112 protein-coding genes and 3 pseudogenes (1 of these 115 only partly in view) are annotated in these 114669 nt (G+C 56.2%); 45 read left to right on the top strand and 70 right to left on the bottom strand.

The window, feature by feature from the left end; genetic code table 11:
- A protein-coding gene (locus tag CU103_RS16370; RefSeq protein ID WP_106665255.1) for a DMT family transporter crosses the window boundary here: on the bottom strand, positions 1–166 show its start. It extends 761 nt beyond the left edge of the window; 166 of the gene's 927 nt are visible here — the first part of the coding sequence; it begins with the start codon at positions 164–166; the stop codon falls past the left edge of the window.
- Between the two features lie 182 nt (positions 167–348).
- Between CU103_RS16370 and CU103_RS16365 the strand changes: the two genes are divergently transcribed.
- Both CU103_RS16365 and parE read left to right on the top strand, forming a co-directional pair.
- Positions 349–729 carry a helix-turn-helix domain-containing protein gene (locus tag CU103_RS16365; protein ID WP_106665107.1) on the top strand — a complete coding sequence of 127 codons (381 nt, stop codon included), beginning with the start codon at positions 349–351 and terminating at the stop codon, positions 727–729.
- A gap of 130 nt (positions 730–859) precedes the next feature.
- Positions 860–2956 carry a DNA topoisomerase IV subunit B gene (gene parE, locus CU103_RS16360; protein ID WP_106665106.1) on the top strand — a complete coding sequence of 699 codons (2097 nt, stop codon included), beginning with the start codon at positions 860–862 and terminating at the stop codon, positions 2954–2956.
- Positions 2957–3010: 54 nt separating this feature from the next.
- Here the strand turns inward: parE and lpdA are convergent, their stop codons facing one another.
- From lpdA to CU103_RS16335, 5 genes are all read right to left on the bottom strand, one after another.
- Positions 3011–4408 carry a dihydrolipoyl dehydrogenase gene (gene lpdA / locus CU103_RS16355; RefSeq protein ID WP_106665105.1) on the bottom strand — a complete coding sequence of 466 codons (1398 nt, stop codon included), beginning with the start codon at positions 4406–4408 and terminating at the stop codon, positions 3011–3013.
- A gap of 4 nt (positions 4409–4412) precedes the next feature.
- A complete protein-coding gene (locus CU103_RS16350; RefSeq protein WP_106665104.1) occupies positions 4413–5711 on the bottom strand; it encodes a dihydrolipoamide acetyltransferase family protein in 1299 nt (432 codons plus the stop codon).
- On the bottom strand, positions 5712–6725 hold the full coding sequence (locus CU103_RS16345) for an alpha-ketoacid dehydrogenase subunit beta (RefSeq protein WP_106665103.1): 1014 nt from the start codon (positions 6723–6725) through the stop codon (positions 5712–5714).
- A gap of 4 nt (positions 6726–6729) precedes the next feature.
- Positions 6730–7980, bottom strand: coding sequence for a 3-methyl-2-oxobutanoate dehydrogenase (2-methylpropanoyl-transferring) subunit alpha (locus CU103_RS16340; RefSeq protein WP_106665254.1), 1251 nt, complete (start codon positions 7978–7980; stop codon positions 6730–6732).
- Positions 7981–8270: 290 nt separating this feature from the next.
- On the bottom strand, positions 8271–9413 hold the full coding sequence (locus CU103_RS16335; RefSeq protein ID WP_106665102.1) for a DUF2336 domain-containing protein: 1143 nt from the start codon (positions 9411–9413) through the stop codon (positions 8271–8273).
- Between the two features lie 167 nt (positions 9414–9580).
- Here CU103_RS16335 and CU103_RS16330 point away from each other — a divergent pair, with 167 nt between their 5' ends.
- Together CU103_RS16330 and CU103_RS16325 are read left to right on the top strand one after the other, a co-directional pair.
- Positions 9581–10036, top strand: coding sequence for a MaoC family dehydratase (locus CU103_RS16330; RefSeq protein ID WP_106665101.1), 456 nt, complete (start codon positions 9581–9583; stop codon positions 10034–10036).
- A complete protein-coding gene (locus CU103_RS16325; RefSeq protein ID WP_106665100.1) occupies positions 10036–10908 on the top strand; it encodes an HpcH/HpaI aldolase/citrate lyase family protein in 873 nt (290 codons plus the stop codon). Before CU103_RS16330 ends, CU103_RS16325 begins: the two co-directional genes overlap by 1 nt.
- Here the strand turns inward: CU103_RS16325 and CU103_RS16320 are convergent.
- On the bottom strand, positions 10897–11511 hold the full coding sequence (locus CU103_RS16320; protein ID WP_106665099.1) for a flavin reductase family protein: 615 nt from the start codon (positions 11509–11511) through the stop codon (positions 10897–10899). The two genes, CU103_RS16325 and CU103_RS16320, sit on opposite strands and share 12 nt — an antisense overlap.
- Position 11512: 1 nt before the next feature.
- Positions 11513–12106: a nitroreductase family protein gene (locus tag CU103_RS16315; RefSeq protein ID WP_106665098.1), complete on the bottom strand. Its 594-nt coding sequence runs from the start codon at positions 12104–12106 to the stop codon at positions 11513–11515.
- 122 nt (positions 12107–12228) lie between these two features.
- Between CU103_RS16315 and CU103_RS16310 the strand changes: the two genes are divergently transcribed.
- Complete coding sequence (locus tag CU103_RS16310) at positions 12229–13269, top strand: hypothetical protein (RefSeq protein ID WP_410010316.1); 1041 nt, start codon at positions 12229–12231, stop codon at positions 13267–13269.
- A 99-nt stretch (positions 13270–13368) separates the two neighbouring features.
- Here CU103_RS16310 and CU103_RS16305 read toward each other — a convergent pair whose 3' ends face one another.
- The 4 genes from CU103_RS16305 to CU103_RS16290 form a co-directional block, all read right to left on the bottom strand.
- Complete coding sequence (locus tag CU103_RS16305; RefSeq protein ID WP_106665252.1) at positions 13369–14187, bottom strand: lysophospholipid acyltransferase family protein; 819 nt, start codon at positions 14185–14187, stop codon at positions 13369–13371.
- A 93-nt stretch (positions 14188–14280) separates the two neighbouring features.
- Positions 14281–16269 carry a threonine--tRNA ligase gene (gene thrS / locus CU103_RS16300; RefSeq protein WP_106665097.1) on the bottom strand — a complete coding sequence of 663 codons (1989 nt, stop codon included), beginning with the start codon at positions 16267–16269 and terminating at the stop codon, positions 14281–14283.
- A gap of 261 nt (positions 16270–16530) precedes the next feature.
- The gene (gene yidD, locus CU103_RS16295) at positions 16531–16896 is read right to left on the bottom strand and encodes a membrane protein insertion efficiency factor YidD (protein ID WP_106665096.1); all 366 of its coding nucleotides are present in this window, start codon (positions 16894–16896) and stop codon (positions 16531–16533) included.
- 7 nt (positions 16897–16903) lie between these two features.
- Positions 16904–17350: an iron-sulfur cluster assembly scaffold protein gene (locus CU103_RS16290; RefSeq protein WP_106665095.1), complete on the bottom strand. Its 447-nt coding sequence runs from the start codon at positions 17348–17350 to the stop codon at positions 16904–16906.
- Between the two features lie 272 nt (positions 17351–17622).
- On the opposite strand from CU103_RS16290, the gene folE reads away from it, so the two are divergent.
- The 3 genes from folE to CU103_RS16275 all read left to right on the top strand — a co-directional run bounded on the left by folE (position 17623) and on the right by CU103_RS16275 (position 19830).
- Positions 17623–18249, top strand: a complete 627-nt coding sequence (folE, locus tag CU103_RS16285) for a GTP cyclohydrolase I FolE (protein ID WP_106665094.1) — start codon at positions 17623–17625, stop codon at positions 18247–18249.
- 18 nt (positions 18250–18267) lie between these two features.
- The gene (hisI, locus tag CU103_RS16280; protein WP_106665093.1) at positions 18268–18693 is read left to right on the top strand and encodes a phosphoribosyl-AMP cyclohydrolase; all 426 of its coding nucleotides are present in this window, start codon (positions 18268–18270) and stop codon (positions 18691–18693) included.
- A gap of 168 nt (positions 18694–18861) precedes the next feature.
- Positions 18862–19830 carry a patatin family protein gene (locus CU103_RS16275; RefSeq protein ID WP_106665092.1) on the top strand — a complete coding sequence of 323 codons (969 nt, stop codon included), beginning with the start codon at positions 18862–18864 and terminating at the stop codon, positions 19828–19830.
- A 9-nt stretch (positions 19831–19839) separates the two neighbouring features.
- Here CU103_RS16275 and CU103_RS16270 read toward each other — a convergent pair whose 3' ends face one another.
- Both CU103_RS16270 and CU103_RS16265 read right to left on the bottom strand, forming a co-directional pair.
- Positions 19840–20271, bottom strand: coding sequence for a CBS domain-containing protein (locus tag CU103_RS16270; RefSeq protein ID WP_106665091.1), 432 nt, complete (start codon positions 20269–20271; stop codon positions 19840–19842).
- Between the two features lie 111 nt (positions 20272–20382).
- Positions 20383–21117: a rhomboid family intramembrane serine protease gene (locus CU103_RS16265; protein ID WP_106665090.1), complete on the bottom strand. Its 735-nt coding sequence runs from the start codon at positions 21115–21117 to the stop codon at positions 20383–20385.
- A gap of 308 nt (positions 21118–21425) precedes the next feature.
- Between CU103_RS16265 and CU103_RS16260 the strand changes: the two genes are divergently transcribed.
- The 3 genes from CU103_RS16260 (at position 21426) to CU103_RS16250 (ending at position 23857) form a co-directional block, all read left to right on the top strand.
- Positions 21426–22073: a PAS domain-containing protein gene (locus CU103_RS16260; protein ID WP_106665089.1), complete on the top strand. Its 648-nt coding sequence runs from the start codon at positions 21426–21428 to the stop codon at positions 22071–22073.
- A 100-nt stretch (positions 22074–22173) separates the two neighbouring features.
- Positions 22174–22782, top strand: coding sequence for a PilZ domain-containing protein (locus CU103_RS16255; protein ID WP_106665088.1), 609 nt, complete (start codon positions 22174–22176; stop codon positions 22780–22782).
- 466 nt (positions 22783–23248) lie between these two features.
- Positions 23249–23857: a transglutaminase-like cysteine peptidase gene (locus CU103_RS16250; protein ID WP_106665087.1), complete on the top strand. Its 609-nt coding sequence runs from the start codon at positions 23249–23251 to the stop codon at positions 23855–23857.
- Between the two features lie 54 nt (positions 23858–23911).
- On the opposite strand, the gene CU103_RS16245 is transcribed toward CU103_RS16250, so the two are convergent.
- Positions 23912–24439: a gamma carbonic anhydrase family protein gene (locus CU103_RS16245; protein WP_106665086.1), complete on the bottom strand. Its 528-nt coding sequence runs from the start codon at positions 24437–24439 to the stop codon at positions 23912–23914.
- 150 nt (positions 24440–24589) lie between these two features.
- Between CU103_RS16245 and CU103_RS16240 the strand changes: the two genes are divergently transcribed.
- Entirely contained in the window at positions 24590–25315 is a 726-nt protein-coding gene (locus tag CU103_RS16240) for a hypothetical protein (RefSeq protein WP_106665085.1), read from the top strand.
- Positions 25316–25345: 30 nt separating this feature from the next.
- On the opposite strand, the gene CU103_RS16235 is transcribed toward CU103_RS16240, so the two are convergent.
- The 5 genes from CU103_RS16235 to CU103_RS16215 form a co-directional block, all read right to left on the bottom strand.
- The gene (locus CU103_RS16235; RefSeq protein WP_099999261.1) at positions 25346–25552 is read right to left on the bottom strand and encodes a DUF3126 family protein; all 207 of its coding nucleotides are present in this window, start codon (positions 25550–25552) and stop codon (positions 25346–25348) included.
- A gap of 102 nt (positions 25553–25654) precedes the next feature.
- The gene (gene cysE, locus CU103_RS16230) at positions 25655–26479 is read right to left on the bottom strand and encodes a serine O-acetyltransferase (protein ID WP_106665084.1); all 825 of its coding nucleotides are present in this window, start codon (positions 26477–26479) and stop codon (positions 25655–25657) included.
- Positions 26480–26726: 247 nt separating this feature from the next.
- On the bottom strand, positions 26727–27482 hold the full coding sequence (locus tag CU103_RS16225) for an alpha/beta fold hydrolase (RefSeq protein WP_106665083.1): 756 nt from the start codon (positions 27480–27482) through the stop codon (positions 26727–26729).
- 12 nt (positions 27483–27494) lie between these two features.
- On the bottom strand, positions 27495–27980 hold the full coding sequence (locus tag CU103_RS16220; protein WP_106665082.1) for a DUF192 domain-containing protein: 486 nt from the start codon (positions 27978–27980) through the stop codon (positions 27495–27497).
- Between the two features lie 8 nt (positions 27981–27988).
- Positions 27989–28570 carry a cold-shock protein gene (locus tag CU103_RS16215; protein WP_106665081.1) on the bottom strand — a complete coding sequence of 194 codons (582 nt, stop codon included), beginning with the start codon at positions 28568–28570 and terminating at the stop codon, positions 27989–27991.
- 268 nt (positions 28571–28838) lie between these two features.
- Here CU103_RS16215 and CU103_RS16210 point away from each other — a divergent pair, with 268 nt between their 5' ends.
- Positions 28839–29279: a VOC family protein gene (locus CU103_RS16210; protein ID WP_106665080.1), complete on the top strand. Its 441-nt coding sequence runs from the start codon at positions 28839–28841 to the stop codon at positions 29277–29279.
- 4 nt (positions 29280–29283) lie between these two features.
- Here the strand turns inward: CU103_RS16210 and CU103_RS32065 are convergent.
- A pseudogene (locus CU103_RS32065) lies at positions 29284–29561 on the bottom strand (M48 family metalloprotease); the annotation flags it as partial.
- Positions 29562–29645: 84 nt separating this feature from the next.
- Here CU103_RS32065 and CU103_RS16200 point away from each other — a divergent pair.
- Positions 29646–31178: an acyl-CoA carboxylase subunit beta gene (locus CU103_RS16200; protein WP_106665079.1), complete on the top strand. Its 1533-nt coding sequence runs from the start codon at positions 29646–29648 to the stop codon at positions 31176–31178.
- A 35-nt stretch (positions 31179–31213) separates the two neighbouring features.
- Here the strand turns inward: CU103_RS16200 and CU103_RS32505 are convergent, their stop codons facing one another.
- Entirely contained in the window at positions 31214–31348 is a 135-nt protein-coding gene (locus tag CU103_RS32505; protein ID WP_280954602.1) for a hypothetical protein, read from the bottom strand.
- 367 nt (positions 31349–31715) lie between these two features.
- Between CU103_RS32505 and CU103_RS16190 the strand changes: the two genes are divergently transcribed.
- The gene (locus CU103_RS16190; protein ID WP_106665077.1) at positions 31716–32135 is read left to right on the top strand and encodes a DUF2267 domain-containing protein; all 420 of its coding nucleotides are present in this window, start codon (positions 31716–31718) and stop codon (positions 32133–32135) included.
- A gap of 18 nt (positions 32136–32153) precedes the next feature.
- On the opposite strand, the gene CU103_RS16185 is transcribed toward CU103_RS16190, so the two are convergent.
- The 10 genes from CU103_RS16185 to CU103_RS16140 form a co-directional block, all read right to left on the bottom strand.
- Complete coding sequence (locus tag CU103_RS16185) at positions 32154–32333, bottom strand: flagellar FlbD family protein (RefSeq protein ID WP_106665076.1); 180 nt, start codon at positions 32331–32333, stop codon at positions 32154–32156.
- A 75-nt stretch (positions 32334–32408) separates the two neighbouring features.
- The gene (locus tag CU103_RS16180; RefSeq protein WP_106665251.1) at positions 32409–32774 is read right to left on the bottom strand and encodes a GFA family protein; all 366 of its coding nucleotides are present in this window, start codon (positions 32772–32774) and stop codon (positions 32409–32411) included.
- 85 nt (positions 32775–32859) lie between these two features.
- Positions 32860–34038 carry a BaiN/RdsA family NAD(P)/FAD-dependent oxidoreductase gene (locus tag CU103_RS16175; RefSeq protein WP_106665250.1) on the bottom strand — a complete coding sequence of 393 codons (1179 nt, stop codon included), beginning with the start codon at positions 34036–34038 and terminating at the stop codon, positions 32860–32862.
- Positions 34038–34832: a YdcF family protein gene (locus CU103_RS16170; RefSeq protein WP_106665075.1), complete on the bottom strand. Its 795-nt coding sequence runs from the start codon at positions 34830–34832 to the stop codon at positions 34038–34040. The genes CU103_RS16175 and CU103_RS16170 overlap by 1 nt, the downstream gene beginning before the upstream one ends.
- Positions 34833–34834: 2 nt before the next feature.
- Positions 34835–35314 carry a GNAT family N-acetyltransferase gene (locus CU103_RS16165; protein ID WP_106665074.1) on the bottom strand — a complete coding sequence of 160 codons (480 nt, stop codon included), beginning with the start codon at positions 35312–35314 and terminating at the stop codon, positions 34835–34837.
- Entirely contained in the window at positions 35305–36786 is a 1482-nt protein-coding gene (gene gatA / locus CU103_RS16160) for an Asp-tRNA(Asn)/Glu-tRNA(Gln) amidotransferase subunit GatA (RefSeq protein ID WP_106665073.1), read from the bottom strand. Before gatA ends, CU103_RS16165 begins: the two co-directional genes overlap by 10 nt.
- Positions 36787–36798: 12 nt before the next feature.
- Positions 36799–37281 carry a GNAT family N-acetyltransferase gene (locus tag CU103_RS16155; RefSeq protein WP_106665072.1) on the bottom strand — a complete coding sequence of 161 codons (483 nt, stop codon included), beginning with the start codon at positions 37279–37281 and terminating at the stop codon, positions 36799–36801.
- Positions 37282–37289: 8 nt separating this feature from the next.
- Entirely contained in the window at positions 37290–37577 is a 288-nt protein-coding gene (gatC, locus tag CU103_RS16150; RefSeq protein ID WP_106665071.1) for an Asp-tRNA(Asn)/Glu-tRNA(Gln) amidotransferase subunit GatC, read from the bottom strand.
- 120 nt (positions 37578–37697) lie between these two features.
- The gene (locus tag CU103_RS16145) at positions 37698–39308 is read right to left on the bottom strand and encodes a hypothetical protein (RefSeq protein ID WP_146147809.1); all 1611 of its coding nucleotides are present in this window, start codon (positions 39306–39308) and stop codon (positions 37698–37700) included.
- A gap of 57 nt (positions 39309–39365) precedes the next feature.
- Positions 39366–40070, bottom strand: a complete 705-nt coding sequence (locus CU103_RS16140) for a metal-dependent hydrolase (RefSeq protein WP_106665069.1) — start codon at positions 40068–40070, stop codon at positions 39366–39368.
- A gap of 104 nt (positions 40071–40174) precedes the next feature.
- Between CU103_RS16140 and ruvX the strand changes: the two genes are divergently transcribed.
- Positions 40175–40690, top strand: a complete 516-nt coding sequence (gene ruvX / locus CU103_RS16135) for a Holliday junction resolvase RuvX (protein ID WP_210203774.1) — start codon at positions 40175–40177, stop codon at positions 40688–40690.
- Here ruvX and CU103_RS16130 read toward each other — a convergent pair.
- Together CU103_RS16130 and CU103_RS16125 are read right to left on the bottom strand one after the other, a co-directional pair.
- A complete protein-coding gene (locus tag CU103_RS16130) occupies positions 40654–40977 on the bottom strand; it encodes a DUF6105 family protein (RefSeq protein WP_106665068.1) in 324 nt (107 codons plus the stop codon). The two genes, ruvX and CU103_RS16130, sit on opposite strands and share 37 nt — an antisense overlap.
- 291 nt (positions 40978–41268) lie before the next feature.
- On the bottom strand, positions 41269–42900 hold the full coding sequence (locus CU103_RS16125) for an acyl-CoA dehydrogenase family protein (RefSeq protein ID WP_162707094.1): 1632 nt from the start codon (positions 42898–42900) through the stop codon (positions 41269–41271).
- Positions 42901–43190: 290 nt separating this feature from the next.
- Here CU103_RS16125 and CU103_RS16120 point away from each other — a divergent pair, with 290 nt between their 5' ends.
- The 7 genes from CU103_RS16120 to dprA all read left to right on the top strand — a co-directional run bounded on the left by CU103_RS16120 (position 43191) and on the right by dprA (position 49865).
- On the top strand, positions 43191–44138 hold the full coding sequence (locus tag CU103_RS16120; protein ID WP_106665066.1) for an ABC transporter substrate-binding protein: 948 nt from the start codon (positions 43191–43193) through the stop codon (positions 44136–44138).
- A 62-nt stretch (positions 44139–44200) separates the two neighbouring features.
- Positions 44201–44977: an ABC transporter permease gene (locus tag CU103_RS16115; RefSeq protein ID WP_106665065.1), complete on the top strand. Its 777-nt coding sequence runs from the start codon at positions 44201–44203 to the stop codon at positions 44975–44977.
- Positions 44974–45759: an ABC transporter ATP-binding protein gene (locus tag CU103_RS16110; protein ID WP_106665064.1), complete on the top strand. Its 786-nt coding sequence runs from the start codon at positions 44974–44976 to the stop codon at positions 45757–45759. Before CU103_RS16115 ends, CU103_RS16110 begins: the two co-directional genes overlap by 4 nt.
- A 95-nt stretch (positions 45760–45854) precedes the next feature.
- Entirely contained in the window at positions 45855–46820 is a 966-nt protein-coding gene (locus CU103_RS16105) for an aspartate carbamoyltransferase catalytic subunit (RefSeq protein WP_106665063.1), read from the top strand.
- Positions 46817–48103: a dihydroorotase gene (locus CU103_RS16100; protein ID WP_106665062.1), complete on the top strand. Its 1287-nt coding sequence runs from the start codon at positions 46817–46819 to the stop codon at positions 48101–48103. The genes CU103_RS16105 and CU103_RS16100 overlap by 4 nt, the downstream gene beginning before the upstream one ends.
- Before the next feature lie 20 nt (positions 48104–48123).
- Complete coding sequence (gene plsY / locus CU103_RS16095; RefSeq protein ID WP_106665061.1) at positions 48124–48738, top strand: glycerol-3-phosphate 1-O-acyltransferase PlsY; 615 nt, start codon at positions 48124–48126, stop codon at positions 48736–48738.
- The gene (gene dprA, locus CU103_RS16090; RefSeq protein ID WP_106665060.1) at positions 48735–49865 is read left to right on the top strand and encodes a DNA-processing protein DprA; all 1131 of its coding nucleotides are present in this window, start codon (positions 48735–48737) and stop codon (positions 49863–49865) included. The genes plsY and dprA overlap by 4 nt, the downstream gene beginning before the upstream one ends.
- On the opposite strand, the gene CU103_RS16085 is transcribed toward dprA, so the two are convergent.
- Positions 49833–50033, bottom strand: coding sequence for a hypothetical protein (locus CU103_RS16085; protein ID WP_106665059.1), 201 nt, complete (start codon positions 50031–50033; stop codon positions 49833–49835). The two genes, dprA and CU103_RS16085, sit on opposite strands and share 33 nt — an antisense overlap.
- A 326-nt stretch (positions 50034–50359) precedes the next feature.
- Here CU103_RS16085 and topA point away from each other — a divergent pair, with 326 nt between their 5' ends.
- The 6 genes from topA (at position 50360) to rpmG (ending at position 58623) form a co-directional block, all read left to right on the top strand.
- The gene (gene topA, locus CU103_RS16075; RefSeq protein WP_106665057.1) at positions 50360–52963 is read left to right on the top strand and encodes a type I DNA topoisomerase; all 2604 of its coding nucleotides are present in this window, start codon (positions 50360–50362) and stop codon (positions 52961–52963) included.
- Positions 52964–53058: 95 nt separating this feature from the next.
- Positions 53059–55308 carry a ribonuclease R gene (rnr, locus tag CU103_RS16070; RefSeq protein ID WP_106665248.1) on the top strand — a complete coding sequence of 750 codons (2250 nt, stop codon included), beginning with the start codon at positions 53059–53061 and terminating at the stop codon, positions 55306–55308.
- On the top strand, positions 55278–55736 hold the full coding sequence (locus CU103_RS16065; protein ID WP_410010381.1) for a DUF983 domain-containing protein: 459 nt from the start codon (positions 55278–55280) through the stop codon (positions 55734–55736). Before rnr ends, CU103_RS16065 begins: the two co-directional genes overlap by 31 nt.
- Before the next feature lie 4 nt (positions 55737–55740).
- Positions 55741–56484, top strand: coding sequence for an NUDIX hydrolase (locus CU103_RS16060; protein WP_106665055.1), 744 nt, complete (start codon positions 55741–55743; stop codon positions 56482–56484).
- A 3-nt stretch (positions 56485–56487) separates the two neighbouring features.
- A complete protein-coding gene (locus tag CU103_RS16055) occupies positions 56488–57663 on the top strand; it encodes an MFS transporter (protein ID WP_106665054.1) in 1176 nt (391 codons plus the stop codon).
- Between the two features lie 792 nt (positions 57664–58455).
- On the top strand, positions 58456–58623 hold the full coding sequence (rpmG, locus tag CU103_RS16045) for a 50S ribosomal protein L33 (RefSeq protein WP_008122896.1): 168 nt from the start codon (positions 58456–58458) through the stop codon (positions 58621–58623).
- A 69-nt stretch (positions 58624–58692) separates the two neighbouring features.
- Here rpmG and CU103_RS16040 read toward each other — a convergent pair whose 3' ends face one another.
- A complete protein-coding gene (locus CU103_RS16040; RefSeq protein WP_106665052.1) occupies positions 58693–60072 on the bottom strand; it encodes a PleD family two-component system response regulator in 1380 nt (459 codons plus the stop codon).
- Between the two features lie 24 nt (positions 60073–60096).
- The gene (locus CU103_RS16035) at positions 60097–60468 is read right to left on the bottom strand and encodes a response regulator (protein WP_008122893.1); all 372 of its coding nucleotides are present in this window, start codon (positions 60466–60468) and stop codon (positions 60097–60099) included.
- Positions 60469–60778: 310 nt separating this feature from the next.
- Between CU103_RS16035 and CU103_RS16030 the strand changes: the two genes are divergently transcribed.
- Positions 60779–61066, top strand: a complete 288-nt coding sequence (locus CU103_RS16030) for a DUF3572 domain-containing protein (RefSeq protein ID WP_106665247.1) — start codon at positions 60779–60781, stop codon at positions 61064–61066.
- Positions 61067–61149: 83 nt separating this feature from the next.
- Positions 61150–62481: a DNA polymerase IV gene (locus tag CU103_RS16025; protein WP_106665051.1), complete on the top strand. Its 1332-nt coding sequence runs from the start codon at positions 61150–61152 to the stop codon at positions 62479–62481.
- A gap of 105 nt (positions 62482–62586) precedes the next feature.
- On the opposite strand, the gene dnaE is transcribed toward CU103_RS16025, so the two are convergent.
- From dnaE to proS, 4 genes are all read right to left on the bottom strand, one after another.
- A complete protein-coding gene (gene dnaE / locus CU103_RS16020) occupies positions 62587–66060 on the bottom strand; it encodes a DNA polymerase III subunit alpha (protein WP_106665246.1) in 3474 nt (1157 codons plus the stop codon).
- Positions 66061–66478: 418 nt separating this feature from the next.
- On the bottom strand, positions 66479–67162 hold the full coding sequence (locus tag CU103_RS16015) for an ABC transporter ATP-binding protein (RefSeq protein ID WP_106665050.1): 684 nt from the start codon (positions 67160–67162) through the stop codon (positions 66479–66481).
- 1 nt (position 67163) lies between these two features.
- Positions 67164–68450 carry a lipoprotein-releasing ABC transporter permease subunit gene (locus CU103_RS16010; RefSeq protein WP_106665049.1) on the bottom strand — a complete coding sequence of 429 codons (1287 nt, stop codon included), beginning with the start codon at positions 68448–68450 and terminating at the stop codon, positions 67164–67166.
- Complete coding sequence (gene proS / locus CU103_RS16005; RefSeq protein WP_106665048.1) at positions 68447–69775, bottom strand: proline--tRNA ligase; 1329 nt, start codon at positions 69773–69775, stop codon at positions 68447–68449. The genes CU103_RS16010 and proS overlap by 4 nt, the downstream gene beginning before the upstream one ends.
- On the opposite strand from proS, the gene CU103_RS16000 reads away from it, so the two are divergent.
- Positions 69775–70053, top strand: coding sequence for a hypothetical protein (locus CU103_RS16000; protein ID WP_106665047.1), 279 nt, complete (start codon positions 69775–69777; stop codon positions 70051–70053). The genes proS and CU103_RS16000 overlap by 1 nt on opposite strands.
- Positions 70054–70503: 450 nt before the next feature.
- Here CU103_RS16000 and CU103_RS15995 read toward each other — a convergent pair whose 3' ends face one another.
- The 21 genes from CU103_RS15995 to CU103_RS15895 all read right to left on the bottom strand — a co-directional run bounded on the left by CU103_RS15995 (position 70504) and on the right by CU103_RS15895 (position 91537).
- Entirely contained in the window at positions 70504–70773 is a 270-nt protein-coding gene (locus CU103_RS15995; RefSeq protein WP_106665046.1) for a DUF1467 family protein, read from the bottom strand.
- The gene (mce, locus tag CU103_RS15990; protein WP_106665045.1) at positions 70774–71178 is read right to left on the bottom strand and encodes a methylmalonyl-CoA epimerase; all 405 of its coding nucleotides are present in this window, start codon (positions 71176–71178) and stop codon (positions 70774–70776) included.
- 8 nt (positions 71179–71186) lie between these two features.
- A complete protein-coding gene (locus tag CU103_RS15985; protein ID WP_106665044.1) occupies positions 71187–72860 on the bottom strand; it encodes a ribonuclease J in 1674 nt (557 codons plus the stop codon).
- A 21-nt stretch (positions 72861–72881) separates the two neighbouring features.
- Positions 72882–73721 (bottom strand): biotin--[acetyl-CoA-carboxylase] ligase, encoded by an 840-nt coding sequence (locus tag CU103_RS15980; protein WP_106665043.1) that lies wholly within the window; start codon positions 73719–73721, stop codon positions 72882–72884.
- 18 nt (positions 73722–73739) lie between these two features.
- Positions 73740–75164 (bottom strand): NADH-quinone oxidoreductase subunit NuoN, encoded by a 1425-nt coding sequence (gene nuoN, locus CU103_RS15975; protein ID WP_106665042.1) that lies wholly within the window; start codon positions 75162–75164, stop codon positions 73740–73742.
- 20 nt (positions 75165–75184) lie between these two features.
- Positions 75185–76690, bottom strand: a complete 1506-nt coding sequence (locus tag CU103_RS15970) for an NADH-quinone oxidoreductase subunit M (protein WP_106665041.1) — start codon at positions 76688–76690, stop codon at positions 75185–75187.
- Positions 76690–78681, bottom strand: coding sequence for an NADH-quinone oxidoreductase subunit L (gene nuoL, locus CU103_RS15965; protein ID WP_162707099.1), 1992 nt, complete (start codon positions 78679–78681; stop codon positions 76690–76692). Before nuoL ends, CU103_RS15970 begins: the two co-directional genes overlap by 1 nt.
- Positions 78682–78688: 7 nt before the next feature.
- Positions 78689–78997 (bottom strand): NADH-quinone oxidoreductase subunit NuoK, encoded by a 309-nt coding sequence (gene nuoK / locus CU103_RS15960; RefSeq protein ID WP_099999304.1) that lies wholly within the window; start codon positions 78995–78997, stop codon positions 78689–78691.
- Positions 78997–79629 carry an NADH-quinone oxidoreductase subunit J gene (locus CU103_RS15955; RefSeq protein WP_106665040.1) on the bottom strand — a complete coding sequence of 211 codons (633 nt, stop codon included), beginning with the start codon at positions 79627–79629 and terminating at the stop codon, positions 78997–78999. The genes nuoK and CU103_RS15955 overlap by 1 nt, the downstream gene beginning before the upstream one ends.
- A 142-nt stretch (positions 79630–79771) precedes the next feature.
- Positions 79772–80263, bottom strand: coding sequence for an NADH-quinone oxidoreductase subunit NuoI (gene nuoI, locus CU103_RS15950; protein ID WP_106665039.1), 492 nt, complete (start codon positions 80261–80263; stop codon positions 79772–79774).
- Positions 80264–80274: 11 nt separating this feature from the next.
- The gene (gene nuoH, locus CU103_RS15945; protein ID WP_106665038.1) at positions 80275–81321 is read right to left on the bottom strand and encodes an NADH-quinone oxidoreductase subunit NuoH; all 1047 of its coding nucleotides are present in this window, start codon (positions 81319–81321) and stop codon (positions 80275–80277) included.
- A 17-nt stretch (positions 81322–81338) separates the two neighbouring features.
- Positions 81339–83420 carry an NADH-quinone oxidoreductase subunit NuoG gene (nuoG, locus tag CU103_RS15940; protein ID WP_106665244.1) on the bottom strand — a complete coding sequence of 694 codons (2082 nt, stop codon included), beginning with the start codon at positions 83418–83420 and terminating at the stop codon, positions 81339–81341.
- 107 nt (positions 83421–83527) lie between these two features.
- Positions 83528–84115, bottom strand: a complete 588-nt coding sequence (locus CU103_RS15935; protein ID WP_106665037.1) for a helix-hairpin-helix domain-containing protein — start codon at positions 84113–84115, stop codon at positions 83528–83530.
- A gap of 12 nt (positions 84116–84127) precedes the next feature.
- Entirely contained in the window at positions 84128–85429 is a 1302-nt protein-coding gene (gene nuoF / locus CU103_RS15930) for an NADH-quinone oxidoreductase subunit NuoF (RefSeq protein WP_106665036.1), read from the bottom strand.
- Between the two features lie 67 nt (positions 85430–85496).
- Positions 85497–86678: an NADH-quinone oxidoreductase subunit E gene (locus CU103_RS15925; protein WP_106665035.1), complete on the bottom strand. Its 1182-nt coding sequence runs from the start codon at positions 86676–86678 to the stop codon at positions 85497–85499.
- Entirely contained in the window at positions 86678–87868 is a 1191-nt protein-coding gene (locus CU103_RS15920; RefSeq protein ID WP_106665034.1) for an NADH-quinone oxidoreductase subunit D, read from the bottom strand. The genes CU103_RS15925 and CU103_RS15920 overlap by 1 nt, the downstream gene beginning before the upstream one ends.
- 42 nt (positions 87869–87910) lie before the next feature.
- Positions 87911–88519, bottom strand: coding sequence for an NADH-quinone oxidoreductase subunit C (locus tag CU103_RS15915; RefSeq protein WP_106665033.1), 609 nt, complete (start codon positions 88517–88519; stop codon positions 87911–87913).
- 10 nt (positions 88520–88529) lie between these two features.
- Positions 88530–89111 (bottom strand): NuoB/complex I 20 kDa subunit family protein, encoded by a 582-nt coding sequence (locus CU103_RS15910; protein WP_106665032.1) that lies wholly within the window; start codon positions 89109–89111, stop codon positions 88530–88532.
- Positions 89102–89467 (bottom strand): NADH-quinone oxidoreductase subunit A, encoded by a 366-nt coding sequence (locus CU103_RS15905; protein ID WP_106665031.1) that lies wholly within the window; start codon positions 89465–89467, stop codon positions 89102–89104. The genes CU103_RS15910 and CU103_RS15905 overlap by 10 nt, the downstream gene beginning before the upstream one ends.
- Before the next feature lie 527 nt (positions 89468–89994).
- A complete protein-coding gene (locus tag CU103_RS15900; protein WP_106665030.1) occupies positions 89995–90402 on the bottom strand; it encodes an ACT domain-containing protein in 408 nt (135 codons plus the stop codon).
- 145 nt (positions 90403–90547) lie between these two features.
- The gene (locus CU103_RS15895; protein ID WP_106665029.1) at positions 90548–91537 is read right to left on the bottom strand and encodes a substrate-binding domain-containing protein; all 990 of its coding nucleotides are present in this window, start codon (positions 91535–91537) and stop codon (positions 90548–90550) included.
- Between the two features lie 163 nt (positions 91538–91700).
- Here CU103_RS15895 and CU103_RS31440 point away from each other — a divergent pair, with 163 nt between their 5' ends.
- The 5 genes from CU103_RS31440 (at position 91701) to CU103_RS15870 (ending at position 98692) form a co-directional block, all read left to right on the top strand.
- Positions 91701–91841, top strand: a complete 141-nt coding sequence (locus tag CU103_RS31440; protein ID WP_170117045.1) for a hypothetical protein — start codon at positions 91701–91703, stop codon at positions 91839–91841.
- A 215-nt stretch (positions 91842–92056) separates the two neighbouring features.
- Entirely contained in the window at positions 92057–92800 is a 744-nt protein-coding gene (locus tag CU103_RS15890) for an ATP-binding cassette domain-containing protein (protein ID WP_106665028.1), read from the top strand.
- 42 nt (positions 92801–92842) lie between these two features.
- Positions 92843–93841 (top strand): ABC transporter permease, encoded by a 999-nt coding sequence (locus tag CU103_RS15885; RefSeq protein ID WP_106665027.1) that lies wholly within the window; start codon positions 92843–92845, stop codon positions 93839–93841.
- Between the two features lie 76 nt (positions 93842–93917).
- Complete coding sequence (locus CU103_RS15880) at positions 93918–94814, top strand: NAD-dependent epimerase/dehydratase family protein (protein WP_106665026.1); 897 nt, start codon at positions 93918–93920, stop codon at positions 94812–94814.
- A gap of 1607 nt (positions 94815–96421) precedes the next feature.
- Positions 96422–98692, top strand: coding sequence for an NADP-dependent malic enzyme (locus tag CU103_RS15870; RefSeq protein WP_170117044.1), 2271 nt, complete (start codon positions 96422–96424; stop codon positions 98690–98692).
- A gap of 154 nt (positions 98693–98846) precedes the next feature.
- Here CU103_RS15870 and CU103_RS15865 read toward each other — a convergent pair whose 3' ends face one another.
- A complete protein-coding gene (locus CU103_RS15865; protein WP_106665023.1) occupies positions 98847–100013 on the bottom strand; it encodes a diphosphate--fructose-6-phosphate 1-phosphotransferase in 1167 nt (388 codons plus the stop codon).
- 308 nt (positions 100014–100321) lie between these two features.
- On the opposite strand from CU103_RS15865, the gene CU103_RS15860 reads away from it, so the two are divergent.
- Together CU103_RS15860 and CU103_RS15855 are read left to right on the top strand one after the other, a co-directional pair.
- Positions 100322–101731 (top strand): DUF1254 domain-containing protein, encoded by a 1410-nt coding sequence (locus CU103_RS15860; RefSeq protein WP_106665022.1) that lies wholly within the window; start codon positions 100322–100324, stop codon positions 101729–101731.
- Positions 101732–101970: 239 nt separating this feature from the next.
- A complete protein-coding gene (locus CU103_RS15855) occupies positions 101971–104040 on the top strand; it encodes an ATP-dependent helicase (protein WP_106665021.1) in 2070 nt (689 codons plus the stop codon).
- Between the two features lie 103 nt (positions 104041–104143).
- Here CU103_RS15855 and CU103_RS15850 read toward each other — a convergent pair whose 3' ends face one another.
- Positions 104144–104479: a DUF427 domain-containing protein gene (locus tag CU103_RS15850; protein ID WP_106665243.1), complete on the bottom strand. Its 336-nt coding sequence runs from the start codon at positions 104477–104479 to the stop codon at positions 104144–104146.
- A 740-nt stretch (positions 104480–105219) separates the two neighbouring features.
- Here CU103_RS15850 and CU103_RS15845 point away from each other — a divergent pair.
- The 3 genes from CU103_RS15845 (at position 105220) to CU103_RS32790 (ending at position 107051) form a co-directional block, all read left to right on the top strand.
- The gene (locus tag CU103_RS15845) at positions 105220–106287 is read left to right on the top strand and encodes an NAD-dependent epimerase/dehydratase family protein (protein WP_106665020.1); all 1068 of its coding nucleotides are present in this window, start codon (positions 105220–105222) and stop codon (positions 106285–106287) included.
- Positions 106288–106367: 80 nt separating this feature from the next.
- Positions 106368–106673, top strand: coding sequence for a hypothetical protein (locus tag CU103_RS15840; protein WP_106665019.1), 306 nt, complete (start codon positions 106368–106370; stop codon positions 106671–106673).
- A gap of 192 nt (positions 106674–106865) precedes the next feature.
- The gene (locus tag CU103_RS32790) at positions 106866–107051 is read left to right on the top strand and encodes a DUF3606 domain-containing protein (protein ID WP_106665018.1); all 186 of its coding nucleotides are present in this window, start codon (positions 106866–106868) and stop codon (positions 107049–107051) included.
- A gap of 128 nt (positions 107052–107179) precedes the next feature.
- Here the strand turns inward: CU103_RS32790 and CU103_RS15830 are convergent, their stop codons facing one another.
- On the bottom strand, positions 107180–107680 hold the full coding sequence (locus CU103_RS15830; RefSeq protein WP_106665017.1) for an ion channel: 501 nt from the start codon (positions 107678–107680) through the stop codon (positions 107180–107182).
- Positions 107681–107736: 56 nt separating this feature from the next.
- The gene (locus tag CU103_RS15825) at positions 107737–108447 is read right to left on the bottom strand and encodes an LssY C-terminal domain-containing protein (RefSeq protein WP_106665016.1); all 711 of its coding nucleotides are present in this window, start codon (positions 108445–108447) and stop codon (positions 107737–107739) included.
- A gap of 325 nt (positions 108448–108772) precedes the next feature.
- Here CU103_RS15825 and CU103_RS15820 point away from each other — a divergent pair, with 325 nt between their 5' ends.
- Positions 108773–109246, top strand: coding sequence for a DUF992 domain-containing protein (locus tag CU103_RS15820; RefSeq protein ID WP_106665015.1), 474 nt, complete (start codon positions 108773–108775; stop codon positions 109244–109246).
- Between the two features lie 278 nt (positions 109247–109524).
- Entirely contained in the window at positions 109525–110295 is a 771-nt protein-coding gene (gene xth / locus CU103_RS15815) for an exodeoxyribonuclease III (RefSeq protein WP_106665014.1), read from the top strand.
- A 130-nt stretch (positions 110296–110425) separates the two neighbouring features.
- On the opposite strand, the pseudogene CU103_RS32785 reads toward xth, so the two are convergent.
- Positions 110426–110515, bottom strand: a pseudogene (locus CU103_RS32785) (hypothetical protein); the annotation flags it as partial.
- A 156-nt stretch (positions 110516–110671) separates the two neighbouring features.
- On the bottom strand, positions 110672–112405 hold the full coding sequence (locus tag CU103_RS15810) for an arylsulfatase (protein WP_106665013.1): 1734 nt from the start codon (positions 112403–112405) through the stop codon (positions 110672–110674).
- 511 nt (positions 112406–112916) lie between these two features.
- Here CU103_RS15810 and CU103_RS15805 point away from each other — a divergent pair.
- Complete coding sequence (locus CU103_RS15805) at positions 112917–113168, top strand: hypothetical protein (protein WP_106665012.1); 252 nt, start codon at positions 112917–112919, stop codon at positions 113166–113168.
- Positions 113169–113526: 358 nt separating this feature from the next.
- Here CU103_RS15805 and CU103_RS15800 read toward each other — a convergent pair whose 3' ends face one another.
- Both CU103_RS15800 and CU103_RS32630 read right to left on the bottom strand, forming a co-directional pair.
- Positions 113527–113994: a DUF411 domain-containing protein gene (locus CU103_RS15800; protein ID WP_106665011.1), complete on the bottom strand. Its 468-nt coding sequence runs from the start codon at positions 113992–113994 to the stop codon at positions 113527–113529.
- Positions 113995–114572: 578 nt separating this feature from the next.
- Positions 114573–114669, bottom strand: a pseudogene (locus CU103_RS32630) (IS3 family transposase); the annotation flags it as partial.

The following is a 114669-nucleotide window of genomic DNA, read 5'->3' as shown; positions in this document are numbered from 1 at the left end:
GCGTCAGGATCGTCTGAACTACAAAGCGGGAAAGCGTTACGGTGGCTGGCGGCAGGGTATCCACGGTCGAGAGCCATTTGGCGATGGCATCCATCATCGGCAGAAAGAACATGGCAACGGCCATCGTTGAAACGCCCCTCAACTGTTGTGAGGTTGTGTTTTCCATGGCGATGACCTTTCTGGACGTACCGGCTGGCAGGACTTGCTGGCATATCGGCTCTGTCGAAAAATGCAATCTCGACGCACGCGCAAAAGCACGGCCCCAACGAGCAAATTTGACTTTTGGGCCCATGAATGGTGCAAAGGGTTTGTAAAAATCCCCAAAATAGGAAGAAATTGGAGAATAGAATGGCCTTTCACGCCAATATCATGACCGAAACCCCTGACCTGGATACGCTGGGCGGGCGGCTGTCGCGCGCTCGCGATGCCAAATCGATGAGTGTCAGCGAGGTTGCCGGGCGGATAGGCGTCAAGCCGCAGACCATCGCCGCATGGGAGTCGGATCGATCCGAGCCACGCGCCAACAGGCTGGTCATGCTTGCCGGATTTCTCGGCGTTACCCCAACATGGCTCATGCACGGCATCGGACAGTCTCCTGTTGAGAGTGTAACCCGCGACGATGCGTCCATCCTGACGGTGGAGCTCCAGGTCCTCAAGAGCGATCATGAGCGTCTTGGTCAGAGGATCGAGCAATTGGAAAACGTTGTCGCCAGCTTGAAGGCCGCTTGAAACGTGGGGATTCATCGCATAGTTCTGTGGTGAATCCCGGAACATATCGCGAACTCCCATCGCGTTTCCCAATGAAGCATGCAAAGATCGGGAGTGATTCGAATCTTGATAATATTGGCCGAACAAGACCATGGATGATAATAACGACCTTTTTTCGAGGATAGTGCAAACTGCCCGCGAACGGCAGGCAGCAGTCGGCCAGACGCGGCCGGATCCCGCCGCCGCGCCGGTAGCACCCGTGAGGACCGTTCCCGCATCTGCAGCAAAGACTCCGCCCCGCCCAACACCCGAAAGCGGCGGCAGCTACAGTGCGGCTGATATTGAGGTTCTGGAGGGCCTGGAGCCAGTCCGCCGTCGTCCGGGCATGTATATCGGCGGTACGGATGAGCGGGCAATGCACCATCTGTTTGCCGAAGTCATTGACAATTCCATGGACGAGGCCGTCGCAGGCCATGCCAATTTCATCGACATCGATCTCGATGAAAACGGCTATCTGTCGGTAACCGACAACGGCCGCGGAATGCCGGTCGATGCCCACCCCAAATTCAAGGACAAATCGGCGCTCGAAGTCATCATGACCATCCTGCATGCTGGCGGCAAGTTCGACTCAAAAGTCTATGAAACCTCCGGCGGTCTGCACGGCGTGGGTGTTTCGGTGGTCAATGCGCTGTCCGATCATTGCGAGGTTGAGGTCGCCCGTAACCGCAAACTGTATCGCCAGCGTTTTTCGCGCGGCAAGGCACTTGGACCCATTGAAGAGATCGGCGAAGTCCAAAACCGCCGCGGCACGCGTGTGACATTCCACCCCGACGCCGAGATTTTTGGACAGGGCGCAAAATTTGATCCAGCCCGCCTCTACAAGATGGCGCGATCGAAGGCCTATCTTTTCGGCGGTGTCGAAATTCGCTGGAATTGCGCGCCGTCATTGCTCGATCCGAAGGACCCCACGCCCGATAAAGCGGTATTTCATTTCCCCGGCGGCCTGAAAGATTATCTGGCTGCGTCATTGGGCAAGGAATTTCAGGTCACACGCGAAATGTTCGCCGGCAAGACCGACAAATCCGGTGGCCACGGCGCACTGGAATGGGCGGTCGCCTGGCATGGTGGTGACGGCTTCGTCAATTCCTACTGCAACACGATCCCGACCGGCGAGGGCGGCACCCACGAAGCGGGCCTGCGCATCGCCCTCACCCGTGGTCTCAAGGCCTATGCTGACCTCACCGGCAACAAACGCGCCTCGATCATCACCACCGATGACGTGATGATCTCGTCTGCGGCCATGCTTTCCGTTTTCATTCGCGAGCCGGAATTTGTCGGCCAGACCAAGGACAAGCTCGCAACCGTCGAAGCGCAGCGGATTGTCGAGAATGCCATTCGCGACCCGTTCGACCATTGGCTTGCTGCCTCGCCACAGGAAGCATCGAAGCTGCTCGACTGGGTGGTGGATCGCGCCGAAGAACGCGTCAAACGCCGCCAGGAAAAAGAGGTCAACCGCAAATCCGCGGTGAAGAAGCTACGCTTGCCTGGCAAGCTGGCCGATTGCAGCCAGACCGGCGCTCTGGGTGCTGAACTGTTCATCGTCGAAGGCGACAGCGCTGGCGGCTCGGCCAAGCAGGCGCGCGACCGCGCCACACAGGCTGTTCTACCCTTGCGCGGAAAGATCTTGAACGTCGTCAGTGCGGGCCGCGAGAAGATGACGGCGAACCAGCAGATTGGCGATCTTATCCTGGCGCTCGGCTGCGGCACCCGATCCAAATATCGCGATGAGGACCTGCGTTATGACCGCGTCATCATCATGACCGATGCGGATGTCGACGGCGCACATATTGCGTCGCTGCTTATCACGTTCTTCTATCAGGAAATGCCTGAGCTCATTCGCAATGGCCATCTGTTCCTCGGCGTGCCGCCTCTTTATCGCCTCGCACAAGGCGGCAAGGTCGCCTATGCCCGAGATGACGCTCACAAGGACGAGCTTCTCAAGACGATGTTCACCGGCAAAGGCAAGATCGAAATCGGCCGATTCAAGGGTCTCGGCGAAATGCGCGCCGACCAGCTCAAGGAAACGACGATGGATCGCAAGAAGCGGACCTTGCTGCGCGTCCAAATCGACGAGGAATGGGCCAACGAGACCAAGCTTGCTGTCGATGATCTGATGGGTACCCGGCCGGACGCCCGCTTCCGGTTTATCCAGGATCGCGCTGCATTCGTCGAAGAGCTGGATATTTAGTCCAGCTTTGCGCAGGCCCGGACGTCAGCCAGACCAAAAGCCAACGACAGCGACCTAGATATGCAGCGCATGTCCCAACGCCTTGAGCGAAGCCTCATGGAAGCCTTCGCTCTGCGTTGGGTGGGCGTGGATCGTTCCGGCAATATCTTCGAGCCGTGCGCCCATTTCCAACGCTAGCGCGAAAGAGGCCGAGAGCTCGGACACGCCCTGCCCGACCGCCTGGATGCCAAGGATGAGATGATTGCGGGCTGCGGCAACGACCCGCACGAACCCTTCCTCGCCTTCCTGTGTCATGGCGCGGCCATTGGCGGCAAATGGGAAGAGCCCAATCTTGACTTCGTGGCCCGCCTCCTTCGCCTCGTCGGGAGAAAGGCCAACGGAGACGATCTCCGGGTCAGTGAAACATACCGCGGCGATTGCGCGTTTGTCCCAGCTGCGGTTTTCGCCGGCGATGATTTCCGCCACCATCTCGCCCTGCGCCATGGCGCGGTGCGCGAGCATGGGTTCGCCCGTCACATCGCCGATCGCATAGACGCCGCGCATTGAGGTGCGGCACTTGTCATCGATGCGCACAAAGCGGCCATCCATGTCGATGTCGATTTCCTCAAGTCCCCAGCCGGTGGTAACAGGCTTGCGACCCACGGTGACCAGAACCTTGTCGGCAGCAATCTTGTCAGCCTTGCCATCCGCCGTCTCGATCAGCAATGCGTCGCCCTTGGCGCTCATTCCCTTGGCTTTCACGCCGGTCAGCACCATCACGCCAAGCTCTGAAAGATGTCGCGAGACAGGCCGCGTCAGTTCCGCATCGTACTGTGGCAGGATCTTCGGCAGTGCCTCGACGACCGTGACCTTCGAGCCAAGCTTGGCATATGCGGTGCCGAGTTCGAGACCGATATAACCTCCGCCGACAACGACCAGCTTTTCGGGAACCTGCTGCAACGCCAGCGCTTCCGAAGAAGAAATGACATTGCCGCCAAATGGCAGCGAGGGGATTTCGACTGGGGCGGAACCTGTAGCGATCACCACGTTCTCGGCGCGGATGATCTGCTGGCCGGTCAGGGTTTCCACCTCGACCGTCTTGCCATCGCGGAATTTCGCCTTGCCGGTGACGATCTTGACGTTGGCTTTCTTCAAAAGCCCGGCAACGCCATTGTTGAGGCGGCTGACGATCCCGTCTTTCCAGGCGATGGTTTTGGTGAAGTCGATGGAGTGGTCGCCAACCGAAATGCCAAGCGGCGTCTGCTTTGCGGCGAAATGCGCAACTTTAGCGAATTCATCGGCCGCGTGGATCAACGCCTTCGAGGGTATGCAGCCGACCAAGAGGCATGTGCCACCGACCTTGGCGGCTTCGACGATGACTGTGTCGACATTCAGTTGTCCGGCGCGAATGGCGCAGACATAGCCACCGGGACCCGCACCGATGACCAGCAATTTACAAGAGATATCCTTCATGGGTTCAGCCCTCCACGAAAATCAATGCTGGTGTTTCGAGCAGTGTTTTGATGCGCTGGATGAACACGGCCGCATCCCAGCCGTCGATAACCCGGTGATCGAAGCTCGACGACAGGTTCATCATCTTGCGCGGGATGAAGTTCGTCCCATCCCAGACCGGTCTAACACTGATCTTGTTGACGCCGATGATCGCCACTTCCGGATAATTGATGACGGGGGTCGTCACTACGCCGCCCATGCTGCCAAGCGACGTGATGGTGATCGTTGAGCCGCTAAGCTGTTCGCGGGTGGCGGAGCCGGTCTTCGCTGCATCGGCCAAAAGGTTGACCTCGGCGGCACAATCCCAAAGCGTACGCGCCTCGGCGTGCTTGACGACAGGGACCACGAGCCCGTTCGGCGTCTGCGCCGCGATGCCAATGTGCACGCCACCGTGCTGATGGATGATGTTCGCCTCATCGTCGTAAAGCGCGTTGAGCTGCGGCTGGTCGGCAATCGCCTTCACCATGGCCCGCATGAGGAACGGCAGGATGGTCAGTTTCGGCTGATCGGCACGCTTCTTGGAGTTGAGCATCGCGCGCAACTCTTCCAGTGAAGTAACATCGATCTCCTCAACATAGGTGATGTGCGGAATGTGCGATTTGGCAATCGCCATTTTTTCCGCAATCTTACGGCGCAGTCCGACGACCTTGATCTCCTTGATGGAACTGTCCGGTGCGAGGGCTGCAATACCCGGCTTCTGCGATCCGCGCGCGAAGAAGGCTTCGAGGTCTTCATGCGTAATCCGCCCGGCCGGCCCGGTGCCGCTGACCTGACGAAGATCGACACCGGCTTCGCGAGCCCGCAGGCGAACGGCTGGGGACGCCAGAGGCTTCTCACCCTCGCCGCGCGGCGCACTGCCGCTAAGGACACGCGGTGCAACCAATGGCGTTTCCGTCTCCGTGACGGGTTTGGATTTTGCCTTTTCTGGCTGCGGTTTTGGCGCTTCGGCTCTTTTTACCGCAGGTTCGGGCGCTTCCGCCTTCACCGGTTTGGCTGGCTCGGGTTCGGCGGCGTGTCCTTCGCCCTCGATCTTCAGGCGGACGAGCGGCGATCCGATAGCGAGCACCTGCCCGATCTCACCGCCAAGCCAGATGATTTCGCCGTCGACCGGCGACGGAATCTCGACCGTTGCCTTGTCGGTCATGACCGCGGCAAGGACCGTGTCCTCCCGTACCAGATCACCGATTTTGACATTCCACTCGACAAGTTCGGCTTCCGCAACGCCTTCACCGACATCCGGCAATTTTATGACATATTCGCCCATCTATCCCTCCAGCGTTTCGACAAGCGCGCGTCCGACCCGCGTCGGTCCAGGGAAATAATCCCACTCCTGCGCATGCGGATATGGCGTATCCCAACCGGTCACTCGGGCTACGGGTGCTTCCAGCTTGTAGAAGCAATGCTCTTGAACCAGTGCGGCCAGTTCGGCACCGAAGCCGGAGGTCAAGGTTGCTTCATGCACGATGACGCAGCGTCCGGTCTTCGAGACGGATTCGACGATTGTTTCAAGATCGAGCGGCAGCAGCGTACGCAGATCGATGATTTCCGCATCGATGCCGTGTTCCTCGGCGGCGGCCTCAGCCACATAAACCATGGTACCATAGGCCAAAATGGTCAGCTGCGAACCTTCGCGGCGTTTAATTGCCTTGCCGAGCGGCACGGTATAGTGGCCGTCGGGCACATCGCCGAGATCGTGCTTCGACCAGGGCGTAACTGGCCGCTCATGATGACCATCGAACGGACCATTGTAGAGACGTTTGGGTTCAAGAAAGATCACGGGATCCGGGTCTTCGATCGCCGCGATCAGCAGACCTTTCGCATCGTGCGGGTTGGAGGGCACGACGACCTTCAAACCAGAAACGTGGGTGAACAGTGCTTCTGGGCTCTGACTGTGGGTCTGTCCGCCGAAAATGCCGCCGCCCGCCGGCATGCGCACGACGATCGGGCAGGTAAAACCACCATTGGAGCGATAGCGCAGCCGCGCGGCTTCCGAGACGATCTGGTCGTAGGCCGGGTAGACATAATCGGCGAACTGGATTTCGATGCAGGGCTTCAGGCCGTAGGCTGCCATGCCGATTGCTGCGCCGACAATACCCGCTTCACTGATTGGCGCATCGAAACAGCGCGTCTTGCCATATTTCGCCTGCAGCCCCTGCGTGCAGCGGAAGACGCCGCCAAAAAAGCCCACATCCTCACCGAACACGACGACATTGTCGTCGCGCTCCATCATGATATCCATCGCGTCGCGGATGGCTTCGATCATCGTTTTGCGAGCCATTGGATTATACTCCTGCCTGCTGGCGCTGGCGGCGCAGATGCGGCGGCATTTCCTCGTACACTCCCTCGAACATATCCCGGGCCGAAGGCTTGCCGCCGGCATGCAGCGTGCCGAAGCTTTCGGCCTCTTTCTGCGCGGCAATAACCGTGTCGAGAATTTCGGCTTCCGTCTGCTTGTGACGCTCGTCTGACCAAACCCCGCGGCCGATCAGATGGTTCTTCAGCCGCACGATCGGATCGCCAAGCGGCCAGGCATCGGACTCGGTCTTCGGCCGATAGGCGGAAGGATCGTCAGATGTGGAATGTGCGCCCACCCGATAGGTGACATATTCGATCAAAGTCGGGCCGAGGTTGCGCCGCGCCCGCTCTATGGCCCATTTTGCGACGGCAAAGACAGCGAGATAATCATTGCCGTCAACACGCAGCGCCGGAATACCAAAGCCAAGACCGCGTGCGGCAAACGTGCCGGAACCGCCCCGTGCGATACCTTGGAACGTTGAAATTGCCCACTGATTGTTGACGATGTTGAGTACGACTGGCGCCTTGTACGTCGAGGCGAAGACCAGTGATGCGTGGAAATCGGATTCGGCGGTGGAGCCGTCACCGATCCATCCAGCGGCGATCTTGGAATCGTTCTTGATGGCGGAGGCCATGGCCCAGCCGACAGCCTGAATATACTGCGTGGCAAGATTGCCGGAGATCGAGAAGAAACCGTGTTCCTTCGACGAATACATGATCGGCAGCTGGCGGCCCTTGAGCGGATCGCGCTCGTTGGAATAGATCTGGCACATCATTTCGACCATCGGATAATCGCCCGCAATTAGCAGGCCCGCCTGACGATAGGTCGGAAAATTCATGTCGCCGGGCGCAAGCGCCTTGCGAAAAGCGCAGCTGACCGCCTCCTCGCCGAGGTGCTGCATGTAAAAGGAGGTCTTGCCCTGCCTCTGGGCAATCTGCATGCGCGCGTCGAAGGTGCGCAGCGTCATCATATGGCGCAAACCTTCAATCAACTGATCATGAGTCAATAATCCGGCCCAAGGCCCGACCGCTTCGCCATCGCGGCTTAGTACTCGAATGATCGAAAATGCGAGATCGCGGATCTCCTCGGGATTGGTGTCGACGTCGGGACGCCGGACAGATCCAGCCTCGGGAATATTTACATTGGAAAAATCTGGCTCACCGCCATGCCGCACCGCAGGTTCCGGAACATGCAGACTAAGCGGACCAAATTTACCAAGGGGACCATCATCAGACATGTTTTCGACCTCCCAACCATACATATCGTTTCGGTATTTTAGCATGAAACTATTAGGTCAGTAATACTGTCTTATTTTCTGAAGTGTTTGCTTCCTTTTGACAATTCTGTGAGATAGTTCGTCTAACACATTGATATCAATAGTATTTCAGCCTCGCAATTGGATAATTGAACGTACTTGCGCGATCAAAAAAGCAATATTGCATCATTTCGAACCGGCGCGCTGATTTATTCGATCAACCGCACGACCCAATTTGTAATCAAAAATCAGGTGGGACAGCGCTCTGGCCCTCAAGCGGCGACAATTGCCAGAGCATGCTCGCGTGCATTTTCCCGAATCGCATCGAGATAGAGTCGCTTGAGCAAAGAGAGCAGATCGTCGTTCGCCGCGAGGGGAACACCACTGCGATCCATTGGTGCGACATGTTCGATCATCATGCGCACGACTTCCTGGGATCCTATCATCCGCTTGCCTTTGGCAATGCTGCGCCAGGCCTGGAGCGCCACCACCAAGGCCTGATGCGTACCGTCGGGAAGGCCCGCAGCGCGGAACAATGCGTCAAGCGCTGCAGCGCGGCCATCGACGAGCAAGTTACGAACGCGCACGAGATCATATCCAGAGAGCGCTACCAGAATGGCACCGAAGAAATCAATCTTTCCCGACGCGACGATGCGGATTACGAAGGCAGTCGTAAGGTCGCCCCGTAGCTGCAAGTGCTCGATGAGAATGGGATATTCCTCTGCCGGCGTTGCCGTTACGAGGCTGATGGATGCCTTGAGGCAGGCTTCCTGCGTCACGCGTTTTGCCCTTCTCTCACCCATCAGAACCATGACCATATCCATCTGGCACAAGGCTTCCGCGATGCGGATCGCCAGAGAGTGGCGGCAATCAGCAGGCAGACGTCCATCTTCGACGAGAAGAGAGCGTATCTCAGCCACATGACCAAGGCGCTCGATCAATCGGCGGAAGCTAATATCGGCAATCTGTGCCTGGGTGTTGCGCAAGAGTTCCAAAACCGCAATGGTCTCGCCAATTTCGATAATTGCGGCGCTGACAGCGAACGACACTTTCGGTCTGGCGGCAATAACGCTTTGCGCCTCACCACTTCCGCCAGCGACACAATCCACCAGATCCGCATCGCTGAGGAGCATGGATCGTCCAAGCATATAAGTGGCGATCTCGATCTGGTCATGCGCCAGGCTGGTAACGATATGGGCTGGCGCGTGGGCGCTGTTCGAAAAAGCTTCGGCAAGCGCCAGACGGACCTTTGGCGAAGGGTCGTCGAGAAGAAGTGTCAAGACAGCTTCAGTGGAACAACGCTCATCGAAGTCGAGATCGGACTGCAGATAGATATGGGCCAAAGCCGCCGCCGCATGGCACCGCTGTGCCACCGAAGCATTATCGATCATTTTCAGATAGTGCTGAACCGACATTACTCTTTCGCCCCCAAGTCTGTGCTTGTTTTCGACAGTAGGACAAAAAGGTTTACGATCGGTTCACCATATCGGTTAACCATGTTCGGGTGAAACCCTTCCCTTGTTGCGATCCGGACGAAGCCGCCTTAGTCTGCCGCCAAAGCAGTGAGGAGACGCGAGACATCATGGCCGGGCTATATCTGGAAGACTTTGAAATCGGGCATGTATTTCAGCACACGCTCCGCAAGACGGTCACTGAAAGCGACAATATGCTGTTTTCGGTCATGACGTTGAATTCGCAACCGCTGCACATCGATTTCGAGTTCGCCGGAAAGACCGAATGGGGTAAACCACTCGTCAATTCCCTGTTCACACTTGGCTTGATGATTGGTATTTCCGTCAACGATACAACAATTGGCACAACGATTGCCAACCTTGGCATGACGGATGTTACGTTCCCCGCCCCTTTGTTTCATGGCGATACCGTGCGCGTGGAAACCCACGTGATCTCGGCGAGGCGATCGAAATCGAAGCCCGATCGCGGCATCGTCGAGTTTGAGCACCGGGCCTTCAATCAATTCGGCGTGCTCGTCGCCAAATGCACACGGCAGGCCATGATGAAGTCGAAGAGTGCTGCCTGATGCGCTCGCTTCTGTTCATTCCGGGCGATTCGGAGAAGAAACTGGAGAAAGGCCTGACCAGCGGAGCCGATGTATTGCTGATCGATCTTGAGGACTCTGTCAGTGCGGAACGCAAGGAAACAGCCCGAAAGATCGCCGCAAACTTTTTGACGGCCAATCATGAGCGCCCTTCGCCTCGCCTGTTCGTCCGTATCAACGATCTGGCCAGTGGGCTGGCGGATGACGATCTCACAGCGGTGATGCCGGCTCTGCCCCACGGCATTCTCTTGCCGAAGTCCAACAGCGGCAAGGACGTAACGCGTCTCGCGGCAAAGCTCAACGTTCACGAGGCACGAGCAGGCGTTGCTGAAGGTGCAACGCAGATCATCGCCATCATCACCGAAACGGCAATCGGAACGCTTTCAGCGTCGAGCTATCCCGATGCCTCGACACGCCTGATCGGCCTCAGCTGGGGCGCTGAAGACCTGTCCGCCGTGATTGGAGCGCGCGCGGCCCGCGACGAGGCAGGCAGGTACACCGATGTGTTCCGGCTTGCTCGAGCGGTGACAATACTTGGTGCATCGGCGGCGGAGGTCGCAGCGATCGATACGGTCTATATCAACTACCGCGATGACGAGGGTCTGGCGCGTGAATGCGCAGATGCCGAGCGCGACGGATTTACCGGCAAGCTTGCGATTCATCCGGCGCAGGTACCAATCATCAATCAGGCATTCACGCCGTCACCCGAAGCCGTCGATCACGCCAGAAAGATTGTCGCGGCCTTTACGGCGGAGCCGTCAGCAGGGGTCATCGGTATCGATGGCCAGATGTTCGACCGCCCGCATCTGCGCCGGGCTGAACGGCTCATCGCTCGTGCCGGATCAGCTTCCTGATTCATCCCATCTTGGCCGGAACATCTGAAATGTCTCGGATACCGTAGCAAAATCCATATAGCCGAGACGCGACACCGGCTGTGCCTTTGTGATGTCAACGAGGCCATTGGTGAGGATTGCCTCATCGATGTGAACTCCGACTACCTCGCCAATGACCATAAAGGCGCTGACCGGGTTGCCGTGTCGGTCCTTCGGGTTTTGGACATCCGTCAGTATGCATTCGAGCGTAGCATAAGCTTCAGCAACGCGCGGTGCGCCGATCAGGGAACAATCCGTCGGCGTCAATCCTGAGTATTCGAATTCACTGACGCCGCGTGGAGCATTTACCGACGTCGCATTCATGGACACGGCGAGGTTTGCACTCACCAGATTCGCGGCGAACTCGCCTGTCTCCTCGATGAAGGCAACGCTGTCCTTATAACCTTCCGAGGAGAACATCAGCAGACAAGGCTTGGTGCTGATCATGTTGAAGAAGGAGTAAGGTGCGAGATTCACCTTGCCCTCTTTCGATCTGCTGGAAATCCAACCGATGGGACGCGGCGAGACGATTGCCTTCAACGGATCGTGCGGCAAGCCGTGACCATCTTCATATCTGTAGAACATTTCAGTCTTCCCAGGGCCCGGAATATTCGGAAAGAATATCCTTGATCTCCGGACGCGGCCGTTCCGGCACTTTTTGCGGACACGTGCCGATGTGAACAAACCCCGCAACTCGCTCGCGCGGCGCCAATCCGAGCAGCGCACGCCCCTTTTCATCGGAGGAATACCAGTTGCTTATCCAGTTCGTGGCGTAGCCAAGGGCATTCGCCGCGAGGCATAGTTTCATGGCCGCAGCCCCGGACGACAAAAACTGTTCCCACTCAGGAATGTGATGTTCGACCGGCGCAAATATCACGCCGATGACCAGTGGCGCACGGGCAAAGCGCTTCAATTCCTGCTCGCGGCGCTGGTCGGTCAGCGGACCTTCCCGCTCCTCGGCGAGGTCTGCGAGATATTTCCCAACCTGTTCCTGTGCCTCTCCCCGGTAGATGATGAAGCGCCAGGGCGTCAGACGGCCGTGGTCGGGTACACGTGAGGCGATGCGAACCATGGTTTCGATTTCACCGTCAGATGGGGCAGGAAGCCCAATGGCTGAGATCGGCGTCGAGCTGCGCGTTGACAAGAATTCAATGACGGAGGGGGAAACAGATGTATCCATGGAATAATGCAGTGGTCCTGTTAGCGATGCGCGGACAATGTGGTGGTTTCGTCGGCCAAGTAAAGATATGCGCTTAAAGAAAAAGCCTTGAAATTGCCACCGGCTTCGGATCAAACCGTCTCATGGGTGTAATCCAGAGTTTTTCAATGGGCGGCAAGCGCCGTAAGCGAGAGCGGCTGCGCGCTGCGATGGCGTTTGCAGGTCTGCTCGCCACGATATCTGGCGCGTGGGGGCAAGCGCTGGCCCCGGACTTGCCTCAGGCGCCGGCCGTCGAACTGCCCAGTATCCCCAATCTCAAAGAATACGCCAACCCCAAGGCGCCTGCAAACAACCCGCTTGCCAACGAACCGGAACTGGTGCTGTCTGCCAAACTCTCGGAGGAAGCTGACCCTATTGGGCGGGGCCTTGTCTGGCGGGTGTTCTCCCCGGAACCCGGTGACGATGGTAAGCTCGCATTGTTGGCTACCTCCAAGGGGGGCACGACATCGTTCAATCTCGCGCCAGGCAGTTATCTCGTGCATGTGGCTTTCGGACGTGCAGGCGCGACCAAGCGCATTACGATGACGCGCTCCAAGCGCACCGAGACGATGATCCTCGATGCTGGCGGCGTTAAACTCAACGCTGTTCTTTCGGGTGGCGGGCGCATTCCTCCGGATCAACTTAGATTCTCGATTTATGAAGATCACGAGGACTCGAACGGCGAACGTGCCCTGATTATTCCGGATGTGAAGCCAGACAGCGTTGTACGCCTCAACGCCGGCACCTATCAGATCGTATCCAACTACGGCACGGCGAATGCCGTTATCCGCGCAGATATCCGGGTTGAGGCCGGCAAGATAACCGAAGCCAATGTGGAGCACCGGGCAGCACAGCTAACCTTGAAGCTTGTGCGTGAGGCGGGTGGCGAAGCTTTGGCTGATACGGCCTGGTCGGTATTGACCACATCAGGCGATATTGTGCGTGAAAGCGTTGGTGCTTTCGCATCCATCGTCTTGGCGGAAGGTGAATATGTGATTATCGCCAAGAACAAGGACCGCATCTATCAACGCGATTTCAAGGTCGTTGCCGGCCGAAATCAGGACGTCGAAGTTTTGGCGAAGGATGGTGCAAGCACTGCTGCGGTCGCGGATCAGCCGGCCGGTGGTGAAGAGCCGCTCGACTAAAGCATTTCCAGGAAAAGTGTGAAGCGATTTTCCGTCCGGAAATGCATAGAGACAAAGATATAGAGCACTTTTGCGACTTTTTAAGCGGAAGCGCCGTGGCTAGTTTGTCTGGGGCTCGAGCGAGAAGACAGCGTCGTAAAGAAATTCGAGCAGGCGCTTGCGGTCCGCTAGTGGCTCCAGCTCATCCCAGCCAATGACCCGACCAATACGAACGTCGATTGTCTTGCCTGACAACCGGCGAAATTCACGGATCAGCAGTGAAATACGCAGCGTTATCGATATTTTACTGGCGAGGTGGAAGAATCGGCCGTTCTGACCGCCGAAGTAGACCGGTATGACCGAGGCCTTGGCCTGCCGCACCAGTTTTGCCGGAAAGATTTTCCACGGCAGATCCTCGGCGCGGCCAAAGACCTTGGGCGCCGTGGCAACACCGCCAGCCGGAAATACCACGATCGTCACACCTTCCCTCAGCAGACGCACCGCCTCATGGCGGGTCGCCATATTCATCGCCAGCGCTTCTTTCGTCTCGTCGAAACAGACAGGAAGGGCGTAAGGGCGTATCTCCGGCACTTTCAAAAGGTCGTTGTTGATGAGAACGCGGAACGGCCGGCGGAGCTGTTCAGCCAATGCCAGCGCTGCGATGCCGTCGCCGATGCCGAAGGGGTGGTTTGCGATGATGACCAAAGGCGTATCGGGCAGCTCGCGCGGGGGCCATTGATCGGCGATGTCGAGACGAACGTTGACCAAATCCATCATGCGGCAAAATACATCGATGCCAGCAGGGACAATGTCGCTCCGCCAGGTGTTGTAGAGTCCGGCATAATAATTGCGGCCGGACAGACCCTCGATAGTCCGGATGAGCCACTGGGTCAGGCGTGTTTGCGTGTCGTTGGCATAGGAAAGCTCTGGAAACTGCACGTCAGACCCCGGTGAAAAATAAAGCAGCTCGAATCTTGTTACATCCACATGACAGCGTGATGACGACACCACGCTGTCATGTTGTGATTTGGGCTACTCCGCTGCGGGGCGCAGCAGATCCGGCGGCGTTGCTTCCTCCGCGAGCTGGCGGATCGCCTCATCCAGGCTCAGTGACGTCTGGTTCTGCGAACCAAGCCGGCGCATATTGACCGAACGTTCCTCGGCTTCGCGCATACCGCAGACGAGAATGACCGGGACCTTCTGCAACGAATGCTCACGCACCTTGTAGTTGATCTTCTCGTTGCGGAAGTCGGTGATTACCTGAAGACCAGCGGCTTTCAATTCCTTGGCCACCTGCTTGCCATACTCATCGGCTTCGGAGGTGATCGTGGCGACGACCACCTGCACCGGCGCGAACCACAGCGGCATATGCCCGGCGTAGTTCTCGATCAGAATGCCGAGGAAGCGTTCCATCGAGCCGCAGATGGCACGATGGATCATTACCGGCTGCTTCTTCTCCGACGTTGAGTCGATATAGAAGGCCCCAAACCGTTCTGGCAGATTGAAGTCGACCTGCGTCGTGCCGCATTGCCAGTCCCGGCCGATGGCATCGCGCAACACATATTCGAATTTGGGACCGTAGAAGGCACCCTCGCCCGGATTGATTGCCGTCTTGATTGTGCCGCCAGACTGCTCCTCGATGGTCTTGAGCACCTTGCTCATGACCTCTTCGGCCCGGTCCCACAACTCGTCCGAGCCGACGCGTTTGTCGGGACGCGTTGACAGCTTGACCGTGATGCCCTGGAAACCGAAGTCGGCATAGGTCGTAAGGATAAGATCATTGATGCGCAGGCATTCCGCCTCCATCTGCTCATCCGTGCAGAAAATATGCGCGTCATCCTGTGTGAAGCCGCGCACGCGCATCAGGCCATGAAGTGCGCCAGACGGCTCGTATCGATGAACATTGCCGAATTCCGCAAGTTTTACAGGCAGATCGCGATATGACTTCAAACCATGCTTGAAGATTTGCACGTGACCCGGACAGTTCATCGGCTTTAGCGCGAAAACGCGCTCGTCGTCGGTCTCGTCGCCGGCGACCGTAACCTTGAACATATTGTCCCGGTACCAGCCCCAGTGACCCGACGTCTCCCACAGCGACTTGTCGAGCACCTGCGGCGCGTTGACTTCGCTGTAACCGTGGCTGTCCAGCCGCCGCCGCATATAGCTGACGAGGCTCTGGAACATCCGCCATCCCTTCGGATGCCAGAAAACAACGCCCGGCCCCTCTTCCTGGAAATGAAACAGATCCATTTCCCGGCCGAGACGACGGTGGTCACGCTTTTCCGCCTCCTCCAGCATGTGCAGGTAGGATTGCAGGTCGGCATCATTGGTGAATGCCGTGCCGTAGATGCGGCTCAGCATCGGATTGTTGCTGTCACCGCGCCAATAGGCCCCGGCGACCTTCATCAACTTGAAGGAGTTGCCGATCTGGCCCGTGGAAGCCATATGCGGGCCGCGGCACAGATCGTACCAATCGCCCTGGGCGTAAATCTTGAGATCCTGGCTATCGGGAATCGCATCGACGAGTTCAACCTTATAGGTTTCGCCCTTCTCGGCAAAAATTTTACGTGCCTTCTCGCGTGACCAGATTTCCTTGGTGAAAGGTTTGTTGCGGGCAATGATTTCCCGCATTTTCTTCTCAATCACTGGCAGATCATCGGGCGTAAATGGCTCGTTCTTGGCGAAATCGTAATAAAAACCATTCTCGATCACCGGACCGATCGTAACCTGCGTTCCGGGAAACAATTCCTGTACCGCCTCGGCAAGAACGTGTGCGCAATCGTGCCGGATCAATTCCAGCGCACGAGGATCTTCACGGGTCAGGATCTCGATCGTACCTGGATGCTGCAACGGGTCGGACAAATCACGCACGACACCATCGACCGCATAGGCGACGGCCTTCTTGGCAAGTGATTTGGAAATGGATTCGGCAAGTTCCGCACCTGTCATGGCAGCGTCGTATTCGCGCTTCGAGCCATCGGGAAATTGCATGGATACAGTCTTTGCAACTGTCTCTGACATCTATTTGCTCCTATCCAGTCCCGCCAACGATTGCGGGTGGTATTTAACGACCGGAAACCGCTCCGGCGGACGGACTTCTAAATGCTGTTTTGCCTGGCGTAAAGGCCTTGCGGGCAAAAGCGGGGTCCGTACGTTGCACATGCCGCCTTTGCGTGCTCGCACTGGTCCCGCCGTTGGAGTTGCCGGGCCGCGCCCACGTCGAACAGCTCCGGAGCAGTTATGACGGACAGCACGAGCGAAAAGTAAGGGGCTATCTCAAGTTCAGTTCGCGGGATTGTGAAGCCGCCAATAGCGCCAGGGCATATACCAAACCAGCCGGTCATCAAGCACCGTGGGCACGGGATCGAGCCCACGTGTTCCCCCGGGGCCGCAGCGGACGAAACGAAACAAGCCCATCCAGCCACCGGTCCACAATCCATAGCGGGCAATGGACTCGTAGGCATATTCCGAGCATGTCGGCAGGTGGCGGCAGGAATTGCCGACAAATCCGGACAGCGTCAATTGATAGAACCTCACCAGGCCGGTCCCCAGAATACGACCGGGCGTCTTCCGCCATGGACCCCGCCAGTTGCGTGAATACTTCCGGGAATTCTTCGGCAAATGATCTTGTGCCGGCTGATCACACATGATGATTTCAAGCCGCTGCTTCAGCGGTCTTCTTCTCGATCTGGTTCAGGCAGTCAACCACGGCATCAAAAGTCAGCATGGTGGAGTTATGGCGTGCCCTGTAGTCACGCACTGGTTCAAGAAATTTGAGATCTTCGAAGCGGCCATCCGGCGGCGCGCCATTCTCTTTCAGCATCCTGAACATCGTTTCACGCACGTTCCGCAGCTCCTGCGCCGTGGCGCCGATCACATGCCGCGCCATGATCGAGGACGAAGCTTGCCCGAGTGCACAGGCTTTGACATCATGGGCGAAGTCAGACACCACACCGTCCCGCATCTTGAGGTCAACGGTTACTGTCGAGCCGCACAGTTTGGAATGGGCCGTTGCCGTGGCATCCGGATCTTGCAGACGGCCAAGCCGCTCGATATTCCCGGCGAATTCCAGAATACGCGCATTGTAGACGTCGTTGATCATGACAGATGTCCGTTGTTCGACACAGTGTTCATCGCAAACGCGTCATTGTGCATCGCTTTGACCCTATGAATCCCGAATTCAATCTCTATATAGTATGGGAGTGACCAAGCATAAAGTCGCATGGAACTAAATTATGCGATGCGTTAATGTGCTGGTCAGGCGTGGACGAGTAACCCACGTCAGCATCAATACACCGTCCGTCCTTAGGGAACGACTATCGTGTATTGCCGTTTAACTCGTCGCTCCTTTGAGGGCGGCTACGGGAGATCGCGATGGATGCGGTAATAAAGAACTTGCAGTCAGCGGCTGTTAAGCAGAACAACACTCGGCGCCCAACTCAGGAAGAAGCAGAAGCAGCGGTACGCACGCTGCTGCTCTGGGCTGGCGACAATCCGGACCGCGAGGGCCTCCTTGACACGCCGGAACGCGTGGCGAAAGCCTACAAGGAACTGTTCTCCGGATATACGCAGGAGCCGGCCGATGTCCTTGGCCGGACGTTCGAGGAAATCGCCGGATATGAGGATATTGTCCTCATCCAGGATATTCCGTTCTTCTCGCATTGTGAGCACCATATGGTGCCGATCATCGGCAAGGCACACGTTGCCTACCTGCCGGATGGCGAGAAGGTTGTCGGCCTGTCGAAAATTGCACGCGTCGTTGATATCTACGCGCACCGCCTGCAAACACAAGAGGCCATGACAGCACAGATCGCCAATGCCATCCAGGATTCGTTGCAGCCGCGCGGTGTGGCCGTCATGATCGAGGCGGAGCATATGTGCATGTCCATGCGCGGTATCCGCAAATCCGGTTCGACGACCACGACGACGACCTTTACCGGCGCGTACAAGACGGATGTCAACGAACAGGTACGGTTCATGACGCTCGTCAAGGGCCGATAAACTCCAGAATTGGCATTGATGAGCTCCTTTTCCGATTCGCTTAGCAAGCACGAAAATGAAGAAGGCGCGGTGTTTGCACCGCGCTTTGATGCGTCCGGTCTGATCACGGCGATCGTCACCGATTCAGGCGACGGCCACCTGCTCATGGTGGCACATATGAATGCGGAAGCATTGCGCCTGACACTCGAAACCGGGATTGCGCATTACTGGTCACGTTCGCGCCAATCACTCTGGAAAAAAGGCGAAACATCCGGGAATTTGCAGACGGTGGTCGAAATGCGTACCGACTGCGATCAGGATGCGTTGTGGCTCAAGGTCACTGTCGCCGGCGGCGGCCCAACCTGTCACACAGGACGGCGATCGTGCTTTTATCGTCAAGTCATCACGACGAATGGAACATCATCATTGGTAGTGCCGTTAGAGACAAAGGTGAGTCCTTCCTAGCCATAAGGCCGATATGGTCAAGAATGCCTCGCTGCCTCGCTACCGCCATTATCGCCCCTTGTAATCCTATTTCCTTGGTTGGCTAAGTGGTCACAATTACGCAATATTCATCCTTTGGATACCAATGCAGAGGGATAATGAACCAGTACGATTTCAGGAGTATGTGCCATGCTCGAATGGGCATCGCGCCGGTTGCGCGCGGCTGAACCGATCGGGATCAGTGATAATACGGACGTCCCGGTGATCACCGCGGAAAAGCCTCGCGACAGCAAGACACCTATCGCCTTGGCGCTTGGCGGCGGCGCAGCCCGCGGATGGGCTCACATCGGCGTTCTGCGAGCCCTCGATGAAGCCGGTATCGAAATTTCCATGATCGCCGGAACGTCAATCGGCGCCCTCGTCGGCGGCTGTTACCTCGGCGGGAAACTGGATCAGCTTGAGGAATTCGCACGGAGCCTGACCAAACGCGGCATTTTCAGCCTGCTCGACCTGCGATTTGGTGGCAACGGCCTTTTTGGTGGCATGAAGCTCGACCGGCGGTTGCGCGAACACCTGGAAGAGCTCTCCATTGAGACTTTGGCCAAACCATTCATTGCTGTGTGTACCGAGATCAATACGGGTCATGAAATCTGGTTGATGCGCGGTAGTCTGATCACCGCGATGCGGGCTTCCTATGCCCTGCCCGGTGTTTTCGAGCCGGTCGAATGCAATGGCAGGACCTTGGTCGACGGCGCTTTGGTCAACCCGGTTCCGGTTTCGGTGTGCCGCTCCTACGAGCAGCCTCTGGTTGTCGCGGTCAATCTGCACTACGATCAATTCGGCCGCGCCGCAGTCATCAAACATGCTGCTGAACCTCCCCATGCGCCAACAGGCGACGGCGAAATGGCACGCGCGAAGCCGCCATACTCCAAGCGTCTGGGCATTACCGGTGTCATGATGGAATCGTTCAACATCATCCAGGACCGGATTTCGCGCGCGCGCATGGCTGGCGACCCGCCGGATATTGCACTCTTGCCAAAGATTGGCCACGTGGGGCTTGCCGAGTTTCACCGCGCCGATGAGGCGATCAAACTCGGCTACGAAGAGACCATGGCGCGCCTGGGCGAACTCGAGCGCATGCAAAAACTGGTATTCTAGACAACCGGCTCAGGCGGTTGCGATATAGGTGCGAATTTCCTCCGACTCGCGCTCTACTTCTTCAATCCGCAGTTTGACGACGTCGCCGATAGACACGATGCCATGCAGACGCCCGTCCTTTTCGACCGGCAGGTGGCGGAACCGGCCACGGGTCATTGTTTCCATGACCTGGTTGATCGTATGTTTTTCGTTACAAACGCTTACCTTGATGGTCATTGTTTCCGAAATCGGCTTCCACAAAGCTTCGGCGCCATCGGTCGCCAGGACCCTGACAACGTCCCGCTCGGACAATATGCCTTTGATGGCTCTGGATTCGTCGCAAACGACGATCGCGCCGATCTTATGCTTGGCCAGCATGACTATCGCATCACTCAGGGTCGTATCGGGTGTCGTGCTGAACACGTCGTAGCCCTTGCGTTCCAGTATCAATTTGACTGTCATGTACATCCTCCTTGCACAACCGCCTAATGACCTTCGAAAATCCCCTAAAAATACATCCGATGATCTAGTTCATGGTGCGCGTATGTTGCGCTTATTGCAACCGCTTTGCAATTATACCAACAGTTCAGGATCTATTCGAGTACCGTCGCGCCGGTCGAACAGGGAAATGCCGAAAAAGCCGACAAAAAATCCGCCAATATGGGCTTCCCACGCGATTGTCGCCGAGCTGTCGACACCTACAGACAGGAGCCCGGTGACAATGTTCGTGACAAACCACACCCCTAGAAAAACCAGGACAGTACGCATCCGCAACGCCACTCCAACGGGCAGGATTTCGCCGACGAATGCCGCAGAATTGCGGAGCGGCGAGCGGCGGAAGCCGAAGCGGGCAGCAGCACCCATCATGCCGGAAACTGCGCCGGATGCGCCAACCAGCGGCGCCAAACTGTCTGGATAAACCGCAAAATGCGTCATTACCGCCGCGATTGACGTCACAATCCAGAACAGGGTCATACGGAGCGGACCAATCCGTGCCGCCAGCGGCGAGCCGAACGCTGCAAGCCAAATCATGTTGAGCGCGAGATGAGCGATGCTGCCGTGCATCAGCGAATAGGTGACCGTCGTCAGCAAGGCCGCCGGCGAGTAAAACCCGCCATATTGCGAGAACCGGGCGGGAATGAAGGCGAAGTTCCAGAGGAAACTGCCGCTCTGCTGCTCGCTGAGGATGTAGCTCTCCAGAACGAAGACAACACCGCATATGGACATGATAGCGAGTATGACGCCCGGAATGTTGAAGATCGGCTCGCGGCCGGATGAATTGTTCTGGACGTCCGCTCGGTCGCTCATTCGCCTTGTCGTAACCTCACCGTTTCTGATGGCGGAACGCTAGCCGGTTCAAAGGGCTCCGCCAAGGTGTGAACGGCATTCAAAACGAAAGAAGGCCGCTCAGGGATCCGGGCGGCCTCAAATTCAGGGACTTCGATCATGCAATCTCAATGCAATCCTTGTCTCACAACGCAGGCGTCAGCTCAATCGAAACCACTTGTTAACCTTAATCGGGCGCGGCAGTGGACCCCGCCGGATGATTTGTGGTGTCGGCGTTTCGTCAGTGCCACTGTCCGCATGGCTTAAGAATCGTTGGCGTCCGGAAGCAGATGAATCCTATACAGCACGATGGAACTGGCGGCATCTTCGCTTATTGGGACAGGCTGCGGGGGACGCGTGCTGCGCCGGAACGCATGGAAATCGCACCCGCTGCCATCGGTTCACGCCTCGCCGATACCTTCATCCTGCAGGCAACCGGAACCAGTGAACCGCAATTTCGCCTTGCTGGCACTCGTCTGTGCTCGATCCATGGCAAGGAACTGAAAGGCCAGCACTTTACATCGCTGTGGCAAACGAAGGACCGGAGCAATATCTCCCGCCTGGTCAAAAACTGCATGGTGAGCAAAACGGTCATTCGACTCACTTGCGAAGGCAAAAGCACGCGCGGGCGCAAGGCTTTGTTTGAATTGATTCTTCTGCCCCTCGCGAATGAAGCCAATGAACTGCATCTGATGGGGATGATCGCCACTCTTGGCAGACCGTTCTGGCTGGAGTCAGATGCGATCGTCGAAAACCGCATCCAATCCCTGTCCTTCATCAATCCGCACAATCCCTCGCGCGCCGCGCTTGGCGAGCCAGCACCAGCATATGACGCATCGCACGGCAGCGATGACGTGGCCCCACCCTCCGCCCGGAGGATCATCAGCCGCAAGGTCCGGCATCTGCGCGTGCTCGATGGCGGTAAAATTTCAGATTAGGTTAGCAATTTATGATCGACTGCAGGTTGCCGTTACCTTGGCATTAAGACTTGTGACCTAGTCTGGCCATATCCGTCGATTCCCCATCTGGACAGCTTCCATGCAAATACACCGTGACGTTTCGAGCCCGAACCCTGCCGCCACGGGCAAGTACTACAGCGTGAAAGTGCAGCTCTATGGCCGCTTCATGCTGGAGGATCGGACTGAGCACGTCTGCCAGATCGAAGAAATGTCGCCAGGTGATGTTGTCATCACTTCAGAGGTAATGGCAAATAATGGCGAGCGGGTCATCGCCTATATCGATCACATCGGCAGAGTCGAAGGCACAGTGGAGCGTCCCGTAAGGGGCGGATTCCTCCTGTCGTTGGTTGCTTCGGACCGCAAGAAGAACAAGATTGCGGCGCAGCTAACCTGGCTCGCCAACAAGCATGAGCTGGACATGCCGGAAGACCGGCGCCACCAGCGTATTGCGCCTCGCAATCCGATCACCAGTCTGTCGATGGCCGACGGGCGCCTCTATCCCTGCCGGATCATCGATCTGTCGATTTCGGGCGCCGCCATTGAGATCCGCATGCGCCCTGCCCTGAACAGTCAGGTTGTTCTCGGTTCCATGCGCGGGCGGGTCGTCCGGCATTTCGAGGAAGGGATCGCAATCGAATTTGCGACGGTGCAAAGTCGCGAAGCGATCGACATCGCGTTCGAGCACTAACCGGTTTACCCAACCACGGAAGTCGGCGATGACAGCCGGCCATTCCCCTGCCAACCCGGCTCTGAGCGAGGCGATCGTCACCGCGACGGATGGTTTCGCGCGACAAGTTTAGCCCTGTTGCAGCAGTCTTGGTGTTGTTTTCGACCGTTTCCACGCAGCTGTTTCATATCTCGGCATTTTTTTGACCCCGATGCCCATCAGATCTCGACGCGATAGCCGCAATGTTGCGGCAGGCTTTAAGGCATCATAAATCACATAATATTGCGGGAAACGAATGGTTAATTTTGTTATTCTTCAATAACATCGACAATAACTTCATTTAAATAAAATAGTAATTGTTATTAATACATAGTTATATTCTAATTAGTTTATTTTTTGCTACTGATTTGATTCATATTTACTCATCGGGATTTCCGCTCGATCAAACTATCTCTGTCATTGTCGCCTCAACCGGGGAGACGACGGGATGATAAAAAAGACAATACTGCTTGGGGCAGCGCTATTTTTCATGTGCATGACGGCACAGGCAGACCCTAGCGCGTCGAGCGCGACGTTCATGAAGACAGGCGGACGGACCTCGCAGCCGATCGGACATTACGAATTTTGCCAGGCTCACAAGAGCGAATGCAGTATAAAGACCGGCGAAGGCAAACCAGTTGCATTGACGCCAAGGGTCTGGAGCCTGCTGGTTCAGATCAACAGCGGTATCAACAGAGACATTCAGCCTGCAACCGATTTGGATATCTGGGGCAAGGCAGAAGTCTGGTCGTACCCCACGACGGTTGGGGATTGCGAGGACTACGTCCTGCTCAAGCGGAGAATGCTCAATGAAAGCGGAATTCCGCTCAATGACCTGCTGATCACTGTTGTCCGGCAGATGAATGGTGAAGGACATGCGGTCCTCACCGTCCGCACGGATCGCGGTGATTATGTGCTCGACAATCTGGAGCCGCTGATCAAACCCTGGAATGAAACAAACTACGATTACCTCAAGCGCCAGGCGATGAACAATACGGGTGCATGGGTATCGATCAACGATGACCGTCAGGTTCTGGTTGGCAGTATCGCGCAGTAGGCGCCATCAGGCGGAACACGCAAGAACCCGCCGAATACGGCCGGTTCTTGTGTTTCACTCGATCTCCAGACCGCGCATGAATCGCTTGCCGTTTTCCACATAATGCTTGGCGGACAGCCGTAGTTGTTCGATAGCGGCGTCATCCAATGTCCGTATGATCCTGGCAGGTGAGCCGACGATCAGTGAATTGTCGGGAAACTCCTTGCGCTCAGGCACCAGCGCGCCCGCACCCACAAGCGAATTTTTGCCGATCCTCGCGCCGTTAAGCACAATGGCTCCCATGCCGATAAGAGAGTTGTCACCAACGGTGCAGCCATGGAGAATGGCCCGGTGGCCGATGGTACAGCCTTCGCCAATATCGAGCGGATAGCCTATATCCGTGTGCATGACTGTGTGTTCCTGCACGTTGGTGTTACGGCCAACGCGCACCAATTCGTTGTCCCCGCGCAGGACTGCGCCGAACCAGATACCCGCATTCACCCCAAGGAAAACTTTGCCGATCAAAGTCGCATCCGGAGCAATCCAGTTCGACTCCCGGTGCTCAAACTGCGGCGCGTGTCCATCGAGCATAAATATTGGCATTGCGTCTCCCCAGATTCTGATCTGACAACCTTAGCGAACTGCCGGGTGGTTGGCGAGATCGGTCAATCGACGATCTCTTCAGTTTCCATTAACCATAAATCAGCACTCTCCGCGTTAGATCGAATCCTCATCAGGCGTCCCGGAATGGTCATGCAGTCTTCGACACAAACGATAGAGCCGATTACCGGCAGCTTGACCTTACAGCGCGGGCTCTATTGCGTCGCGGCGCTTGCACTCGTTTCGCTGCTGCTCGCTATCACCGGGCGTTTTCTCGGCCATACCATCTCGCTCGGCGGGCACACGGAGGAGAAATCACTCCAGGAGATCGTGATCGGCAACAGCGTGCTGGAACTGCCGGCCAATATGATACGCTTTGGCAAACAGCGGCGAAACGGCGTTGCGCAGCGCGTGGATATCTATTTGCACTGGCCGGACATGGAGGGTTATCAGCCGGAGTTCATACAGGATTTCAATGGTTCAGGGTCGGAAAAACGATTGCTGTTTGCCACCTTTGAACCACGGGCGATTTCCAGGGATATGTCCGGCCGCTATGGAGCGATTTACAGCGCTTTGACCGCCGGGCCTGGGGTCAAGGGCCCGTCGGGCCTAAGCGTTCAAACGTTCCAACCCGAAAGCGGATTTATCAACGAAGAGCTCATCGTCTCTCCCGAAACCGCGGGAAACGGAGCATTCGTCGCGCGCTGCCTCGATGCGAAGACATCAAAGGACAATTTCGCTTCATGCCAGCGGGATATTTTTGTCGGTGAGGATCTTCAGCTAACCTATCGTTTTCCAAGGGAAATGCTCAAGGATTGGCAGCAGATCGAAGAGCAAATGCGGTCATTTGCCAAAACCCATATCAAGGGGTTGAAGTGACGCGGAGGCGTCACTTCATGCGACCAGCAATCAGAGATCCATCTCGAGGATGGCCATTGAGAAGTTGTAGGAGAGCTCTCCTTCGTCCTCGTCCTTGTAGATCAGACCAAGGAATTCATCGCCGAGATAAAGCTCGGCCGAATCGTCCTTGCGAGGACGGGCCTTCACAGTGAGTTCCGTGTTTCTGAATGTGCGCTTGAAGTAGCTATCGAGTTTTTTCAGTTCTTCGGGTTTCACTTAAAGTCTCCTGTCAATGCATTCAGCAGGCTTTTGGCATGTGAGAGTCCGCCCTGTAAAGGGCAGACTGCAATTGTGTACCTGCGTGGAGACTTCGCAGTCTTAGTCGAAGTTGGTGACGAGCTGGTCCATGGCACGGGAAGGCTCGGCGCAACCGGCTTCGCCGACGACCCGGGCTGGAACGCCCGCGACCGTGATATTATGTGGAACCGGCTTAAGCACAACCGACCCCGCAGCAACCTTCGAGCAATGGCCAATTTCAATGTTGCCAAGAATTTTGGCACCGGCACCGATCAGCACGCCGTGCCGGATCTTCGGATGGCGATCGCCGGATTCCTTGCCGGTGCCGCCAAGGGTGACGCCCTGCAGGATCGACACATTGTCTTCGATGACGGCAGTCATGCCGACCACAATGCCGGTAGCGTGGTCAAAGAACACACCCTGGCCCATTGGCACTTGCGGATGAATGTCGGTCTGGAAGACCGAGGACGAGCGGCTCTGCAGGTAGAGAGCAAAATCTCTCCGGCCCTCGCTCCATAGCCAATGGGCAAGGCGATGGGTCTGGATTGCCTGGAAGCCCTTGAAATAAAGGATCGGCTCTATGAACCGGGTACAGGCCGGGTCCCGGTCATAAACAGCCTGGATATCGACACGCAAAATCTGCGACCAGGCCGGGTTTGCTTCCAGCATCGCCGTAAAGGTCTGCCGCAGCAGCTCCGATTCCATGTCAGGGTGATCGAGGCGCTGGGAAATGCGGTGGATGACAGCTTCCTCTAGCGACTGATGGTTGAGGATCGTCGAGTAAAGGAACGTCGCCAGGAGCGGTTCGTTGCGAATAGTCTCTTCGGCTTCCGAGCGGATGGAAAGCCAGATTGGATCCATCTGCTTGACCATTCCGGTCATCTTTATCGGATTGCTAGCGGACATTTCCTACTCCAGGCGTTTGGCCAAAATTTACGTGCTCTGCATCTTAACATACGGCAAAAATGATTTCTTGACACTCCAATTTCCAGAGGCCCCGGCCAAGAAATTTTGATGCAACATTCGATTTGCCTGATTGTCATGGTCGCATTGCTGTGCCGCCATACCTCATGCTGTACCATCCTGCAAGAAACGAACAGGCGGTTAATCATGTTCCATCGCAAGTGTCAGATCGCGATTGGCGGTTATTTGCTCACAGCGGATGGCGCCTGAGGAAATCCAGAACAGCGTGTTTGAAGACCTTGTCGCCAACGGCGAGCATGTGGTCACGGTTGGGGATGTCGATTGCTTCGCCATGCGGCATCAAGCCCGCAAGCCGATGGGGATCTCCGCCGATGTCGTCCTTCGTCCCCACCGCCACCAGCGCCGGCTGGACTATGCGCGCCATATTTGCCGCGCTGATCTCTTCCTTTGACGTGATCACACAAGCGGCCAGCGCAACCTTGTCGCTCTTGGTCTTGTCGGCAAACATGCGGAACATCTTGCCGCGCGGGTGGCTTATCGCGTCCGGATCATCCGCCATGAGCGCTTCGGCAATGGGCGACCAGTCGCCGGCTCCTTCAACCATGCCGATGCCGAGGCCACCGAAAACCAGGTCGTGAACACGGTCGGGATGTTGCAGCGCCAGGAATGCACTAATGCGGGCGCCCATGGAATAGCCCATGACATGGGCGGTCCGGATGCCAAGGTGGTCGAGCAGAGCAGCGGCATCACCCGCCATCAGGGTCGGGGTGTAGACCGACTTGTCGTGCGGCTTGTCCGATTGACCATGACCGCGATTGTCGATCGCAATGGTCCGGTACCCGGCCGCAGTCAGCGTCGGTATCCAGCCGGGCTGCACCCAATTGTAGAATGCCGATGAGGCAAAGCCATGGATGAGCAGGATGGGTTCACCCTCGCCTTCATCCAGATAAGCGAGTTTCAGTCCGTCATTATCGAAGAATTGCATGGTTAGGGTCCGTCAGTGACCAATCGCTTCAATAGCGGGATGCCGCACCTTGTCACCGATTGTCAAGCCGAGGCGCCGCGCCGTGCCCGCCTTTACCTCGACAACGAACCGGACGGGTTCACCTGAAGAGATGACGTCACGGGAAAATGGCACCGCATTTTCGCGGATGGCGGAAATTCGGCCATTGTCATCCAGAAACAACATATCGAGTGCGGAGGGTGTGTTCTCCATCCACATCGTAACCGGACGGGTCGCATCGAAAACGAATAGCATGGCGCTATTGTCCTTCAGATCGGTGCGAAACATGAGGCCGCGCTCGCGTTCCTCGTTGGTCTCGGCAATCTCCACGCGAAAAGGCACATCGCCTTTGGCGGTGTTGACGGTCAACGGCGCGGCATCAATGGGAAGGTGCATTGGCGCCTGATCGAGCGCCAGCGCCGGAACAGCAGCGATTAGAATAATTGCAAGACCGGCCAGAAATGACGTCAGGCGGCGCATCGAAAGTATCAGTGGGACGACGGCAGCTGCGTGCCGATATCGGGATGAATTTCGGAGGCCATCAGACCTTTTTCACCGTGACCGAAACGGATCAGCACGACCTGCCCCGGCCGCAATTCCGTCAGTCCAAAATGGCGAAGCGTCTCCATATGGATAAAGATATCCTCTGTCCCCTCACCGCGCGTCAGGAAGCCGAAGCCTTTGGTGCGGTTGAACCACTTGACGAGGACCCGTTCAAGCCCGCTCGATGGCGTAACCGTGACGTGCGTCCGCACGGGCGGCATTTCCGTCGGATGGACCGCCGTGGAGTTGTCCATGGACTTGACATGGAAACATTGCATGCCGCGCTCGCCCTGCTTCACTTCGCAGATTACCCGCGCGCCTTCGAGTGCGGTCTGAAAGCCGTCGCGCCGCAAGCATGTAACATGGAGTAGGATATCAGGAAGATCAGTATTGTCGGGAATGATGAAGCCATAACCCTTGGCCACATCGAACCATTTGATCGCCCCGGAGACCTCGATGAGGTCCAGTCCGTCGCTCAAACTTTCGTCATCGGGGGAATGCTGGGCTGATACTGGTCTGTCTGACATGAAGCGAGCCCCTCCTCTCCTGCAAGAAACACTGATTCTCTTGCCGAAGAATAACACCTGACCAAGGCCATAGAGCAAGTATCATCTGGTAGTTTTGTTGAAAACTACACGTAAAACTGGTGTTTATCCGCAACGGCGTTTGCTGGCTTAAACCACAAGTTTGTGAAGCTAAATATTAAGTGCTACGAAATGCGGGGCGGTTCGTAACCCATCGACAGGGTCCAATGCCACCCCTCTCAATCCCGTGAAAAGAAACCAAGGGCAAAAGATGCGCTATCTTCACACAATGGTCCGTATCCGCGACATCGATGAATCGCTGGATTTCTATTGCAACAAGTTCGGTCTGGAAGAAGTCCGCCGCACGGAAAACGAAAAAGGCCGGTTCACACTCATCTTCCTCGCAGCCTCGGAAGACAAGGGCCGATCGGCCGCAGAACGGGCTCCGGAGCTTGAATTGACCTATAATTGGGACCCGGAGGAATATACCGGCGGGCGCAATTTTGGTCACCTCGCTTATGTCGTCGACAACATCTACGCGACCTGCCAGAAGCTGCAGGATAAGGGCGTTGTGATCAACCGCCCGCCCCGCGACGGCAACATGGCCTTCGTCCGCTCACCCGACGGCATTTCGATCGAGATTCTGCAGAAGGGATCGCCGCTGCCGCCGCAGGAGCCATGGCTCTCGATGCCGAATACCGGCGTCTGGTAAAAGTTCAGTTCGCTGACTGCAACTCCTGCGCGTACTCGTGCACCGCTTTGCGGCGCTCGGGTGTGCCAGGATGCGTAGCGAGCCTCCTGGGCTCGTGAGTAAGAAAGGGCCAACAACCCGCCGCCCTGCACGAGGATATCCTCCATGCCCTTGCCGATGTCGCCGCCAATCAGCATGATCAGGCCGCAGCACCGACCGAGCGATAAAAAACTGCCTGAGACTATGCTCCAGTTCAACATGGCCAATCTCATGCGCCAGTACCCCAAGCAGCAACTCTGTATCGATACGCGTTCTTGATGGTGGATAAAGCTGCTTCCAAGCGCTTCCCTCTCCTGATATCAGAAATGACAAAATGAGGAGGATGCCATGAAGGATGTGCTCATCGAGCTTGAACGCCGCAGAACCATTGCCCGCGAAGGCGGCGGCAAGGTGCGGATCGAAGCGCAGCACAAGCGCGGCAAGCTGACGGCGCGCGAACGTATCGACATCTTTCTCGACGAGGGTTCATTCGAGGAATTCGACACGTTCGTTGAACACCGCTCGACCGATTTCGGCATGGAAGAGACGAAATTTGCCGGTGACGGCGTTGTGACCGGCTGGGGCACGATCAACGGCCGCACGGTCTTCGTCTTCGCCAAGGATTTTACGGTTTTCGGTGGATCGCTGTCTGAAGCCCATGCGGAAAAGGTGCAGAAGATTCAGGATATGGCGCTGCGCAACCGTGCACCCGTCGTCGGCCTCTACGATGCAGGCGGCGCCCGCATTCAGGAAGGGGTTGCCGCGCTTGGCGGTTATGCCGAGATCTTCCAGCGCAATGTCCTGGCTTCCGGCGTTATTCCGCAGATCTCGGTGATCATGGGCCCCTGTGCCGGGGGTGACGTCTATTCCCCCGCGATGACCGATTTCATCTTCATGGTCCGTGATACGTCCTACATGTTCGTCACAGGCCCGGACGTGGTCAAAACCGTAACCAATGAAACGGTGACTGCCGAGCAGCTGGGCGGCGCCTCGATCCATACTACCAGGTCATCGATTGCGGACGGCGCCTATGACAATGATGTCGCCGCACTCTTGCAGATGCGCCGCCTGATCGATTTCCTGCCCGCATCCAATACTGCCGGCATCCCTGAAATCGAATGCTATCAGTCGACAGACGAGCTCGATTATTCGCTTGACCGTCTGGTGCCTGACAACGCCAACAAGCCCTATGACATCAAGGAACTGATCAGAAAGACCGTCGACGAAGGCGATTTCTTCGAAATTCAGGAGAGTTTCGCCAAAAATATCGTCGTGGGCTTCGGGCGCGTCGAAGGCCGGACCGTTGGGATCGTTGGTAATCAACCCATGGTGCTTGCAGGTGTTCTCGATAGTGATGCCTCACGCAAGGCGGCGCGGTTTGTCCGATTCTGCGATTGTTTCAATATACCTATCGTCACCTTTGTCGATGTGCCAGGGTTCCTTCCCGGCACCGCGCAAGAATATGGCGGGCTGATCAAGCACGGTGCCAAGCTGCTCTTCGCGTATGCGGAGGCAACCGTACCGAAGATCACCGTAATTACCCGCAAAGCCTATGGCGGCGCCTATGACGTGATGGCATCAAAACATCTGCGCGGCGACCTCAATTACGCCTGGCCTTCGGCACAGATCGCGGTGATGGGTGCCAAAGGCGCGGTCGAAATCATCTATCGCAAGGATATAGGCGACGCGGAGAAGATTGCGGAATACACCAGGCGCTATGAGGATCGTTTCCTGTCGCCGTTTGTCGCCGCTGAGCGCGGTTACGTCGACGAGGTCATAATGCCCCACTCAACGCGCAAACGGGTCTCGAGAGCCCTGCGCATGTTGCGCAATAAGGATCTCGAAAACCCGTGGAAGAAACACGACAATATACCGCTCTAGAAGAGCAACTCGATTGAAAAGAAGAACTGATTGGTTCAGCGGCGGAAGCTAAATCCGCCATTGGAATCCCGCAAAATCTGGGAAATCGTGCGCTTGTCGCACGGCTCGGTCAGTTTTGCCGCTCCCTTGATAAGAGCTGCCTTTGCCTTGGCCACTTGTGCGATTTTCAATACATTTGTTTCATTTGATGACGATGTATCTTTATTTATTGTTATCATTCTTTGATACCTCCACTCTAAACCACTCTTCAGAAGAGTAATCCTTGACCTGCATACGTTTATATTCCGTGTGCACTGCACTCTTGTATGAAAACTAAACCGATTTAACAAATCACTATTTGTATCGAATTTTGTCCCATATTTGAATAAAACCAATGAATTGCGAATAGGTTCCTTACCAATGAATAATAATGGCTATTCGGTTCCGAAAATCGCCTCGATGCGTAATAATCTTGCTTCAACACAGTAAAAATCCGCACAAAAATTCGGCGGGTCCAACCTATGTTCAGGATATTTCCTGGATTTGAGGAGGAGAGCGATGACGCAACCATTCGAAATCGTGCATGCTTCAAAACAATTTCAGGAATGGCTGATGGCGCTCAAGGCACGAGCCATGCTCGAAACGCACAATCAAAGCTATGCTTATATGCGCGGCGTCCTGCATGGATTACGACAATATATGGAGACCGAGCAGGTTCTTGCGTTTGCCGACGCGCTGCCGCCATTGCCACGAGGATTGTTCATTGAAGGTTGGCGGCCGGACACTGCACAATCGCTCGCGTCCGAACAGGCGCTGGCGGATGAAGTCTATCGAAGCTTAACGGCACATCACAATCCGCCAAAGAGAATCGTACGTGATGTGCTTGTGGTGCTTGCCGAGAAACTGGATACCCACCGCGCGAAGGCCATCTACGCGCAATTGCCAAAAGTATTGCAGCCACTTTGGCCTCAGCGATGAAAGACGGGCTGCGCCTTGCTAGCTCGTTGTGATTCCCACTTTTCTCTGGATCTCCTCGTGGGTTTCCTTGACGAAAAAAGTGAGACCGGCAGTTGTCGTCACAATATGCGTGCCAGTGCCATAAGGGTTGAATGAGACAACGTGACTGAAATTGAGAGTGATGTGATCGCCATTCACATCGGTCAGCTTGATCCACATTGGCTCTACCTCCCTGTTTGACTCCGAATGTCAGGGAAGCAGGATTCTCTCAATCAAGCAATCACTTGCCGGCCGTTACCAGAGATTCCTTCCGTCGATGGTCTCGACGGGCACCGACGCAATACCGAAATCGTCGAACAGCCGCACATTGACGCTGATGCGCGGATTGTCGAAATCCGGCTTGTAGTCGGTCCAGGTCGGAACCTCGGAAAACGTACCGCAGCCACAGACATTGCAGTGGTGATGTTTGTTCATGCCATTGCGCGAGTAGATGGCATCAGCTTCTGGCGTAACCGCCAGGTTCACCTGAGCAGGCGTATAATATGCCCACAACGCGCCACGCTTGGTGCAAAACGTGCATGTGCAGACAGTTACGCTCGCAGGCGCTTCGCTCACTTCAAACTTGATCGCCCCGCAATGGCAGCTCGCCAGAATTGTCATTGTTTCCTCCCTGTAAGCTTTGGCGGGATGATTCATACATGACATCTCCTGACAAAAACGGTCAGGAGCATTTCATCCCAGGGCCTCAAACTGCCTGACCGGCCACCCAGCCGGACGACCACGCCCATTGGAAATTATAGCCGCCAAGCCAACCGGTTACGTCGACGACTTCACCTATAAAATACAACCCCTTCACGGATTTGGCTTCCATGGTTTTTTGATTGAGACCGTCCGTATCGACACCGCCAAGCGTGACCTCGGCCGTTCGGTAGCCTTCGCTTCCAGCAGGCTTCACCTGCCAATCGTTGACGGCTTTTTCCACGGCATGCAGCTGTTTGTCCGAAAGGTCCGCCAGATGCCCTTCGATCCTGCTGCTTTCGGCAATCAATTGCGCTAGCCGTTTCGGCAGCAGTTCGCCGAGCGCCGTTTGCAATGCCTGCCTCCCGTTGCGGGTTCGCGCTGCGCGCAGGGCATCGAATACCTTTACGCCAGGAAGCATAGCGACTGAGATCGTATCACCCTCTCGCCAAAAGGATGAAATCTGCAGGATCGATGGTCCGCTGAGACCGCGATGGGTAAACAGCATGGCCTCCATAAACTTCGTCTTTCCGTGGCTGACCACCGCATCGACCGAGATGCCGGACAGCGGCTTCAGCGGAGCGAGCGTATTGTCGTCAAAGGTCAGCGGGACCAGCGCGGGCCGTGTCTCGGTGAGCTTGAGCCCGAATTGCCGGGCAATATCGTAGCCAAAGCCAGTCGCACCCATTTTCGGGATTGATTTCCCGCCGCATGCAACCACCAGAGAAGCGCATCTTACGTGCTCACCGGCCAAATCGACCACGTACCCCTCGGCCGACCTCTCGATCGCGTCCGCGGTCGTGCGCAGGCGCAGTTCCACCCCGGCCCGGTTCATTTCCGTGACGAGCAGGTCGATAATCTGTTTCGCCGATCCATCGCAGAAAAGCTGGCCGAGTGTCTTTTCATGCCACGCGATACCGTAGCGATCGACAAGGCCTATAAAATCGCGCTGGGTGTAACGGCGCAGTGCCGAAATGCAGAAATGCGGATTACTGCTGATATAGTTTTGCGGTGCCGCGTTGAGATTGGTGAAATTGCAGCGCCCGCCGCCGGATATGCGGATCTTCTCGCCTGGGGCGGCTGCATGATCAACGATGATGACCGACCGTCCACGTTTTCCGGCTTCAATTGCGCACATCATGCCTGCCGCGCCGGCGCCAATAATAAGAACGTCCACCTGTCTGATCATGGCGATGGCAACAGCTGATCGATGCGACCAGTCATCCAGTAAACAAACAGGCCCATCCACTCCCGAAGCGCCATTGACGTGTTTTGCAGGGAATCCTGCGGATTGTCCTGTGCGATGCCAATCGTTTCCCTGCCCGATGTGCGGTAATCCGACGGCCACGGCACGACATCAAAACCAGCTTTGCGGAAGAGGCCAACGGAGCGTGGCATATGAAAGGCCGAGGTGACAAGCAGCCAGGTCTCGCCCGGCTTGGCATTGACGATCTCCTTCGTGAAAACCGCATTTTCATAGGTGTTACGCGACTGGCTTTCGAGGATGAGCCGCTCGGGGCCGATACCAAGACGGGTCAACAATTTCGGTGCCGTTGTGCCATCTGCCTCACCCTCAAGGATTATCGTCCCGGCTCCACCAGTAACCACGACCTTCGCTTCCGGATGACGTGCTCCGAGAATTGCTGCCTCGACAAAACGGTCTCCGCTGGAATTCAGCTCGTAACCTCCGCGCACGAGATTGATTCCGGCCTCGAAGCCGCCGCCCAGAACGACGATCCCGTCGACCCTCTCCGGCAAAGAAGCCGGGCGCTGAAAGCGATCCTCGAGCGGGTGCATGAGGATAGCGCCCAGCGATGTCCACGCGCCGAGACCAAGGATGAGGAAGGCGCAGGCCGCCGTGAGCATTGCCGTGCGACGCCAGGCAAAGATTAGCGCGATAAATGTCAGCCCCATCAACAGGATCGAAAAATTAAGCGGCTGGGCAAAAAACCAGAAGATTTTCGAAAGATAGAAGAACATGTTCAGCCGAGCTCCGCCAGCATCTTCACCTTGTCGATTTCACGCTCCAGGCTTGTCGACCACTCGGGTCCCTGCTCGACGATTCTGAAACCCTCGCGCTCATAGAGCCGTATGGCGCCAACATTGCGGGCGTGGGTACTGATGCGGGCATGGGTATAGCCGGCTTCCGCTACAGCCAGCTTCAAAGCGCGCAGCAGTGACGTGCCTATGCCCTGCCCCTGCACGGCGGGCTCTACCCACAGATCGGAGATGTAGTCATTATCTTCATCCCTCGCGCCCCAGCCGACAATGGCTTCTTCAATCTCGGCCACCTGCACGTCGGCGAAGAAAGCTTGGGCAAATGTGAGGAATGCCTTCTCCACATGCGCGCGCATGCCCGGCAATTCCGGCTCGAACGAAAAGATGTTGGACGCCCATGCACGAGAGCCGACCGCAGCGATAGCTGCAATGTCGGCTGCTCTTGCGCGCCTGATTACCACCATTTCGGCGCGTTGAACTTGCCTGCGGCCTGTTCGATCACATAGGCGGTCTGGAACAGCGTTTCTTCGTCGAAGGGCCGGCCGATGAGCTGCAGCCCCAGCGGCAGCCCTCGCGCATCGAGGCCTGCCGGAACAGCTATGCCCGGCAGCCCGGCCATGTTCACGGTTACGGTGAATATGTCGTTCAGATACATTTTCACTGGATCCGCGGCCATATCCTGATCCGCAACACCAAATGCCGCGGAAGGCGTGGCTGGCGTCAGGATTGCGTCGACGCCCGCATTGAAGACGTCTTCGAAATCCTTCTTGATCAGCGTGCGTACTTTCTGCGCCTGAAGGTAGTACGCGTCATAGTAACCGGCGGACAGAACATAGGTGCCGATCATGATGCGGCGCTTGACCTCATCGCCAAATCCTGTGGCGCGGGTCTTCTCGTACATGTCGACGATGTCCCTGCCTGGAACACGCAAGCCATAGCGAACGCCATCATAGCGGGCGAGGTTGGATGAGGCTTCCGCCGGAGCGACAATGTAATAGGCCGGCAGTGCGTATTTCGTGTGCGGCAGCGAGATATCGACGATCGAGGCCCCGGCGTCCTTTAGCCAGGCAATGCCCTGCTGCCACAGTTTTTCGATGTCTTCCGGCATGCCCTCGACACGGTATTCCTTCGGAATGCCAATCTTGAGACCGGCGAGCGGCTTGCCGATCGCGGCCTCGTAGTCGGGAACAGCGATATCCACCGACGTCGTATCTTTCGCATCGACCGATGCCATCGATTTCAGCAGGATCGCCGCATCGCGCACGTCGCGGGCGATCGGTCCGGCCTGATCCAGCGAGGATGCGAAGGCAACGATGCCCCAGCGCGAACAGCGGCCATAGGTCGGCTTGATGCCGACCGTGCCGGTGAAGGCCGCAGGCTGGCGGATCGAACCGCCGGTATCGGTTGCAGTCGCGCCGGCACAAAGCCGTGCGGCGACGGCAGCAGCCGAGCCGCCGGACGAGCCGCCGGGCACCAGATCGGTGTTGGAGCCCTTGGCGCGCCAGGGGTTTTTCACCGGGCCGTAGTAGGAGCTTTCATTGGATGAGCCCATGGCGAACTCGTCCATGTTGAGCTTGCCGAGCATGACAGCGCCATCCGCCCACAAATTTGCGGTGACGGTGGATTCATAATGCGGTTTGAAACCATCGAGGATGTGAGAGCACGCCTGGGTATGGACACCTTCTGTACCGAACAGGTCCTTGATGCCAAGGGGAATGCCTTCCAGGGCGCCGGCATTACTGGAGGCAAGACGTGCATCGGAGGCTTTCGCCATCTGTAGCGCCTTGTCAGGCGTGGTCACCACATAGGCGTTGAGTGCCTCGTTTGCGTTCTCGATCGCCTGGATATAGGCGCCGGTCAGCTCGGTAGCGGTGATCGCCTTCGCTTTCAGCTGGTCGCGCGCCTCGGCAATGGTGAGAGCGGTCAGATCGGTCATATCAAGTCCTGTTTATTGGGCTGGCGCGAGGGCAAGCCGCTTTTCGTAAAATGCACTGTGTTCGGAATCCGGATAGTCGAGGAGCACGCCGCAGCGAGTAAAGCCGGAACGCTCATAAAGGCGATACGCATCCGCGAAACCCGGCCCAGTGCCGGTCTCGAGTACAAGGCGCGTGACGCCCTTATCTTTCGCAAGGCTGGTAATCGCGTCGAGCAAGGCAGAGCCTACACGCTGGCCGCGTACCGTGGGGCGGGTAAACATGCGCTTGACTTCGCCGACCCCATCGCCGTGCTCCTTGAGAGCCCCGCAGCCGACAGCATGTCCGTCTTCATCGCGCGCCACGAAAACCGTGGTGTCGTCACCTGCCATCTGTTCAACAGTCATCTTGAACTGAAACTCGATGGGAGAAAGCGGCAGGAGATGGTCGTTCAGATCGTCGACCAATGCGCGCACATCATCCTGAAGCGGCGTTTCAACGGCAACCGAAATAGCCATCGCTGCGCCTACTCCACGACTTTCGGGACCACGAAGAAATTCTCCTCGTGGATTGGAGCATTGGCAACGATATCGGCCGCCTTGCTGCCGTCATTGACCACATCCTCGCGCTTCTTCATCGCCATGGGCGTAACCGAGGTCATCGGTTCGACACCCTCGACATTCACCTCGTTCAGCTGTTCGACGAAGCCAAGAATGGCATTCAACTGGCTTGTCATGCGTGTCGCATCGTCTTCGCTTACAGCGATACGGGCAAGATGCGCTACACGCTTGACGGTAGAAATATCGACAGACATACGGATTCCTGAAATTCAAGTTTTGATCAAAGAGCTATAGTGTCCGTTGCAGCCAAGCGCAACGGACAAGACGGGTATGTTGAGCAAACATGGTTGGAAGCGTGTTTGAACGAGCCTTCCTTACTGTGGTGCAGGCGGCGTCACCACAATGCCATCGTCCATGCCTTCGTCGTCCTCCCCGTCATCCAGCGGCGCTCCGCCATCCAGCGTCTCATCGTTGCCGGGTTCGACAACCGGATCGGGTCCCTTGACCGGATTGCCGTTGATATTCACCGAGCCATCGGCCTTCTGGTCGACAATCCACTGGATATGGCCGTTCGGCAGTTGCGTACCGAAATCCTTGGCGAGCTTGATGAAGACAATATAGTTCTTGATTTCCGGTTCCTGCTCGGAAGCCTTTGTCAGACGGTCGAGAGCGGCATCGAAACCCGTCATTTCCCATGTGGTGCGGCTTTCCGGCTTCATTGCCGTGAATGACACTTCACCCTCGACAGTCAGTTCCGCATCCGCCGTCCTGATCAGGCTCTTGTCGATAACCACCTTTGGCGGGTTCATCATGAATGCGGCAGCAGTGCTTGCTTCGAACTCTTCGGAGAAGGCTTTGTCCCGGTTCAGGTCCATGTCAGCGATCGCCGCCCTGGTCACCGTATCGAGATCGATCCCCGTGGTGCCGAGTGCCAGTTCCACGTCCGTCGGCAGGAATTGCACGCTCCATTCCGGTATTGGCAGAGACGGATATTTCAAGCCGTTGGTGCGCAACGCATAATGGTATTCGCCGCTCGTGCTGATGCCGTCGAATTTCAGTTCCTGCGAAATGCTTTTTGCAGCGAAAAGTCCAAGCGGCGTTTCAACATCCAGATCGGCAAACCGATAGGCGCCGGAAAGCTTGTCCCAAAGCGGCAGCGCCGCGAGAAGCTTGGACTTCAGCTCGGCCTGCTCCGAATCCTTCAGCGACTTTTGGTCTGAGTGAGCAATGAAGAAAGCCCATAGGTCGAGGAGTTGAAGGTTGCGGAACCCCTTGCCTTCAGCATAGACTCCGAGTTCGCCGCCCCGAACGACCACCTTCAGCGGATCGGCTGGAGCAGCTGGTACCGTAGCAATGCCACCGTCTGTCGCCGCGTCATCGGCCGGTGGAGGCGTCTTGATGATCATCGTTTCCCGAAAATCGGACGCGGATTGAACATTGCTGAAATCAACGCCACCCGCTGCCGCCGACGCAATCATTTCGCCTTTGGCTGAATTCGCACTTGCTTCCATATCCTGTGTCGGACTGGTCGACTTCATCTTGAATGAGCCGTAGGAGAACGACGCATTGGAGAATGCGCCAATCTTCGGGTCGAATATTCCGTTCATGCTGGCATTGTCGACCGACCATTGAACAGATTCAGGTCCATTCGGCGTCGTCATTTCAACCGAGCCGGAAGGCATGATCGTGGATGCAACGTTCCACGTTCCGTCAACGAGCGGTTTGGTCAGCAGGCTGTATTCGCCGAAATCACCCTTGAAGTATTCCTGTTTAGGCAGCGATTCGAGCAGCTTTCCCGAGCTGAATGTGACGCGATAGCCATCTCCTTCCGGACGGACATCGATGATCTTCTTTTCGATAGCCGTCTTACCGACGTATTTTGACAGCGTTTCCGCGAGCTCTTTCGCACCCTTTGTGTCAATCGTTTGTGCCAAGGCAGGTGTCGTCGCGGCCATCGCGCAGGAAATCAGAAGCAGTCTACGCACATCGCTCTCCAGGATATCTATGTTTTTCTTAAGCAAAGCTGCTTTAGCAAGCCTGCATCAAACCGTAAAACCCTCATTTGTCCTGGCGACAATAACTTCACTCGCGCCGTCTTCCATCGCGGCGATAAACTTGTCTGCTGTTTGATCGATGATCGGGAATGAGCCGTAATGGCAGGGAATGGCCTTCGCAAATTTGAAATAACGGCGCGCAGCAAGAGCTGCGACGGCGCCGCCCATCGTAAAGCGGTCACCGATCGGCACGATACCGATTTCCGGCTGGTGCAGCTCGTTGATTAGTGCCATGTCCGAGAATATGTCCGTATCGCCCATGTGATAGAGTGTCGGTTCATCGTCGAAGTGAAGCACAACGCCATTGGCGCTGCCCAATGAATGCGAAACGCCATCCTCGGTCATGAATGCGGACGAATGCAGCGCGTTGACATAGGTTACAGTGAAACCATCATAAGAAACCGTCCCACCGGTGTTGGTGGGATCGACGCGGGCAACGCCGCGGTTCGCGAGCCAGGTCACCAAGTCCGCATTGCCTGTAACCAGCGCACCGGTATCCTTGGAGAGCTCAACTGTATCGCCGACATGATCGCCATGGCCGTGAGTCAAGACAATGTGGCTCACGCCCTTTGCTGCTTCCTTGAAGTCCACGCCTTTTGCGCCCGGATTTCCTTTGAGAAAGGGGTCGATCAGGATCGTGCTTTTCGCTGTTTCGATCCGGAAGGCCGAATGGCCGAGCCATGTGATTTTCATGTCCTTATCCCTTCAATAACAAGTGAATGCTCGCCACAGGCGTTTAGAGCGGCTATGTGACAGATGTTGTGGATTAAAGCGATCTATCAACCGGCATTTCAAGTATGGAAAACATCAAATTGACGGTACTGACGATTGAACAGTTGGAAGATCATGTGGCGGAGGGCAAGACCGTGGCCGGTCTCGACCTCGGCACGAAAACGATCGGTATCGCCATTTCCGATCGCGGATTTTCCTTCGCGAATCCGCGTCCGGTATTGAAACGCCGGAAATTCACCCATGACGCGCAGGATTTGTTGAAAGCATTGAATGCCGAGAATGTTGGTGCCATCGTCATCGGATTGCCGGTGAACATGGATGGCAGCGAGGGGCCGCGTGTTCAGGCAACCCGCGCATTCGTCCGAAACATGGAAAAGCTCACCGATCTGCCGTTCGTCTATTGGGATGAACGCCTGTCAACCGTTGCAGCGGAACGGGTTCTGATCGGCATGGATGTATCGAGGCAAAAACGTGCCGAGCGCATCGATTCAGCGGCGGCCGCCTTCATTCTGCAAGGCGCGTTGGACCGCCTGCAAAGCCTGCGTCAGGAAACGGATACTGACGGCAGTTCCTTTCCATAAGCAACTCGGGCCGCCCGCCACGCCCTAACCCAGGCAAGAATTTTCTTCCGGCGGCGGAAAGCGATCAGCGACAAGACCAAGCCAGTATCGAAGATGCATGCCCGTGCAACCAATGGTGGAATACTCTCCGGCGCGATGCCCAGCGCATTGCCGTAAATCCTGAAAACCAGGTCATGCATGTCGCGGCTGAAAAAATACATGCCCATGCTCAGGTCGTAATAGGAGAGAAAATACCATCCCCACAAGAAGCCCAGCGGTCCCGCCCAGAAAATCAGGAAGCTGCGCATTCAGTTTCTCCTCGCTTGGAATGGCCTAATCATTTTTTCTTAACCCTGCGTTTTTGCAGTGCATTTTCGTGTTGTAGTGATATCGTTTAAGAAATTCACCGCAACGTAAACCGTTTGTTAAGGTTAATTTACGAAAATTTAATTCAAATTGAAGGTATTAGCGAGCCCCCATTCCGGCTGCTTGTGCATTTTTTTGCTGTGTCATCGGGATTTTTTGACAAGACGACGCAATGCACGCGGTGCGTGCACTGCGTGGAAGGTCAAATGGACTGCCCTGGAGGAGGCGTCAGCTCAGTTAGCTGGCGGATATAACGAGTTGACGATATTTTTGGCATTGTGGCGCGCATCAAGCATGCCGTAAGTCGTGCGCCACTGACCTCCGAGTCGCGTCTCAATGAAGGCGTCGGCGATATCTTCGGACTGGAGGTGCCGCAATTCAGCCCCGGCCGCTGCCAGTGCCAGCTGCTCGGTCAAGATTCGCGCCGCGCCCTCATCGTTTTCCGCAACGCGCATGGCGGCACGCAAGACTTCGACGGTACCCTGCCCGCCGCGTCCCAATTGGGCCCCGATCCAGTTCAAAACGTCATCAAACAACTGCGGGCCACGCTTCAGCACACGCAGCACATCGAGCGCCATGACATTGCCCGAACCTTCCCAAATCGCGTTGACCGGCGCTTCACGATAGAACCGGGCCAGATTGCCTTCTTCAATGTAACCGTTGCCGCCGAGGCACTCCATGGCTTCATAAAGCATTGCAGGCGCAATCTTTGCCACCCAATATTTGACGACAGGTGTCATGACGCGCGCGAAAGCCGCTTCACCGCGATCCTTCGCGGCATTGTCGAAAGCGCGTGCAAGACGAAGCGCCAGTGCGGTGGCTCCGGCCACGTCCAGAGACATGTCGGCCAGAACCCGCAACATCAGCGGCTTGTCAATCAACGGGCTCTCGAAAGCAATGCGATGGCGCGCATGATGTACCGCTTCGGCGAGGCCCGCCCGCATCAAGCCTGATGAAGCAATCGCGCAGTCGAGGCGGGTCAGGGTCACCATGTCGATGATCGTCTTGACCCCATCGCCCGGATTGCCGACCATTTGACCGAGCGCATTGTCGAACTCGACTTCCGAAGAAGCATTCGAACGATTACCGAGCTTGTCTTTCAGGCGCTGGAAGCGGAAACCATTCGACGAGCCGTCGGGAAGAATGCGTGGCACGAGAAAACACGACAATCCTTCCCGCGCCTGCGCCAGGACGAGAAAAGCATCGGACATCGGCGCGGACATGAACCATTTGTGGCCGGTGATCCGGTAAAAGCCACTTCCGGCGGGTTCAGCTCGTGTCGTATTCGTATGAACATCGGTGCCACCCTGCTTCTCGGTCATTCCCATGCCGAGGGTCAGGCCAGTCTTCTTCGCCGGTGATCTGTTACTGGAATCATATTTGCGCGGCAGGATCAGCGGCGACCACTCGCGGTAAAGATTAGGCGCCGCCATAAGAGCCGCCAGCGACGCGCTCGTCATGGTCAGCGGACAAAGATGCCCGCATTCCAGCTGGGCTGCCAGATAGAACCGTGCGGCACGGGATTGATGGCGCAATCCGGCCTCCGGTTTGCCATCCTCCCAGATAGAGGAATGGAGTCCCTGCCCGACCGAGCGGCGCATCAGCGCGTGGTAGGCCGGATGATAGTCGACGACGTCGATTCGGCGGCCCTGACGGTCATGGGTGCGAAGTTTCGGCGTTTCCGTATTTGCCAGCCTCGCGAGATCCTGCGCGTCGCCGGAAAGAACGAAGCGCCCGCTCTGCTCCAGTTCGGTACGTATACCCTGCGGAAACCGCTTGGTGATCTGCATCAACAGCGGATCACCCAGATAGGCATTGAGGCCGATCATCGGGGGCGTCTGGTTGAGAACGTCATGGGTTTTCAAGAAACTGTCCTGATTCAAATTTTTAAGTCTGCACAATGCCGCCGATCACGGAGCCTGAACAGCATAGTGACCGTGAGTCGCGTTATTTATGGGATGAAGGTTCTGACAAGCCGTTAACTGGTCCCACATGGCATGCTTTCTAACGCAACCGGTTGACCGATGCAAAATGTCTCAGGTTGCAATTTACACCTCGATTATGTCTAGACAAAAGAAAAACCGCCAGCCTATCATGCTCATATATTCATCCATTGTCGTCCTGCCAAAAAAATGAACAAAGGGGTTCTCCAAACATGAAAATCAAATGGTATCTCGGCGCGGCACTTGCCGCAGTCATGGCTTCCGTTTCGCCGTCCTCAGCAGACACCGCCGTGTCGATCGGCCTTTCCGGCTGGACTGGCTTTGGGCCGCTGACACTGGCTAAGCAGGCCGATATTTTCAAGAAGAACGGTCTTGATGTCACTTTGACCAAGATTCCGCAGGCCAGCCGCCATCTGGCGCTGGCATCGGGCGACGTGCAGTGCGCGGCGACAACCGTCGAGACGTGGATCGCCTGGAATGCGAATGGCGTCGGGACCAAGCAGATTTTCCAGATGGACAAATCCTACGGTGCCGATGGCATGGTTGTGCGCAGTGATGTCACCAAGATTGCCGATCTCAAGGGCAAATCAGTCGCCGCTTCGGCGCCGGGTACGTCGCCCTATTTCGTTCTGGCATGGATGCTCAAAAAGAACGGGCTGACATTGAAGGACGTCAAGGTCGTCAATCTGGAACCGGGGCCGGCGGCCCAGGCTTTCGTAGCCGGACAGAACGACGCGGCGATGACGTATGAGCCTTATCTTTCAACAGTGCGTGCTGCGCCGGACAAGGGCAAGATCATCGCCACGACACTCGATTATCCGGTGGTGATGGATACGTTCGGCTGCACCAACGCGTTCCTTGAAAAGAATCCCGAGGCCGCGAAAGCACTCGCCAAGAGTTATTTCGAATCGCTCGAAATGATCGCCGCCGACAAGGAGAAGGCTTATGAGATCATGGGGGCCGATGTGAAACAATCCGCCAAGACGTTCGGTGAGTCGGCGCAGTATCTGCGCTGGCAGGATAAAGCCGCCAACCAGGTCTTCTTCGACAAGGAATTCATGGAGTTCTCCGGGGAAGCTGCTGATCTGCTTCTGGAAATCGGCATCATCAAGAAGAAGCCTGATCTAGCGGCAATCGTCGATACCAGCTTCATAAAGTAATTTCTTTTGGGAGAACGCATCCTCTTCTTGCGTTCTCCCTTGTCAATTGTATCGGGAAATTCATGTTTCACCCTCTCCAGCCCATTGGGGCTCAGGCACGAATCCTGCTCGGTATCGTGTTTTTCATCGCCTTCATTGGCGCATGGTCGCTTGCGACCTTTGGCGGCTTCGTCTCAAGCACATTCCTCGCCGATCCCCTGACGATGGTGCGCGACGGCTGGTTCCTGCTCTCGGAACAGAACTTTCTCTACGACATCGGCATGACGATCTGGCGCGTCGTCGGCGGTTTTGTCATTGCAGCGATCATCGCCGTTCCACTCGGCATCGCCATGGGCGCCTACAAACCTGTCGAGGCACTGCTTGAACCTTTCGTGTCCTTTGCGCGCTATCTGCCGGCCTCGGCCTTCATTCCCCTGCTTATTCTCTGGGCAGGCATTGGCGAAATGCAGAAACTGCTCGTGATTTTCATCGGCGCCGTGTTCCAGATCGTCCTCATGGTGGCGGTTGCCGTTGCCAATACACGGCGCGATCTTGTCGAAGCGGCCTATACGCTTGGCGCCAATGATCGCGGCATCATCAAGCGCGTGCTCATACCGGCCAATGCGCCTGACGTTGCGGAAACGCTGCGCCTCGTGCTCGGCTGGGCCTGGACCTACGTGATCGTCGCGGAAATGATCGGAGCCTCCTCCGGTATCGGCTATATGATCATCAACAGTCAGGCGCTGCTGGCAACCGGCCAGATCATCTTCGGCATTATCGTCATCGGCGTCATCGGATTGATTTCGGACTTCCTGTTCAAATCGGTCAATCGCTGGCTTTTCGCCTGGAGACTGGCATGAGTACACTTGTCATCAAGGGCGTCAGCCGCATTTTCCCGGGGGTGCACGGCGGACAGCCCACGCAGGCGCTACAGCCCACCGATCTCACGGTTCCGCACAATGATTTTGTCTCGATCCTCGGTCCGTCGGGCTGCGGAAAATCCACGCTTCTTCGCATCGTCGCCGGCCTCGACCGGCCGACAAGCGGTTCCGTCACCCTGGATGGCCAGGAGGTCAAAGGCCCCGGTGCGGATCGCGGCGTCGTCTTCCAGTCCTATACGCTGTTTCCGTGGCTGACCATCGAGCAGAATATCGGCTTCGGACTGCGGGAGCGCGGTGTCGCCGAAAAGGAAAAACGTGAAATCGTTGCCTCCTATATCGACAAGGTCGGCCTCAGGGGCTTCGAGAACCATTGGCCGAAACAGCTTTCTGGCGGAATGCAGCAGCGCACGGCCATTGCCCGGGCTCTCGCGAACAATCCAAAGATCCTGCTGCTGGATGAACCGTTCGGAGCGCTTGACAACCAGACGCGCGGCCTGATGCAGGAGCTTCTGCTTGGTATCTGGGAGCATGAACAGAAAACGGTTATTTTCGTCACGCACGACATCGAAGAAGCAATCTTCATGGCGTCGCGTGTTGTCACGATGTCCGCCCGCCCCGGCCGGATCAAATCGATCATGCCGGTACCGCTCGCGCATCCACGGCATTATACGGTGAAGGCCAGTCCGGAGTTCACGCAGATGCGGTTGAAACTGACCGAAGAAATCCGCAGCGAAGCCATTCTTGCGGCCGGTGTGCATTAGAAGCGGTTTCAGCCATCTTTTCTTGGGAAACTTGTAGCGATATGGTGCCCGGCGCTTGCGAGGCGGCGGGTTGAAGCCTATAGGGGGGACTTGATATGACATCAGAAACATCCCCCCTTCTGTTTCCCCACCGCCACTTGCTTGGCATCAAGGGCCTTTCTCCTCAAGACATTGTTCAACTGCTTGACCTCGCCGAAAGCGAGATTGCGGTTTCGCGCCAGTCCGAGAAGAAAAAAGCCACCTTGCGCGGCCGCACCCAGATCAATCTGTTCTTCGAAGCCTCGACCCGAACGCAATCATCCTTCGAGCTTGCCGGCAAACGCCTTGGCGCCGACGTAATGAACATGTCGGTGGGCAATTCTTCGGTCAAGAAGGGCGAAACGCTGATCGACACGGCCATGACGCTCAACGCCATGCGGCCGGACATTTTGATCATCCGGCATGGTTCGGCGGGTGCCGCGGCTCTGCTGGCACAAAAGGTCGGCTGCTCCGTGGTCAATGCCGGCGACGGTGCGCATGAACACCCCACACAGGCGCTGCTCGATGCACTGACGATCCGCAGGGCCAAAGGCAAGGTCGAGCGGCTGACAGTTGCTATCTGCGGCGACGTTTTGCACTCCCGGGTCGCGCGGTCGAATATCATCTTGCTCAATGCGCTCGGCGCGCGCGTGCGGGTGGTTGCCCCCTCCACGCTGCTCCCGGCCGGCATTTCACATATGGGTGCCGAAGTCTTCCACAAGATGGAGGACGGGCTGAAAGACGCCGATGTGGTGATGATGCTGCGCCTGCAGCGCGAGCGCATGGCTGGCTCCTTCGTTCCTTCGGTGCGCGAATATTTCCGCTATCATGGTCTCGACCGGGAAAAACTCAAATACGCCAAGCCCGACGCCATCGTGATGCACCCGGGTCCGATGAACCGCGGCGTCGAGATCGCTTCGGACGTGGCGGACGGTGTCCAGAGTGTCATCCAGGAACAGGTAGAGATGGGTGTAGCCGTGCGTATGGCGGTCATGGAAGCGCTGCTCGATCCGCGCCGCAATGCGGAAGGAGTTGCCGGATGAGCGCCACCGTTCTGCAGAATGCCCGCATCGTCGACCCCTCGCGCAACCTTGATGAACTCGGTACGCTGATCATCAGACAAGACAAGATCGTCGCCAGCGGCGCCGATGTCCGCAATCAGGGCGTGCCCGAAGGGGCAACCATCATTGACTGCCAGGGCAAGGCGGTCCTGCCCGGCCTGGTCGATGCGCGCGTCTTCATTGGTGAACCGGGCGCGGAACACCGCGAAACCATCGCCTCCGCCAGCCACGCAGCCGCCGCGGGCGGTGTCACGTCGATGATCATGATGCCGGACACCGACCCCGTCATCGACAACGTGGCACTCGTCGAATTCGTCATGCGCACAGCGCGCGATACGGCGGTGGTCAATGTCTATCCGGCAGCGGCGGTCACCAAAGGGCTGCTTGGCGAGGAAATGACCGAGATCGGACTGCTCCGCGAAGCCGGTGCCGTTGCGATCACCGAAGGCCGCAACTCCATTGCCAACACGCAGCTCATGCGCCGCGCCCTCACCTACGCCCGTGATTTCGGCGTGGTGCTGGCGCATGAGGCACAGGATGCTCATCTCGGCATCACCGGCGTGATGAACGAAGGCCTCTATGCCAGCTGGCTCGGCCTTTCCGGCACGCCGCGCGAAGCCGAAGTCATTCCGCTCGAGCGCGATATGCGGCTCGCCGCGCTGACCCAGGCTGCCTACCACGCGGCACAGATTTCGACCGGCATGTCGGCTGAGGTCATTTCGCGTGCCAAGCATAACGGTTTGAACGTCACCGCCGGGGTGTCGATCAATCACCTTTCGCTCAATGAAAACGACATTGGCGAATTCCGGACCTTCTTCCGGCTGCAGCCGCCGCTGCGGCTCGAGGAAGACCGCCTCGCCATGGTGGAAGCGCTTCGCGACGGCACTATCGACATCATTGTGTCCGCGCACGATCCACAAGACGTCGATACGAAACGCCTGCCCTTCGCCGACGCGGCGGCAGGCGCCATCGGCCTTGAAACATTGCTTGGTGCCGCGCTCAGACTCTATCACAACGGCGACGTTCCATTGCTCCGCATCGTCGAGGCGATGTCTAGCGCACCAGCCAGGATTTTCGGCCTGGATGCAGGTTCTTTACGCCCGGGCTCGAAGGCGGATATGACCATAGTCGATCTTGACGAACCATGGGTTGTGAACGAAGAAGATTTACGGTCGCGTTCCAAGAACAGCTGTTTTGAGGGCGCGCGTTTTCAAGGCCGCGTTGTTCAGACATTTGTTGCAGGAAAATCAGTCTTCACCATCTGAAAATACCAAGGGGACGATGCATGTCGGATTTCTTCAATGGGCAAGCAGGATTTCCGCTTCTCCTGTTTGCGCTCGTTTTCGGCTACATGCTCGGCTCGATCCCCTTTGGCCTGATTCTGACCCGCATGGCCGGACTGGGCGATGTGCGCAGCATCGGTTCCGGCAATATTGGCGCGACCAATGTTCTGCGCACCGGCAACAAGAAACTGGCGGCGGCAACGCTTCTGCTTGATATGCTGAAGGGTACTGCAGCGGTGCTGATTGCCGGGATTGTCAGCCCGGAAGCGGCAATCGTCGCGGGCTTTGGTGCTTTTCTCGGGCACATCTTTCCGGTCTGGTTGAAGTTCAAGGGCGGTAAGGGCGTTGCGACCTATCTTGGCGTGCTGCTCGGCCTGTTCTGGCAGGGCGCGTTGGTCTTCGGCGCTGTCTGGCTGATCGTGGCCTACACGACACGCTATTCGTCGCTTGCCGCCCTCGTCGCGGCCGTCATTGTTCCGGTTACTCTTTATATTATCGGCGTTCATCAGATCGCAGCACTTTTCTTCGTGCTGACCATCATCGTCTTCATCAAGCATCGAGCCAACATTGAACGGCTTGTTTCCGGCACCGAGGGTAAGATCGGCGCCAAAGGATGAATGAAGAAAGGAAGGGCATACGCCTTTCTGACAGCCAGCGACTGAGCTGGCTGAGATTGATCCGCAGCGAGAATGTCGGTCCCGCCACGTTTCGCGACCTGATCGCCCATTGCGGCTCTGCCGGCGACGCTTTGCAAATGCTGCCGGAACTTGTGAGACGTGGTGCCGGACGCCCTATCCGCATAGCAAGTCTTGAAGACGCTGAACGTGAGATGCAGGTAGCCAGCCGAATGGGTGCCGTCTTCATAGGCATCGGCGAACCGGACTACCCACAGTATCTCCGGCAGTCCGACAACCCTCCGCCATTGGTGGCGGTGAAGGGGAATCCTGAGGTTTTCCGGCTTCCGCCGGTCGCCATTGTGGGTGCACGGAACGCCTCACTGGTCGGTATCAAATTCGCGCGAACAATTGCGCGGGAACTTGGCGAAGCGGGATATTCCATTATTTCCGGCCTCGCTCGGGGAATAGACACCGCGGCCCATGAAGCGGGCCTCGATCACGGAACCGTGGCAGTCATGGCCGGAGGGCTCGACCTGCCCTACCCGCCAGAAAATCTCAATCTCTACAGGGCAATAAGTGACCGGAATGGCGCAGTCATCAGTGAAATGCCATTTGGGTGGGAACCTCGCGCCAAGGATTTTCCCCGGCGTAACCGGATCATCGCTGCGCTGTCATTGGGATTGGTTGTCGTTGAAGCGGCCGAGCGCTCGGGCTCGCTGATCAGCGCACGACTCGCCGGTGAACTTGGCCGTCTCGTCTTTGCTGTCCCCGGATCGCCGCTTGATCCAAGGGCGAAGGGCACAAATGGGCTGCTGAAGAACGGGGCGATCGTGACCACGTGTACTCAAGACATAGTGATGGCCCTGACGCCGCTCGTCGAACGGCCGGTCTTCGATGATCCTGCCTTTCTCGCGCCGGAGACTGATTTCCCCGCCATCAATCCGCCCGATGAAACTGATCGGGACCGGATCGTCAACTTGCTCGGCCCCGTTCCTGTCGAAATCGATGAGCTGATCCGCACCAGCGAATTGCACCCCTCAATGGTAATGCTGATTCTGCTCGAACTTGATCTCGCCGGGCGTTTGCAGCGTCATTCAGGCGGACACGTTTCGCTGACTTATGCCTGAACCAGCACCAATTTCCTTGCGCAGCTGGTCACTGCTTTCAATATATGCGATCTCTATAAGATAGGCCAACATCTCCAACCGGTTTGTCTTGGCCATTGCGCGCAACTCGCCCAGCATTTGCTGAATAAATCTTGCGCTTTCAATCCGATTGATTTGACTCTCGCTCATAATTTCATCCTCAATATAAATTTTTATAGAAAATATGCGCTATACTTTGACCTGAAATTGCTTAATTTATGCCTACTTAAGCTCCTGTTTTTTATACTCTATATGTGTAAACGAGAAATGACTCGCCATGATTCGACTATACCCTTGAACCCGATAGAAAAATACCATTAATTGCATATCTCCGTAGAGCAACCTACGGTTGTAATTCACGATTTTTGGCGTGTAGACCTTGACGTTGTGCCGAAGCCTGTTCATTTCACAGGCCTGTTCCGAACTAAAATTAGTGCTTTTGTAATCTGACAAGGGCAGGAAAGCTCAAATCTGTAATGAACGTTGTCGTCGTTGAATCGCCTGCCAAGGCCAAAACAATCAACAAGTATCTCGGTTCAGGCTATACGGTCCTGGCCTCGTTCGGCCATGTGCGCGACCTGCCGGCCAAAGATGGCTCGGTGCGCCCCGATGATGATTTCTCGATGTCGTGGGAGGTCGACTCGGCTTCATCGAAGCGCCTCGGTGACATCGTCAAGGCTTTGAAGGACAGCGATGGTCTCATTCTCGCAACCGATCCGGATCGCGAAGGTGAAGCAATTTCGTGGCATGTGCTGGAAGTTCTTCAGCAGAAGAAGGCGATCGGCAAGAAGCCGGTCAAGCGCGTGGTTTTCAATGCGATCACCAAAGGGGCAGTGCTTGATGCCATGGCCAATCCCCGCGACATCGATATGCCGCTGGTCGATGCCTACCTGGCGCGACGTGCGCTGGACTATCTCTTCGGGTTCACGCTGTCGCCCGTGCTCTGGCGCAAATTGCCCGGAGCACGCTCCGCCGGGCGTGTCCAATCGGTGGCTTTGCGACTTGTCGCCGACCGCGAAGCGGAAATCGAACGATTCATCCGCGAAGAATACTGGAACATTGCCGCGCTTCTAAGGACCCCGCGCAATGACAATTTCGAGGCGCGCCTCATTTCTGTCGATGGCAGGAAGCTCGGCAAGCTTGATATCAAGAATGGTGAACAGGCAGGCGAAATTCGCGCCATGCTGGAGGGTGCGTCGTTCAAGGCAGCATCTGTTGAAGCAAAGCCGATCAAGCGCAGTCCTGGGCCTCCATTCACCACGTCGAGTTTGCAGCAGGCCGCCTCGGGTCAGCTCGGCTTTTCCGCCTCACGAACCATGCAGATCGCGCAAAAGCTGTACGAAGGTATGGATCTTGGCACCGAAACGGCGGGCTTGATCACCTATATGCGTACCGATGGCGTTCAGATGGCGCCGGAAGCCGTGCAGGCCGCGCGCCAGACAATCGGCAAGGTCTTTGGTGAAAAATATGTCCCGGAGAAACCGCGGTTCTACGCAACCAAAGCGAAAAACGCCCAGGAGGCTCACGAAGCGATTCGCCCGACGGATTTCAATAGACATCCCAAGGACATGCGCAAGTTTCTTGATGCGGATCAGGCTCGACTTTACGAGCTGATATGGAAGCGGGCGATTGCCAGCCAGATGCAATCTGCCGATATCGAACGAACCACCGTGGATATTGACGCACAGAACGGCTCGCGTCTTGCGCAACTGCGTGCCACGGGTTCCGTTGTCCGATTTGACGGTTTCCTCGGGGCCTACACGGACCATCGCGAGGAAGAGGATGTCGATGAAGACAGCGCCCGTCTTCCGGAGATTCGTGCCGGCGAGGCGCTTGCCCGTGAAAAGATCAATGCCACACAGCATTCCACCGAACCGCCGCCGCGCTATTCGGAAGCCACACTCATCAAAAAGATGGAAGAGCTCGGCATCGGCCGTCCTTCGACCTACGCATCGACACTCGCGACACTTCGTGACCGCGAATATATAACAATCGACAAGCGCAAGCTCATTCCGGAAGCCAAAGGCCGTCTGGTCATCGCATTCCTGGAAAGCTTCTTCAAACGCTATGTTGAATATGATTTCACGGCTGATCTTGAAGAAAAGCTCGACGAGATCTCCGATGGAAAGCTCAAGTGGAAGGATGTTCTGCGGGCCTTCTGGACCGATTTCTTCGGTTCTGTCGATGGAATCAAGGAACTGCGCGTCACCAACGTGCTGGATGCGTTGAACGACCAGCTTGGACCGCTGGTCTTTCCGCCGCGCGAAGACGGCAGCGATCCACGCATCTGTCAGGTGTGCGGCACCGGCAACCTGTCGCTGAAGCTGGGCAAGTATGGCGCCTTCGTTGGCTGTTCGAACTATCCGGAATGCAAGTTTACGCGCCAGCTTGGCGGAAGCGAAGCTGCCAACGAAAATGGCAACGGCGGGGATGAACCGAAGCTGCTCGGAAAGGACCCCTACACCGATGAAGCCATCACTGCACGTAGTGGCCGGTTCGGCCCCTATATTCAACGTGGCGAAGGCAAGGAAGCCAAGCGTGCCAGCCTGCCCAAGGGGTGGACGCTCGACACGATCGATCACGAAAAGGCGTTGGCACTTCTGTCGCTGCCGCGTGACGTCGGCCAGCATCCGGAAACAACCAAGATGATCTCGGCGGGGATCGGGCGCTATGGCCCATACATCACCCATGATGGCGCGTACGCCAATCTGGAGAATGCAGAAGACGTGTTTTCCATCGGCCTCAACCGTGCTGTTACGGTGCTTGCCGACAAGCAGGCGAAGGGACCGGGACGTGGCAGGGGTACACCTGCAGCTCTCAAAGAGCTCGGCGAACATCCGGATGGCGGCGTTATAACAGTGCGCGATGGTAAATACGGACCTTATGTCAATTGGGGCAAGGTCAACGCGACGCTTCCGAAGGGCAAGGATCCGGCGGTGGTGACCGTGGAGGAAGCTCTTGCTATGATCGCCGAAAAGGCAGGCTCCAAAGGCACCAAGAAGGCGCCCGCCAAAAAACCGGCAGCGGCCAGGAAGCCGGCCGCCAAAAAACCCGCTGCGAAAAAAACCGCAACCAAATAAGCAAGTTAAGGATAACTCGATTGGCACGCCGTATCTCTCCACCCAACGGAAAAAAGCGGCCTGCCAATTCTGCAGCTCCGAACCGTGAATCCTACATGCCGGGACGTGACGAAATTCTCCAGTTCATCAAGGAGAATCCTGATCTCGCCGGCAAACGGGACATAGCAAAAGCCTTCAATCTGAAGGGCGAGGCACGGATTGTATTGAAGGACATTCTGCGCGATCTCGCCGATGACGGCCTCGTCGAGAAGCGAGCCAAACGGCACTCCATTCCGGGCAGCCTTCCCAGCGTTGCGGTGTTGGATATCACCGGGCGTGAAGGTGATGGCGGGCTGGTCGCCAGGCCCGCGGAATGGGACGCCAATCATCAGGAGCGTCCGCCTGTCGTTTTCATCCGCGCTTCGCGTAACCAGAAGGGCCCGACGGCGGGCGTTGGTGACCGGGTTCTGGCGCGCATTTTTCACGGCGCCGATCCATCCGGTCCAGCCTATACGGCGCGTGTCATCAAGCGGATCGAACATCGGAAGGATGCGGTCCTTGGCGTCTTGCGCAAGCTGGACAATGGTGAATGGCAGCTCGAACCGGTTGAGCGGCGGCAGGTTGCACTGTCCATCGACCCCAATCAGCTGAACAATGCCAAGGCCAATGACCTGGTCGAAGTCGAGGTCTTGAAGGTCAGTCGTTACGGCCTGGCGTTGGGACGGATCACCCAGGTGGTTGGCTCGGTGGCGAGTGAAAAAGCGCTGTCGATGATCGCGATCCACGAACACGAGATCCCGCATGTGTTTCCCGACAGCGTTATCGCGGAAGCGGAGAAGGCCAAGCCTGCAACCATGGCCCACCGTGAGGACTGGCGCCATGTTCCACTGGTGACGATCGATCCGGCAGATGCCAAAGACCACGACGACGCGGTCTATGCGGAGCCTGATCCTGACGAAAAGAACCCTGGCGGATTCATCGCCACAGTCGCCATCGCCGATGTCGCAGCCTATGTGACGCCGGGTTCTCAACTTGATCGCGAAGCATTGAAGCGCGGTAATTCGGTGTACTTCCCGGATCGAGTGGTGCCGATGCTGCCAGAGCGCATTTCCAACGACCTGTGCTCGTTGAAGGAGCTGGTGGATCGCCCTGCCCTTGCCGTCCGGATGATTTTCAACGCCGGGGGCCGCAAGATTTCGCACAGCTTCCACCGCGTGATGATGCGGTCCCATGCGCGTCTCGCCTATCCGCAGGCGCAGGCGGCGATCGATGGGGTGAACGACGAGAAGACCGCACCGATCCTCGATACGATCCTGAAGCCGCTCTGGGCGGCCTATGCGACTTTGAAGCGTGGCCGTGATGCCCGCGAGCCGCTCGAGCTCGATCTTCCCGAAAAGAAAATATTGCTGACGCCGGAGGGCAAGGTTGACAAGGTCGTGATCCCGCCCCGGCTCGATGCGCACAAGCTCATCGAAGAGTTCATGATCCAGGCCAACGTCGCCGCCGCGGAGACGCTCGAGCGCAAGAAGCAGCCGCTGATCTTCCGCATCCATGATGCGCCATCCTTGGCCAAGCAGGAAACGCTGCGGGAGTTTCTGCGGACGCTCGACATTTCCCTGGCGCGCGGCGCGGAGCTGCGCCCCAACCAGTTCAATCATATCCTGAAGCGGGTCGAAGGCAGCGAACAGCAGGAACTGGTCAACCAGGTCGTGCTCCGATCGCAATCGCAGGCAGAATACAATCCGGAGAATATCGGCCATTTTGGCCTCAATCTCCTTCGCTACGCGCATTTCACCTCGCCGATCCGGCGCTATGCCGATCTGATCGTGCATCGTGCGCTGATTTCGGCACTGGGACTTGGTCCTGACGGCATTACACGGGAGGAAGAAGCGGCACTTCCCGAGATTGCGGCGCTGATTTCCACATCCGAACGCCGTGCCATGGCGGCCGAGCGTGACACGGTGGATCGCCTGATCGCCCACTACCTGGCAGATAAGGTCGGAGCCAGTTTTGAGGGCCGCGTGCAGGGTGTCACCAAGGCCGGACTCTTCGTGTCGCTTGCGACATATGGTGCCGATGGATTTATTCCCATTTCAACTTTGGGCGATGATTACTATCATTACGACGAAACCAACCACGCCCTTTCCGGTGAACGGAGCGGAAAAGGCTTTCGGCTTGGCGATATCGTCGAGGTTCGCCTGGTCGAAGCACTGCCAGTAGCGGGCGCATTGCGGTTCGAAATGCTCTCCGAGCCTCACCCGGTTCCCAGCGGTGTGCGCTCGCATCACAAGGCAAAGCGTTTCATACGCGGAAACCAGAAACGTCCATCCAGCGTATCGCGCGGCGGGCGACGAGGCAGAGGATGACTGTACAGATATTTGGCGCAGACACGGCGCCGGCAAGGCCGGTCCGCCCGGTCGGACAAGCCATGTGGCGGGGTTTCCGTAGCCGGTGCCCGCATTGTGGCGAAGGCAAGCTGTTTCGCGCCTTCGTGAAATCTGTCGATCATTGCGCCGTCTGCGGCGAAGATTATACCCATCAGCAAGCCGATGATTTTCCCGCTTATATAACCATCACAATCGTCGGTCATATTGTCCTTGGAGGCTTTCTGGCAGTTGAAACGGTGTTTTTGCTGTCCAATTGGGCCCATCTGGCGATTTGGGTACCATTGACGATCCTCCTGTCGGTAGCGCTTCTGCAGCCGGTCAAGGGCGCGATCATTGGATTGCAATGGGCAAATTACATGCATGGTTTCGGTGGCGAGGCCGACGAACTGGAGCCATCGGACCAGTGATCTCATGGCAGTAAACGGACTGAGAAAATCGGCACCTGACTCAGCAAGCAAGGCGCTTGCGCGGATCAGGCCGCGCGATGCAGCATCGCTGCTGCTGGTCGATCGCTCCGGGGGCGAACTGCGGATTCTCATGGGAAAGCGGCATATGCGGCATGTGTTCATGCCGGGGAAATTCGTATTTCCCGGCGGGCGTACCGAAGCCGCGGACGGTCGCATATCCGCTATCGCCGAACTCTCCGAGAGTGACCAGACAAAGCTGCTGACGGGCATGGGCAGTCGATCCAGCGTCCAGCGCTGCCGCGCCCTTGCACTTTCGGCGATCCGCGAAACCTACGAAGAAGCCGGTCTGTTTCTCGGCCGCCGGCACTCCGATAGTCCATCGATTGCGCACCCCGATTGGGCCGCATTCGTCCAGCGCAACATCCACCCGGATCTTTCAGTGCTGCGCTATTTTGCCAGGGCCACCACGCCACCTGGGGGATTGCGCCGATTCGACACCCGGTTTTTCCTGGCTTTTCGCGACGCCGTGGCCGACGCCTTGCCCGAGGCAACCGGGCCATCGCAAGAGCTCGAAGAATTGTCCTGGCTCCCATTTCGGGAGGCTGCGCGGCTCGATATTCCCGAGATCACCCGGATGATCATACGCGAGGCAGAAGCGACCCTGGCCGCGAATCCTTCCCTTGAACCCGGCAACGCCGTTATCCAATACCGCATGAAATATGGGCGATTCGTCCGAGAGGTTTTTTGATTCATGGATGCAATGCAGACGTCTGACCAGACGACCGTCCGGTCCTCCTGGCGCGCGCTTGTCGCAGCCATTGCCACTATCAGCTCCGTTGGCGTTGCCATCGGCCTTGGCATTCCGCTTCTCAGCGTCATCCTCGAGAGCCGTGGCCATTCGGCCACGATGATTGGCCTCAATGCTGCAGTTGCCGGCGTCGCTTCGATCGTGGCCGCTCCCTTCGCCGCTCCCATCGCTGCGCGATTCGGTGTCGTCCCAACACTCCTCGCCATGTTGCTCATCGGCGGCTTTTCCTTTGTCGGATTTCATTTCTTCACCGATTTCTGGATGTGGGTTGTCCTGCGCGTCTTCCTCCATTTCGCGCTGACAATGCTCTTCATCCTGTCGGAATACTGGATCAACGCAACGGCCCCGCCGGAAAAACGCGGACTGGTGCTCGGCATTTATGCCACGGTGCTTTCCATGGGATTCGCGCTGGGACCATGGCTATTCTCACAGATCGGCAGCGTTGGCATCACGCCGTTTGCCGTTGGCTTTGGCATCATCCTCTTTGCCATGCTCCCCGTGCTTTTTGCATGGAATGAGAGTCCCGACTTTCACGAGGAGGAGCACGTTCCATTCGCCCCGTTCATATGGGCTGTTCCCACTGCGACAGCGGCCGTCTTCGTATTCGGTGCGGTAGAAACCGGGGGATTTGCGCTCTTCCCGGTCTTTGGCTCGCGTATCGGCTACAGCGAGGCCAATGCAGCGCTGCTGCTCACCACGATTGGCCTCGGGAATGTATTGTTGCAGATTCCGATCGGGCTCCTGAGCGACCACGTCAACGATCGGCGCAGGATCCTGCTCGCCTGCGCCTTGATCGGCCTTGCCGGCATGTGCGTTTTGCCTTTCATCTCCGGGAACTGGTATCTCGTTGCCGCGCTGCTCTTCGTCTGGGGCGGTGTCGTTGCCGGCCTTTATACGGTGGGCCTCGCTCATCTCGGTTCGCAACTCACCGGGCGCGAACTCGCATCAGCCAACGCCGCCTTCGTCTTCTGTTATGCGATCGGCATGCTTGTTGGCCCGCAAGCCGTGGGCATTGGCATGGACTTGATGGGACCAACGGGTTTTTCCGTTGCTCTCGGGGTATTCTTCGCGGCCTACGCGCTCCTGGTTGGCTCCCGGCTGGTGAGTCGCAGAGGTTAGAAGGTAAATAAGACGCAGTTCTGTTTCTCGGATGGCGAGACGATCCACGCGGAAGGTGGCGAGGCCGATGTCTTTCCATCGGACGACGACGCCTGACAAAGTGGGTGGCCGCCAGCCGGAAACCCGAAGGGCCGGGTGTATTCGGGCCAAATCCTTCGGGCTTCGCCCGATGAAAAGCATCGGTCTCGCCAAACCCCCTGTCCCGAATTCCCTCTGGCAGAACGCGTCCTATTTGCCGTCCGATGCTCTAGCGTGCAACCACAGCGCGCTTGGAATTAATCAGGACAGTGTTATATTGGCCCTGGAGTGAGAGGCGAGCTCACGCCCGCCTCTCCCTTCCTTATTTCTGAAAGTGAAACCGGATTGCCATAGACCAGCTAGTCCGGGTTCTTTTGAGAGTAAGGCTGATACCAAACGGCAAGTACCGCATAGTTTCATCTCCAAGGTTGAAGGCAAGGCTCTTGCCGCAGTCGGGGGAGCCTGTCTCCCCCGATACACCGGCTGGCCCGGTGTCGTTGCTTTAGCCTTCAAACTTGACGTTCAACTCTTCGCGCGATTTAAGCTGATCAGCAACGAACGCAGGGTTGAATCGAATCGCTACAAACTCTCGTGAGCTTGTCTTCACCCTCAGGATTGCTGGGTGAATCGTTTTGGCCGATTATATTCATGAGATAACTGACCGAAGCTTGACTTTTGGCCCCGTTCGGTTAAATGTCCGGCCGAATTTCCGCTTATGGCCACGTTGCTGGACTTGAATAGCGGTCCTCAATAATCAGAACAGGTAAACTGAAAATGGCTAAGGCTGCGAATATCAAGATCAAGCTTCTGTCGACCGCTGACACCGGTTTCTTCTACGTTACGAGCAAGAACAGCCGTACCAAGACGGAAAAGATGTCTTTCCGCAAGTACGACCCGGTCGCACGCAAGCACGTTGAATTCAAGGAAACCAAGATCAAGTAATCTTGGTGCTCCTGAATCAAAAATGCCGCCTCCGGGCGGCATTTTTGATTCAGCGACCAATGCTGCAATTCAGGCAGCGGCCGAAACCACCCTGTTGCGGCCCGAGGTTTTGGCCCCGTAGAGAGCTTCGTCAGCACGTTTGAGGAGATTCTGGACGCTGTCTTCCTTGGGTAAAACGCTGGCAATGCCGATGCTGATCGTCACTGGAACGGTCGTCCCGCTTTGATTTATGATGAATTGCGTCGATGCCACTTCGCGTCTGATCCGCTCCGCTACAATGGCCGCAAGCGTGGCATCGGTGTCCGGCATGACAATGAAGAACTCCTCGCCACCATAGCGGCTGGCCAGGTCACTACCGCGAACATTGCGGCGCAGGCGGCGGGCAAACTCGCGCAGAACCTCATCGCCACCATCATGACCGTGGTTGTCATTAATCAACTTGAAGCGGTCGATATCCGTCATCAAAATCGACAGCGGCCGCCGGCGCTCTACGGCACGCTTGAACAGCGTGGCGAGATGCGTCTCAAGGTAGAGCCGGTTGTGCAGCCCGGTCAGACTGTCAGTCACCGCCATTTCGTACGTCTTGACGACGCTGGCCCGCAACCCGTCATGGTACGCTTTGCGCCGCAATTGCGTACGCAATCTTGCCAGCAATTCATTCGGATTGAGTGGCCTTACGACATAGTCGTTCACACCAAGTTCCAGGGCACGCCTGATCAGCGTTTCTTCGCCATGGTCGGCCACGAGGATGATCGGTAGCGAACGTGTGTTGTCCAGTGATCGCAATTGGGCGCAAATGCGCAGGGGATCGAAATCGGAAAAGTTGGAGGAAATGATCAGACAATCGTGATTGCCTTGAATAGCATCAAAGAATCCCGTCTGCGGATCGATCTGGACGTCGACCATACCTTCATCCGAGAGGATGCGCTGGATACGTTCGATGCTTTCAGGCCGTTCATCGATCAGCAGGATGCGCGCATTCTTTGCAATCCCCGTGCCGTCCACCGGAAACCGCAGAATGGACTCCAGTCCGACATCGCGGGTTGTCGCAACGCGCAACCGCAACTCGTCGGTCAGGTTTTTCAACCGGACAAGGCTCTTCACGCGTGCAAGAAGTTGCAAGTCGTTCACAGGTTTGGTCAAGAAATCGTCTGCCCCGAAATTCAAGCCGGTGATCCGGTCAGAATCCTGATCCAGTGCCGTCACAAGGATAACCGGGATGTGGGCGGTGGAGGGCCTGGATTTCAGTCTGCGGCAGACTTCAAAGCCATCCATTCCAGGCATCATTACATCGAGCAGAATCACATCGACATTGCTGTTTTCGCAGATATCGAGCGCTGCATAACCATCCGTGGCGGTCACGACTTCATAATATTCCGCACTCAGCCGCGCTTCCAGCAGCTTCACATTGGCAGGAACATCATCAACAACAAGTATGCGGGCCGTCATATTTCACTCCGGTAAAACTGACGGTCAAGCGTCGCCAAGATAGGATTTTATGGTTTCGATAAATTTTGGCACCGATATCGGTTTCGAGATGTAGGCTTCGCACCCCCCCTGCCTGATACGTTCCTCATCGCCTTTCATCGCAAATGCCGTGACTGCGATGATCGGGATGACGTGCAGGTCATCGTCCGCCTTCAGCCACTTGGTAACCTCCAGCCCCGAAACTTCCGGTAACTGGATGTCCATGAGAATGAGGTCCGGCCGATGCTCCCGGGCAAGATCAAGTGCTTCCAGCCCGTTGCGAGTGCGAATGGTTTCGTAGCCGCTGGCTTCAATAAGATCGCGGAAGAGCTTCATGTTGAGCTCATTGTCCTCGACGATCATCACTTTCTTTACCATTGGCGATATCCTGTTGATCATGCTTGAAGGCGCACGCCACCCTGTCAGAATTCGGGGGACAAGGGTCAGGCGGCAGCCCCAACTGTATGGATGTATTTGATAACCTGTGATGATTGATGAAAAGGTAACTCTTCAGCTCAATCAGGAAATGCCGCTGATCATGTTTAACCAAGGATTTATTGAACATCTTCTTTTGATGATATTCAACTAGCAGTAGCGCTTTTGGCTGGAAAAAGACGAGTAAGATTATCAAATTCAATTGTTGTTGCGCGCTGCCGCAATCAGCGCCCACCGTGAATGGACTGACAAAGTGAAGAATAATATCAACCTCGATGACGCCAATACGTTGGCAATCAATTCGCTGGTGTTTCTTGCCGCGGACAGCGAATTGCTTTCCCGCTTTCTTGCCTTGACCGGCATCAGTGCCGATCAGATCCGTGCAGCGGCCGGCGAACCAGGATTTCTGCCGGGTGTTCTCCAATTCTACCTTGGGCACGAGCCGACATTGATGCGCTATTGCGATGCTACCGGGACAGACCCTGCTGTCTTCCAGGAGGCTCTGCGGCTGCTTCCTGGTGGCAGGCAAGAATCCGATTGAGCGGTTGAAAGAACCCGGCAGGATATTGCAAGCGTCAGTCGGCTCCGTTAGGGTCAACGTGTTCCTTTTATGTTCCGAGCATCATGGCGCCCCTCAACGACCCGCGATTTGGCTTTTGCCGTGACTGTCTGGCCGCTCAGACGTCAGATGGGCGACGTTGCCGTGTTTGCGGAAGTCCGCGGCTGGTACAGCATCCTGAACTTTATCGCCTCAGCATCGCCCATGTGGATTGCGACGCATTCTATGCTTCGGTGGAGAAGCGCGACAATCCGGAGCTGCGCAACAAGCCGGTCATAATCGGCGGTGGCAAACGTGGCGTTGTTTCAACGGCTTGCTACGTTGCGCGCATCCATGGTGTGAAGTCTGCGATGCCGATGTTCAAGGCGTTGGAAGCGTGTCCGCATGCAGTCGTCATCAAGCCCGATATGGAGAAATATGTACGGGTGGGCCGGGAGATACGGCAGATGATGCGCGACCTGACCCCGCTGGTCGAACCCTTGTCGATCGATGAAGCCTTTCTTGATCTATCCGGGACCGAACGTCTGCACCAGGATCCGCCAGCTCGCGTCATGGCGCAATTTTCCAACCGGGTCGAAAGGGAAATGGGGCTGTCGGTTTCGGTGGGGATTTCCTACTGCAAATTCCTGGCAAAGATCGCATCCGATTTTGACAAGCCGCGCGGTTTTGCCATTATCGGCGAAGAAGAAGCCCTCGCCTTTTTGGCTGACAAACCGGTGACTATGATCTGGGGTGTCGGCAAAGCGTTCAATGCGATCTTGGAGCGGGATGGCATCCGAACCATCGGACAATTGCAGACGATGGAACAGGGTCCGCTCATGGCGGCATATGGCACAATGGGCCAGCGGCTCTATCGCCTCTCGCGTGGTCTCGATACGCGCCGGGTTGAGCCCGAAAGCGAGAGCAAAAGCGTTTCGGCAGAAACGACCTTCAATGACGACATCGCATCCCTGGATGAACTTGTGCCGATTCTGCGTTCACTGTCTGAGAAGGTCTCCCATCGTCTCAAGGCCGCGGACATTGCCGGTCGCACGGTTGTGCTGAAGCTGAAGTCCCGCGACTTTAAACTTCGGACGAGGAATCGCCAGCTGACCGACCCGACCCAGCTTGCCGACCGCATTTTCCGCACTGGGTTCTCACTCCTCGAAAAGGAAATCGATGGGACCCGGTTTCGCCTCCTCGGAATCGGTGTCAGTGATCTCAGCGACGATGGCAGGGCCGATCCGCTCGATCTGGTTGACATACAGGGGACTAAACGTGCGGTTGCAGAAACGGCCATTGACAAGCTCCGCGGGAAATTCGGCAACAACGCCGTCGAGACCGGCTATACGTTCGGTAAGTTCAAATCTCGAACAGAGAAATTTCCGGATGAGACAGATTCAAACGAGACCGGCTGACATTCACACCAATCTCGCCAAATATGGCCGAAAAACGGGCGATTCTGGCCCAGGAATTTCTACCCGGCATTGCAGTCTGGATGTAGCCGGTTGAAATTTCCGGCCTCATCCCATCTCCACTTCAACGATGCCGGGAATGGCCTTCATGGCGCTGGCGATTTGCGGCCCGACACGGTAGCGGTTTGGCAATTCGATTTCGACTTCCGTCGCACCATTTTCCTTTATCAGGATCAGGCTAACGACCTGACCGTCATTCTGGGGCGCCAGGTAGGGGGTAATGGCGCTCAGGGGCTCGCTGGAGCGCATATAAAGGCGCAGGGCTTTCTGCATGCGCGTCGCCTCATCTTCGAGCGATTGGGCGGTCTGGATGCGTAGACTGATCCCCTCCGGCCGATCTTCGGCGCCAACCGTGACGACGACCGACCTGCCCGGCTCCAACAGATCGCGATACTGCGCCAAGGCTTCCGAAAAGAGCACCGCTTCGAATTGTCCTGAAGAATCAGAGAATTGGATGATACCCATCTTGTTGCCGGTCTTGGTCTTGCGCTCCTGCTTGGCTGTGATCGTACCGGCGAGACGCCCGGCATTGGCGCCGCGCTTCACGGCAGCCGAGAACTCTGCCCAGGTTTGCACCCGCATCTTTTCCAGGATCGGGCGATATTCATCGAGCGGATGCGCCGAGAGGTAAAAGCCAGCCGCTTCGAATTCCCGCCGCAACTTTTCCGCTGAAAGCCAGGGTGCTGCCGCAGGAAGCTGTATGGTCTGGACCCCGCCGCCCGCCATTCCTCCAAATATGTCCGCCTGACCGCTGACGCTGTCCTCCTGCGTGCGCTGGGCGTGGCCGATAATGCGGTCGAGCCCCGCAATCAGCGCTGGCCGCTCGCGCCCAAAACAATCAAAAGCCCCAGCATTTATAAGGCTTTCGAAGACGCGGCGATTGACGACGCGCGGGTCGATCCGCTCGCAGAAATCCTCGAGGCTGGCATAAGGCGTCGCGCCGCGCTTCTCGACAATATGGTCGACGGCAGCCTCGCCAACGCCCTTGATGGCAGCCAATGAATAGAAGATGCGGTTTTCTCCCACCTCGAACAGCCGGTAGGAGGTGTTGACCGATGGCGTGACGACTTCGATGCCCAACCGCACTGCTTCACGGCGGAAATCGTTGAGCTTGTCGGTATTCGACATGTCGTATGTCATTGACGCAGCAAGGAATTCGACCGGATAATGCGCCTTCATATAGGCGGTCTGAAAGGACACGATTGCATAAGCGGCGGCGTGCGATTTGTTGAAGCCGTAGTCGGCGAATTTGGCGAGAAGGTCGAAAATGAAGTTGGCTTGCGGCTTCGTTACACCGCGTTCGACCGCACCGTCGACAAAGCGCACCCGCTGCATGTCCATTTCGGCACGGATCTTCTTGCCCATCGCACGGCGTAGAAGATCGGCTTCGCCCAGCGTATAGCCGGACATTTCCTGCGCAATCTGCATCACCTGTTCCTGATAGATGATGACGCCTTGGGTCTCCTTGACAAGATGGTCGATTTTAGGATGGATCGAAGCCATCTCCTGGTCGCCATTCTTGCGCGCATTGTAAGTGGGAATGTTCTCCATCGGACCCGGTCGATAGAGCGCTACGAGCGCAATAATGTCCTCGATCCGGTCGGGCCGCATGCCAATCAGGGCTTTGCGCATGCCGGTGCTTTCCACCTGGAACACGCCAACCGTTTCGCCGCGCGAAAGCATCTCGTAGGTCGGCTTGTCATCAAATGGCAAATTGGAAAGGTCCACGGTAATGCCGCGCCGCTTGACGAGATTGGCGGCCGTCTGAAGCACGGTCAGCGTCTTGAGGCCGAGGAAGTCGAACTTAACCAGCCCCGCCTCTTCCACCATCTTCATGTTGAACTGCGTGACCGGCATATCCGAACGCGGATCGCGGTACATTGGCACCAGTTCCGACAATGGCCGGTCGCCTATGACGATGCCCGCCGCATGGGTTGAGGCGTGGCGATAAAGCCCTTCCAGCTTGAGCGAGATATCCAGCAGCCGTTCCACCACCGGCTCCTTGTCACGCTCCTCACGCAGGCGTGGCTCGTCCTCGATCGCCTTGGATAGTGTGACCGGATTAGCAGGGTTGGCTGGGACCATCTTGGTCAGGCGGTCAACCTGGCCATAGGGCATCTCAAGTACCCGGCCAACGTCGCGCAGCACAGCGCGCGCCTGCAGCGTTCCAAAGGTAATGATCTGCGCTACCTGATCGCGGCCATATTTGCCTTGAACATAGCGGATGACTTCGTCGCGCCGGTCCTGACAGAAGTCGATGTCAAAATCGGGCATCGAGACGCGGTCCGGATTGAGAAAGCGTTCGAACAGCAACGAGAAGCGGAGTGGATCGACGTCGGTAATGGTCAGCGCATAGGCGACGAGCGAACCCGCTCCGGAACCACGCCCAGGACCCACGGGGATATCATGGGCTTTCGCCCATTTGATAAAGTCGGAGACGATGAGGAAGTATCCCGGATACTTCATCCGGGTAATGATGGATATCTCGTATTCGAGACGTGTCGCATATTCTTCACGGGTGTGGCCGCCGGCTAGCCCCAGCATATCAATGCGCTGCGCCAGGCCCTCACGCGCCTGACGTGCCAACTCATCCGCCTCAGCTTGAAGCGCCGCATCCGGATCGTTGCTCTCGCCGGTAAAGCGCGGCAGGATCGGTGCACGGTTCTTGGGGTAATAGGAACACCGGAGGGCAATTTCGACGGTATTCTCCACCGCCTCGGGCAAATCAGAGAATAACTGTACCATCTCGTCTTCGGTTTTGAGATGGTGGTCCGGCGTCAACCGTCGCCGGTCATCGATTGACAGTAGCGAACCTGCGGCAATCGCCAGCAGGGCATCGTGCGCTTCGTAATCGGCACTCTTGGAAAAGAATACATCATTGGTCGCCACCAACGGCAATTCCAGTTCGTAGGCGAGTTCGATCTGTGTTGCCTCCAAGGCACGGTCATAGCCGCGATGGCGTTGCAATTCCAGGTACAGCCGGTCACCAAACAATGATTTGAGATAGCTGAGCCGCTGCCGCGCACGATCGATTCGGTCATCCTTGATTGCCTTGGCTATGGCACCTTCCGGCCCGCCGGACAGGACGATGATGCCATCGGCGCGGCCGGGCAACCAGGCAGACGTAACGTGAACGGGATCGCCCGCGGGCGTTTCCAGATAAGCGCGGCTGACAAGCCGTACCAGGTTGGCATAGCCCTCCTCGGTCGCAGCAAGAAAAACAAGCGGCGCCAGACCCAGCGCCTCGCGCCGGTTGGCGCTGCGGCTCTCCTCGGCCTGATCATGGAAGGCTATGTCAAGCTGGCAGCCGATTATCGGTTGCAAACCCGCCTTTGACCCCTTCTGCGCGAACTCCAGCGCGCCAAAGAGATTGTTGGTATCCGTAATAGCGATCGCCGGTGCCTTGTTGGCGACGGCAAGATCGATGACTTTTGCAACCTGCAAGGCACCTTCAAGCAGCGAATAGGCGGAATGGACCCTCAGGTGAACGAAGCGCAACGCTTGTCGGGTTGAGTCACCTATCCCGCCGCTAACCTGCCCGTCTGCCAATTCTCTATCTCCGAAAACTTAGACGGAGAAAACGATTCACCGCGTTGCCATAGTCCGACATGCACGCAGAAGTGTCCACTTGAATTGAATTTTTAACCTGCTTCAACAGTGGATAGTGGACGGGACCCCATAATTCGGAAAGCTGAATCCTGTGGTCCCGCATTTTTTAGATTGCACTGACCCACATCGCGAAAGTGGCAATGAACAGGCTGACTGTAACGAATGACATAACGTCCTGGAAAAGTTCGCTCATCGGTAAAACCCTTCTTCGTTGTCTCTATGTATATGTTTTGTTCTATTTTTGTTCTAAAGTCAAGCATGCCAAAGCTCCCCTTGGCGCTATGGTTTTTGAAATGTTAACGGAAGGGAAAATCGGAGAGAACGCGATCGATCAGAGGTTGGTGATCTTGCCGTCCTTGAGCGTGACGCGCCTGTCCATACGGCGCGCAAGTTCGAAATTGTGGGTTGCGATCATCGCGGAAAGTCCCGATTGACGCACCAGCGCTTCCAATGCTTCGAAGACATAAGATGACGTTACGGGATCGAGATTACCAGTCGGCTCATCGGCCAAGAGTACCAATGGAGCGTTGGCGACTGCGCGGGCAATCGCCACGCGCTGCTGCTCACCGCCGGAGAGCTCGCTGGGCCGGTGCGAGGCGCGAGCCCCAACTTTCATATAGTCAAGCAACTGCTGCGCGCGCTCGGATGCCACGCCGGGCTTCATTCCGCGTATCATTTGCGGCATCATCACATTCTCAAGCGCAGAAAATTCCGGGAGAAGGTGATGGAACTGGTAGACAAAGCCGATATCGTTGCGGCGGATGGCCGTACGCTCTTCGTCCGAAAGCGATCCGCAGGAACGGCCGTCGAGAATCACATCGCCGCTATCCGGTCGCTCTAGCAACCCGGCCGTATGCAGCAATGTGGACTTACCTGCGCCAGAAGGCGCGACAAGTGCCACCATCTCACCTTTGCCAAGTGAGAAGCTGGCACTGTCAAGAATGACCAGTTCGCGGCCAATCTCATTGTACCGACGGCCGACGCTCGTCAGTTGAAGAATTGCCCCTGCCGCCATGTTATTCATACCTCAAAGCTTCAACTGGATCGAGCTTGGCAGCGCGCCATGCGGGAAACAGTGTTGCAAGAAACGATAGAACAAGCGCCATGAGGATAACTGAAAAAGTTTCATTGAAATCCATCTTCGCGGGCAAAGTGCTGAGAAAATAGAGCTCCGGATTGAACAGCGTCGTACCGGAAATCCAGGAGAATAGCTCTCTGATGCGCTCGACATTGAGACAGACGACCACACCGAGGAGTACACCCGCGAGTGTTCCGGTAAAGCCGATGGCCGCACCGGTCATCAGGAAGATGCGCAGGATGGAGTTTCGCGTCGCGCCCATGGTCCGGAGAATGGCGATGTCATGTCCCTTGTCTTTCACGAGCATGATCAAACCGGAGATGATGTTTAGCGCCGCTACCAGGACGATCAGCGTCAGGATCATGAACATGACGTTGCGTTCAACCTGCAGCGCCGAGAAGAAGGTCTGGTTGCGCTGACGCCAATCCGTCAGCATAAGTGCGCGTTGGGACGCCTCTTCAATTGGTTTCTTCAACGCATCCACATTGTCCGGATTATCAGCGAAAATCTCGATCGACTGAACTTTTGCCTCTTGATTGAAATAGAGCTGCGATTCCTCCAGCGGCATCAGCACAATCGAGGCATCGTATTCGGACATGCCGATCTCGAAGATCGCAGTCACCGGATAGGATTTGACGCGCGGGGCCATACCGAGTGGCGTCACGTCGCCATCCGGAGAGATCAGGGTGAGCTTGTCGCCGAGCCCCAAGCCCATATTCTCCGCCATTCGGGTGCCGATAGCCACGCCGCCACCAGTATTGAAGCCCTCGAACGTGCCCTGACGAACATTTTTCGCGACGAGCTGCAGCTTTGCGATGTCTTCCTCGCGCAAGCCGCGCACCAGAGCGCCACTGCCCGCACCGACATTGCCCTTTGCGAGCACCTGCCCCTCAATCACCGGAATTGCAAAGGAGACCCCCGGAACAGCATCGATACGCTTGATCACCGAATCATAATCATCGAGCGGCCGATCCATCGGTTGCATGATGATATGGCCGTTGATGCCCAGTATGCGGGTTAAAAGTTCACTGCGGAAGCCATTCATCACAGCCATGACGATAATCAGCGTCGCAACGCCCAGCATGATTCCGGTAAACGAGAAACCGGCAATCACCGAAATGAACGTCTCCTTGCGCCGGGCGCGCAAATAACGCCAGGCAATCATTCTTTCATAGGCTGAGAACGGTTTGGAACCGGATGTCGCGGTGACGGCCTGTTCGGTCATAAAGGTCCTGCGAGCTTGTTGATTGCAGCTTCAATACTGAGCGATTCACGTGCGCCGGTTGCACGATCCTTGAGCTCTACCTCACCGGCAGCGACCCCGCGTGGCCCGACAATCACCTGCGTCGGCAGACCGATGAGGTCCATCGTTGCAAACTTTGCGCCGGGGCGGTCGTCCGTATCATCGAGCAGCGGCTCAAGCCCTGCATTCGTCAGCGCTTGGTAAAGCTTGAATGAGACTGCATCACAGCTCTCGTCGCCGGGCTTCATGTTGACAATGCCTGCGCCAAAGGGCGCAACCGCCTTTGGCCAGATGATACCATTCTCATCATGCGACGCTTCAATGATCGCAGCAATGACGCGTGAAGGCCCGATACCATAGGAACCCATTGATACCAGGTGATCCTTGCCGTCTGGACCGGTTACTTTTGCACCCATTGGTTCAGAGTATTTCGTGCCGAAGTGGAAAATATGACCAACTTCAATGCCGCGCGCAGCGAGCTGGTTGGATGGATCGACCTTCCCCCATGCTGCCTCATCATGCATTTCGTCGGTCGCCGCATAGGGCGTGGTCCAACGCGAAACAATATCAGCAATCTGGGTGTTGTCATCGAAATCCGTATCCGGTCCGGGGACCGGCAGGTCGAGATAGGCGCGATCGCAGAATACCTGGCTTTCACCAGTATCAGCGAGAATGATGAATTCATGGCTGAGTTCGCCGCCAATGGGACCCGTATCAGCGCGCATCGGAATCACTCTAATCCCCAAACGGGAGAATGTGCGAAGATAGGCGACAAACATCCGGTTATAGGCGGCCTTGGCGCCCTCGAAATCGAGATCGAACGAATAAGCGTCCTTCATCAGGAATTCGCGCGAGCGCATGACGCCGAAGCGCGGGCGGCGTTCATCGCGGAACTTCCACTGTATGTGATAGAGATTGAGCGGCAGATCCTTGTAGGACTTCACGTAAGCCCGGAAAATCTCAGTGATCATTTCCTCATTTGTGGGACCGTACAACATTTCACGATCGCCGCGATCCTTGATGCGCAACATCTCGTCGCCATAGGCATCATAGCGGCCACTTTCACGCCACAGATCAGCGGATTGGATGGTCGGCATGAGCAATTCGATCGCGCCGGAACGATTCTGCTCCTCGCGAATGATGTTGCTGACCTTGTTGAGGATGCGCAGGCCGGCCGGCAGCCATGCATAGATACCAGCCGATTCCTGACGGATCAGACCGGCACGCAACATCAGCCGATGCGAGACGATTTCCGCCTCTTTGGGGTTTTCTTTGAGGATAGGCAGAAAATAACGGGAAAGCCGCATTGAAGATCACCAAATTGAACACTGCCTGCGTGCTTGAAGAATCAGGCAAAACCAAGTGCAAAGTAACGCATAACCCCAAAAATCATCTTCGATTTTTGGAAAGGATTGTGCCGCCACTCAAAAATGTTACTGCGTCCCTATCGCGTCCAGAAGGACAGGGGAACACAGTAATGTTTCATACCGGCTTCACAGCTGATTGGAAACCCGCAACTGGAAATGAAAAACCCCGCAAATCGTTGGAGATTCACAACGTTGCCAGATTTGTAAGCAAAAAGTGATGGCAACGAATATTTTTCGTGACATTTCGAAGGCAGTCCGCTATTTTTTTAATCATAAGGAGAAAGTAAGAAAAATTCTGCTTTCCTACGCGGTCAAAGTCTTGGGAGGATGTGACCTGTGGCGCGGTAATACGCAGCCGCCATGAAAATGGATCGGGTCAGACGCGATCTTAAAATGCAAGGTGAAAGCCTTGCATTTTTTTTGTCTTTATTTTTCTATTCAATAGTTTACATGAATTTTCTGAACTGATTTGTACGACCGCGCCAGAAATATTCTTTGCCAATGATCCAGGATCAACATGCTTTTCGACTACAGCACTCATCTTCGCAAAGATCTCCCGAAGGCATTTCAGTGTTCCCTTCCGGCAAAATTTGCTGGCTAACGAATGTAAGCAGAATCGACGGCACGTACCATCCGGTGATGTTTTACACTCGGCTGGGGACCGCAACTTATTTCAGTTGCGGGAAAAACACCGGAATGTCATCGACGCCGTAGCCCAGTTTCTGGTTCACGATATAAAAGATAGCAAAGATAATCGCCGAGATAATTGTTGTTAAGAGAAACACCCGGCCCATGCGATGTTTGTGCGGAGCACTTGCCGGTGTTCCGAGGGTCACATCTTCTTCTTCGCCTTGCGTGCGCAAACCGATCGGCAGCATGGTGAAAAGTGTCAGCCACCAAAGAATGAAATAGACTGCCATAGCGGTTGCGATAGGCATTTATGCTTGCTCCAACTCAATCAGGGTCCCGTTGAAATCCTTCGGGTGAAGAAACAGCACGGGCTTACCATGCGCACCGATCTTTGGCTCACCATCCCCAAGGATGCGGGCGCCCTGCTCTTTTAGACGATCGCGTGCCGCAAGAATATTGGGCACTTCGTAGCAGACATGATGCATGCCACCAGAAGGGTTCTTGGCTAAAAACGCCGCAATCGGTGAATCGGCACCGAGCGGCTCCAGCAGTTCGATCTTGGTATTGCCGAGGTCGATAAAGACCACGGTGACGCCGTGCTCCGGCAGGATCTGCGCTTCGGTCAGCTTCGCGCCAAGCGTGTCGCGGTAGATCTCGGAAGCCGCGGCCAGATCGGGCACGGCAATCGCCACATGGTTCAGTCGACCAAGCATCATTTACCTCAAGGACGGGTCACGAACACAGTAACAATGGGCTTCTTGCCCCAAACCTCATTCGCCGCGGCGCGCACTGCCCGGCGTACCGCCTCGCGCACCATACTCAAATCCTTGCGCTTTTCACGTGGGATGCTCTGAACTGCGCTCACTGCCGCATCGTAAAGCAAATCTTCGAGAAGCTCGCCCTCGTGATCATTCTCGGGAAGCCCGAACGGAACCACTTCCGGGTCCTCGATGATATTGTATCTGTCGTCGAGCAGCATCGAAACCGCAACATGCCCGACATAGGAAAGCTTGCGCCGATCGGCGATACCGACTTCTTCTTCGTCACCAATGAGCTTGCCATCTTTGTACAGGCGTCCAAAAGGAGCCTGGTCGATGATTTCCGCCCTGCCCGGTGCCAGTCGCAGAACATCGCCGTTGCGCACCTGTGGTACTTCCGGAATTCCCGCCATCGCGGCCAACGAGCCCTGACCCACGAGATGCGCTGCCTCACCGTGGACGGGAACAAGAATGCGCGGACGCACCCATTCGTACATGCGTTTTAGTTCATTGCGGCGCGGGTGGCCGGAGACGTGTACCAAAGCGTCACCGTCAGAAATGACATGAATACCCTGTTCGATCAGGAGATTTTTCGTCTCGATGATTGGCTTTTCATTGCCCGGGATAGGACGCGAGGAATAGATCACCGTGTCACCAGCGGACAATGCAACACTGCGCATTTCATCTCGGGCCAGCTTTGCCAGTGCGGCGCGCGGCTCACCCTGGCTGCCTGTCAGAATGATGACGATATTCTCGCGCGGAATGAACCCATAATCGTCTTCGGAAAGGAATTCCGGGACGCCGTCAAGATAGCCAAGTTCACTGGCCACATCGATCATGCGCTTCATCGAGCGGCCAAGCACGAGCACCTGGCGCCCCGCATCGCGAGCCGCCAACGCGATCGAGCGAATCCGCCCGACATTGGACGAGAAGGTGGTAATAGCGACGCGACCCCGAGCCTTCTCGATGATCTCCCGCAGGCTCTCGCCGACTTCCCGCTCGGACGGGGATTCGCCATCGCGCAGGGCGTTGGTGGAATCGCACATCAGGGCCAGCACACCTTCGTCGCCAAGCGCACGGAAACGCGCTGCGTTGATGAGCGGCCCGAGTGATGGTTCAGGATCCATCTTCCAGTCGCCCGTATGAATGACTGTGCCGAGCGGCGTCTTGATTGCCAGCGACATCGGCTCCGGAATCGAGTGCGTAACGGCGAGCGCCTCGAATTCGAACGGACCGACATTGAAGGTTTCACCGGCACGATAGATGGTCACCGGAATGTTTGGGGCTCCCGGTTCCGACTGGCGCTTTGCTTCGAGCAAACCGGCTGTGAAAGGCGATGCGTAAACCGGAACGTTGAGCAGCGGCCAAAGATCGAGCAAGGCGCCATAATGATCCTCGTGGGCATGCGTAATCACAATGCCCTTGAGATTGTTCCGCTCCGCCTGCAGGAAGCGAATATCCGGCAATACGAGGTCGGCACCAGGGAGGTCTGGACCGGCGAAGCTTACACCCATATCAACCACGACCCATTCACGCTTGTGCGCTGGACCATAGCCGTACATGGCCAGGTTCATCCCGATCTCACCAACCCCACCCAACGGAAGGAAAACAAGTTCCGCTTGATCGGAATTTGCCATTTATACTCCTAAAACTGAACTTTATTCAGCGCTTGCCGATGCAACTGCACCAAAATGGACGTCACCGGCGGCAATTTTCACCCGCTCTCCATCATTGTCGCGAATAACGAAGCGGCAGTCCTCGTCAATCGTTTCGAATATACCACGCAGGATGTTCCCGTCGACCCGCACCGCGACTTCGCTGCCAAGCCCAGCAGCGCGCGCGAGCCAGCGTTTGCGTATTGCCGCAAGTCCACGTCCTTCGCTCCAGATGCGGCTATTCTCTTCCCAGGCATCGGAGAGCGCCAAAAACAATGTTTCGGCATCGCAATCAGCGCCGAGGCGCATCAGCGATGTTGCGGGATAAGGAACATCGTCGGGATAGGCGACAACGTTGACGCCAATTCCAATGACGATTGCAAAGCGATTGTCCGGCAACTGCGTCGATTCGAGCAAAATGCCAGCGAGCTTTGCGCCACCCGCCAACAGATCATTCGGCCATTTGAGTTCGACACGCAGTGCCGATTTTCCGGATCCAGCACTTCCTGCTCCGTCAAGGCCAACTGCAAATTTTGCCGCTGGACCGACAGCATCCAATGCGTCGGCCAGCGAAAGCCCAGCAACGAAACCGAGAGTAGCCGCTGTCTTCAGCTCGAAGTTCCCGGTAAGGAGTAACGAAGCAGCAAGATTGCCGTGAGATGTGGCCCAGGCACGACCACGGCGGCCGCGACCGCTTTCCTGTTTCTTGGAAACGATCCACAATTTTCCCGGGTCACCCGCCTGCGCTCGCTCCAACGCTTCTGCGTTGGTTGAGCCGATGGACTCAAAGGCTTCCAGCCGGAACCCATTTTGCTGTGCCAAAGGCGAGAGTGAGAATCCCATTGCTCAGGGTTCCCGGCCTTAGAAGAAGGTCTTGGCAGCGGCTTCCGCATATGTGCTGACGGGTCCGCCGATCAGAACATAGAAGAGCACCAATAGGCCGGACACACCAAGAACGAGGCGCAATTCACCCGATACTGGAACAAAAGCACCTACCGGTTCATCGAACCACATGATCTTGATAATGCGAAGATAGTAGAATGCACCAACTACCGAAGCCACAATACCAATGATGGCCAAAGCGTAAAGGTTGGCCTGCATGGCAGCGAGGAAAGTATACCACTTGCCCCAGAAACCGGCGAGCGGTGGGATACCGGCGAGGGAGAACATAAGGATCGTCAGAATTGTCGCCATGACCGGGTTGGTGCGCGACAGGCCGGCGAGGTCGCCAATCTGCTCGACATTCCCGTCCTTGCGACGCATCGCGAGAATGAACGCAAAAATGCCAAGCGTAGTAACCAGATAGATCAGCATATAGATCGCAACGCCGCGCACGCCAACCACCGTGCCAGCTGCGAGACCAACGAGTGCGTAGCCCATATGGCTGATCGAAGAATAGGCCATCAGGCGCTTGATGTTGCGCTGGCCAATCGCAGCGAATGCCCCCAGAACCATCGAGGCGATCGCGATGAAAACAATGATCTGCTGCCAGTCGCGAGTGATCGGCTGGAACGTCTCGACCGCCACCCGCGTCAGCAGCGCCATGGCTGCCATTTTCGGCGCGCTGGCAAAAAAGGCGGTGACCGGTGTAGGGGCCCCTTCGTAAACGTCCGGTGTCCACATGTGAAAGGGCACCGCCGAAATCTTGAACGCAAGCCCGGCAAAGATGAAGACGAGCCCGAAGACGACACCAAGCTGGCGTTCCTCGCTTCCAAGCGCCTGCGCGATTGCCTCGAAACCGGTGTGACCGGTAAATCCATAAATCAGTGAAATGCCGTAAAGCAGCATGCCCGACGACAAGGCGCCAAGTACGAAGTATTTCAAGCCAGCTTCCGTCGAACGGATATTATCACGGTTGATGGCAGCGACGACGTAGAGTGCAAGTGATTGCAGCTCCAGACCCAGGTAGAGGGACAGCGTGTCGTTTGCCGAGATCATCAGCAACATACCTAAGGTCGACAGCAGGATCAGAATAGGAAATTCGAATTTGTCGAATTTCTCCGCCTTGGCGAAACCCGCCGACATGACAAGCGTCACCACTGATCCGACCAGGGTCAGCACCTTCATGAAACGCGAGAATGGATCGCTGACAAAAGCGCGCCCGAAGACGTGACCATCCTGCGGAAAGAGAACGACCAGGGCCAGCGCCGCGAGCAGGAGGGCAACTGCAAGCCCGCTAACCAGCGCATTTGCTCTTTCACCGGAAAACGCCCCGATCATCAGCAGAGCCAGTGCGCCTACTGTAATCAGCAGTTCAGGAGCCATAAGCGTCAAGTTGGGAATCATGTCGGTTTGGCCTCTTCCTGCTATCTCAGTGCCAGGGTGGCAGCTGAAGACAGCGCGTTATTATATTGATTGATCAGGGCGTGGACAGAGCTTGCCGTCGCATCGAAGACAGGCATCGGATAAACACCGTAAAAGATGGTGAGAACCACCAACGGATAAATCACAGCCTTCTCGCGCGGCGACATATCAAGAAGCGATTTCAGGTTTTCTTTGTCAAGCGTACCGAATATGACCCGGCGATAAAGCCAGAGCGCGTAGGCAGCGGAGAAAATGACGCCGCTGGCGGCGAACAGCGCGACCCAGGTATTGACACGGAAGACACCTACAAGGGTGAGGAATTCACCAATAAAGCCGGAGGTACCTGGCAGGCCAACATTGGCCATGGTGAAGATCATGAACACCACGGCATATTTCGGCATGTTGTTGACGAGACCGCCATAGGCCGCAATCTCACGTGTATGGGTGCGGTCGTAGACGATACCGACGCACAGGAACAGCGCACTCGATACAAGCCCATGCGAGAGCATCTGGAAAATTGCCCCTTGGATGCCCTGTTCGTTGGCCGCGAAGATGCCCATCGTGACATAGCCCATGTGGGCCACGGACGAATAAGCGATCAGCTTCTTGATGTCCTGCTGCATCAGCGCAACGAGCGACGTGTAGATGATGGCGACGATCGACAGCGTGTAGATCAGCGGAGCAAAATCCGCCGAAGCGATGGGGAACATCGGGATTGAGAACCGGATGAAACCATAGCCGCCGAGCTTCAACAGAATGCCGGCCAGAATTGCCGAGGCAGCCGTCGGCGCTTCAACGTGCGCATCCGGCAGCCAGGTATGTACCGGCCACATCGGCATCTTGACTGCAAATGAGGCAAAGAAAGCCAACCAGAGCCAGGTCTGCAGCGACGTCGGAAATTTATAGGCAAGCAACGTCGGAATGTCTGTCGTACCAGCCTGCCAATACATGGCCATGATGGCCAACAGCATCAACACCGATCCAAGCAGCGTGTAGAGGAAGAACTTGAAACTTGCATAGACACGGCGCTTGCCACCCCAGACGCCAATAATGATGAACATCGGGACCAGGACAGCTTCGAAGAACACGTAGAAAAGGACGATGTCGAGCGCACAGAACACGCCGATCATCAACGTTTCCAGAACCAGAAAGGCGATCATGTATTCCTTGACGCGGTTCTGAATCGCTTCCCAGCTCGCCAGGATGCACAGTGGCATAAGGAAGGTGGTGAGGATGACGAACAGCATCGAAATGCCATCGACGCCCATGTGGTAGGAAATACCTGAATCAAGCCAAGGTGCCTTTTCGACAAACTGGAATCCAGCTTGGCCATTGTCGAAATAGTACCAAATCGGCAGCGAAAGCAAAAAAGTGACGATCGTCGTCCATAGCGTCACATTGCGGATGTTACGCCGTGCAGATTCACCATCATCCCGGATCATCAGGACGAGGAAGGCACCGACCAATGGCAGGAAGGTAACTGTCGAGAGAATTGGCCAGTCGGTCATCAGAAGTTGCTCCCGAGCATCATCCACGTGACGAGCGCGGCGACCCCAATGAGCATCGCGAACGCATAGTGATAAAGGTAACCGGTTTGCAGGCGCACCACCCGGTTGGTGACGTCAACGACACGCGCCGAGATTCCGTCCGGACCATGGCCGTCGATCAGCCAGCCATCGCCCCGCTTCCACAGGAACCGGCCGAGAGCCTTGGCCGGACGCACGAACAGGAAGTCGTAGAGCTCGTCGAAATACCACTTGTTGAGCAGAAACTGGTAGAGGCCAGGATGCTGCGCAGCAAGGCGCTTCGGCGTCTCGGGTGATCGAATGTAGAAATACCAGGAAACGATGAACCCTGCAGCCATTGCGAGGAATGGTGACATCGCCACAAGGAACGGCACATGATGATGCTCTTCGAGGATCTCATTCTCCGGACCCGTAAAGATCGCACCCTTCCAGAACTCGGCATATTCATGTCCGAAGAAATATTCATGGAAGCCGACACCGGCAAACAACGCGCCGAATGCCAGAATAAACAACGGAACCAGCATGACATAGGGCGATTCATGCACGTGGTGCATAACATCATGGCTCGCACGCGCCTTGCCATGGAAGGTCATGAAAATCAGGCGCCATGAATAGAAGCTGGTGAAGATGGCCGCGATAACGAGAAGGATGAAGGCATAGCCCGCAACCGGACTGTGCGAAGCGTAAGCGGACTCGATGATCATGTCCTTGGAGAAGAACCCGGCGGTACCAATCAGTGTTCCCGGAATGCCAAGACCCGTCAGCGCGACGGTACCGACGACCATCAGCCAGTAGGTCTGAGGGATTAATTTGCGCAGACCGCCCATGTGGCGCATGTCCTGTTCATCGGATACGGCGTGAATGACGGAGCCCGCTCCAAGGAACAGCAGGGCCTTGAAGAAGGCGTGTGTAAACAGGTGGAAGATGCCGGCACCATAAGCACCGAGACCAAGCGCAACAAACATGTAGCCGAGCTGCGAACAGGTTGAGTAAGCGATGACGCGCTTTATGTCGTTCTGGACGAGGCCAACCGTTGCAGCAAAGAATGCCGTGGTCGCACCGATAAAGGTGACGAAAATCAAGGCGGTATGCGACAATTCGAAGATTGGCGACAACCGCGCAACCATGAACACGCCGGCGGTCACCATCGTCGCTGCGTGGATCAGCGCCGAAACAGGTGTCGGCCCCTCCATCGCGTCAGGCAGCCAGGTGTGCAGCAGGAACTGTGCCGATTTGCCCATCGCGCCCATAAAGAGCAGCAGGCAGGCAATGGTGATCGCACCCTGCTTGTCGAGCGCATAGCCCAGGAAATTCAGAACGGTCTGACTGCCCTCAGTCGCACCCTCTGCCGGAAGATACTGCGCAGCGGAAGCAAACAGCGTGTCGAACTGGACGGTATCAAACAATACGAACAGCGCGAAAATGCCTAGCAGGAAGCCGAAATCGCCGACACGGTTGACAACGAAAGCCTTGATGGCGGCGGCGTTTGCCGAGGGCTTCTTGAACCAGAAGCCAATCAACAGATAAGAAGCAAGGCCCACGCCTTCCCAGCCGAAGAACATCTGAACGAGATTGTCGCCGGTCACAAGCATCAGCATGGCGAAAGTGAAGAGCGAAAGATAGGCGAAGAAGCGCGGCCGATCGGGATCGTGATGCATGTAGCCGATCGAATAGGTATGGACGAGTGCCGAGACCGTGTTGACGACGACCAGCATTACCGCAGTCAACGTGTCGATGCGGAGCGCCCAGTCGAAGCTCAGCGAACCGGACTCTACCCAGTGCATGACCGGCACCTTGAACGCTTCACCATGGCCCAGCGCCACAGTCCCGAACGCGATCCAGGAGAGGACTGCGCAGACGATCAGCAGTCCGGTCGTGACATACTCGCTCGCTTTCGCCCCGATTGACGACCCAAACAGGCCCGCAATCAGAAAGCCGAGCAGCGGAAGGAAGACAATCGCCAGATACAGCATGCCCCCGTCAACCTTTCATCATGTTGACGTCTTCCACGGCAATCGACCCCCGATTGCGGTAGAACACGACGAGAATAGCAAGACCGATCGCTGCCTCTGCGGCGGCAACGGTCAGGACAAACAACGCGAAGATCTGCCCGACCAAATCACCGAGAGCAGCGGAGAACGCTACAAAGTTCAGGTTGACTGCGAGCAGGATCAATTCAACCGACATCAAAATGACGATCACGTTCTTCCTGTTGAGAAAGATGCCGAAGATCCCAAGGGTAAACAGCAGGGCGGAAACAGTGAGATAATGTGCAATACCGATTTCCATCATGACACCTCTGTCAGGCCCTTGCCTGTTTCAACCTGTTTGACTTCAATAGCTGTCGCAGGCGTGCGAGCAACCTGCTCCGAAACGTTCTGTCGCTTGATGTTCGGCTTGTGGCGGAGTGTTAGAACGATCGCGCCGATCATCGCAACCAGAAGCACGAGACCAGCGATCTGGAAGAAGTAGATGTAGTCCGTATAAAGAATATCACCGAGCGCAGCCGTGTTGGTGCGCGTCGCCACATCAGGGGTTGGCTGGAAAGCCACAGCTCCGAGCTTTGGTGCGAATACCGATCCGCCCAGAACAACGATCAGCTCAGCGGCGAGAATCAGACCGACCAGCGCACCGATCGGCGCATATTGCAGGGCACCACTCTTCAGTTCTGCAAAATCGACGTCCAGCATCATCACGACGAAGAGGAAGAGGACCGCAACCGCGCCGACATAGACGACGAGAAGGATCATCGCCAGGAATTCGGCGCCAGTTAGAAGGAACAATCCCGCTGCATTAAAGAATGCAAGGATCAAGAACAGCACGGAATGCACGGGATTGCGCGCCGCAATCACCATGAACGCACTGGCGACGGTTATGAAGGCGAAGAGGTAAAAAAACGCCGCCGCGATACCTGTCAGCATGGGTTCCCCCGATTTCCAATCCGGCAGGTCGTCCTGCCATTTCTAGAGCGATGCATGGGTATTCCGCGCATTCGCTGCCTCTTAGCGCATGTTCCCGTCCGGTAGAAGAACCGAACGAAGGACACAAGCGCGCACTCAATCCTTATCGGTACGGCGCATCCATGGCGATGTTGCGGGCCAGTTCCCGCTCCCAACGATCGCCGTTGGCGAGAAGCCGTTCCTTGTCATAGTAAAGTTCTTCCCGGGTTTCCGTGGCGAACTCGAAGTTCGGTCCTTCGACGATCGCATCGACCGGGCAAGCTTCCTGGCAAAAGCCGCAATAAATGCACTTCACCATGTCAATGTCGTAACGCACCGTGCGGCGTGTTCCGTCGTTGCGGCGCGGTCCAGCCTCAATGGTGATTGCCTGCGCCGGGCAAATCGCTTCGCAGAGCTTGCAGGCGATGCAACGCTCCTCGCCGTTGGGATAACGGCGCAACGCATGCTCACCACGAAAGCGCGGGCTAAGCGGGCCTTTCTCAAACGGATAGTTCAAAGTCGCCTTCGGCGCAAAGAACTGGCGCATCGACAAGAAAAACGCGCCGACGAATTCCAGAAGCAGGAGCGACTTAGCAGCTTGTGCGAGTTGTGCCATGCTGGTTCTCCTTACGGCGTGAGGCCGGTGATTTTGAGGAAGGCCGCGGTCGCGATGACCATGAAGATCGATATCGGCAGGAATACTTTCCAGCCCAGACGCATCAACTGGTCGTAGCGGTAGCGCGGAACGAATGCCTTCACCATGGCGAACATGAAGAAGCACAGGAAAAGCTTAAGCAGGAACCAGATAACTCCGGGTACCCAGTTCAGGAACCATACATCGACCGGCGGTAGCCAGCCACCGAGAAACAGAATGGTGGTCAAAGCGCACATCAGCGTGATGGCTACATATTCACCAAGGAAGAACAGCAGGAACGCGGTCGACGAATATTCGATCATGTGACCCGCAACCAGTTCCGATTCAGCTTCCACAAGATCGAAGGGGGGACGGTTGGTTTCTGCCAGTGCCGAGATGAAGAAGATGATGAACATCGGGAAAAGGCCGAGCCAATGCCAATCGAGGAACGAATTTGGCAAGCCAATCATCGTGCCAAGGCCGTCGGTCTGGGATGTGACAATGTCGGTCAAGTTCAACGACCCAACGCAGAGCAATACGGTGACAATAACGAAGCCAATGGAGACTTCGTAGGACACCATCTGCGCAGCAGAACGCAATGCACCGAGAAACGGGTACTTGGAGTTCGAGGCCCAGCCGGCCATGATCACGCCGTAGACTTCCAGCGAGGAAATGGCGAGCACATAGAGAATACCAACATTGACGTTAGCAACCGCCCAGCCTTCATTAACCGGGATAACCGCCCATGCCGCCATTGCCAGAACCGAGGAAACCAGAGGAGCAAGGAGGAAAATACCCTTGTTGGCGCCGGAAGGAATGATCGGTTCCTTGACAACGAACTTCAGAAGATCGGCGAAGGACTGGAGCAACCCGAAGGGACCCACGACGTTCGGGCCGCGACGCAACTGCACGGCCGCCCAAATCTTGCGATCTGCCAGAAGCAGGTAAGCTATGATGAGCAACATCACTACTAGCATCAGCACCGATTTTCCGAGGATAATCAGCAGCGGCAGGATGTAGGTTGCGAAAATTTGTTCCATATCAGTCTTTTCCCCGCCTACTCGGCCGCCTGCTTGAAGCCGCCCTTGGCGAGCGCTGAACATTCGGCCATGACGGCCGAGGCGCGCGCGATCGGGTTGGTCAAATAGAAATCCTTGACCGGAGATACAAAGGCCGTTTTTTCAACGGAGCCAGATGCATTGGCCAGCTTCTTGATGTCGGCAGGATCGCCGGCCTCGATCGAGTCGATCACGGCGAGATGCGGATACTCCGCATAGAGGGCCGAGCGCAAGGCCGCCAGAGAGTCGAATGGCAATTTCTTGTTGAGCACATCCGACAGGGCCCGCAGAATCGCCCAATCCTCTTTGGCATTGCCCGGTGCGAAACCGGCACGATTGGTCATTTGCACACGGCCCTCCGTGTTAACGAAGGTGCCGGACTTTTCCGTATAAGTCGCACCCGGCAAGATCACATCGGCGTTGTGCGCACCCTGATCGCCATGCGTGCCGATATAGACAGTAAAGGCCTTGTCTTTTTTCGGCCAATCGAGTTCGTCGGCGCCCAGCAAGAACAAAACCTCAAGCTTGCCCTTCATTTCGGCAACCGTCTTGCCGCCGGCACCCGGCACAAAGCCGATATCCAGAGCACCGACGCGGCTGGCGGCCGTATGAACGACGCCAAAACCATTCCACTCGCCGCCGAGAGCTTCGGTATCGGCAGCGATCTTCGCCGCAAGACCAAGTACCGCGGAACTGTCGACACGGGACAAAGCACCCTGCCCGATAACGATCATCGGGTTCTTGGCTTTCTTCAATACGGACAGGAATTTCACTGAGCCACTGGCAAGCTCTGCCAAGGTCTCGGCTCCGCTTCCAAGGTATTCATACTTGTAACGCAGATCGGCCTGTTCGCCGATCACTGCGATTGGCGTCCCGGCGGCGCGCCAGCGCTTACGGATACGGGCATTGAGCAGAGACGCTTCAAAACGCGGATTCGAGCCAACGATCAGGATTGCATCCGCCTGCTCAATGCCGTCAATAGTCGGATTGAAGATATAGGATGCGCGGCCATTGGCAGTATTGAGGACAGATCCGTCCTGACGCGCATCGATATTGGTCGAGCCAAGCGACGTCATCAATGCCTTCAGCGCATACATTTCCTCGACGGTGGCCAGGTCGCCGGCGATCGCGCCGATCTTGTCACCCTTGGTCTTGGCGACAGCGTCTTTGATGGCGTCAAAGGCCTCCGGCCAGGTTGCGGCGACAAGGCGGCCATCCTTGCGAATATAGGGGCGATCAAGTCGCTGCGTACGCAGACCATCCCAGATGAAACGTGTCTTGTCGGAAATCCATTCCTCGTTCACCTGTTCGTTGACGCGCGGCAGAATCCGCATCACTTCACGGCCTCGCGTGTCGACGCGGATGGCGGATCCGACGGCGTCCATCACGTCGATGGATTCCGTCTTGTTCAGCTCCCAGGGACGAGCCTGAAATGCATAAGGCTTTGAGGTCAGCGCGCCAACCGGGCAAAGGTCGATCACGTTGCCCTGCAACTCCGACGTCATCGCATGTTCCAGGTAGGTGGTGATCTCTGCATCTTCGCCGCGGCCAATCAGGCCAAGCTCGGAAATGCCGGCGACCTCCGTTGTGAATCGGACGCAGCGTGTGCAATGAATACAGCGCGTCATGATGGTCTTGACCAGCGGTCCTATATATTTGTCTTCGACGGCGCGCTTGTTTTCCTTGTAGCGCGACGAATCCACACCGAACGCCATCGCCTGATCCTGCAGATCGCACTCGCCGCCCTGATCGCAAATCGGACAATCCAGTGGATGGTTGATTAGCAGGAATTCCATTACACCTTCGCGCGCCTTCTTGACCATCGGCGTGTTGGTGAAAATCTCTGGTGTTTCGCCATTCGGACCAGGGCGCAAATCGCGAACACCCATGGCGCAGGATGCTGCCGGCTTGGGTGGTCCACCCTTCACCTCGATGAGGCACATCCGGCAATTGCCGGCGATCGACAAACGCTCATGGAAACAGAACCGCGGCACTTCGGCACCCGCCGTTTCTGCAGCTTGCAGAAGCGTGTAGTGATCCGGTACCTCGATTTCCTTACCGTCGACTTTGATCTTTGCCATCGTCTGTCCAACCTCGCGGAACATTCCGCATTTCATCTGGCATTTCCGCTCTGTTGCCGAAACACCTTCAATCATCCGCGTCATTAAACCGACGCGTCACCTAATTTTTACTTGCCCCCAGCAAGCGCCCTTGCCTGTCCGACCCAGTCGTCACGCAAGATGCGTCCGCCGAACTTCAGCCGATCGTCGACCTTGGCGATATCGTCGGCAGTCCAGGCCGCAATCTGCGCAAAGGTGTGAACGCCCATGTTGTTCAGCACGCTTACGAGCTTGGGACCGACACCGGAAATACGCTTCAGATCGTCAGACTTTTTCGCGGTTTCGGCTGTTTCCGGACGAACGTTTGGCACGATTGGCGCCTTCACCTGCGTTGCCTGGGCATCAACAGTCTTTGGTGAAATGGGCGCAGCCTTCTTTCGAATAATTGTCTTCAATGCATCCACGTCGCCCGTGATCTGCGGAACGGCAGCGTTTTCCCCATTTCCCACGGGATTCAACTTGGTATGCGCGTCAAGAGCGCCAGCTATCGCACCAGCCCAGAGCCCCCACAGCTGGCTGGCGATGCCAAGGCCCAACACGGAAACAGCTGCTGCCGCACCGAACTGGGGCGTAAGCAGATTGGCAGCCGGAATGACCTGTTTCGGCATCAAAGCCGCCCAATCCGCGCCCAATTGTTTGTTTCCGTTGTCAGTCATGACCTCTTCAACCTATTCGGCAGCTTCAAGCACAGGACTTGATGCAGCGTTACGCGAGAACTCATCGATCCGGCGTTCGATCTCCGGGCGGAAGTTCCTGATGAGCCCCTGAACTGGCCAAGCGGCAGCATCCCCAAGTGCGCAAATCGTGTGGCCCTCGATTTGCTTCGTAACGTCAAGCAGCATATCGATTTCGCGCTTCTGGGCGTTGCCCGTCACCATGCGCTCCATGACGCGCCACATCCAGCCTGTCCCTTCACGGCAAGGCGTACACTGGCCGCAGCTCTCATGCTTGAAGAAATAGGAAAGGCGCGCAATTGCGCGGACAATATCAGTCGACTTATCCATGACGATAACGGCTGCCGTTCCGAAGGACGACTTGACGCCGCGCAGCCCGTCAAAATCCATCGGACAATCCATTATGTCCGCCGCAGTCACGACCGGACAGGAAGCGCCGCCCGGAATAACCGCCAGCAGATTGTCCCAACCGCCGCGAATGCCCCCGGCGTGCCTCTCGATCAATTCACGGAACGGAATACCCATGGCATCTTCGACCGTGCATGGACGATTAACGTGGCCGGAAATCATGAAGAGCTTGGTGCCGACATTATTTGGGCGGCCAATACTCGAGAACCATGCCGCGCCACGACGAAGAATGGTAGGAGCCACTGCAACAGACTCGACATTGTTCACAGTCGTCGGGCAACCGTAGAGGCCCATATTCGCGGGGAATGGCGGCTTCAGGCGTGGCTGGCCTTTCTTGCCCTCGAGGCTTTCGAGCAGCGCTGTTTCCTCACCGCAAATGTATGCTCCGGCGCCGTGATGGACAAAGATGTCGTAGTCCCAACCGTTCTTGTTGTTCTTGCCGAGAAGACCGGCATCGTAGCACTCGTCGATCGCCGCCTGCAGTGCTTCGCGCTCACGAATATACTCGCCGCGCACATAGATGTAGCAAGTGTTGGCGCCCATGGCGAAACCGGCAATCAGGCAGCCTTCGATCAGCGTGTGCGGATCGTGGCGCATGATATCGCGGTCCTTGCAGGTGCCCGGCTCCGATTCGTCGGCGTTGATGACGAGATAATGCGGACGGCCGTCGCTTTCCTTGGGCATGAAGGACCATTTGAGGCCTGTCGGGAAGCCGGCGCCGCCGCGCCCGCGCAGGCCCGACGCCTTCATCTCGTTGATGATCCAATCGCGACCCTTTTCAAGGATCTGCTTGGTGCCATCCCATTGGCCACGGCTCATCGCGCCCTTCAAGGACTTGTCCTTGAGGCCGTAAATATTGGTGAAGATGCGGTCTTTGTCAGCGAGCATTTCGCACCGGTCCTACTCTCTTCGTCCATTCTTCAGCGGATGCAGATCGTGCATCCGCTAATTCATTCTATCTCGGCTTCTTGCCGAAAACCCTGATGTATTCCGCTTCGCCGCCCTTGGCCAAGGCCTTAGCTTGCTTGACCCAGTCGTCACGTTCGATGCGGCCCTTGAAGTTCAGATAACTGTCGACCCACTCGCGTTCGACCTTTTTCCAGGCTGCGACTTGCGCGTAGGTATAAATGCCGAGTTCGTGCAGAATGACCTCAATCTTCGGACCGACGCCGGAAATCAGCTTCAGATCATCGGCGACAGCCGGTTTCTCAATTGCAGCTGGACGGTTCTTGTCGTCAAGCGACACAACCTTCGCGGGAGCCTCGATTGCCTGTACTGGCGGCTTTTCCGAGAGGGAGCCGTCGACGATCGGCGGGTTCTTGATGGTCCGCGCAACGGCTGGCGCTTTGGCAGCAGGATTCGAAGCCGCACCTTCGGAAGCCTTGGTTGCCTTCACGTTGGACGGCGATTTGATCGCGGGACTGGTCGCAGCGTCATGCGTCACCGGTCTGGCGGCGTTCGACGGCGGGATGTTTGCAGCTTCAGAACCGCCACTCTTGGCGGCACGCTTCGGCTTGGCCGAACCATTGCCCTCATTGAGTGAAGTCAATTCGCCTTGCGGCGCCGAGAAATGGCGATCTACCTGCGGTCCGACAGGAACAGAAGCACCGTTTCCGGCCTCGAATGCATCGATGATTTCTTCGAGGCGCTCCGGCGTCAGATCCTCATAGGTGTCCTTGAACACCATGACCATAGGAGCATTAACGCAGGCGCCGAGGCATTCGACCTCTTCCCATGAGAGCGTACCAGCCTCGTTGGTGTGGAAGGGGTCGTGATGGATCTTGTGCTGGCAGACCCTCTTCAGATCTTCCGCACCGCGAAGCATGCATGGGGTGGTGCCGCAGATCTGGATATGTGCCCGAGTTCCAACCGGCTTAAGCTGAAACTGTGTGTAGAAAGTCGCAACCTCGAGAACCCGGATCATGGGCATGTCGAGCATGGTTGCTACGTGTTCGATCGCAGCCTTTGTGACCCAGCCATCCTGCTCCTGCGCGCGCATCAACAACGGGATGACCGCAGACTGTTCGCGGCCCTTTGGATACTTCTTTATAGCCTGCTTCGCCCAAACGCTGTTTTCGCGATTGAATGCAAACGCCGCTGGCTGGACGCTATCTTCTGCGAGACGACGGACGGACATTAGCGATCAACCTCACCAAAAACGATATCGAGCGAGCCGAGGACGGCGGAGACGTCGGCTAGCATGTGACCACGGCACATGTAATCCATGGCCTGAAGATGGGCAAAGCCTGGCGCGCGCAGTTTCACGCGGTAAGGCTTGTTCGATCCATCGGAAACGAGGAACACGCCGAATTCGCCCTTCGGCGCTTCAACGGCCGCGTACACTTCACCGGCCGGCACATGATAGCCTTCGGTGTAGAGCTTGAAGTGATGGATCAACGCTTCCATCGACCGCTTCATCTCGCCGCGCTTCGGCGGAACGATCTTGGCAGAGGTGTTGGAGACAGGCCCTACCCGCTCTTTGCCAAGCAGCTGATCGACGCACTGGCGCATGATGCGAACGGACTGGCGCATTTCTTCCATCCGGATCAGGTAACGATCATAACAATCGCCATTCTTGCCGATCGGAATGTCGAATTCCATTTCCGAATAGCATTCGTAGGGTTGCGACTTGCGCAAATCCCATGCGGCACCCGAACCGCGCACCATGACGCCGGAGAAACCCCAAGCCCAGGCATCGTCGAGCTTGACGACGCCGATATCGACATTGCGCTGTTTAAAAATGCGGTTCGGCGTGATCAAATCGTCAAGGTTCTTGACCGTTTGCAAGAATGGATCGCACCATTTCCCGATGTCTTCGATCAGTTGATCTGGAAGATCCTGATGTACTCCGCCCGGACGAAAATAGGCAGCGTGCATGCGGGCGCCGCAAGCGCGCTCATAGAACACCATCAGCTTTTCGCGCTCTTCGAACCCCCAGAGCGGCGGCGTCAACGCACCGACGTCCATGGCTTGGGTGGTCACGTTGAGCAAATGCGAAAGGATCCGGCCAATCTCAGAGAAAAGAACGCGGATGAGCTGGCCGCGCTTCGGCACTTCGAGGCCGAGCAGGCGCTCGACCGCAAGCGCGTAGGCATGCTCCTGATTCATCGGCGCAACATAGTCGAGACGGTCAAGATAGGGCACAGCCTGCAAATAGGTCTTGGCCTCCATCAACTTTTCGGTGCCGCGGTGCAGGAGACCGATGTGCGGATCCACACGTTCGACGACCTCACCATCAAGCTCCAGCACAAGACGCAAAACACCATGCGCTGCGGGATGTTGCGGGCCGAAGTTAATGTTGAAATTGCGGACGCTGTGTTCAGTCATGGGTCATTTCCCGGCGAGGTGCGTAAATTATCATCAGCGCGCTCAATTTGCCTTGGCTTTCTCATCACCCGGCAGCACATAATCCGTGCCTTCCCAGGGAGACTGGAAATCGAAGTTGCGGAATTCCTGTCTCAACTCAACTGGCTCATAAACGACACGCTTGACCTCATCGTCATAGCGAACCTCAACAAAACCGGTAAGCGGAAAGTCCTTGCGCAGCGGATGACCTTCGAAACCGTAATCGGTCAGGATCCGGCGAAGGTCCGGATGACCTGAAAACAATACGCCATACAGATCGTAGGTCTCGCGCTCGTACCAGTCGGCGCCGGGGTAAACTGGCGTCGCGGATGGAACGGGTGTGTCCTCGTCAGTCGCGACCTTGACGCAGATGCGTAAATTCTGACGCGGCGAGAGGAGATGGTAGACCACATCAAAACGTTGAACGCGGGACGGATAATCCACTCCACTGATGTCGATCAGTGAAATGAACTGGCACTGCACGTCGTCTCGCAGGAATGTCAGCGTATCGATAAGATCGGTCGCTTCAACCTCGACCGTCAGTTCACCATAGGCAATCTCGACCGACTTGAATGTCAGGCCAGGCTTCTCGTTGAGATAACTGGAAAGTTCGCTCAATGCTTCTTCAAACATCGCCCTTGTCCTATCGCTCGATCGTGCCGGTGCGGCGAATTTTCTTCTGCAACATCAACACGCCATACAAAAGCGCTTCCGCGGTCGGCGGGCAGCCCGGCACATAAATATCGACAGGCACGACGCGATCGCAGCCACGGACCACTGAATAGGAATAATGGTAGTAGCCACCCCCATTGGCGCAGGAGCCCATGGAGATCACATAGCGCGGCTCCGGCATCTGGTCGTAAACCTTGCGCAGTGCCGGCGCCATCTTGTTGGTCAGTGTGCCCGCCACAATCATGACATCCGATTGGCGCGGTGAGGCGCGCGGCGCAAAGCCAAAGCGTTCGCCATCATAACGCGGCATGGATGTGTGCATCATCTCCACAGCGCAGCATGCGAGACCGAACGTCATCCACATCAATGATCCGGTACGCGCCCAGGTAACCAGTGCATCAGCCGAGGTAACGAGAAATCCCTTGTCAGCGAGCTCATTGTTGATCTCGCCGAAGAAGGCATCGTCCGAACCGATGGGCTTGCCGGTGCTGGGGTCTAGAATGCCCTTGGGCTTTGGTGCAACGAGGGTGGTGTTACCGTCGATCAATCCCATTCCAGCGCTCCCTTTTTCCATTCATAGATGAAGCCGATCGTCAGAACGCCCAGGAAAGCCATCATCGACCAAAATCCGAACCAGCCTATCTTTCCGAAAGAGATTGCCCACGGGAACAGGAAAGCCACTTCGAGGTCGAAGATGATGAACAGGATCGAAACGAGATAGAAGCGAACATCGAACTTCATGCGAGCGTCGTCAAAGGCATTGAAGCCGCACTCATAGGCCGACAATTTCTCCGCGTCCGGCGCACTGTATGCGACCAGAAAAGGCGCAACCAACAGTGCCAGACCGATTACCAGCGCTACCCCTACGAAGATAACGATGGGCAGGTAGGAACTTAATAGCTCGTTCATGATCCGTCTTTTTCCGCCCTGTGAACTTAGGCTGACAAGAATGCCATGTTATGCACATGACTGCCACCAATACGCGACAGATCGCACCATCTTGGAAGTTGGCACGATGGGGCGAGCGTTAGCGCGTTAGCGCCATGCGCGCAAGTGCAACAATCGCCGCAAAAACACTCATAATCCTTCACCATTCCCAATTCCCATTGCGCAAAACCCGCTAAAATCTGCATTTTTTCCCTGTTTTGGCGATAAAACGGCCCCGAATTCCTTTTTAGAACGATATTAATGTGCGTCACGCTTCTGATGGGCTGCGGATAGCCATTTCTGGCTGCGACATTCGGTCCTATAAACGATTTAGACGGGAGAAGATCCGCGTCCGCACTGCGGCGACGTGAATGGAGTGATTGCCCGGTTATGCACCGTCCGACTCGCGAAAGGCAGCGACGTTCAAAACCCCCGCAAGTGGTTCGAGGCTAAGGCGCTGACCCCTCTTCAGCGCGCAGGAGCAACGCAGCGTGTCGCCTGGGGTTTCTCTATGCACCCGCCTCATCGGCGAATTGTTCGAGAATCCGGACAGCTTCTTCCGCCCGATCGGCAGGGACAAAGAGATGATCATGGTAGAACGCGGACACGGGATTAACGCCCATCCCGGCAGCCGCAAGACGATTGGTTATGACAGCCATGAAGCCGACGGCATCAAGCGAAGAGTGGATGTCTAACGTTATCATCCGGCAGCGAAACAGCCCATCCATCCCAGCAAGCTTCGCAGCATTCTCCTCCAGGATGAGTGTTCGCCCCTCTGCCTCCCGGAAAGTCATAACCGGTTCAAGACCACTGGGGAGTGCAACGGCGTGTGGCAGCGATGCAAAGACATAGATGCCATTTTGCAGCCGTGGTCGCATGGAGGCCAGAAGCTTTGTCAGGTTGGTCTCGCCGGACATCTGGGCTTCCTTACACAATATCTCACCGTGCAGCGTTGCCAACTCCGGCAGACACACTGCAGACATTCGGTTGCTTCGACGTTGGCAAGCCGACAGCGACACGCCGTGAAGGAGCGCCCGTTGGCGGGCGCTCCGTAATCAAAAATTATTTCTGAATGCAGGTATCAACAGTGTCCTTGGTGCATTCGTCAAGGCCGGTGAAAACCGGATCCTCAACGGTCTTGCCCTCGATGAGGTCGATCATGACTGAGGGAGCCTTATAACCCATCTCGAATGGCCGCTGCCCGACCAAAGCAGTCACCAGGCCCTCCTTGGCGATCGCAACCTCATCGCCGATGGTGTCAGCGGCTCCGATCACGAACTCGTTGCTGGCGATCTTTTCGGCCATCGGTTTGAACAGATCGCGGTAAGGCTGGGGCGCACCAAACAGCGGCCAACCACCCATGATCCCGAAGGCGTCCAGTTTCGGATTGGCTGCAAGAATGTCAGTCATTGCCTGAACACCCTTTGCACCGTCGTCATTAGTGAAGACGGGGCAGCCCGCAACTTCGGTCCAGCCGCCCTCACCCTTCAGCTCGGCCAACCCCTTTTGACCGGTCAATGCATCGCGCATGCCCTGCGCGCGGCGCAAGATATTGTCGGCACCAGGATTGCCTTCGATCGTGCAGATCGTGCCCCCCTTAGGCTTGCCCTTCTTGATATACTCACCGATCTTGAAGCCCATCAGATAGTTGTCGGTGCCGAGGTAAGTCTTGCGGAGCGCTGAGTCTTCAGCCGCGAGATCGGCATCCAACGTCATCACCGGAACCGTCGGATTAGCCGTCTTGATGGTCTGAGCGATCAGCTTCGCGTTCGATGGTGAGATGGCGATCGCTGCAGTGTCGGCCTTACCGAGCACATCCTGCACGATCTGCGCCTCTCCAGCCTCATCAGAGGTCGATGCGGGGCCCGTGTAGAAGCACTCGTATTCCGAGCTGGCGTTTTCGGTGTTCCACTTCTCACAACCCTGGTGAATTGCCTCGAAGAACGGATTGTCGAGACCCTTCACGACGATGACAAGCTGTTTTTTGGCCAGAGCAGGTCCGGCGCCTAACGCCAGAGCAGCGGCGGCGACGAGTAGTAATGATTTCCTCATTTGTTCCTCCCTTGAAACAGACGGACACGGCGTGCCCGTCACACAGGATCAACCAGGATACTAAACAGCACGAGGTCGTTCTGCACCCCTCGCATTATCGCGGGCCGGGTCGATCAGCATTTCCAGTTCATAGTCCGGTTTGCCAGCCCAAAAGGGCACGGCCATGCCATTGTCCATCCAGTTCAAGACGGAACCGGTGGCCGAGCGCGCGGATGCGAGGCTTGAAAATCAATACGATCGGGCATTTCCCGACCTTGCCTACCGCGCGGGTGACAAGGATCCTCCTCCTCCCGGACCTAGCTAATATCGGCGAAGTTCGCCCGTCAACGGGTATTTATCATATAAAACGATTTATAGTGGCAAAGGACTTGAATTCACCTGAAACTTGATTGATGCTCGGCTCAAACGCGCCCCCCGCGTTCCGGGAGGAGATCGGAAAGCGGGATCGCGATAACATCCGCATTTGACGCGTGGACGTCGGCGGATGACAGCGAGCATGCAAGTGGAGGCACGTAGACTGTGGCGGTTCTCGAACTCAGCAATATTTCGAAACATTTCGGCGCCATCCAAGCTGTAAGTGATGTTTCACTTTCGATCGAAGCGGGCGAAGTGGTGGGCCTCATGGGCGATAACGGCGCCGGAAAATCGACGCTCGTAAAAATGATCGCCGGGAACTTTCGCCCCAGCCATGGCACAATGCGCATGGATGGCGCCGAACTCAACCTTCACAAGCCTGTGGAGGCGCGCCAACATGGCATCGAGATCGTCTATCAGGACCTGGCGCTGTGTAACAATCTCACCGCAGCAGCCAATGTTTTCCTCGGTCGGGAACTCAGGCGGGGCTTTGGGCCCTTCCGGATTCTAGACTATGCCACCATGTACAGGCGGGCCGGCCAGATTTTCGCTGAACTAAAGTCCGAGACCCGGCCGCGCGACCTTGTCAAACAGATGTCGGGCGGCCAGAGGCAAGCGGTGGCGATCGCCCGCACCAGGCTGTCCGAGGCAAAGATTGTGTTGATGGATGAGCCAACAGCGGCGATTTCCGTACGCCAGATCGCCGAGGTACTGAATTTGATCCGGCACCTTCGCGACCAAGGCATCGCCGTCGTCCTCATCAGCCACCGCATGCCCGACGTCTTTGACGTTGCTGACCGTGTCATCGTGATGCGGCGAGGCAGGAAAGTCGCCGATAAAAGAATTGCAGCAAGCTCGCCCGAAGAAGTTACGGGGCTCATCACCGGAGCCATCGAGCAGGTGGTATAATCGGTGGTGTTCGTGGGAATCTGAAAGAATCGAAGGTCGACAATGGCAATCACACTTGATCAGACGATCAGTCACAAGCAGCAGAGCTGGCTTTCGGAAAAACTGAGTAGCCAGACGTTCTGGGTTCTGGTCGCTGTCATCCTTGCATGCATTTTCCTCTCGTTTGCTACCGACTCCTTCGCGACAACGAAGAACCTCTATAACATAACCCGCAATGTTACATTCGTTGCAATCATAGCACTCGGCATGACCCTCGTAATCATAACGGGAGGCATCGATCTCTCGGTCGGCTCTGTACTTTGTCTTTGCAGCATGATTCTCGGGGTTGTCATGCATGCCGGTTACAGCATCGAAGTCGGCATCGCTGCCTCGATCGGCACAGCCCTCCTCATCGGTGCCTTTCACGGCGTCTTGATCGCCTATGTTGGGATGCCACCATTTGTGGTGACACTGGGCATGTTGTCGATCGCGCGAAGTCTGGCGATGGTCGCTTCCGGCAACACGGTGGTGTTCGAGTTCGGACCCGATCACAACAAGCTTCTATCACTCGGCGGCGGTGCCTGGCTTTTCGGCATCGCGAACCCTGTGCTCTACATGATTGTGCTGGCGCTACTCACCGGATTTGTCCTGCGCTGGACCAAATTCGGCCGCCATGTCTACGCGATTGGCGGCAACGAGCATGCTGCAACGCTTACCGGCGTTCCTGTTCGCCCAATCAAGGTCGCCGTTTACATGATCTCTTCTCTTTCAGCGGGCATTGCCGGCATTATTCAAACCGGATGGCTTGGCGCGATTACAACCAATATCGGCGCAGGCCTGGAACTCCAGGTCATCGCCGCGGCCGTTATTGGCGGGGCCGCACTGGCGGGTGGCGTGGGTACAGCTTTCGGTGCACTCGTCGGCGCGGCACTGATCGAAGTGATCCGCAACAGTCTCGGTTTGCTCGGCATCAATGCCTTCTGGCAAGGCTGCTTTATTGGCGGAGCTATCCTGCTTGCAGTGCTGTTCGATCGGCTGCGTAAGTTCCGCCAAAGCGATTGAGGCTCCGCGTTCCTTCCGCGCACGCATTGCCCGTATCGGAGGGAAGTCAGAAATTTTGGGTTCAAGGAGAATTGCAATGAAGAAGCGGATCGTTTTCACCGGCGGCGCAGGCAAAGCCGGCCGCCACGTCGTCGCCTATCTTGTCGAGCGAGGATACGACGTCCTGAACGTTGATCTCGTTCCGCTCAACTGTGCTGGTGTCAACACGCTCATTGCCGACATCGCTGACAGCGGTGAGATGTTCAATGCCCTGTCGAGTCATTTCGGATTCGACGGCTTCGAAACCGGGAACGGTCCAGCGCCGATCGACGCAGTCGTGCATTTTGCGGCAGTGCCACGCGTTCTCATCAAACCCGATAACGAGACGTTCCGGGTTAATACAATGGGGACCTATAATGTCATTGAGGCTGCAGTTAAGCTCGGAATCAAAAAGATCATCATTGCGTCGAGCGAGACAACCTACGGTGTCTGCTTTGCTGAAGGCGACAAGGATTTTCATCATTTTCCGTTGGAGGAAGACTACGATATCGATCCGATGGACAGCTACGGCCTGTCCAAGCTGGTGAACGAAAAGACCGCCCGCGCCTTTGCCATGCGGACAGGTGCAGATATCTATGCGCTGCGTATCGGCAATGTGATCGAACCCCATGAATATGACCGCTTTTCCGGTTTTCTAGCCGACCCCATGTCGCGCAAACGCAATGCCTGGAGCTATATCGACGCTCGCGATCTCGGCCAGATCGTGGATTTGGCGATCCGCAAGGACGGTTTGGGTTTTCAGGTCTTTAACGCGGTCAACGACACAATCACGGCAACGATGCCCACACAGGAGTTTCTCGCAAAATATTGCCCAGGTGTACCGATCCGGCGAGAGCTTGATGAATACGAAGCGCCCCTATCCAACCGCAAGGCGCGCGAGGTCCTCGGATTTCGAGAGGAGCACGATTGGCGAAAATACGTGTCGCTGAATTGAACTTGGAGATCTAATCGGGTAAGCAACCTCCAGTTTCGGTGGAATCCAAATGTGGCATCCTCCCCGCGCAAAACACATTGGATAATGAACCAACCGTGCTGGAATGAGTTTGACTGCTGTGTTTGATGGCGAGAAAATTGCGTGATTCGGAAACCATCATCCAGCTGCGAGGTTCGGTTTTCCCTCCTCGGGTTGCCCACATAGAGCCTCATTTTTTCAAAAGGGATGTACTGATGAACAGCCACTTTGCACTCATATTGACGATGATTACAGCGATCGCGTGGACAGGAACGCTCGTATATTTGGTCAGACGGTGGAGTCAGGTTCGCAAGTGAGATAGTCACCTCAATCAGGTTCCACCAGATCTCTGCGGCGGCAATGCCCCGGGCAGAGCGAATGATCGCTCCAGATCAGCGCGCGTCCAGATAAATTCTCTCGATTGCGCGGAACTTGTTCTCAATAAAAATCGTTTAGGTACGCTGAATATATCCATTCAGCCGAGGGATAGCCAATCAGTTTTGGGCAAGTAGATGATTGGTGCCTCGATAAGGCCCAGGTCGAAACTTTGCACTTGGTATTCGGCCGCCGGCCAAGCGGCCATGGCACTCACAGCCACTTGAGGTTCCTGGCCGCTCTCAGAGCTTGGTCCGTTCTCAATGGCGGGCCAAGCCTCTTCTCACCAAATTAGCCGCTTCTGACGCAATGCGACTGCGCTTACCTCGAGGTCGGAACAATTCACCCCGGAAGGTTAGCCCATGATGATGTGCATTCAATCGGACATCGATTTGCTAAGTTCATGAGATCAATAAGAGGGTTATTGGTATGAATGACGATGCCATAATTATCGCGATTGCGTTTGTTACGATTCTCGGAGCCTACATTTTCTACGGGATATCAACCGAGCAGCTTGCGGCCGTCCAGGTCGCGTTGAGCTCGCCGCCCCTATAGATGGGCCCCGCCAATGTGCTGCCCACTGTGAATGCGAAAAACCTGACCACCAATCATCCAGGTGTCTTTCATGATTGAACAACCGGGATAAATTGCCCGTCATCGATCGTGCGCAGCGCCTTTCCCGACAGTGCTGCATCTCGCTCGCTTGGTGCATCTCATAACATGAGCGTTCTGCGCCATGGACTCCACAAAGAGTCTGAGCTTCGGCCACAAATGGTGGCTTTACGGCCATAGCATCATGGATGTGGGTGGCAAGGCCACCAGCGCGCCATTGTTGACACGGTTGGATCACTCAGACCGTTCGAGGACCTCTAGAAGTATTATATTCGCGGAATTGGTTGATATCGCTTACTCTATCTGGCGAGAGAGAGTTCTCACGAGTCAGATTCGAACCGCAGCGATACGCCAGATGAGGCCCGGCAAAGTCAAGATGGAATCGGTATGATAGTTTTGCTGCCATTGCGGGGTATTTGAGCAGATGACAAATCGTTATTTTGATCCGATGGAACGCGGTTGGAACGTTGATCTTGGAGTGACGACAAAATTGTTCATGGGAGACGCAAAATCTGAAAATATCGACGCGGTGCCAACCTTACTTCCAGCGGGCATGAGCAAGGCAACGTCAGCAAAGCCCAGTAAAACAGGAGTGAACTATCTTGTCACAGGATCCGAAAGCGAGTCTGCGTAACGCTGCGCTGCATTTCCATCAACATCCAAAACCGGGCAAACTTGAGATCAATCCGAGCAAGCCATTAGCCAATGCGCGCGACCTTGCCCTGGCCTATTCGCCAGGGGTCGCCGCACCATGCGAAGAAATCGCGGCGGATCCGGAAAAGGCTTACGCTTATACGTCCAAGGGCAATCTGGTGGCGGTTATCTCCAACGGCACAGCCGTGCTGGGTCTGGGCAATATCGGGGCGTTGGCCAGCAAGCCAGTTATGGAAGGCAAGGCCGTCCTTTTCAAAAAATTCGCAGGAATCGACAGCATCGATATCGAAGTTAACGAAAGCGACCCCAAGAAATTCGTCGAGATCGTGGCACCGCTTGAACCAAGTTTCGGCGGCATCAATCTCGAGGACATCAAAGCCCCAGATTGCTTCGACATAGAAGAGAACCTGCGGGCGCGGATGAACATTCCTGTGTTCCACGACGACCAGCACGGCACTGCAATTATCGTCGCCGCGGCTGTCTTAAACGCCATGAAGCTTGTTGGAAAAAACATCGCCCAAGTGAAGATCTGCACGTCTGGAGCGGGCGCTGCAGCAATAGCCTGTATGAACATGCTGGTAACAGTGGGAGCGCAGCGCGAGAACATCTATCTGGCAGACCGACAGGGTATCGTTACCAAGAAGCGGGCAAACTCTGTGGACCGCTGGCGCGGAGCATTTGCCCAGGACACGGATGCAACCGAATTGGCAGAAGTCATGGCAGGAGCGGACATCTATGTCGGCCTATCTTCAGCGGGCGCGCTGAAACCAGAAATGATCCGCGAGATGGCGCGCGATCCATTGATCCTGGCACTCTCCAACCCAATTCCGGAAATTATGCCGGAATTGGCCATCGCTGAGCGACCCGATGCAATGATCTGTACGGGGAGGTCCGATTATCCCAATCAAGTCAACAATGTTTTGTGTTTTCCATTTATCTTCCGCGGCGCGCTGGATGCGGGCGCAACCACAATCAACGACGACATGAAGCGGGCTGCGGCCTACGCTATTGCACAATTGGCGCACGAACCGGTCCTGGAGTCCCTTGGAAGTGAGGCGGCGGCCACTTTCGGTAGCGGCTATCTGATTCCGTCACCGTTTGATCAGCGTTTGATTTTGCGCATTGCCCCCGCAGTGGCGCAAGCGGCGATGGACAGCGGGGTGTCGCGCCGCCCTGTCCAGGACATGCGCGCCTATCAAGACAGCCTGAAGCGTTTCGTATTCCGGTCAGGATTGGTGATGAAGCCAATGATCGAACGCGCCCAGGGGCAAGGTAAACGCATTGCGTTTGCCGACGGCGAGGACGAGCGCGTGTTGCGCGCCACCCAAGTCATCTTGGAAGAAGCCATCGGCCGGCCTGTCCTTATCGGCCGCCCTTCCGTCATCGAACAACGGATAGAACGCTTCGGACTTACAATCAAAGCCGAGCGCGATTTTGAGATCATCAATCCGGAAGATGATCCGCGCTATCGCGAATACGTCAGCCTCTTTCACGATCTGGTCGGACGCAAGGGTGTAACACTCGATACGGCTCGCACGATTGTCCGCACCAATACCACGGTGATCGGTGCCCTGGCTGTTCATCGCGGAGAGGCCGATGCATTGATTTGCGGGTTGCAGGGAAGCTTCATCAAACACGCTCGTGACATCCGTTCTATCATCGGGTTGGCCGATGATTCAGCCCAGCTTTCGGCACTGTCCATGTTGATCATGTCCAAGGGGGTTTTCTTCCTTGCTGACACCTATATGAACATCGATCCAAGCGCTGCGGAGATCGTCCAGATCGCCTTACAGGCTCGTGATCATCTCAAGCGCTTCAATATCGATGCCAAGGCGGCATTGCTGAGCTATTCAAATTTCGGCTCGCGTGACGGCGCGTCCTCGGAAAAGATGCGTGCAGTCTATTCGCTTCTGAAACAAGCCGCACCTGATTTGCTGGTTGAAGGAGAAATGCAGGGAGACCTTGCGATTAACAGCGCGCTGCGCGAACGATACTTGGCCAGCACAGCCTTTCAGGGCGAGGCAAACCTGTTGATTTTCCCGTCGCTAGAAGCGTCGAACGTGTCCATGACGTTGCTCGCGGAGTTGAACAATGCGCTCGTGGTTGGCCCCATTTTGATGGGGACGAAACGGCCAGCGCATATTCTGGCGCCTACAGTAACAGCCCGGGGCATTGTGAATATGTCGGCCATCGCAGCTGCTGAAGCCCTGGGGGTCTGAAAGTTTTGTTAACCAGAGCCAGTTTGATCTAATTGAAGTCGTTCTGCGGGCTGGATTTCGTGGACAAGGCCGCGGGCGTTAGCGAGGCGGATGTTTCTCCACGACGTCGAAGCTGGAAGGATCTGCCGGGAATTCGCCCGGCAGCAAACTTGCTCTAGACAAAAGGTCTCGCAAGCTCGAAGCGTCTGGGCAACAAACGTTCCAGATATTCCCGGCAGGACGATGATACTTGATTGCCTTCCGGCAGGAGAAAGTCCGCTGGTAAATGGCGTGTCTTGCCGGCGACACTTCCAAGCGCAACCAGGCGCGGGACTGTGACCCCGTTTTCATGCTGTAGCGCCACCGATCCGCCGCCCCTCGACGCAGCATCCACCGCAAAGACCCCGGCTTCGAATGCTTCACGCACATCGGTCGCATTCGTGGTGCTGATGTTGCCACGGGGCAGATAGCCGAATGTATCAACCCGTGCCCGTATGCCTGGCAAGCCGTCGTTGATCAGGCGCTCGATCGACATCCCCAGATCGCCGCCGGAAAGCCGGACATTGCCATGCGCATCACGCTCGAGCCGATCAGGTGGGACAAGGCCTTCGACGACCGAACGGCCATCCTCTGCAGTGACACCTTCGGACATAGCTACTATGCAGCGCCCGTGCCGGTCCATGGCCTCGCGTATATCCTCGACGAACCGCGTGGGTGAAAAGGCTCGCTCCGGGACATAAACAAGGTGGGGGCCGCTGTCCCCGTCCAACTGCCAAGCGGCAGCGGCTGCTGTCAGGAAGCCCGCATGCCTGCCCATGACAATACCCACATAGATTCCAGGCAGAGCACGAAAATCCAGATCGACACTAACAAAGGCTCCGGCAACGAATTCAGCGGCCGATATAAACCCTGGCGTATGGTCGTTTTCGACGAGGTCATTGTCGATCGTCTTGGGAGCGTGGACAAAGGCAATGTCACCTCCGCTTGCCTCGGCAAGGATCTGCTGCGTCCCGGCGGTGTCATTTCCACCGATATAGATAAACGCTGTAGCTCCGGCTTGGCGCAGGCCTTTCAGGATTGTTTCGCAATAGGCAGCATCTGGCTTGTCGCGAGTGCTTCCCAACGCGGCACTTGGCGTTGCCGCGATAGCTCGAAGCTCCTTCTCGTCCAAAGCTGAAAGGTCGACCAGATCGCCGTCGCGAATGCCGCGTACACCGTATCTTGCTCCGAGCACGCGCGAGCGCGGGTAGCGTTTGCGCGCCTCGAGGGCAGCGCCAACCAAGGTTTGGTTTATGACTGCCGTTGGCCCGCCGCCTTGTGCAATTACAAATGTTTCGGTCATTTGGCTGGCCTCCCCGGTGTGAGCTCGTTGCGCAATGTCAAACGGTAGCTTCGTTTGAATAATACCGCCAGTAGAGTCTTAAATCACTACACTGCGAAAACTTGCTTCGATTCCCATCGATGCTCACGAACCGATTAGTGAACACGCCGTCGGGTCGGCTTGTTTCGCCACCTCCCCAAATTAACAGTTACGTACTTGTCCATTCGCTCCAGTACGAATTCACTGACCGAAAAGCGTAGAATGACGGTACGCACGGGAATTGTTGTTCAGTTCAATGCCCTGCCTGGCGAACGGGGGAGGACAGATTCATGACAACCATGACACGAAGACGCTTCGTAGGCGGTATTGCCCTGCTCCCGGCCCTGCATATTACGCCGGCCCGCGCACAAGCCAGCGCCAGTCCCGAGGAAGCCCGTGCGATTGCCAAGGATGCCTATATCTACGGGTTCCCGATGGTCGACAGCTACCGTATCCAGTACGGCTATTTCGTTGACACCAAGAATCCCGAATACAAGGGACCATGGAACCAGATCGTCAACATCCCCCGTGTGTACACACCGGCCGACACCGCCATTCAAACGCCCAATTCAGACACACCTTACTCATTTGTTGGCATGGATCTGCGCGCCGAACCTTTGGTGCTCACAGTACCTCCGATCGAGAAGGATCGCTATTTCAGTATCCAGCTTATCGATGCCTACACGTTCAACTTTGACTACGTCGGCAGCCGCACAACCGGCAATGATGGCGGCAGCTTCCTCGTCGCCGGGCCTGGCTGGAAAGGTGAGACACCCAAGGGCGTGAAGAAAGTTATCCGCTCGGAGACAGAGCTTGTCCTGGCTGGTTATCGCACCCAGCTTTTCAATCCCGATGATCTCGACAACGTCAAGAAGATCCAGTCCGACTACAAGGCACAGCCATTGTCGGCGTTTCTCGGCCAGCCCGCGCCTCCTGCTGCTCCCACGGTTGATTTCATCAAACCGCTGACACCGGCCGAAGAGGTAACCTCGCCCGAATTCTTCAACATTCTGAATTTTATCCTGCAGTTCTGCCCTACTGACCCGTCCGAGACCGAACTGATGGCGCGTTTCGCTAAAATTGGAGTAGGCGCCGGAAAGACCTTCGATGCCGGCTCACTCTCGACGGAAATGAAAAACGCGGTGAAGCAGGGGATGGCCGACGCTTGGGCAGACCTGGAAAATCTACGGAAGCAAGTCGATGCGGGGAAAGTGACCTCCGGTGAACTCTTCGGGACGCGCGAATACTTGAAGAACAACTACCTCTACCGCATGGCGGCGGCCAAACTCGGCATCTACGGCAATTCGAAGCAGGAAGCGATGTATCCGGTCTATGCTCTCGATGCCGACGGTGAGAAGCCAGACGGCACCAACAGATATACCGTGCACTTCGCACCGGGCCAACTTCCACCGGTCAATGCCTTCTGGTCGCTGACGATGTATGATCTGCCCGCAAGCCTGCTCGTGGCCAATCCGATCAACCGCTACTTGCTCAATTCGCCGATGCTGCCACAATTCATAAAGGACTCCGATGGCGGCCTGACGTTCTATATTCAGAACGAATCGCCCGGCCCGGGCAAAGAACCGAACTGGCTGCCTGCCCCCAAAGGCCGATTTTTCATTGCGATGCGCCTCTATTGGCCGAAACCTGAAGCTCTCGATGGCACGTGGAAGCAACCGCCGATGAACAAGGTGGTATAGCAAAAAAACACGGCGATCTGAATGAAATCTGTCCGAATCCGATCCGGAAGAGCGGCGTGAGCGACGGGCATGAATCTGCGCCTCGCAAACTCTGACATTGTCATCCGGTTGCTTCTGTGGAGCGGCTTATTATCTTTCACCGTTGAGTTCCTTATTTGTTCACGCGCTACAATGCGTTACTCTACGCGCGCGACTCAGCCAGGACAATGAAACCTGATCGGTTCGCGCGAAGGGGAATCATGAACGCTGCTTACTTGGAAAAACTAAACGTTAAGCAGCGACTGGCTGTCGAGTATGGAACTGACCTTCTTCCATCAACAATTGGCGGCCCGCTCCTTGTCATCGCAGGTGCAGGATCCGGCAAAACCAACACGCTCGCGCATCGTGTTGCCCATCTGATCGTCAAAGGGGCCGATCCGCGCCGTATTCTGCTGATGACGTTCTCGCGCCGCGCAGCAGGCGAAATGGCACGGCGAGTTGAGCGGATTTGCGCTCAGGTTCTAGGAGCGGATGCTGCGATCATGACCGACGCGCTAGCGTGGGCAGGTACGTTCCACGGGATCGGCGCACGTTTGCTCCGCGACTACGCCGAGCAGATCGGGCTCAATCCGGAATTCACCATCCACGACCGGGAAGACAGTGCTGACCTGATGAATCTTGTTCGCCACGAGCTCGGTTTTTCAAAGATGGAAAGCCGCTTTCCTACCAAAGGAACCTGCCTTTCCATCTATTCGCGGGCAGTCAATTCGGAATTTCCACTTGATGAACTGCTGCGGACGTCCTTTCCGTGGGTTAGCGCCTGGGAGAAGCAACTGAGAGAGTTGTTTGGCTCCTACGTCGAGGCCAAGCAAAGCCAGAATGTCCTCGATTATGACGACCTGCTTCTTTACTGGGCCCAGACAGTGAACGATCCACTTCTGGCCGGTGACATTGGTGGAAGATGGGATCATGTGCTGGTCGACGAGTATCAGGATACTAACAGGCTGCAGTCCTCGATATTGCTGGCATTGAAGCCGGGCGGAAGGGGTTTAACCGTCGTTGGGGATGACGCTCAATCGATCTATTCCTTCCGCGCGGCGACGGTGCGCAATATCCTTGACTTTCCAGTTGCATTCAGCCCGCCCGCAGACATCATTACCCTTGATCGCAATTATCGGTCGACACAGCCCATACTCGCGGCCGCAAATGGCGTCATTGACTTGGCGCGCGAGCGTTTCACCAAGAATCTTTGGACCGAACGGGAGTCGTCCGAGCGGCCCCGTCTGGTAACAGTCAAAGATGAAACCGATCAGGCCCGATACATTGTCGAGAAAGTGCTGGAAAATCGCGAGTCAGGAACGCTCCTAAAGCAGCAGGCCGTACTGTTCAGAACCTCGCACCACAGCGGCTCCTTGGAAGTGGAACTCACACGTCGCAACATTCCTTTCGTGAAGTTCGGCGGCCTCAAGTTCCTCGACAGTGCTCATGTGAAGGACATCCTCGCCGTATTGCGATTTGCGCAAAACCCGCGTGACCGAGTGGCAGGGTTCCGTCTGATGCAACTCATTCCTGGCGTTGGCCCGTCTTCAGCGCAGCGTGTCCTTGATGCTATGGCCGAACAGCCCGATCCGCTGGAGGCACTTGCCGACATCTCTTCGCCTCCCCGCGCTGGAAACGATTGGACCGCATTGGTTGACGTCCTCAAGGCGTTGAACGGCCGTAACGCCATCTGGCCGGCCCAAATCGAACTGGTTCGAATCTGGTACGAACCGCATCTCGACCGCATTCATGAGGATGCCGAGGTTCGGAAAGCTGACCTGCTTCAACTCGAACAGATCGCGGCCGGCTATCCGTCGCGCGAGCGGTTTCTGACAGAATTGACCCTCGACCCGCCTGATGCAACCAGCGATCAGTCCGGTGTACCGCTGCTTGACGAGGATTACCTGATCCTGTCGACGATCCATTCCGCGAAGGGTCAGGAATGGAAATCGGTGTTTGTCCTCAATGCGGTGGATGGGTGCATTCCCTCCGATCTCGGTGCCGGTACGAGCGTGGAAATCGAGGAAGAGCGCCGGTTGTTGTACGTTGCGATGACACGCGCCAGAGATAGCCTGCACCTTGTCCTCCCGCAGCGGTTTTTTACTCATGGGCAAAGTGTCCAAGGGGATCGCCACGTCTACGCATCGCGAACGCGATTCATCCCTGCTACGTTGTTGCAATATTTTGAAAGTAGACCTTGGCCAGTTCTAAACGGAGATCGCTCTGAACGCCTGGATGGGCGAGACGCGCGCATCGACGTTGGAGCAAAAATGCGGGCGATGTGGCGCTAAGTGCTGCAGTATCAGGTTCGACCATCGGCTTTGAATGGTATTGCTGTCGCAGGCGCCCCTTCACATACCTCATTATACAGAATGGTTACCTGGGTCTCCGCGCTTACTCGAACGTTACCTTTTGAGGATCGAACGCACCGTAGCCTTGGATTGCCGCGACGCCGGGATTTGGATCTTCATAAGCCCACATTGCATCCTCCGATGCTTCGCCCTGCCCTCTGACACGCCAATAGGATGCAGTGCCCTTCCAGGGACATTGGGTCCTGGTATCAGTCTTCTCAAAGTGGACGAGATAGATGTCATCAAACGGGATATAGAGCACTGGGCTATGGTTTGGCTCAAGCAACTCCAAAGCATGGTCGGTGGACGCAATGACGACGTCGTGAAAACGAACCGTCACAGGATGCACATATGGTCTGATGGTAATGCCGCTGTCCATCTTGCTTTCCTCTTGCCATGAATGATCGTTGGTCACTTCCGCGTAAGCCGCAAGGAAGCAAATTGTTCCATCCGTCAATTGCGTAAGAACGGAATGACCGGATCGGCATGTTTCCTTGGCCGTTAGAGTTGTGGCGAGCCAAGTGAGGCAGGTAGTTCCAAAGACAAGTAATCCAGACGCGAGACAAAGAACTAGTCCTTGCGAGCAACTTTCATGCCATGACAGCGTTCTATAATATTGGCGTTTTAGGAAGGAGGATTTGCCATGGGAGGAACTTCACAGCACTATGTCCGGCGAATGCCAACTGCACCGGACCACATCGTCGATGCGATCCATAAACATGTCCCGAAGACCAAGCACGGACCGGAGACCTTGTCCGAAGTGTTGAAACGATCGAAAGGCGCATATTCGATCGGCAGGAACAAACCTACTAAAGGAAAAGGGATAAAGGTGTAGGCGAGGATCGGGATGCACGTTGATGCAGATGTTTCGGCCTTGGCCGTGATACTGGCAGATAGACCTTGCTCTTACGCAAAATGTGGCGCTCAATACGCTGATCCACTGTCGCAGTTGCCGGACCTTTCTCAGGATTAGGGCCGAACGCGCATTGGAATTTTTCGCCCCCGGGGGAGAGCGGCATTTTCTAGATTTGGCGGCCAGATCATTGGAAGGGCCTGATAGAAAGATGTCTGAGACCTCGTCTCAACCACCCTGAAGCACCGGCCGTCCGGCGTACCCGTATGGCGCAGGGTCCGTTAGCGAGTGTTGTACTTGTGACGGGAGCTTCGGGTTTCATCGGTGCGGAACTGGTCACGTACCTGAAGGCCAGCGGATATCAAGTGATTGTCGCCACCCGACGTCCGGAAAGATTTGCCCGCAAGGGTATGAAATCGGTTCGTCTTCCTTCGCCGGATGAGGCCCTGGACGCCTTTCGGCCAATTATCGAACAGGTCAACCATGTTGTGCACCTGGCAGCCATCCACAATCCGCAGTTTGCCGTTTCCGCTGACACCTATCATTCCGTAAATTGTGTATTGGCAGCCAAACTGGCGAGGGCATCCTATAAAACATTGTCGGGCAAATTTGTTTTCGTCTCGACGATCCGTGCGCAGTGCGGGAATACTCACGAGGGTATTGCGCTGGAAAGCGATGCGCCGCAACCGACCGATGACTATGGACGCGCCAAGCTCGCAGCCGAACATGAAGTTGCTGGAGCACTGTCCCGCGGGAATTACACCATTTTGCGGCCGGTTCTTGTCTATGGCGCCGGTATGAAGAATAACATGACCACGCTCCTGAAACTCGCAGCCTTGCCGCTTCCGTTGCCGCTGAACTCACTGGCAGGCAAACGATCGCTGCTTGATCGCGGCGCCCTTTGCCGGGCGATTATTCATTGCCTGGACGACGCCGAGACCGATGGCGGTACATTCATCGTCTCGGATAAGACTCCACTATCCGTGCCAGAGATAGTCGCCGCAGCGCGGCGCGGTCTGGGCCGCAATCCCAATTTGTTTTCCTGCCCGCGCTGGATATTGAATGTTGCGGCACAAATGGCGGGTCAGAGGGACCGCCTGAAAAGATTGAATAGCGATCTTGTTGCAAGTTCGGAGAAATTGCAGATAGCGGGCTGGGAAGCCGTGGACAACCCCGCACGACGAATTGAAGAACTGTGCGGAGCGAACCGTGATGTGACTGAGCCGAAGCCTTGGCTCTATTCGCGGCATTTTTGTTCGTTAATTGCACTATCCCTAGCACGAGCGGCCGCTTCGGAATTAGTCCAATTTCCCCACGTCGTTGAGATATTTTGAACGACTTGATGTTGCAGCCGTTACATTGGATCGAACTGCGTTTTCGAGCGTTGCAGCATAATTCAACCGGAGGAATAGCCATGCATGCCGCCAATCTGCAACTTGAAGGTCTCTGTCTCGCGATCGCTTCCATTAACCGTTTGCTGGTTGCAAAGGGCGTCGTAACACAAGAGGAGTTGGACAACGCGTTCGAGAAAGCAGAAAGCACTGCACGTGGCGACAATCGGTTTGCGGGGAACATGTCGTCTGCAAATCGAGATGCTGTGTGCTTTCCCATAAGGGTTCTTCAAATCGCCAACGATACCGGTGCGGAGACACCATGGTCATTTTCAGAACTTGCTAAACTCGTCGCAGGGACGAAAGAGCCCTACGACAAACGACGCTAGAACGCTAGAAATCCCCGATGCACCTTCGTAACAGCTACCCCCCGGCGAGGAACTCTAGGGCGTCGTAAGCCCGTAATATCGCCGACGCGGTTCGCGGCGCGAGCGCTCAATGGGCAAATCCGCCATTCCGTATGGAACGAAAACCGCTGAACACAGTTTTGCTCGCTAGCCAGCAAATTGAGGAGTGGTCAAATGTCAGACGACAAATCGAAAATGGACAATCGGGATCGCTCGAAAGTCTCGTCCAGCGAGGACTATGAGGTTCAATACCTCATGACCAAATACGACATAAGCAGAAATCGAGCTGTTCAGCTAATCGAAAAACATGGAGGCAGCCGCAGGAAAATAGAGAGCGAATTGGAGGCCGTTAACATCTAGTATTTGGTGGATTGATTGCTTGGCGAGACGCGCCCTTGGGTGATAGCAATTCGCGAAGGTACCGGCCAATCACCAGATTAGGCCGCTATCATGAGCATCGTCGTGACCGGACGCGCGGCCAAAGAGGGTTATGGCCCGGCGTCCGTCTTGTCAGATGTGCGGCCCTTCTGTCCCTTGGCCCGAACTCTGTCGAGCTTGCCAAATTCGGTCATGATGCTTACCAGGACGCTCCCTGTCCAACCGAATGTGAACAAGCCTGACATTGCTATGATTGGTCCAATCAGACGCCATCGATCAGGGAGGCTAATGTTGCCTTGTCCGAGCGTCGTATAGCTCTGGAGGACATAATAGTAGCTGTCACGCAGGGAGGGGATGAATCCCCTGACGTAAATAGGGATAGCCCAAATGAGGGTTTCGGCGAAATGTAATACCGTCAGAGAAGCAATCGTCAGGGTGAGCAACAGGTTCAGCCGCCAATGCGGGGTCGTACTGTTCACACGGATCCATGACTTGCTGAAACGCTGATTGATTGCACGGATCCCTGCGCCGTGTACGAAAATAACAACAATCAATATAACGGTGCCAACAGCAATTTCCAGAACAGGTTCAGGCGCTGAAAGATCGTTCATTGTGTTATCCAAATCTATCGCAAAAAGGAGCGCGACGGTATTTCAAGCACTCATCATCACGGGACCGCAGCTTGACGAAGCACCCCGACAAGCGCTTCGCCATCTGTGAAATAGGGATCACCGCCTCCATTCCGGCCTGTTCTGGTAGCTCCAATGCCCCTAATCTCATAAGTTGACGAAAGTTGCCCGGCTTTCAGAAGATCACTGATCACAAGATCTCGCTCGGCGTCAATATTCGGGCCAATATGATGGGTAATTTCGCCCGTATCGTGACTCAAGCCAACGCCGCGATCAAAGCTGGCGGAACCCAGCCAAAGCGGCCGGCCATCAGCACCGGTTTTTTTGGTGAGCCAGAAACGGACGTGATTGCGCCGGTCGGCGCTTTTACCAACCGGTTTTTCGAAAGCAAGATCCTGTTTTCTACCATCGAACAGGAGGGCGCTTACGGGCGCATCCAGATCCGGCCGGTCGAGCACGACACTCAACCCAATGTCGATCGACGTTCGCAGCGTAATTTTATCGGCAGGATCCCAACTTGCGGCCGCGAACCCCCGGATCACCTCTTCCTTCGAACCGACAAGGCCAACATTGATTGGATCGCCGGGAATATCCTGCTCGGTGGTCGTGACCATTTTTCCAAAGTCAGCACGTCCAGCGTCACGCAAAATCCAAATCTCGGGAACCACGAAATAGGCAATCAAAAAATACGTGATCAACAGTGCAATTAGCCCGCTCACCGCCATGCGGAATTTCGTGCGACGGCGCATTGGAGTCCACTCCCCTTCCCATCGGAAATCGCAGGTCGTTATAGTCCTTCCACCGCGAAATTTCCCATTTGCATATACATGCTCCGGCAGCCCCATACCGTCGGCGTCGCATCCAATCCAGCGCCGCCATTTCAGTTTCACCCGCGGTGCTTATTCGTCCAGCATAACACGGCGTCGAACGCGGCCATATCGAGCACTTGTACCGGAACCGTATTTTGCATTCAGAAAAGCTGCCGCTGTAACTGTTACGTACTTCACACTGACAGCCATTATGAAGAGCCTCTCGATGTCGCCGGAAACACGCAGAAGAGACGAAGGAGATACGATGGTCACTTTCCTCCACAAGGTATGCCTCGGCTGTGCCGTTGCGCTAATCCCCTTCAGTGCAAACCCGCAGTCTACTCAGATCGGCACATTATCGTGCGATGTGTCCAAGGGCATAGGCATGTTCGTGGTCGAGAAGCAGAAGCTAACCTGTACCTTCAAACAGGACAAGGGAGGCAAAGCCGACAACTACACCGGGTCAATCGACCAATATGGGGTGGCGCTCGGCGAGGTTGCATCGGGACACCTCATCTGGGGCGTCATAGCTGCAACCAGCGGTCTGCCGGCGGGTGCGCTCGCCGGAAAATATAGCGGAATTGGTGCAAACGCCTCCGTCGGACCCGGGGCAGGCGCAAACATTCTGGTGGGCGGTACAGGGCGGGCGTTTTCACTGCAGCCCATTTCGGTGGAGGGCCAAGAGGGTATAAACATTGCTGGCGGGATCACGACTGTAACTTTGAGTGCTAAGCCCTGACGGCGAGGCAACATTACGGCAACTGGTCTGATCAGGTATCTTGTGCCGCTCGCAGGACCTAGACCTGTGCGGGCCCAGCAATCCAGCGAGACACTGTCGAAGGAACTCTCAAATCCAAACGCATCCCTCATAAGCTGCTATTCCAAGGCAACTAAGATTGCGGCCACGGGCCAGGTGATGGCAGTAAACCATCAACATTCAACCGGTCATTTGACCTTGAATGACGACTGGAACTTCATACTCGGACAATCGCGCCTGGCCAGGAAAGAGCACTGTCAGTGAAAATCGCAACGTACAACATCAACAACATCAACAAACGTCTATCGAATTTACTTCGCTGGCTCGAAGCAAGAGAACCCGATGTTGTCTGTCTGCAGGAACTCAAATGTACCGACGTCATGTTTCCATCCAAGCAACTCAGTGCCATTGGCTACGAGGCGGTGTGGAAGGGACAGAAATCATGGAACGGGGTCGCGATCCTTGCCAAGGAACGAGAGCCCGTCTTGACACGTGACAGCCTGCCGGGAGATCCCGATGATATCCAAAGCCGCTACATTGAAGCGGCAATCAATGGAATCCTCATCGCATCGATTTATCTGCCCAATGGAAATCCTCAGCCTGGCCCGAAATTTAACTACAAACTTGCCTGGTTCGAACGCTTGCGCAGCCATGCATCTGACCTTTGGAAGATGGATGTTCCCGCCGTGCTCGCTGGTGACCTAAATGTCGTTCCGACCGACTTCGACATCTATAACACCCGCTCGTGGCTGAACAATGCTCTATTGCAACCGGAGAGCCGGTCAGCGTTCGGAAAGCTTTTGCAGCAGGGATGGATTGACGCGGTGCGCGAATTGCATCCTGACGAGCCAATGTATTCTTTCTGGCACTACATGCGGAATTCGTGGGAACGAGATGCCGGACTACGCCTGGATATCCTTCTCTTGAGTAAAGCAGCATCGAAACGATTGCGGTCTGCAGGTGTGGACCGGGATGTGCGCGGACACTCGAACGCAAGCGACCACGCGCCGACTTGGGCGGAATTAGATTAACCGAAAGCGAGAATTGGGCAGGCGGCCGGGCTCCCCCGCGACCTCCGTCGGCGTGAGGGGCCGATGGATCGTCGTTTCATTGAAGAAAGCACACTTTGTATGGCTGGCCGGTCCTCGGCAATGCCTGGCCCTACTGAAGGCGCAAGGCTGCCATGAAACCTTGCCCCGGGTTCGTCTTGATCCAGTTTGCCTCTGCCTTTCCTGATGGCTGCTCCGGCCCGAAGTAAAGGTAGAGCCATCGGCATTCGCCTCCACCTTGCTCATGGAATTGATCGGCGGCAAATGCAGACGATAAGTTTTGTCACCGACCAGATAATCTCCATCGGCATCCGGCTTTCGCCGGGCCTGCCCACCTTTCCCGCATGCGAGACCGGTTTCAGTTTGCCGAACCAGTCTCACGTCTCCTCGCGTCTTTCAGATCGTCTATCATTTCTTCCATGATCGTCGCAGGCACAAAGCTTGGCGGGAATGACCGCGGCGGAAACTCCTTGAACGTCGCTACAAACCCGAAAACCTCGTCCATCGCGCCGTAGACCTGTCCTACATGATTGATTTGCCAGTCCCAGAAAGTGTTGGACGTGATGTCAGCCCGCTCGAACGGATCCTGAAACAGATTGTAGGTCTTCTGCAGGCGCAACTTGGTGAAAGGCTCCGCCCACACCCCCATCGTCCCGGCGAGGCGCTGCTCCGCATACACGTACTTGTAATCCCCCTTGCGCATGGCCACCAACAAGCCGTCATCATCGGCATAGAAGAACTTGTCGCGGGCGCTTTTTATCGCGTTGTTTTCGCCCACCGTGCCACTAACTGTGCGCAAAAATTCGGACTGGTCGTACCCGTCAAGGTGCACCTTGTAGTCGGTGCCGTTGGCAGAATACCCGGATTTCAGCTTGTTTACGATGTCCGGCTCCCCGGCAATGGCAGCGAGCGTGGGAATCCAGTCGTTATGGCTCATGAGTTCGTTGGTTATTGTTCCCGGTGCAATCACACCTGGCCAGCGCACGAGGCATGGGACGCGGAATGCGCCTTCCCAGTTCGTATTCTTTTCGGAACGGAACCAGGTCATGGCCCCGTCCGGCCAGGTATTCATGTGGGGTCCGTTATCGCTGGTGTAGACGACGATGGTGTTGTCGGCGATCCCCATCTCCTCCAGCGCCTTGAGAAGTCCGCCGATAGTGTCGTCATGCTCAAGCATGCCGTCGACGTATTCGCTGTCACCATGAGTGTAGCGGCCGCGATGTTCGGGTCTGACGTGCGTGCGCAGGTGCATGCGTGTCGAATTGAACCAGCAGAAGAAGGGTTTACTGGCTGCCTGTTGCCGCTTCATGAAGTCGATAGCAGCGGCCGATGTCTCGTCATCGATCGTCTCCATACGCTTCTTGGTGAGCGGACCAGTATCCTCGATGGTCTGTTTGCCGATCTTTCCGAAGCGCGGATCGACCGTGGCGTCGTCCGTCTCCGTTGCCTTGCACTTGAGGACGCCGCGTGGACCAAACTTTGCGAGGTAGGCCGGATCTTTCGGGTAGTCCGGCAGTTCCGGCTCTTCTTCAGCGTTGAGATGGTAAAGGTTGCCGAAGAATTCATCGAAGCCATTGACCGTCGGCAGCGTGTCATTGCGGTCACCGACGTGGTTCTTGCCAAATTGCCCCGTGGCGTAACCAAGATTCTTCAGCAAGCCGCCAATGGAAGGGTCCTTCTGGCTCATCCCCATGGGCGCGCCGGGAAAGCCAACTTTGGTCAGCCCGGTGCGAATGCCGTGTTGGCCGGTGAGAAACGCGGCTCGTCCCGCGGTACAGGACTGCTCGCCATAATAGTGAAGGAACATGATGCCTTCGCGGCCGATGCGGTCGATGTTCGGCGTGGAATAGCCCATGAGCCCGTGGGAGTAAGCACTGATGTTGGAAATGCCGATATCATCGCCGAATATGACGAGGATGTTCGGTTGGCCACCCGGGGCAGCGGGTTGCTGCTGTGCCTTCGCGGTCTTCACCGAGGCAACTGACGCAATAACTGATGCCGCCGCCAGGGCTGTGCCGCCGAGCAGCAGTCCGCGGCGGTTCACGGTGTGCGAACTGTCAGTGGCGGTGGATCTCTCGTTGCTGTCGCTCATGCCGCACTCCTGTCAAAACGGGAACATGGAAGCAGGTAATTTCAACCCGTGCGCGAAGCCAAGTACGTTACGGTAACAGAACGGCCGTTACGCAAGGCCAGGAGCTGGTTTTTCAATAGAGGGTGAGCACGACCTCTTGCTGCGGCGCTCGGAAACACCTGACAAGTCTCAACAAGCACGCTCTATTACGGTTCACGGCTTTTGGAGATCGGCGTCCTGCAGGCCACGTTGATTGCGCCTACGACGCAGCCAAATGCATATTGGAGCGATGCCCAGACGGGCGGACGGTCCTGAGCTCACAAACTGCAAGGAAATTCTTGTAATGTGCTAGCCGCTGTCCGTGACAACAGTTCGGACAAAGAAAATACAAGTGCCGGAATTTGCTCGGAAAATGGGAACGGATTGACTCTGACTGTCCGCTGGACGACAATCCTTGGGTCGCCGGCATCTTTGGCCACTGGCGCTTGAGAGATGGAACGTGCTCCCGCCGTAGTTATTTGGGGAGAACATCATGCTTCATCTCATCACTCAGCACACTTATACCTCCGAACAATGGGACCTCATGCATCGCGCCCATGTCAAGGCATCTGGAATGCTTGGTCGGTGTTCCCTCACCCATGAACATGCAAATCGTCTCGCGCGCACCGTGATGAAGCTTTTCGACCAGGGACTACGCGATGATCTGATCATCGCTGCCAAAGCCGCGGAGCAGGAAATGACGGTGACTCGCATCGCAAGCGAGCGTGACAGCAGCGCATCCTGACCAATGGCTGAAAAACAGAAACAGCGGCAAAATGACTGGCCCTATCGCTGGTACAGTCCAGTGTTTTTAGTTGCCATTGCGATAGCGTGGGCGCTGGGCTGGATGCTTCACTGATGGGCGGATCATCCGAAAGGCTTGCGCTCGAGCGGAACGGATACGATTTCGGCGCGTTGTGAGGGATCGACAAATCATTGAATTAAGATTGCGCATCCATGGCGACGCTTCAGGCCGATGTATTTTCGAGCGGTGTTGTTTATCCATTAGCGGCCATGGTTCTGATCGTAATGGTGTGGCTATTTTTCATAGTGCGGCGTCGGATGCGATAAACCTCGACAGTGGCGGTCACCGCCGCCGATGCTTAGTTCTTGGGTCTGACCTCGTAATAAACTGATGTCTTCTGCTCGGGGCCCTTGGCGACGGCGTAGACATCGTAGCTGGCGTTCGGATCGCTCCCCATGCCGAGCGATCCCTCAGGCATGCCTGGCACCGCCAATCCGGCAAGGTCGGGCCGCTCATAAAGCAGTTTTGCCACCGCCTCCAGCGGCACATGCCCGTCCAGAAAATAGCTGCCGACGACCGCCGTATGGCAGCCCTCGACTGCAGCCGGCACGCCAAACCGCTTCTTGACGGCTGGCAAATCCTCGGTATCCACCCGTTCGACCTTGAAGCCGGCGTTTTCCATAGCCTTGGACCAGAGGGTACAACATCCGCAGTTTGGATTCTTGTAAACAGTCATTGACCAATGCTGCTCCGCGCCTGCCTTTTCCGCGGTCAGCGCAACCGCAATCGCCAGCATGCCCGTAGATATGAATTCACGTCTTTTCATCAGATTGTCCTTCCATCACCCCTTCTTGTCAGGCTGCATCGGCAAATCTTTGCGCCACTGCTCGTTGGGTCTCCGAAATCAGGAGTACTTTGCATCATCTTGTTGCAGCTTTCCATCCTCTGGCTCATCTGATGCATCATCACGCGTGCCGTCCGCGTCTCTCTTGGCGGGGGCATACGATAACGCAAAAAGCCTAGGATGGATTTGACAAGGATGTGATTGGCCACTCTGTCCGGCGGCGGACAGAGCCACAACTTCAGGTTTTTTCCGGTATTGTTTACGTCGCTGATTTCCAGGTCAGCGGGCCTTTATTGCTCCGATATTCAAGGCCGAAGATTGACGGTGGGATGTGATCTCACCGTCTTTTTTGAGCTAAGCGATTTTACTGTTCGTTGCCCAAGGCCACAAGAATGACAATAGCTCCAGCCCGGGCCTTTGGTCATCACTCGAATTGCCGACATCGCGATTTATTGTTACCCGGCAGAAATCGTTGCACATTTCAGATGTGCACATTTCCCCGGTAAGTGGCATGGGGCTCGGATAAGTACTGGCCTGCTGCCGGTTTTTCGGACACGAGGTTAAGCTAATCCCACCTTGGTTTCAAAATCGTTCGGGCTGAGATAGCCCAGTGTTGAGTGGCGACGCCTTGGGTTGTAGAAGCGCTCGATGTAATCG

The sequence above is a fragment of the Phyllobacterium sophorae genome, assembly GCF_003010965.1.
Classification (GTDB): domain Bacteria; phylum Pseudomonadota; class Alphaproteobacteria; order Rhizobiales; family Rhizobiaceae; genus Phyllobacterium; species Phyllobacterium sophorae.
The sequence above is the reverse complement of the archived record's forward strand: the minus strand, read 5'-3'. Positions and strand labels throughout refer to the sequence as shown.

What these genes read in the sequence shown, in the direction of transcription:
- CU103_RS15830 (WP_106665017.1), bottom strand. Translation starts at nt 107,680, where the DNA reads ATGAACGATCTTTCAGCGCCTGAACCTGTTCTGGAAATTGCTGTTGGC.
- CU103_RS16055 (WP_106665054.1), top strand. Translation starts at nt 56,488, where the DNA reads ATGGATGCAATGCAGACGTCTGACCAGACGACCGTCCGGTCCTCCTGG.
- CU103_RS16060 (WP_106665055.1), top strand. Translation starts at nt 55,741, where the DNA reads ATGGCAGTAAACGGACTGAGAAAATCGGCACCTGACTCAGCAAGCAAG.
- CU103_RS15840 (WP_106665019.1), top strand. Translation starts at nt 106,368, where the DNA reads ATGCATGCCGCCAATCTGCAACTTGAAGGTCTCTGTCTCGCGATCGCT.
- CU103_RS15850 (WP_106665243.1), bottom strand. Translation starts at nt 104,479, where the DNA reads ATGGACAGCGGCATTACCATCAGACCATATGTGCATCCTGTGACGGTT.
- CU103_RS16265 (WP_106665090.1), bottom strand. Translation starts at nt 21,117, where the DNA reads ATGAGCGACCGAGCGGACGTCCAGAACAATTCATCCGGCCGCGAGCCG.
- CU103_RS16200 (WP_106665079.1), top strand. Translation starts at nt 29,646, where the DNA reads ATGAAGGATGTGCTCATCGAGCTTGAACGCCGCAGAACCATTGCCCGC.
- thrS (WP_106665097.1), bottom strand. Translation starts at nt 16,269, where the DNA reads ATGTCAGAGACAGTTGCAAAGACTGTATCCATGCAATTTCCCGATGGC.
- CU103_RS16240 (WP_106665085.1), top strand. Translation starts at nt 24,590, where the DNA reads ATGCAGTCTTCGACACAAACGATAGAGCCGATTACCGGCAGCTTGACC.
- CU103_RS16190 (WP_106665077.1), top strand. Translation starts at nt 31,716, where the DNA reads ATGACGCAACCATTCGAAATCGTGCATGCTTCAAAACAATTTCAGGAA.
- CU103_RS16115 (WP_106665065.1), top strand. Translation starts at nt 44,201, where the DNA reads ATGTTTCACCCTCTCCAGCCCATTGGGGCTCAGGCACGAATCCTGCTC.
- CU103_RS16310 (WP_410010316.1), top strand. Translation starts at nt 12,229, where the DNA reads ATGGGTGTAATCCAGAGTTTTTCAATGGGCGGCAAGCGCCGTAAGCGA.
- CU103_RS15810 (WP_106665013.1), bottom strand. Translation starts at nt 112,405, where the DNA reads ATGAGCGACAGCAACGAGAGATCCACCGCCACTGACAGTTCGCACACC.
- nuoL (WP_162707099.1), bottom strand. Translation starts at nt 78,681, where the DNA reads ATGCTGTATCTGGCGATTGTCTTCCTTCCGCTGCTCGGCTTTCTGATT.
- nuoI (WP_106665039.1), bottom strand. Translation starts at nt 80,263, where the DNA reads ATGGCACAACTCGCACAAGCTGCTAAGTCGCTCCTGCTTCTGGAATTC.
- CU103_RS15935 (WP_106665037.1), bottom strand. Translation starts at nt 84,115, where the DNA reads ATGACTGACAACGGAAACAAACAATTGGGCGCGGATTGGGCGGCTTTG.
- proS (WP_106665048.1), bottom strand. Translation starts at nt 69,775, where the DNA reads ATGCGGCTTTCCCGTTATTTTCTGCCTATCCTCAAAGAAAACCCCAAA.
- CU103_RS16255 (WP_106665088.1), top strand. Translation starts at nt 22,174, where the DNA reads ATGCAAATACACCGTGACGTTTCGAGCCCGAACCCTGCCGCCACGGGC.
- hisI (WP_106665093.1), top strand. Translation starts at nt 18,268, where the DNA reads ATGAGCTCCTTTTCCGATTCGCTTAGCAAGCACGAAAATGAAGAAGGC.
- CU103_RS16335 (WP_106665102.1), bottom strand. Translation starts at nt 9,413, where the DNA reads ATGTCGGTTCAGCACTATCTGAAAATGATCGATAATGCTTCGGTGGCA.
- folE (WP_106665094.1), top strand. Translation starts at nt 17,623, where the DNA reads ATGGATGCGGTAATAAAGAACTTGCAGTCAGCGGCTGTTAAGCAGAAC.
- rnr (WP_106665248.1), top strand. Translation starts at nt 53,059, where the DNA reads ATGCCGGGACGTGACGAAATTCTCCAGTTCATCAAGGAGAATCCTGAT.
- CU103_RS16365 (WP_106665107.1), top strand. Translation starts at nt 349, where the DNA reads ATGGCCTTTCACGCCAATATCATGACCGAAACCCCTGACCTGGATACG.
- CU103_RS15915 (WP_106665033.1), bottom strand. Translation starts at nt 88,519, where the DNA reads ATGTTTGAAGAAGCATTGAGCGAACTTTCCAGTTATCTCAACGAGAAG.
- CU103_RS15985 (WP_106665044.1), bottom strand. Translation starts at nt 72,860, where the DNA reads ATGGCAAATTCCGATCAAGCGGAACTTGTTTTCCTTCCGTTGGGTGGG.
- CU103_RS16165 (WP_106665074.1), bottom strand. Translation starts at nt 35,314, where the DNA reads ATGGTGGTAATCAGGCGCGCAAGAGCAGCCGACATTGCAGCTATCGCT.
- CU103_RS15895 (WP_106665029.1), bottom strand. Translation starts at nt 91,537, where the DNA reads ATGAGGAAATCATTACTACTCGTCGCCGCCGCTGCTCTGGCGTTAGGC.
- CU103_RS16350 (WP_106665104.1), bottom strand. Translation starts at nt 5,711, where the DNA reads ATGGGCGAATATGTCATAAAATTGCCGGATGTCGGTGAAGGCGTTGCG.
- ruvX (WP_210203774.1), top strand. Translation starts at nt 40,175, where the DNA reads ATGGAAAACATCAAATTGACGGTACTGACGATTGAACAGTTGGAAGAT.
- CU103_RS16225 (WP_106665083.1), bottom strand. Translation starts at nt 27,482, where the DNA reads ATGCAATTCTTCGATAATGACGGACTGAAACTCGCTTATCTGGATGAA.
- CU103_RS16120 (WP_106665066.1), top strand. Translation starts at nt 43,191, where the DNA reads ATGAAAATCAAATGGTATCTCGGCGCGGCACTTGCCGCAGTCATGGCT.
- CU103_RS16290 (WP_106665095.1), bottom strand. Translation starts at nt 17,350, where the DNA reads ATGATCAACGACGTCTACAATGCGCGTATTCTGGAATTCGCCGGGAAT.
- CU103_RS15885 (WP_106665027.1), top strand. Translation starts at nt 92,843, where the DNA reads ATGGCAATCACACTTGATCAGACGATCAGTCACAAGCAGCAGAGCTGG.
- gatA (WP_106665073.1), bottom strand. Translation starts at nt 36,786, where the DNA reads ATGACCGATCTGACCGCTCTCACCATTGCCGAGGCGCGCGACCAGCTG.
- CU103_RS16130 (WP_106665068.1), bottom strand. Translation starts at nt 40,977, where the DNA reads ATGCGCAGCTTCCTGATTTTCTGGGCGGGACCGCTGGGCTTCTTGTGG.
- CU103_RS15825 (WP_106665016.1), bottom strand. Translation starts at nt 108,447, where the DNA reads ATGCGCCGTCGCACGAAATTCCGCATGGCGGTGAGCGGGCTAATTGCA.
- plsY (WP_106665061.1), top strand. Translation starts at nt 48,124, where the DNA reads ATGTCGGATTTCTTCAATGGGCAAGCAGGATTTCCGCTTCTCCTGTTT.
- CU103_RS15845 (WP_106665020.1), top strand. Translation starts at nt 105,220, where the DNA reads ATGGCGCAGGGTCCGTTAGCGAGTGTTGTACTTGTGACGGGAGCTTCG.
- CU103_RS32790 (WP_106665018.1), top strand. Translation starts at nt 106,866, where the DNA reads ATGTCAGACGACAAATCGAAAATGGACAATCGGGATCGCTCGAAAGTC.
- CU103_RS16180 (WP_106665251.1), bottom strand. Translation starts at nt 32,774, where the DNA reads ATGACAATTCTGGCGAGCTGCCATTGCGGGGCGATCAAGTTTGAAGTG.
- CU103_RS15805 (WP_106665012.1), top strand. Translation starts at nt 112,917, where the DNA reads ATGCTTCATCTCATCACTCAGCACACTTATACCTCCGAACAATGGGAC.
- CU103_RS16015 (WP_106665050.1), bottom strand. Translation starts at nt 67,162, where the DNA reads ATGGCGGCAGGGGCAATTCTTCAACTGACGAGCGTCGGCCGTCGGTAC.
- rpmG (WP_008122896.1), top strand. Translation starts at nt 58,456, where the DNA reads ATGGCTAAGGCTGCGAATATCAAGATCAAGCTTCTGTCGACCGCTGAC.
- dprA (WP_106665060.1), top strand. Translation starts at nt 48,735, where the DNA reads ATGAATGAAGAAAGGAAGGGCATACGCCTTTCTGACAGCCAGCGACTG.
- CU103_RS16140 (WP_106665069.1), bottom strand. Translation starts at nt 40,070, where the DNA reads ATGAAAATCACATGGCTCGGCCATTCGGCCTTCCGGATCGAAACAGCG.
- CU103_RS16215 (WP_106665081.1), bottom strand. Translation starts at nt 28,570, where the DNA reads ATGTCAGACAGACCAGTATCAGCCCAGCATTCCCCCGATGACGAAAGT.
- CU103_RS15905 (WP_106665031.1), bottom strand. Translation starts at nt 89,467, where the DNA reads ATGAACGAGCTATTAAGTTCCTACCTGCCCATCGTTATCTTCGTAGGG.
- CU103_RS15865 (WP_106665023.1), bottom strand. Translation starts at nt 100,013, where the DNA reads ATGACCGAAACATTTGTAATTGCACAAGGCGGCGGGCCAACGGCAGTC.
- CU103_RS16275 (WP_106665092.1), top strand. Translation starts at nt 18,862, where the DNA reads ATGCTCGAATGGGCATCGCGCCGGTTGCGCGCGGCTGAACCGATCGGG.
- CU103_RS15800 (WP_106665011.1), bottom strand. Translation starts at nt 113,994, where the DNA reads ATGAAAAGACGTGAATTCATATCTACGGGCATGCTGGCGATTGCGGTT.
- CU103_RS16245 (WP_106665086.1), bottom strand. Translation starts at nt 24,439, where the DNA reads ATGCCAATATTTATGCTCGATGGACACGCGCCGCAGTTTGAGCACCGG.
- CU103_RS16105 (WP_106665063.1), top strand. Translation starts at nt 45,855, where the DNA reads ATGACATCAGAAACATCCCCCCTTCTGTTTCCCCACCGCCACTTGCTT.
- CU103_RS15900 (WP_106665030.1), bottom strand. Translation starts at nt 90,402, where the DNA reads ATGTCCGGCGAGACCAACCTGACAAAGCTTCTGGCCTCCATGCGACCA.
- gatC (WP_106665071.1), bottom strand. Translation starts at nt 37,577, where the DNA reads ATGTCTGTCGATATTTCTACCGTCAAGCGTGTAGCGCATCTTGCCCGT.
- CU103_RS16035 (WP_008122893.1), bottom strand. Translation starts at nt 60,468, where the DNA reads ATGGTAAAGAAAGTGATGATCGTCGAGGACAATGAGCTCAACATGAAG.
- CU103_RS15970 (WP_106665041.1), bottom strand. Translation starts at nt 76,690, where the DNA reads ATGACCGACTGGCCAATTCTCTCGACAGTTACCTTCCTGCCATTGGTC.
- CU103_RS16315 (WP_106665098.1), bottom strand. Translation starts at nt 12,106, where the DNA reads ATGGATACATCTGTTTCCCCCTCCGTCATTGAATTCTTGTCAACGCGC.
- CU103_RS15880 (WP_106665026.1), top strand. Translation starts at nt 93,918, where the DNA reads ATGAAGAAGCGGATCGTTTTCACCGGCGGCGCAGGCAAAGCCGGCCGC.
- nuoH (WP_106665038.1), bottom strand. Translation starts at nt 81,321, where the DNA reads ATGGAACAAATTTTCGCAACCTACATCCTGCCGCTGCTGATTATCCTC.
- nuoK (WP_099999304.1), bottom strand. Translation starts at nt 78,997, where the DNA reads ATGGAAATCGGTATTGCACATTATCTCACTGTTTCCGCCCTGCTGTTT.
- CU103_RS16260 (WP_106665089.1), top strand. Translation starts at nt 21,426, where the DNA reads ATGAATCCTATACAGCACGATGGAACTGGCGGCATCTTCGCTTATTGG.
- CU103_RS16320 (WP_106665099.1), bottom strand. Translation starts at nt 11,511, where the DNA reads ATGTTCTACAGATATGAAGATGGTCACGGCTTGCCGCACGATCCGTTG.
- parE (WP_106665106.1), top strand. Translation starts at nt 860, where the DNA reads ATGGATGATAATAACGACCTTTTTTCGAGGATAGTGCAAACTGCCCGC.
- CU103_RS16345 (WP_106665103.1), bottom strand. Translation starts at nt 6,725, where the DNA reads ATGGCTCGCAAAACGATGATCGAAGCCATCCGCGACGCGATGGATATC.
- CU103_RS15910 (WP_106665032.1), bottom strand. Translation starts at nt 89,111, where the DNA reads ATGGGATTGATCGACGGTAACACCACCCTCGTTGCACCAAAGCCCAAG.
- nuoG (WP_106665244.1), bottom strand. Translation starts at nt 83,420, where the DNA reads ATGGCAAAGATCAAAGTCGACGGTAAGGAAATCGAGGTACCGGATCAC.
- CU103_RS16155 (WP_106665072.1), bottom strand. Translation starts at nt 37,281, where the DNA reads ATGGCTATTTCGGTTGCCGTTGAAACGCCGCTTCAGGATGATGTGCGC.
- CU103_RS16085 (WP_106665059.1), bottom strand. Translation starts at nt 50,033, where the DNA reads ATGAGCGAGAGTCAAATCAATCGGATTGAAAGCGCAAGATTTATTCAG.
- CU103_RS16270 (WP_106665091.1), bottom strand. Translation starts at nt 20,271, where the DNA reads ATGACAGTCAAATTGATACTGGAACGCAAGGGCTACGACGTGTTCAGC.
- CU103_RS16340 (WP_106665254.1), bottom strand. Translation starts at nt 7,980, where the DNA reads ATGTCTGATGATGGTCCCCTTGGTAAATTTGGTCCGCTTAGTCTGCAT.
- CU103_RS16010 (WP_106665049.1), bottom strand. Translation starts at nt 68,450, where the DNA reads ATGACCGAACAGGCCGTCACCGCGACATCCGGTTCCAAACCGTTCTCA.
- nuoF (WP_106665036.1), bottom strand. Translation starts at nt 85,429, where the DNA reads ATGCTCGCTGACAAAGACCGCATCTTCACCAATATTTACGGCCTCAAG.
- CU103_RS16100 (WP_106665062.1), top strand. Translation starts at nt 46,817, where the DNA reads ATGAGCGCCACCGTTCTGCAGAATGCCCGCATCGTCGACCCCTCGCGC.
- CU103_RS15920 (WP_106665034.1), bottom strand. Translation starts at nt 87,868, where the DNA reads ATGACTGAACACAGCGTCCGCAATTTCAACATTAACTTCGGCCCGCAA.
- CU103_RS15855 (WP_106665021.1), top strand. Translation starts at nt 101,971, where the DNA reads ATGAACGCTGCTTACTTGGAAAAACTAAACGTTAAGCAGCGACTGGCT.
- mce (WP_106665045.1), bottom strand. Translation starts at nt 71,178, where the DNA reads ATGCTTGGTCGACTGAACCATGTGGCGATTGCCGTGCCCGATCTGGCC.
- CU103_RS16325 (WP_106665100.1), top strand. Translation starts at nt 10,036, where the DNA reads ATGCGCTCGCTTCTGTTCATTCCGGGCGATTCGGAGAAGAAACTGGAG.
- CU103_RS15980 (WP_106665043.1), bottom strand. Translation starts at nt 73,721, where the DNA reads ATGGGATTCTCACTCTCGCCTTTGGCACAGCAAAATGGGTTCCGGCTG.
- CU103_RS16220 (WP_106665082.1), bottom strand. Translation starts at nt 27,980, where the DNA reads ATGCGCCGCCTGACGTCATTTCTGGCCGGTCTTGCAATTATTCTAATC.
- CU103_RS16040 (WP_106665052.1), bottom strand. Translation starts at nt 60,072, where the DNA reads ATGACGGCCCGCATACTTGTTGTTGATGATGTTCCTGCCAATGTGAAG.
- CU103_RS16170 (WP_106665075.1), bottom strand. Translation starts at nt 34,832, where the DNA reads ATGTTCTTCTATCTTTCGAAAATCTTCTGGTTTTTTGCCCAGCCGCTT.
- CU103_RS16025 (WP_106665051.1), top strand. Translation starts at nt 61,150, where the DNA reads ATGGCGCCCCTCAACGACCCGCGATTTGGCTTTTGCCGTGACTGTCTG.
- CU103_RS16250 (WP_106665087.1), top strand. Translation starts at nt 23,249, where the DNA reads ATGATAAAAAAGACAATACTGCTTGGGGCAGCGCTATTTTTCATGTGC.
- CU103_RS16185 (WP_106665076.1), bottom strand. Translation starts at nt 32,333, where the DNA reads ATGTGGATCAAGCTGACCGATGTGAATGGCGATCACATCACTCTCAAT.
- CU103_RS16330 (WP_106665101.1), top strand. Translation starts at nt 9,581, where the DNA reads ATGGCCGGGCTATATCTGGAAGACTTTGAAATCGGGCATGTATTTCAG.
- CU103_RS15820 (WP_106665015.1), top strand. Translation starts at nt 108,773, where the DNA reads ATGGTCACTTTCCTCCACAAGGTATGCCTCGGCTGTGCCGTTGCGCTA.
- yidD (WP_106665096.1), bottom strand. Translation starts at nt 16,896, where the DNA reads ATGTGTGATCAGCCGGCACAAGATCATTTGCCGAAGAATTCCCGGAAG.
- lpdA (WP_106665105.1), bottom strand. Translation starts at nt 4,408, where the DNA reads ATGAAGGATATCTCTTGTAAATTGCTGGTCATCGGTGCGGGTCCCGGT.
- CU103_RS15995 (WP_106665046.1), bottom strand. Translation starts at nt 70,773, where the DNA reads ATGCCTATCGCAACCGCTATGGCAGTCTATTTCATTCTTTGGTGGCTG.
- CU103_RS15955 (WP_106665040.1), bottom strand. Translation starts at nt 79,629, where the DNA reads ATGCTGACAGGTATCGCGGCGGCGTTTTTTTACCTCTTCGCCTTCATA.
- CU103_RS15860 (WP_106665022.1), top strand. Translation starts at nt 100,322, where the DNA reads ATGACAACCATGACACGAAGACGCTTCGTAGGCGGTATTGCCCTGCTC.
- topA (WP_106665057.1), top strand. Translation starts at nt 50,360, where the DNA reads ATGAACGTTGTCGTCGTTGAATCGCCTGCCAAGGCCAAAACAATCAAC.
- CU103_RS16110 (WP_106665064.1), top strand. Translation starts at nt 44,974, where the DNA reads ATGAGTACACTTGTCATCAAGGGCGTCAGCCGCATTTTCCCGGGGGTG.
- CU103_RS15925 (WP_106665035.1), bottom strand. Translation starts at nt 86,678, where the DNA reads ATGTCCGTCCGTCGTCTCGCAGAAGATAGCGTCCAGCCAGCGGCGTTT.
- CU103_RS16210 (WP_106665080.1), top strand. Translation starts at nt 28,839, where the DNA reads ATGCGCTATCTTCACACAATGGTCCGTATCCGCGACATCGATGAATCG.
- CU103_RS31440 (WP_170117045.1), top strand. Translation starts at nt 91,701, where the DNA reads ATGCCATTGTCCATCCAGTTCAAGACGGAACCGGTGGCCGAGCGCGCG.
- cysE (WP_106665084.1), bottom strand. Translation starts at nt 26,479, where the DNA reads ATGTCCGCTAGCAATCCGATAAAGATGACCGGAATGGTCAAGCAGATG.
- nuoN (WP_106665042.1), bottom strand. Translation starts at nt 75,164, where the DNA reads ATGATTCCCAACTTGACGCTTATGGCTCCTGAACTGCTGATTACAGTA.